This window comes from Bradyrhizobium sp. (genome assembly GCF_016219575.1).
Lineage (GTDB): Bacteria > Pseudomonadota > Alphaproteobacteria > Rhizobiales > Xanthobacteraceae > Bradyrhizobium.
In genome coordinates, this window is the sequence record NZ_JACRMG010000027.1 from 115,344 (window position 1) to 223,090 (window position 107,747).

Sequence of the window (107,747 nt, forward strand, 5' to 3'; positions counted from 1 at the left end):
CCTTGAGGTCCGCGGGCAGCGAGCCGAGATACGCCATGGGCGAATTCACGATCTGCTCCGACTTGAAAATGACGCGGAAATCGGCCGCCTTCGCCATTCCCTTGCGTTCCATTCGCAGCAGGTTCGATTCCTTTTCATCGTTCCACCAGTTGAACGCAGCATCGCAGGTGCCCTGGGCAAGGCCGATCACCGCGTTCTCGTGGCTGCCCGAATAGACCACCTTGGAGAAGAACTTCTCGGGGTCGATGCCCATCTTGTCCATGGCGAAGCGGGGCACATTGTTTCCCGACGTCGAATTGGGGTCGACGAGGCAGAGATTCTTGCCCTTCAGTTCCTTGATGTCCTTGTAGCCCGAGTCGCTCTTGACGTAGAGAACCGAGTAATAGCCCTTGGTGCCGTCGCCGCTCACCTCGATCGCGAACGGCTCGACCTTGGCGCCGACGATATAGGCGCGGGCGTAGGACGCCGGACCATACATCGCGATGTGGATATTGCCGGCTCGCTGGCCTTCGATGACGGCGGCGTAATCGTTGGCGATCCGCAGCGTCACCTTGGTGCCGAGCTCGCGGGAAAGATACTCGGTCAGCGGTGTCCAACGGTCGCTGGTGCCCGAAGCGTTCTCGTCCGGAACCTTGGCGAAAACGAGTTCAGGGTACTTTGCCTTCCAGTCCTGTGCCGACGCGGCGGATGCCGAAAAAGCCAGTCCCGCCGCCAGGGCGAGCATCATACGACGGTTGATCATGACGACTCCTTTTCTTTGCAGTGACGAAGCCGGCGGATTTCCTCCGCTCGACTGCCGGATTCGCGGATACGGCCGTCAGGCCGCGACAACCGTGCCGAGAGCGGGAAGCTCCGGATGGGCGGGCGCGCGCTCGGGGGCCGCGCCCATCACCTCGTCCGCCTCGAGGTCGTACAGCTCCCGCGCGATACGATCGGTCAGGGTCGCGGGTGCGCCATCGAATACGATTCGCCCGGAAGACATGCCGATCAACCGGCCGCAATAGCTTCGCGCCAGATCGAGCGAATGCAGATTGCAGACCACGGTGATGCCGAAGTGCTTGTTGATGCGCAGCAGCGCGTCCATCACGATCCGGGTGTTGCGCGGATCAAGCGAGGCGATCGGCTCATCGGCCAGGATGATGTCCGGCTGCTGCACCAGCGCGCGTGCGATGGCGACGCGCTGCTGCTGTCCGCCCGAGAGCTGATCGGCGCGCTGCGCCGCAATCGAAGCCATGTCGAACTGCTCGAGCGCCGACATCGCAATGGCCTTGTCCTGATCGGGCCACAGCTGGGCCAGCGCACGCCATGTCGGCACCGCGGCGAGCCGCCCCATCAGAACGTTGGTCAGCACATCGAGCCGGCCGACCAGATTGAATTGCTGGAAAATCATCGCCGAACGCGCACGCCACTGCCGCAGGTCGCGGCCGCGCAGCGCGGTGACGTCGACACCCTCGAACAGGATGCGGCCTTCGGAGGGGTCGGCAAGCCGATTGATCATGCGCAGAAGCGTTGACTTGCCGGCGCCCGAGCGGCCGATCACGCCGACGAAGCTGCCCGGCTCAATCGAGAAGGATGCGTTGTCGACCGCGGCTTTTGTGCCGAACCGGCACGTCAAACCTTCCACCACCAGCATGCAATGCTCCACCGCGTCGTCCTTACCCGATCGCTAAAGGAGGGATCTTACAGTTGTGTGACAGTCGCGCTGCGCTGCGGCAGCCGTCCACACCATGATCTTCTGTCATCGAGATGTCATGACACTGTCATCGAGCACACAGAAGACGTGGCCTGCTCATTTCGCCCGCAGGGAAATCCAGATGGCCGGCAAGCAGCTTTCGGTCCAACCGACCGTCGACCCCACCGCTTCCGTTCGCGACTGCAAGCTCGGCACCTTTACCGAGGTCGGCGCCCGCACCATCCTGCTCGAAGTGGCGATGGACGATTATTCCTATGTCGTCAACGACTCCCAGATCACCTACACGACGATCGGCAAGTTCTGCTCCATCGCCGCAATGACGCGGATCAATCCCGGCAATCACCCGATGCACCGCGCTACCCAGGCGCACTTCACCTATCGCGCCAGCGCGTATTTTGCGGGCGAAGGTGATGACGCCGAGTTCTTCGCCTGGCGGCGCCAGCATCACGTTCATATCGGCCATGACGTATGGATCGGCCATGGCGCGGTCGTGCTGCCGGGCAAGAACGTCGGCACCGGCGCGGTGATCGCCGCCGGCGCGATCGTCACCAAGGACGTCCCGGCCTACACCGTCGTCGGCGGCAATCCGGCGCGGCCGATCAAGCGGCGATTCCCGGAAGCCGTCGCCGGCCGTCTCGCCGACCTCGCCTGGTGGGACTGGGACCACGAGATGCTGCGCCGGGCGCTGCCCGATTTCAGAAAACTCGCCCTCGAGGACTTCCTCGACAAATACGAGGCGGCCTCCGCCGGACATGTTCACAGCAAACGACGAAGTGCGACATCGTGACCGACATTCTTGTTGAAGGCGGCCGGATTCTGCTTGGCGACGAATTCGCGGATGCCGCGCTGCGGATTGCAGGTCGCGACATTCATGCGGTCGGAGCCGATCATGGGCATAGCGCGGTTACGATCGATGCCCGTGGACTCCTGGTGCTGCCCGGCATCGTCGATCTGCATGGCGATGCCTTCGAACGGCAGATGATGCCCCGCCCCGGCGTGGACTTCCCTATCGACGTCGCGCTCGTCGACAGCGACCGGCAGGCGATCGCCAACGGCATCACCACGGTGTTTCATGCCGCCACCTGGTCGTGGGAACCGGGCCTGCGCAGCGGCGACAATGCGCGGCGCCTGCTGGAGGCGATCGAAGGCCTGCGGCCGCAGCTTGCGGCGGATACCCGCTTCCATCTTCGCCACGAAACCTACAATCTGGACGCCGAGGCCGAGATCGGGGAATGGCTGTCGGAAGGCCGGATCGACCTTTTTGCCTTCAACGATCACATGGACGCAACGGTTGGCGACCTCGCCAAGCCGCAGAAGCGCAACCGCATGGTCGAGCGCACCGGATTGTCCGGCGCTGCGTTCGACGATCTGGTGCAGCGCATCGTCGCGCGCGCCCACGACGTGCCGGCGTCGATCGAACGGCTGGCGACGGCCGCCCGCGCTGCCGGCGTGAAAATGCTTTCCCATGACGACGACAGTCCGCAGATGCGCAAGGCCTTTCGCGTCCAGGGCGTAGCGATCGCCGAATTCCCGGTCAACGAGGCAACCGCCCGCGAGGCCGCAGATGGCGGCGACTTCATCGTGTTCGGCGCGCCCAACGTGGTGCGCGGCGGCAGCCACACCGGCTGGACCAGGGCATCCGACATGATCGCCAAGGGCCTTTGCTCGATACTGGCTTCCGACTACTACTATCCGGCGCAACTGCTCGCCGCATTCCGGCTTGCCGTCGACGGCATCCTGCCGCTCGCACAGGCCTGGCAGCTGATATCCGCTGCGCCCGCGCAGGCGGCGGGCCTAGCCGACCGCGGCAAGCTGGCCGCGGGGCACCGCGCCGACATCATCCTCGTGGACGACAAAGTGCCGCTGCGCCCGCGCATCGTTGCCGTCATCGCCGCCGGCAGGCTGGTGCATCTGACCGAGGCAGGCCGCCTCATGCAGACTGCGCCGACATCGCGCCGGGCGGTTGCGGCGGCCTGAGGCGTCGCTACAGTCCAGCCGATGGCGAACTTCCCGCGTTATGCAATCTACTTTGCGGCCGAGCCCGGCAGCGTTCTCGATCGCTTCGGCGTCGAGCTGCTCGGCTACGACGCCTGCCAAGGCATCGACGTGCCCTTTCCCGCCGGACTTCCCGCGGGCTGGCGCGAGATGACCCAGGATCCGCGCAAATACGGCTTCCATGCCACCCTGAAGCCGCCGATGGCGCTCGCGCCGGGCATGAGCGAAGTCGATCTGATCGCCGCCTGCGCGGCCTTCGCCGGCACGCCGCGCGCCATTCCAATTATCAGGCCCGTCGTCGACGTCATCAGCGGATTTGTTGCGATCGTGCCAGCCTCGGCTTCCGCCGATCTCGAACGCCTTGCCGCCGACTGCGTGCGCGAATTCGATCCGCTCCGGGCGCCGCTGACGGCAGACGATCGCGCCCGGCGCAATCCGTCGAAGCTCACGCCGCGGCAGCGCGACTATCTCAATCGCTGGGGATATCCGTACGTCTTCGAGGAGTTTCGCTTTCACATGACGCTGACCGGCCGGCTGGAGGGCAAATCCCAGACCTCCGTTCTGGCGACGCTGCAGCACCGTTTTCGCGACGTTGGCGTGAATGAGTTGTCGATCGACCGGATTGCGCTGTTTCGACAGGACGCTGCCGACCGGCGATTCCGGGCCATCGGCACTTGGCTGCTCCAGCGCGCGTCTCACGGTACGCTCGGTTAGGCACCAGGCCCTTGCGCCCAATGTCCCGACGCTAGCGGTTCAGCCAACGCCGCGCAAAGCCAAGCAGCCCCTGCGGCAGGAAGATGATCATGGCGATGAAGATGAACCCGAGCGGGATCAAATAGGGAAACTGCTCGCCGAACAGGCGGCCAAGCAGTTCGCGCAGCAGGAGAAAGAACCCGGCGCCAACGATCGGGCCGAGCAGCGTCCCGATGCCGCCCATGACGTTGAATATCACGGTCTCGCCCGACACCAGGAAGTAGACGAAATCAGGCGCCGCGAAACGATTTTGAATCGCATAGAGCACGCCGGCGAGACCCGCGAACAGGCCGGACAGCATCACCGCCACGATCTTGTAGCGCTCGACCGGATAGCCGATGGCGCGCGTGCGCGGCTCGTTCTCGCGTATTGACTGCAACACCATGCCGAATGGCGATTGCATGATCCGCCGCAGAATGAGGTAGGACGCCGCCACTACCGCCAATACGAACCAGTGCAGCGTTGCGGTATCGAAGGGCGTGGAAAACAGACCGAAGAACGACAGCGCCGGACGACGGAACGTGAGTCCATTCTCGCCCCCGGTCATAGCGGTCCAGGTAAAGATGATGACGTAGAATATCTGGCTGAAGATCAAAGTCGTGATGGCGAAATAGATGTCGCGCAGCCGGGTCGAGAAATAGGCGACGAACAACGCCACGGTGCCGGCGCCGGCCAGTCCGAAGATGATGGCGAGCCACAGATTGGGCGGGCTGACGATGAGCAGCGCCGCCGCCGCGCCGTACATGCCGAGCCCGAAGAACGCCGAGTGACCGAATGAGACCATGCCGGTGTAGCCGATCAGGATATCGGACGACATTGCCAGCAGGCCCCAGATCAGGATTTCGGTCAGGAACCGGCGCCAGAACTCCGGCAGCACCAGCGGTGCAATGATCAGCAGCGCCATGACGACGCAGAAGCCTGCCCAGTATATTTTCTGGTGACGTGTCATTTCGGTGTCGGCACAAACAGGCCAGTGGGCCTGAACAGGAGGGTGAGGATCAACACGACAAAGGAGACGATCACCGCCTGCGACGGGTTGACCCAGATCGAGGCGTAGGATTCCAGGAGACTGACGAAGATCGCAGCCGCGATCGAACCGCCCAGATTCCCCATGCCGCCGACCACGACGACGATGAACGCCTTGAGCACCCAGTCGAGCCCCATGGTGTGATTGACGCCGACCAGCGGCGCAAACAGCACGCCGCTCGCCGCGGCCATGCCGGCGCCGATCGCGAACACGCCGGTGTAGACCAGCGGCACCGGGATGCCCATCGCCTGCGCCATGACGCGATCCTGGGTCGTGGCGCGGATCCAGACGCCGAACTTGCTGTATTTCAGGAAGAGCCAGAAGCCGCCGATGATGACGGCCGACAGCGCGGCGATCAGAATGCGGTACCAGGGATACTCGAGGTAGAACAGGATGAAATGGCTGGTAATCGGCTCGTTGATCTTGCGTGACGTCGGTCCGAACTGCCAGAGCGCGTAGTTCTGCAGGATCAGCGAAATGCCGAAGGTGACCAGGATGGTGTTGAGCGGATCGCGTCCGATCAGCGGCCGTAACGTCACGACTTGCAAGGCCGCCCCGATCAGCGCCACCGTCAGCGTAGCGATGAAGAGCGCCAGCCAGAAACTACCGGTCCCCACCATGACAATGACGCCGACATAGGCGCCGAGCATGAACAATTCGCCATGGGCGAAGTTCACCACGTCCATGATGCCGAAGATCAGGGTCAGCCCGGAAGCGACCAGCGCCAGGATCATGCCGGTGACGATGCCGTTGACCGTCTGGATCAGCAGCTGATCGTAGGGAAAGGTCTGGAAAAATTGGGCGACGGCGTCCATCGCTTAGACTCCGAGATACTGCTTGATGACGGGATCGTTCACATCGATAGCGGACGCCGCGCACTGATGGCGCACTGCGCCCTTCTCCATGATGTAGACGCGCTGGCTCGCGGAAAGTGTGAGCGGAACGTTCTGCTCCACCAGCAGGATGGCGACGTTTTCTTGGTGCAGCGCGTCGATGATGGCCCCGATCTGCGACACCATGCGCGGCATCAGGCCTTCCGTCGGCTCGTCGAGCAGGATGATCTTGGGCTCCAGCATCATGCAACGCGCGATCGCCAGCATCTGCTGCTCGCCGCCCGACAGGGTTCCGCCGGCCTGGTTGCGCCGCTCCGCCAGCACCGGAAAATACTTGAACACCTTGTCCAGCAGTGCGCGCTTGGTGCCCTCGGTCACACCCCTGCGGTCGAGCCCGGTGCGCAGGTTTTCCATGACGGTGAGCAGGCGAAAGATGCGCCGGTCTTCCGGCACGTAGCCGATGCCGCGCAGTGCGAGCTTGTGCGCCGGAATGCCGGTGATGGGGTCGCCATTGAGCAGCACCCTGCCCTGGCTCGGCTGCACCAGCCCCATGATGGTTTTCAGGGTCGTGCTCTTGCCGACCCCGTTGCGGCCGAGCAGGCCGACCACCTCGCCGGCGCCGATCTGCAGGGAAACGCCGTGCAGGATGTGACTCTTGCCGTAGTAGGTATGCACGTCCTCGATCAGGACGAGCGGCTGCGTACTGGGGGGCGCGTCGCTCATGTCTTGAGGTAGACCTCCAGTACTTTCGGGTTCTTCTGGATTTCCTGGGGCGTACCTTCGGCGAGGATTTCTCCGTAGTCCAGCACCGTGATGCGGTCGGCGAGCTCCATCACCACCTGCATGTCGTGCTCGACGATGAGGATCGTCAGATCTTTCCTGATCTTGCGCACCAGTTGCATGGTGTCGTGGGTCTCGGCCGCGCTCATGCCGGCGGTCGGCTCGTCCAGGCAAAGCAGTTTCGGCTCGGTCGCAAGCGCTATACCGATTTCGAGATTGCGCTGCTCGCCGTGCGACAGGTTGGCAGCAAATTCATCGGCCTTGCCGAGCAGGCCGACCGACTCGAGCGCCGTCACCGCCTTCTCGTTGATGTCGGCGAAGTTGCTGTGGTGCGAGATCATGTTCCAGGCGTGCCGGCGCGATTGCGCGGCGATGCGCACGTTCTCGCGCACCGTGGCGTTCGGCATGATGCTCGTGATCTGGTAGGAGCGCGCGATGCCCTTCTGCGAAATGACGTTGGCGGGCAGGCCGGTGATCTCGTCGCCGTTGAAGACAATCCTGCCGGAGGTCGGCCGCAATACGCCGGTCAGGCAATTGAAGAAGGTGCTCTTGCCCGCGCCGTTCGGCCCGATGATGGCGTGAATCTGGTCACGCTGAACCGAGAAATTCACCTGGGAAAGCGCCGCCAGCCCGCCGAATCGGACGGTCAGCAGTTCAGTTGTCAGCACAGAACCCCCGCCCCCTCCCCGGCTGCTATCCGGGGAGCGCTTTTCGGTCACCGCTTGCCCGTTCACGCCGCGGAGAACTTGCAGGCTGGAGGGAAGATCGTCTTGGCACCGGGAATCGTCTCGGTGATGCGATGCTTGCCGCCCTTGATCTCGAAGATGACCTCCAGCGGGAACGCCTGGTGATCTTCCTTGCGCAGCACCTTGTCGCCGGTGAAGAAGTCGTCGCTCAGCTTCATTTCCAGCCCTTCAAGCGACTCGATCAGCTTCATCGTGTCCTTGCGGCCTTCGAACTTGGACTTCTCCATGCCGACTTTCAGGGCGTTCATGGCCTCGAAATTCGACTGCACATAGCGGTCGGGCAGCGGCCCGGTCGGATCGATCTTGGCCAACCGCGCCTTGGCATCGTCGAAGAACTTGCGGTGATGGGTCGTATCGAACGGCCCCTCGAACACCGGGATGTAGCGGTTGATGCCGACGAAGCCCTCGATCTTGTTGCCGAGCGCCGGCAGATTGATCGGTTCGGCAATCGCGCCGTCGCCGGCCCACTTGTACTTCTTGGTCAGGCCGAGATCGAACGCCTGGTTGCCGATGGTGATCCCGTCCTTGCCGAAGAAAATGCCGAACAGGCCGTCGAAGTCGCCCTGGATCTTGGACAGGAACGGCGTCATGTCGGCGGTGCCGAGAGGAATGCCGGTGGTGCCGACCACTTCGCCGCCGCCCTTCCTGATTTCGTCGGCATAGGCGTCGCGCGTGGACTGGCCCCAGGAATAATCGGCAAAGGCGATGTGCCACTTCTTGCCCATCTTGTTCAGGACGGGGCCGAAGGCGACCGCTTGCGCCGGCGCGTAGTCGTGAACGCGGAAGCTATAGCGATTGCACTTGGTGGTGGTGAGCGTGGTGTCGAGGCACACGCTGATCATGTTGACGATCTTGGCCTCTTCCCAGACCGGCATGCAGGCAAGACAGATGTTGGACAGAAAACCGCCGACGTGAACGTCGATCTGGTCCTCTTCGACCATCTTCAGCGTCTTGCGGCGCGCGACGTCGGGTTTGGACTCGTCGTCCGAGATCACCAGCTCGACCGGACGGCCATTGATGCCACCGTTCTTGTTGATGCGATCGACCGCCATTTGCAGGCCGACAATCGCGGTCTTGCCGCCAAGCGCTGCCGCGCCGGACAGCGGCTGTTCAGAGCCGATCTTGAAGGCCTTGGCAGCGCCGAAAGCCGCCCGCCACGGCGCCGGCACCAGCATCGCAGCGCCGATAGCGCCGGCACCCCAACCCACCAGACGGCGGCGCGTTACTTTGCCGCTGTACCAGAAGTCTTTAGCCCACTCCTCGTCTTTCCACTTCTCAGCCATGATTCGCTCCTCCCAAGCGTTCCGATCAGACGCAGTCGGTCGGGTCGATCTCGTCGGCCACAAGTGCCCGGTGGTGCAATGCACAACTACGGACCCTGAAACTCCATGCACGCAGGGGACATGAGAGCCAGCATCGACGATCCTCCCTCTCGGCCCTTGGCGGGCTCTTGGCGAGTAATCTGCTCTCTTTAGCGATCGCGATCCAGTGCAAGTTTTGACCCAAAGGCTTACTTGCCTGGTCGAACCCATGCTCGGGAAATGAGCAGGCACCGCGCAGCCGGCGGCAGATTCCGCGCCTGCTACGCACGACTTGCCGGGATCGGACCCCCGCCCATGGAGGTCACCACCCCTGGCCGTGACAATGTCCCCGGCAGGGGTTCATGCAGCGCGGCGCACGATATGGGCGGCTATCGCGGGGCGCGCGATGTTTCCTGCCCCGCCGGCGAGCGACCAATCGACGCCCGGCACTTGCCCCCGTTGCGACGCCCGGACGATGCGCTTGTCAGGTCGCCGCGAATTCGTCGGCGTGCAGCCAGGCGGTGTGGCGCGGCGGCTTTTTCGTCTCGGCCCACTCATCGACCATCGCTCCCGCCACGCCTTGCATCCGCTCCCACTGCTCGGCCGAGGCGGTATCGCAGGCCAGTTCGAGGCGATGGCCCGACGGATCGAAAAAGTAGATCGACTTGAAGATCGTGTGATCAGTGGGGCCGACGACATCGAGGCCTGCCGCCAGTACCTTGTCGCGCGCAGCTTCCAGCGTGGCCATGTCCTTTACCTTGAAGGCGATGTGCTGGGTCCATTCCGGGGTGTTGGGGTCGCGTCCCATCGGCGGCGAATTCGGCAGCTCAAAGAACGCGAGAATGCTGCCGCCGCCCGCGTCGAGAAAGATGTGCATGTAGGGATCCGGTTCTTTCGTCGAGGGAACGCGATCCTCGGCAATGGCGCCGAGCAACTTCATTCCCAGCATGTCCCGATAGAACGCCACGGTCGCCCTGGCATCCTTGCAGCGATAAGCGACGTGATGGAATCGTTCGACGATCATGGAATTTCCTCCGGCTGCAAGCCACGTTCGTCCCGGTCGATGATGACGCCAGGATCGGCCTCTGCCCGCGCGAAACGGCGGGGCATTATTCGGCGGCCGATGCCATCACGATCGGCGATCCCGGACCTTGCGGAATATCAAATTGGCAGCCATTCCCGGGACCGCGGGAGGAGCCCGCCACCTTGACGGTCCGGAGCAATTCCGAAAACCTCTCCCTTTTCCGGGGCCGGTTTCATCCAGCCTCCTCCGGCAGGACGCAATCGATCAAATTACCCGAAAGTCGATCGCTCCCGGAAGCGGCACGTCTATTGCTTCCGGGCAATATGCGTGCGAGGGGAAGAACTCATGATCCGCGTGTTTCTCGACCGGCTTTACCTGCTATCCGGCTATCTGGCCGGGCTTTTCCTCATTGCGATCTTCGTGCTGATGATGGTGCTGTCGGCCGGCCGGCCGCTCGGCATCAACATTCCCGCGGGCGACGACTTCATCTCATGGTGTATGGCAGCAACGGCCTTTCTCGGGCTAGCGCACACCTTCCGGCACGGCGAGATGATCCGCGTCGGCCTCCTGATCGATCGTCTCGGCGAGAAGGCCCGCCACTATGTCGAGATCGCCGCGCTGCTGGTCGGCGTCGGCTTCATCGGCTTCTTCGCCTGGCATGCCGTGATCATGACCTGGCAATCGTTCAAATTCTCCGACATCTCGCAGGGCGTCATTGCCGTGCCGCTGTGGATTCCGCAGCTCGGCTACAGCGGCGGGCTCGCGATTCTGTTCATCGCCTTCGTCGATGAGCTGATCCATGTGCTGCGCGGCTTCCCGCCGCGCTACGAATTGCCACCGCCGACCAGCGCCGAAGAAGTCGTCGAACGCGCCGTGCAGAGCGGGGTCTGACATGGACCTGCTCGCGATCGCCGCGATCCTGCTCGGATTTCTCGCGCTGCTGCTGGGCGCCGGCGTCTGGATCGCCGTTGCCCTGATGGCAACCGGATGGGCCGGCATGCAGTTTGCCGGCGGCAACATTCCGGCCGGCAGCGTGCTGGCGACGACGGTGTGGGGCAACAGCGCGTCGTGGTCGCTGGCGGCTCTGCCGCTGTTCATCTGGATGGGCGAAATCCTGTTCCGCACACGGCTGTCGGAGGAGATGTTCCGCGGATTTGCGCCCTGGCTGAACTGGCTGCCGGGCCGGCTGATGCACGTCAATGTGCTCGCCTGCGGCGTGTTCGGCTCGGTCTCGGGATCGTCGGCGGCGACCTGCGCCACGGTGGCCAAGATCGCGCTGCCGGAACTGAAGAAGCGCGGCTATGACGAGAACATGAGCCTCGGCTCGCTGGCCGGCGCCGGCACGCTCGGCATTCTCATTCCGCCGTCGATCACCATGGTGGTCTACGCCGTGCAGGCCAACGTCTCCATCATCCAGGTTTTCCTCGCCGGATTCCTGCCGGGCTTCCTGGTGATGGCGCTCTATTCCGGCTACATCGCGATCTGGTCGCTCGCCAACCCTGCGCGCACGCCGCCGGCCGAGCCGCCGATGAGCCTGCGCAAGCGCATTTCCGAATCGCTCAACCTCATTCCCTGCCTGCTGCTGATCATCTTCGTGTTCCTGTCGCTGCTGATGGGCTGGGCGACGGCGACGGAATGCGCGGCCTGGGGCGTGCTGGGATCGCTCGCGATCGCATGGTGGCAGGGTGCGCTGAGCTGGCAGTCCTTCTGGGCCAGCGTGATGGGCGCGACGCGCGTCAACTGCATGATCCTGCTGATCCTGGCCGGCGCCTCCTACATGGGCACGTCGATGGCCTATACCGGCATCCCGCTGGCGCTCGCCAACTGGGTCAACGGCCTGCATCTCAGCCCCTATGCGCTGATCGCGGCCCTGACCGTCATGTACATCGTGCTCGGCACGGCGCTCGACGGCATCTCCATGATCGTGCTGACCACCGCCATCGTCATACCGATGGTGAAGCAGGCCGGCTTCGACCTGGTCTGGTTCGGCATCTTCCTGGTGCTGGTGGTGGAAATGGCGGAGGTCTCGCCGCCCGTCGGCTTCAATCTTTTCGTGCTGCAGACCATGAGCGGCAAGGATTCCAATACGGTCGCCAAAGCGTCCCTGCCGTTCTTCTTCTTGCTCGTTCTGGCGGTTGCCATCATCACGGTGTTTCCTGCTATCGTGATGGTGCTGCCGCAGATGGCGTTCCCAGGCTAGAGAGAGGTGTTTTTCATGTTCAGGCTGATCAAGACGTGCGTTCTCGCCGCCGGCATCGCGGCGCTGGCCGCTCCTGCGATGGCGCAGACGAAATGGAATCTTCCGGCGGCCTATCCGGCCGACAATCCGCACTCGGTGAACCTGGTCGCGTTCGCCAAGGACGTCGCCACGGCCACGGGCGACAAGCTGCAGATCACGGTGCATCCCGCCGCCTCCCTGTTCAAGGCGCCGGAAATCAAGCGCGCGGTCGCAACCGGACAGGCGCAGGCGGGCGAGGTGCTGATCTCGCTGCATGAGAACGAGGACCCGATGTTCGGCATCGATGTCATCCCGTTCCTGGCGACGAGCTATCCGGCGGCCAAGAAGCTGTGGCTCGCGTCGAAACCGGTCATCGAAAAGAAGCTCGCTTCCCAGGGGCTGATGCTGCTGTTCGCGGTGCCTTGGGGTCCGCAGGGCATCTACGCCAAGAAGGATCTCAACAGCCTCGATGACATGAAGGGCCTGAAGTTCCGCGCCTACAACGTCGGCACCTCGCGCATCGCCGAGCTGGTCGGCGCACAGCCCGTCACCATCCAGGCGGCGGAACTGCCGCAGGCGCTGGCGACCGGCGTGGTCAACTCGTTCATCACCTCCGGCTCGACCGGCTACGACAGCAAGGCCTGGGAGACCATGACGCACTTCTACGATACGCAGGCCTGGATTCCGAAGAACGTCACCTTCGTGAACAAGGCCGCATTCGACGCACTCGACAAGCCGACCCAGGACGCGATCGTCAAGGCGGCCGCTGTCGCCGAGGAGCGCGGCTGGAAGCTCGCGGAAGAAAAGGCCAAGTGGTATGTCGAGCAGCTTGCCGCCAACAAGATGAAGGTGATGCCGCCGCCTGCGGCCCTGAAGTCCGGCCTCGAGAAGATCGGCGAGCAGTTGACGGCCGACTGGTCGAAGAAGGCCGGCGCCGACGGCGACGCCGTGATCGCGGCATACAAGAAGTAGGACGCCGTAGGGTGGGCAAAGGCGCGTACGCGCCGTGCCCACCTTCGCCAAGGTGCTCTTGAAGGTGGGCACGCGGAGCCTGTCATCGGGCGCGCATTCGCGACCCGTTGGCTTTGCCCACCCTACTGAATGACCGTCGCTCCGATTGCGTCCAGCGCTTGCTCGACCGCGCGGATGACCAGATCCTCGATCCCCGGCGCATTGCCGATCACGCCGGCATAGGCGACATCCGTCCGGCCGAGCCCGGCGACCAGGCGCGGCGCATCGCGCGCGCCGTGCAGGCCTTCGCCCGAGAACATCCCGACCACGACCGTCGGCCCCGGGCAGGCGCGCGCGGCCTCCTCCAGCGAGGGAGCCTCCTCCAGGAAGGCCACCTTGACCTGGCGGCATGCGCCGAGCCCTGCGACCTCGCCGGCCACCCATTCCGTAGCCTCCCGGGAGGCCGGGTTGCGGCGCGAGCCGTGGGCAAGAAGGACGATATCGAACGCCGCCGGTGCAAAGCCGTTTGCCGCAGCGAGAAGCCCGGCGCGAGCGGCAATCAGCCTCGGCAGACCGCGGTCGAGGCCGAGCGGCGGCAACAGCTCGATGACGCGGCCCCGCTCGTTCGCCTCGTCCAGGAGGCCCACCAGGCGGTCCCGCGTGAAATAGCCATTGGCGGCAAACAGCGGATAGACGATGACCCTGCGGGCTTTGAGGCGGTCCAGCGCCTCACCGATCGCCGGCGTGCCGTTGATGAAGCCAGCCGCGACTTCCGCCACGATTCCGCGGGCCGCCACCGCGCGCGCGATCTGCAGCGTGCTCTCGTTGGAGGCGCCCGGCTGCCGCTCGCCATGCGCCGCGATCAGCAGCGCAGTGTCGCCCGCGCTGCGGCTCAATGGCTGGTCCCGTCCGAGAAGGTGATCTTGTTCCATACGTTGTACTTGCCCGACGGCTTCGACATCGGCAACCGCTTCACCTCGGCAAAGGTTGCGGCGTCATAGACCACCAGCGCACCCTTGTCTTCCCAGACCGACACCAGAACGTGGCGACCGTCCTTGTCGAACTCGACATGGGCGGCCGTCTTGCCGGGTTCGGGCGTGACGCTGCGCACGATTTCGAGCGTGCGCTTGTCGATGATCGACATCGTGTCCTTGTTGCCGCCCATCATGCTGTCGGTCCAGGCGTAGGGCGAGTTCTCATGGCTGCGCATGAAGAAGCCGGGCCCGGGCGTGTCGATCGACTTGAGCAGCGACCAGTCCTGCATGTCGAGCACGTTGACCTTGCCGGCCTTCAACAGCGGTGTCGCCATCACGGGCCGGCCGTTCCAGGTCCAGGAGATGCCGGAGCCGAGATGCGGCAGGCCGGGCATGTCGAGCTGCTTGATGTCGCGCCCGACCACGAGATTGACCACCACCGCCCTGCCCTCGCGCGCCGAGCCGATCAGGTTGCGGTAGGGTGGATCGAAGAAGAAATCGTCGAGCGGCTCGGGCGTCTCGATCCGGCGCAGCGCGAACAGGCCCTGCGACGACGGCAGCGCCTCGACCATGCCCTTCTCGTGCGAATGCACGAAGCCGGAATAGACCGGCGGGGCGTTCGGATCGGTGGCGATTTCCCAAATCTCCGGCACGTCCTTCAGCGCGGCGATGAAGCTGTCGCGGGGACGGGCCTGGTACACCGCCGACACCCGCGACGGATTGCCCTTCTTGTCCTTGACGTCGAAGATCTTCTCGACCGAGAGATCTTCGGCCGACAGCATCACCAGCGTGCGCGGCAGATAATTGGCCACCGCAATGTGCTTGCCGTCACGGGAGATGGCGATGTTGCGCGCGTTGATGCCGGCCCGCACCTCGGCGAGCATGGTCAGCGTCCACAGGTCGTATTTGCTGACCCAGCCGTCGCGCGACATGAAGAAGACGTAGCGTCCGTCGGGCGAGAATTTCGGGCCGCCATGCAGGGCAAAGCGTGTCGCAAACCGCGTCAGCGGTTCGAAGCGGTCGCCGTCGAGGATGGTGGCGTGGTGATCGCCCGCCTCGACCACGACGAACAGGTTCTTCGGATCGGCCTCGAAGCGGGGCCGATCGAGCGCCGGCGCGGATGCGTGGATGACGCGGCTGGCGGCAATTTCGACCGCGCCCCAGGCCGGCACGTTGGCGAGCGGCGTCGCAATAAAGGCGGCAAGCGCGGTGATTTCCTCGTTGTTGAGCGTCCCGGCAAAGCCCGGCATCTGCGTGGCGGCACGGCCGCCCACGATCACCGAAATGGCGCGCGCGCCGGTCAGGCGGCCGAGATTTTCCGGCAGCAGCGCGGGTCCCAATCCGCCGAGACGATCGCCGCCGTGACACTGCGCGCAGTGATCGGCATACAGCTTCGCCGTGTCGGGCTGAGCTGCCGCGGACGCCATGCCAAGCGCGAGCGCCGCTACGGCGCCGAGCGCGCTAGTAAGACATCGGCGCTTCATGGCGGGCTCCGCGAAAGGCGCTGGTGCGGACGCGTTCGGCCGGCTGGGCGAGGCCGATTTCCGCATCCGTGAGGTAACAGCCGGGGTCTTCCGCCCAGGGATTGCCGGTCATCCGCAGCGCGCGCACGCGCGTGTTGCCGTTGCAGATGGAGAAGTGCGCGCAGGCGCCGCAACGGCCGCCGACCTGCCGCGGGTGCTGCTTCAACCCGGCCATGACGGGATCGGAGAGATCCGACCAGATCGCCGAGAACGGCCGCTGCTTCACATTGCCCAGATTGTAGTGCCACCACATCGTGTCGGGATGCACGTTGCCGAGATTGTCGATGTTGGCGACGTTGACGCCGGAGGAATTGCCGCCCCAACGCAGGAGCTTTTCGCGCAGGCTCGCCACCGCATGCGGCACCGTGCGTTCAGCCCATTGCAGCAGATAGATCGCATCCGCATCGTTGTTGCCAGTCACGATCTCCATGTCGCTGCCGGCCTGTGCCCAGCGCCAGGCGCGCTCGATCACCATGTCCATGGCTTCGCGGGTGGTCTGCCAGGCCGCATCGGTGCCGCGATTCTTGTTGCCGCGGCCGGCATAGACCAGATGCGACAGATAGAATTTCGGAAAGCCTTCGCTCTCGACCAGATCGAGCAGGCGCGGCAGCTCGGCTGCATTGTCCTCGGTCATGGTGAAGCGTACGCCGACCTTGATTCCGCGGTCGCGCAGCAGCCTCAATCCCGCGAGCGCCTCCTCAAAGGCGCCGGCACGACCGCGGAAACGGTCATGCGTGGCGCCGATGCCGTCCAGGGAAATGCCGACATAATCGTAGCCGATGTCGCGGATGCGGTCGGCAAGGCCGGCGTCGATCAGGGTGCCGTTGCTGGAAAGCCCGACATAGAAGCGCATGGTCTTGGCGCGCTCGGAGATCTCGAAGATGTCGCGCCGCATCAGCGGCTCGCCGCCGGACAGGATCAACACCGGCACGCGGAACATCTTCAGGTCGTTCATGACATGAAAGACTTCCTCGGTCGAAAGCTCGTTGGGAAAGTCGACGTCGCCGGAAATCGAGTAGCAGTGCTTGCAGGTCAGGTTGCAGCGGCGGATCAGGTTCCAGATCACCACCGGGCCGGGCGGCTGGCGCACGGGGCCGGTTGGCGCCGGCTCGCCGATGTCGCGAAGATAGTGACTGAGGCGAAACATCCGGGACCTCTCCGCTCAGGCCGCAATACGCAGGCCGGTCTTCTTCAGGATGCGGGTGGAGAACAGCACGTCGTGGCCGCGCTCGGCAGGGCCGATCAGGTCTGCAATCTCGGCGACCTTGGTCCTGACCTCGTCGCGGGTTCGCCCGTGCACCATCGCAAACAGATTGTAGGGCCAGAGCGGCAAATGCCGCGGCCGCTCGTAGCAATGGGTGACGAAGTCGAGCGCGCCGACCTTTGCGCCGACATCGGCCACGGCATCGTCGGCGATGTCCCACACCGACATGCCGTTCGCCGTGAAGCCGAGCGCGTAATGATTGGGAATCGCCCCGATGCGGCGGATCGCCCCGCGCTCGAGCAGGCTTTGCAGGCGTGCGAGCACGTCCGCCTCGTCGAGCCCGAGCTGCGCGGCGACCGCGCGATAGGGCTTAGGCACCAGCGGAAGCCCGCCTTGTGTCGCAGCGATAAGCCGGCGATCGGTTGCATCCAGCATGTTTCAGACCTCGACCCGGAAGCCGACGAAGAATTCGCGCGTTTTCGGCATGGCGTGCACCGCAATGCCGGTCTCGTGCTCGATCTCAGCGATCACCTGCTGAATCCTGCGCGGATCGTCGGCCGAAATCACGAACCACATGTTGAGCATGTGCGTCCGCTCGTAATTATGGGCAATTTCCGGGTGCGCGTTGACCTTCGCCGCGACCTCCTCGAAGCGCACCTCGGGGACCGCCATCGCGGCGAGGCATACGCCGCCGCCGATCTGTTCGGCATTCCACAGCGGCCCGAACCGGCTCAACGCGCCCGAGCCGGTGAGATCGCGAACGCCCTCGATCAGTTCGTCCTCGGTCAGTCCGAGTTCGCGGCCAGCATCGCGGAACGGCCGGGATGTCAGGGGAAACTCGCCCTGCAGGCCGTTGACGATGGCGCGCGCCGTCGGATCGAGCCAGGCCATCAGTTCAATCCCGCCGTTGCGGAGAACACCGCGCCGCGCTGCTTGAAGCAGCGCCTGGAGAACAGCACCGCCTGCCGCAGCAGACCACTGTCGGACTCCAGGTTGATCTCGTCGATCACGGAATAGGCGTCCCAGCGCGAGCGCGCATGGACCATGCAGAAGATGTTGTAGGGCCAGGCCGGCAGATGCCGCGGCCGCCGGTAGCACAGCGTGACCTTGGGATGGCGCGCAAAGCTTTCCACGACGTCGTCGAGGCGATCGTCGGGCACGTCCCACACCGCCATGGCGTTCGACCTGTAGCCGAGCTTCTCGTGCCTCACCACGCAGCCGAACCGCGTGACAATGCCGGACGCCTTCATGTGCTCGAGGCGGTCGATGACTTCGGACTGTTTGAGGTCGAGCTTGTCGGCGACCGCGCGGTAGGGACGCTCGATCAGCGGCAGGCCGTCCTCGATCGCGGCGAGGATGGTCCTGTCGCGCGGATCGGGACGGTAGTCGGCGGGGTTTCCGACCTCGCGGCGCGGCGGCGGCGCGGCGCCGAGCGAAAAGCCGAGGCCGAGGTGATAGGCTTCCAGCATCGGCAGGTCGACGACTTCGAGCCTGGTCTTGTCATGGATGCGGCGGATCGTGGCCGCGACCGCCTCCGGCCCGGCGCCGGTAATCACGAACCAGAGATTGAGCGCATGCTCGCGCTCGTAATTGTGGGTGACCAGCGGCTCGCGGCTGACGATGCCGGCCACCTGTTCCAGTTGCTCCGGCGGCACCTGCATCGCCGCCAGCGTGCTGGCGCCGACGGTATTCGGCCTCACCACGGCGCCGACCCGGGAGATCACGTCGTTGTCCCGCATCTTGCGGAAGATGCCGATCGTCTCGTCCTGGTCGAGCGCGGCGAAGCGGCCGACCACCGCGAAAGGCTTTTCGACCAGCGGAAAGCCGTGCTGCCAGCGATCGATGAGCGCGAGCTCGGTCTGGTTCGGTGTCATTGTCCGATCCTCGTTGCGCGTGCGGTAAAGAAGATTCCCGAAGGCTTTTGCGCCGGTATTTCCGCCTTCTTCCTGAACGTCGCGGTGTCGTAGACGTCGATGCGGTCGGCATCGCGCACCGAGACCCATACCTCGTTGCCGCGCGGGGTGAATTCCAGATGCAGCACCGCCGGGCCCGGCGCGAAGCGGTGCACGACCTTGAGCGTCTGCACGTCGACGACGTCGATGGTGTCGTTCTTCGGATGGGCGAAATTGACCCAGACCTGGCGCCCGTCCGGCCGCGCCACCGCGAACACCGGCTGGCCATGGGTGGCCACGCGGCCGGCCTCGGCGAAATTGCGGGTATCGACCGCGATCAGTTCGTGGCGGCCGACCGCGGGCAACAGCAGCTTGCCGCCGACCGCGGCCCAGCCCTCCAGATGCGGCATCTTGTAGACCGGCAGGCCTTCCTCGCCGCGGCCGTAGCGATCGAGAATGCGCTCGGCCTTCAGGGGCGCCTGCCAGGTATCGACATGCACGACGCCGTCCTCGCCGAACAGGCCGGCGAGATAGTGCCGGCCATCCGGCGTGACGTTGCCGTCATAGGGCAGCTTGCCGACGCCGGTGAGCTTTACGACGGCGGGCGCTTCCGGGGTGGAAAGATCGGCTACCCAGATCTCGCCGGCGTCGTAGAGCGCAAAGGCGAAGCGCCGGCCCGGAAGGTCGACGAGGCCGACCGTCTTGGAGGATTTTCCGTCGGCGCCCTTGGCTGCAATGGTGGCAACCGGCTCGAGCGTGTCGGCGGCGAAGATCCGCACGCCGCCGGGCTCGTAATTCGAGACCGCGATCAGCGCGCCGTCATCCGAGATCGCGCCGCCGATGGAATTGCCGGCCTGCATGACGCGTTTGGCGATCGACGAGGTGAGCAGATCGACCTTGGTCAGCCCGCCGTCGCGGCCGAACACATAGGCATAGCGCTGATCCGGCGAGAACACGGCGGAGGCGTGCGAGAGATCGCCGAGCCCCTCGACACGGCCGATCGTGCGCCGGGCCATTGTGTCCACGACCAGCACCGAACCGGCGGCGCGCTCGATTACGAGGCCGAGGCTGCCGGTGCCGCGCAATTCGCCGGCGCCGGCCAATGCCGGCACCATGAGCCAGAACAGGAGCAGAATGCGTGCAAACGCTTTCATGGCAAGTTCCCCTGCTGCAAACGGTCCGCGATCCATTGCGCATCGCCTTCACTGAGCAGCGCGCGCCAAGGCGGCATCGGCGTGCCGGGAACACCGTCCAGGATGATGCCGACCAGCTGCTCGCGATTCCAGATTTTCAGGTTCTCTGACGTCAGCGGCTTGCCGAGGCCGCCGCGCAAGGTGAGGCCGTGGCAGGAACCGCAGTCCTGGCGCACGAGATTGGCGAGCTTGCCGGCGTTGGGGGCAATCTCGGCGGCAGAGACGGGCGCGGCTGCTGCCACCAGCGCAAGCGCCAGGTCAGGCAACAACTGAAACCGTATCGGCCTCCGCATCGTCATGCTCGTTCCGCTCCAAGGTGCGCTCCAAGGCAAGCCCGGCGACCCGGCCAATGATGAACAGGACGGGGCCGGAGAACGCCGCCTCGCGCGCCGCCATGGGCAGAGATGCGAGGCGTGTGCATATTCGCCGCTCCCGGTCGGTCGTGCCTTGACACACCGCAAGAACCGGCGTGCTCATCGGAAGCCCGTGGGCGACGAGTTCCCCCGTGATCTCCTCGATATTGGAGAGACCCATGTAAACGACGAGAGTGGTATCGGGGTCGGCCAGGCTCGCCCAGTCGAGTTCAAGCGGCTCGTTGGCCTTGCGATGGCCGGTGACGTAGCGCACGCCGCTGGCGAGCCCGCGATGCGTCAGCGGGATGCGCGCAGCGGCCGCGCAACCCTGCGCCGCCGTGATGCCGGGGATCACTTCATATGGAATTCCCGCCGCCTCGAGCTCGGCCGCCTCCTCGCAGCCGCGCCCGAAGATGAAGGGATCGCCGCCCTTGAGCCGCACCACGGTGCGGCCGGCGCGGCCGAGGCGGATCAGGATTTCGTTGATTTCGGACTGCGGAACGGGATGAAAATCCGCCTGCTTGCCCACATTAATCTGCGCGACGCCGTCGCCGATCGTCTCCATGATGCGGTCGGACACCAGCCGGTCATAGACGACGACATCGGCCTCCTCGATCGCGCGTATCGCCTTCAGGGTGAGAAGCTCGGGATCGCCCGGACCCGCCCCGACCAGATAGACCTTACCCATGCTCATGCGCGCGCTCCGGCTGGCTCATTTCCCGCACACGGGGCGGCGCGGTGGCGCCGCCCCGATGTCGGGATCAGTAGACGTCGTTACGGGTGTTGAAGACGTTGAACTTGCCGGTCGGCGTCACCAGACGCCGGTCCTTGATCACCGTCTTCAGCTGCAAGGTCTTGTCGTCGACCACCACGATCGCCGAGTCCTGGGCCTTGTTGTTCCAGACCGAGAACCAGATCTCGTTGCCATCCTTGTTGTACTCGCCCTGCACCACGCGTCGCGCGCCTTCCGAGATGCCCGACCACTGGCCGATCGGCAGCACCTTGTATTCGGGCTTCTCCTTGGCGAGATCCTTGATCTTGAACACGGCGACCGAGGAGGAGATTTCGGCGTCGGTGTTCAGGGTCGTGTCGACGTAGAGATTCTCCGACTTCGGATGGGTCTTGATGAAGAGCGAGCCGCCGCCCTGGCCGTTGATCTTCTGCACGACCTTCCAGGCATGCTGCTTGTTCTTCTCCGGATCGCTGCCGATGAAGGAGACGGTCTCGTCTCCGAGATGGCTGGTCGCCCAGACCGGACCGAATTTCGGATGCGTGAAGTTGGCGCCGCGTCCGGGGTGCGGAGTCTGGCCGCCGGATTCGACCACGGCGACGAGCTTGTCCTCCTTGGTGTCGACGATCGCGATCTTGTGACGCGCATTCGCCGCAACGAAGAAGTAGCGCCCGGTCTTGTCGAAGCCGCCATCGTGCAGGAATCGTTCGGCCGCGATCGTCGTCACCTTCAGATTGTTGAGGTCGCGATAGTTGACCAGCAAGATCTGCCCCGTCTCCTTGACGTTGACGACGAATTCGGGGTTGTGGTGCGAGGCGACGATCGAGGCGACGCGCGGTTCGGGGTGATATTCCTGCGTGTCGGAGGTCATGCCGCGGGTCGACACCACCTTGAATGGCTCCAGCGTCGCGCCGTCCATCAACACGTATTGCGGCGGCCAGTAGGAGCCGGCGATGGCATACTTGTCCTCGAAGCCCTTGAACTTGGAGGTTTCGACCGACCGCCCTTCGGTGCCGACCTTCAGCTCGGCGACGGTCTGCGGCGGGTCCATCCAGAGGTCGATCAGGTTGAGCTTGGAGTCGCGGCCGATCGTGTAGAGGTAACGTCCCGACGCCGACGGGCGGGAGATATGCACGGCGTAGCCGGTCTTGAGAACGTGCTCGATCTTCTTGGTGGTGCCGTCGATCAGCGCGACCTCGCCGGCATCGCGCAGCGTCACCGCGAACAGGTTGTCGATGTCGAGCTTGTTCATCTTCTTCGTCGGCCGCTGCGCGACCGGGACGGTGACCTTCCAGCTCTCCTTCATCTCCTTCATGCCGAACTCCGGCGGCTGCGCCGGCTCATTCAGCAGATAGCGCGCCATCAGTTCGATGTCGGCCTGCTGGAACTCACCCGAGGTGCCCCAGTTCGGCATGCCGCCCGGCGAACCATAGGTGATGAAGTCGCGCAGATATTCGAAGCCGAGCTTCTTGGTGAGGTCGGGCGTCAGCGCCTTGCCGGTTGCGCCCTTGCGCAGCACGCCGTGGCAGCCGGCACAGCGCTCGAAATAGATGCGGTTGGCCTTGTCGAATTCGGCCTTGGTGAGTTGGGGATCGCCCGGCTTGGTGCCCGGCTGCTCCGTCGGCTTCTCGCCGAGCACGTCGAGGCTCGGCTGGTACTGGCCGCCCGGCGTGGTCTTGTGCTGCTGCACGTCGGCAGGTTTCGGCGTCGCGGGCTGCTGTTGTGCCTGTCCGGCCGTCGAGCCGAAGCAGAGAATACCCGCTGCGGCGATCCCACCCAGCGCCCAAAGCCCAAAAGCACGATGTCCCATCACGTCGCTCCAGCAGCAGAATCCGATGGTGGCATGATGCCTTATGCGTGGTCTGCCGCCTTGACTGCGGTTAAGCGGCAGTTTGATCTGGCGCAACGCGCGCTTGCCAAAAATCTGCCTGATCGCATTCATGCGAATTGCTGCCGTGTCGTTGGCGCTGCGCGGCCTGCTCTGCGCGCTCGCAACCCTCATCATTTCGGCAAATCCGGCCGATAGCGCCGACCTGTCGGCGGCCGCCGGTTTCTTCCAGTCCGCCGGGGCGGCGACGGTCGAGCAGCCGCAGGGCAGTCCGCCCGCCGCAGTCATTCGCGGGCCGGACGGCAAGCTGCTCGGCTACGCCTTTTCGACCTATGAGGTATCCGGATCGGTCGGCTATGCCGGGCGGCCCCTCGACATCGTCGCTGCCATCACGCCGGAAGGCATCGTCGCGGGCGCACAGATCGTGGCACATGAGGAGCCGATCCTCGTGATCGGCATCCCCAGGGATGCGCTCGCCGCCTATGTCAGGAACTTTGCGGGCTTCGATACGCGGGCCGGCGCGGCGCTGAAGCCGGCGGACGGAATGGCGCGCGGGCCGCATGCCGTGGCCGGCGCGACCATCACCTCGACCGTGATCCGCGATGCCATCCTGCGCTCTGCGCGGGCCGTGTTGCGCAGCCGCGGCCCTGCCACGGACAGCGCCGCCCGGCTCGATCGCGAAACCCTGCGGCGATCGTCCTGGCACGCGCTCGTTGCGGAAGGCGCCGTGCAACGAAAGCTGGTGACGCGCGGCGAAGCGGCAAGAATGCTGGGCACGCAGGATCCCGAGCCCGACAAGCCCTTCATCGAACTGTGGCTGGCGCTGGCGATCCCACCGCCGATCGGCGAGAGCCTGCTCGGACAGCGTGCCTACGAAAGCGAGCTGGCCAGGATCGGCCCCGATGACGATCTGATCCTGATCGGCGCCTCCGGCCTGTATTCCTTCAAGGGCACGGATTGGCGGCAATCCGGCGCGTTCAACCGCATCGAGTTCATCCAGGGCGGCAAGACGTTTCGCCTGAAGGCCGCCGATCATACGCAGATCGAAGCGCTGCGCGCGGCGGGCGCGCCGGAGCTGCGCGAGATCGCGGTGTTTCGTGTCGCGAAGACGAGCGGGTTCGATTCCACCAAGCCGTTCCGGCTCGATCTCGATCTCGGCACGCCGTCCCCCGGCAGCGGCCCCGCCGTCGTCACGCTGGAGTACCGGATTCCCGAGCGCTATCTGATCGCCCCGCCTGCACCGCCCGCCGCGGCGCCGCCCGGCAAGGCGCAGGCCGTGCCGGAGTCGAACGGGACACTGTGGCAGGATATCTGGTGGGCACGGCGCTTCGAGATCGGCGTGCTCGGGATCATGCTCGCGGTTCTCGCCGGCATCCTCGTGTTCCAGGATTCGGTCACCGCACACGGCAAGTTCTACTATCGCCTGCGCACGGGTTATCTGCTGCTTACCCTGATCTTCCTCGGCTTCATTGCCAACGCGCAATTGTCCGTGGTCAACGTGCTGACCTTCATCCACGCGCTGCTGTCGGGATTCCGCTGGGAACTGTTTCTGCTCGATCCCCTGGTATTTCTGCTCTGGAGCTTCGTTGCGGTGAGCATGCTGTTCTGGGGGCGCGGTGTGTTCTGCGGCTGGCTCTGCCCGTTCGGTACCTTGCAGGAGCTGACCAACGAGCTGGCGCAGCGGCTCGGCATCAAGCAGATCGAGATTCCCTTCGGGCTGCACGAGCGGCTCTGGATGATCAAATACGTCGCGTTCGTCGGCATTCTCGCCGTGTCGTTCCGCTCGATCCTGGGTGCGTTCCAGCTCGCCGAGATCGAGCCGTTCAAGACGGCGATCACCATGAAGTTCCTGCGGGAGTGGCCGTTCGTGATCTATGCCGGGGTGCTGCTGTTCGCCGGCGTCTTCGTCGAACGCTTCTATTGCCGCTATCTCTGCCCGCTCGGCGCGGCGCTGGCGATCCCGGCGCGCATGCGCATGTTCGAGTGGCTGAAGCGCTACCGCGAATGCGGATCGGAATGCCATGTCTGCGCGCGGCGCTGCACGGTGCAGGCCATCCATCCGCTCGGCCAGATCAACCCCAACGAATGCATCTACTGCCTGAAGTGCCAGGCGAATTATTTCGATCACGACATCTGCCTTCACCTCAAGAAGCGCGCGCAGCGGCGACAGCCGTTGACGTTGACGCCGGGAAAGCCGGCCGGCGAGACGGGAGAACGGCCATGACAAGCTTGCCTGAAAGGCCGACACGGCGGCGCGCGATCGCCATCTTCGCCGCAGCCGCGGCCGGCGCCATGGCCGGGGGCCCTGCCCGCTCTTCCGCCGAATACGTATGGCGCGGAGTGGCGATGGGCGCGGACGCAACGATCCTGTTCAACGGCATCGACCGTGACGCGGCAAGCGCCGCCGTCGCGCTAGTGGAAGCCGAGATCGACCGGCTGGAAGATGAACTGAGCCTGTTCCGGCAAGCTTCCGAACTGTGCCGACTCAACCGCGATGGCCGGCTGCAATCCCCGGGCGCCGACCTGCGGCGCGCCTTGACGCTCGCGCTCGATACGGCGTCGGCGAGCGGCGGGCTGTTCGACCCGACCGTGCAGGCCCTGTGGGAGGCCCATGTCGACTGGTTCGCGGCAGCACCCGGCGCCGCAACGCCGCCGGATGATTTGATCGCGCGGGCGCGGCTGGCCGTCGACTGGCGCAAGGTGACGATCGAGCCGTCGTCGATCCATCTCGGCCACGGCCAGCGCGTTACGCTCAACGGGCTCGGCCAGGGCTATGTCACCGATCGCATCGCCGAGCTGCTCGCGGGCCGCGGCCTCAGGCACGTCCTCGTCGACCTCGGCGAACAGCGCGCCATCGACGCAAGGCTGGACGGCGCTCCCTGGCAGATCGCGCGTGCCGGCGGCGCACCGATCCGGCTACGGCGCGGCGCGCTCGCTACCTCCGAAGGCTCAGGCTGCGTGCTCGGCGCCGGCGGCGCCGCGCATCACTTGTTCGACCCGCGCAGCGGCCGCAGCGCCGGCGGCTGGAAGACAGTGACCGTCCATCACCGCTCCGCCGCCGTCGCCGATGCACTGTCGACCGCTTTCTACATTGCTTCCGCCAACGAAATCGCGGCCCTGCTGCCGCAGTTCCCCGGCACCGTGGTGTGGGCGCGCGATCACGCCAATGCCGGCCGGCGCTGGATCGCAGCCCCGGTTGACGATGTCGTGTCGCTGGAAGTCTGACGGAAGCCGGACTACTTGGTCTTGCCCTCGGCGTCGTACTGCTTGAGATGGGCCCAGAGCGCCTTCGCCTCGGTCTCGTTCTTGATGCCGGCGAACACCATCTTGGTGCCGGGAATCTTCGCCTTGGGATCCTTGATGTAGTCGAGGAAGCTCTCCTCGTTCCAGGTGATGCCTGAGCCCTTGTTGGCGTCGGAATAGTTGTAACCGGCGACGGTTCCGGACTTGCGGCCATCCAGCCCGTTGAGCACCGGCCCGACCTTGTTCTTCGCGGTTGGACCGACATCGTGACATGCCACGCATTTCTTGTACGAAGTGGCGCCCGCGGCCAGGTCTTGCGCGGCAGCCGTACCGACCCAGGCGATCGAAACCGCCGCCGCAACCAGTAACTTCCTCATCTTCTTCTCCCTTTTCAAAGATTCCAAACAGCCGCTCAGTGGTCGCCCAGCGCCCGATGCAGTCGGGCATCGTGGCTTTCGAAATGGCGCGAGAACCAGGCGTCGAGCCGCTGCGCCAGCAGCTTCTCGTCAAAGAGGTCGTTTACCTCATAATCCTCCATGATGTCCCTGACCTCGTCGAGCAGGCGCTCGTGATCGTTCTTGTGCTGGCTGAGCTGATCATAGCCCTTCTCGCGCATGAAGCGCTCCTCCAGCGCAAAATGCGCGGAGATCGCCTTGTAGAGATCGCCGAAGAAGCCGAGAACAGAAACCTTGGAGCCCTGGGTCGTGGCCTTCTCGTGCAAACGGTTGATCAGATCGACGAGTTCGCGATGTTCGTGATCCACCGCTTCGATGCCAACGCTATAGCGCTTCTCCCATTGCAGCAGGCCCATTGTATCCTCCTCAGCGAAAGACGAAGCTGCCGCTTTCCGGCCGGTAGTCGATCACCAGCATCTGGTCCGGCGCGAGCTCGACGCTGTCGCGGCGCTGGTGATCGAAACCGTCGGCGCGCGCGGTGTCACGCAAGCGAACGGCGAGGTCATGCTTGCCGGCCGGCAGGACGAAGCGCTGATAGACCCGCGACGGTCCATCGCCCGCGATGCCCGTCGGTTGCAGGCTCGCCTGGTAGACGCCGCGGCCGTCGACATCGAGCTCGACATAGATCGCGCGCCGCCCGCGCGGACAGTCCTTCACCCGCCGCATGTTGGGCGGCAGCTTTGCGATCTCCTCCGGCGTCAGGCGGCGGCACTCGCCCTTGCGGTCGGCGCCGTGCACGAAGGTGAGCATCACCACGCCCGTGCCCTTCGGAATCTGGCCCCAGGTAGGCCAATCCGACAGGGCGGCGACGCCGGCAAACAGCGCCACGATGACAATGAATTGTCCTGTCAGCCGCACGGCCTTCATGTCGCGCCCCTCTCCGTCTCGAGGGCTTTCGGCTGACGCGTCGGCGAAGACACCGGCAACGGCGACCGCAGCCGCTTTGGCGGCATCGCAGCCACGCGCTCGGCGAATTCGGCGATCTCCGTCTCGGCCCTGCTGGCGGCGAGCGCAGATGCCCACACCATCGCAATGCGCTCGCGGGGAACGCGCGCCCGCAAATAGGGATCGCGCTCGGCGGCGAAGCGCTGCTCGGTCCATTGCACGCCGAGCCGGTTGTAGCAGGCGCTTTCGGCGCAGCCGGCGACGACGACGCCGTCGGCAAGATCGCGGCTCAGGATGAAATCGATCAGCGACGGCGGCGCCATCGCGACGCAAGGCATCACCACGGTGTCGCCGAGCCGGCCGGCGGCCGCGCCATGCTCGCAGGCCAGCACCAGCACGCGGCCGGGCCCGCTCAGCCCGGCGGCCGTATCCATCACGCGCTCGCGCAGCTCCCGCAGCGAGTATTCCGGCAGGTCGATGCCGGTCTTCAATTCGTCGGTACGGCGGAACGGCGTCGACGAGGGGCAGGAGCCGACACAGATGCCGCAGGACACGCAGAGCGTGGGATTGACCTCGGCCTGCGTCGGGAACGGCAGCTTGTCGGTGCGGGGAACCAACCTGATGGCCTCGTACGGGCAATCTTCCGCGCAGCGGGCGCAGCCGTTGCAGTGGTCGAGATCGATCACCGCCGCCCTGGCCCTGCGGAGCGGCGGCAACCACGGCATCAGCGCGATCATCAGCGAGAAGGCGCCGAGGAAGGCCCACACCGCGCCGTTGCCCCACAATTCGGTCAGCGGATAGAGCGGCAGATAGAACCAGTCGAGCCCGACGTTGTTCGGCACCTTGGCAAGATCGGCCGGGCCTTGCGACAGCGCCGGCCTCCAGATCGACACCGCCAGCAGCGCAGCCAGCGACATCAGCGCAAGCGTACGCGGCGGGTTCACCTTGGGCCGCGAGATGCGCAGGATATGCACCCACATGATGAACAGCAGGAACAACGGCACCGCGACGTGCATGAACACCATCAGCGAGAAGAAGCGGCTGGTCAGCGTGCCGGTGGCGATGAAGTTGCGGGCGATCGGTTCGCCGAAGATCGGCAGCCAGTCCAGCAGTTCGGAAGAAACCAGCGCCACAAACTGGGCGAGCTTGTCCCACACCAGCCAGTAGCCGGTGATACCGGAGACGTAGAGCAGCCAGATGATCGGCAGGCCCGTGAACCAGGAGAACCAGCGCACCCCGCGATAATGATCGAGGGAGAACTCGCGCAGCAGATGCACCGCCACCATCACCACCATCAGGTCGGAGGCGTAGCGGTGGAAACTGCGCATGACGCCGGCATGGAACCATTGGTCGCGCGAGATGTACTCGACCGACTGGTAGGCGCGGTCGATACCGGTATCGAAGAAGATGAAGAGGTAGATGCCGCTGACGGCGACGATCCAGAAGAAGAAGAATCCGAGCGCGCCGAGTTGCGCCAGCGGATTGAGCGACGGGCTGAACAGGCGGTCGAACGGCCGCTCGATCAGCTCAAACCCAGCTCTGAGCACTTTACGGATGACGTTCACGTTGCTTCCTGTCGAAGCGCGATGACGCTTCCTTGAATGGTCATCACGCTCTATCTTTTTTGTTGGAGCAGAATCTTGTCCGAAAACCGGCTTCCACTTTTCCGGATCCTGCTCACGCCTTGCCCGTTGGCGCGTGCCCTGCTCGCAGCCATTCCCGCAGCAGCAGCCCGCCCATCACCAGCAGCGAGATCGCCGCCAGCACGCTGCCGAACACCAGCCCGTAATCGATGCGGTAGCGCCCTGCGCCCGGATCGTAGGCCGTGCAGATGAACTTGATGCGGTTGACGATGCCCGTGAACGTGAAGGACGTGCTGGTGCCGTAGACCACGTCCTTCATCGGCTCCATGAACATGCGCAGCGGAAACGCCTCGCCATAGACGTGACGATAGACCTTGCCGTCGCGGTCGAGGATCGTGGTCTGGGTGGGATGATCGAATCCGCCGCCGACCGCGCGATAGCTGAAGCCGAGATCGTCCAGCAGCGCGGCGATGGTGGCGGCGTCGCCGCTGGCGACCCGCCAGTTCGGCAGCGTGATGCCCTGCTGCGATGCGAATTGCGCCATCCGCGGCACGGTGTCGTTGCGGGCATCGAAGCCGACCGTGAGCACGGCAAAGCGATCGAGCCCGAACATCCGGCCGGCCTCCGTCACCGCATCGATGGTGCGCTGGGTGGTCGGCGGACAGACCGAGCTACAGGATGAATAGACGAGGCTGATGACCAGCGGCTTGCCGCGGTAGTCCGTCAGCCGGAACGGCGTGCCGTGGCTGTCGGTCAGCGCGTGGCTGCCGACCGTGCGGCCCAGCGCCTGCGTCGATTTTGCGATCGCAGCGGCCGGATCGAGCGCCGGCGCAGCCGCCGCGGGCATGGCGAGAAGGCCGGCCAGCGCGGATGCCGCACATGCCGCGCGAAGGCATTTCATGACAGAAGTCCGGCGGCGCTCGAGAGCAGCGCACCCGCGACCAGCAAGGCAAGCTGCAGCAGCGAGGCGAAGAAATTCCCCATCGCATTCTTTTTCGAGGGATCGCGATGGAGCACGATGCTCTTCCAGACGAACCATCCGCCGCCGATCGCCGCGCAGATTCCGTAGAGCATCCCTGCCCCGAACCAGACCGGGACAAGCGAGATTGCGGCCAGCGCCACCGCATGGAAGAGCACGGCCAGAGTCCAGGCGTAGGCCGGCACCACCACCGGCAGCATGGGGATGTTCGCCCGCGCATAGTCGTCGCCCTTGGCGGCGGCGAGGCTCCAGAAATGCGGCGGGGTCCACAGGAACAGCACGACCGCCAGCACCGTCGGAATGACTTGCGGCGAGGGATCGACCGCGGCGGCGCCCGCCATGACGGCAAAACTGCCGGCGAGCCCGCCGACCACGATATTCCATGTGCTGCGGCGCTTCAGCCAGACGGTGTAGACGATGCCGTAGGTGAAGGCGCCGAGAAACACATAGCCCGCTGCGGCATGGCCTGCCGTCAGTACCGCCAGCGCCAGCGAGGCCACCAGCAGCGCCAGAAAGGCGGCGAGCCACCACGGGCTCGCCTTGAGCGCCCCGCTCGCAAACGGGCGGGTGCAGGTCCGCCGCATCAGCTTGTCGAGGTCGCGTTCGTAGTAGTGATTGAAGGCACCGGCCGCGCCCGAAGCACCGAGCACGGCCAGCGTCAGGCCGGCGATCTGCCACCATGCCAGATGCGGGCCGCTTGTCGCCGCCACACCGGCCAGCGCGCTGGCCGCAATCGCGACGCCGATCCTGAGCTTCAGGAGCGATATCGTCATCGAGGCTACAGCGCGCATGGTTCTCTCCTTCTTCTTCTTCTGGAACTACGGTCGATCAACGGAACAGCCAGAGTTCCGACAGATATTTCCAGTTGATGAAGTAGTAGAGGACGAAGCAGACGAAGAAGATGGTCACGAGGATGATCGTGCCAGGCAGCTTCGGCGCCTTCTCGCTTCCGTAGTGCGAGGCGACGGCGCCGCCGCCCGAGAACAGCGGGAAGGTCAGCTTGTGGCCGCTCGTGATCTTCTTGCCGAAGAACGCGGTGGCAACGACGACCAGCACGAAGATGATGCCGCCGATGGCCGCGATGATGGCGAAGATGCCGTTCAGCCCCATCATCAGGAACGCGCCGGCCGAGTGGGCAAAGCCGATGCTGGCGTCACTGAAGGTCATGTCCCAGTGCCGCCGCGCCACGCCGAGCGTGCCCGCACCCATCATGAACAGCGAGATGCCGGCCGCCCCGATCCCGAACAGGTAGGGCTGGATCTTGGCAAGCTTCGGCCAGACGATCTCGCGCTGGAAGATCAGGGGCAGCACGATATAGGTCGCGCCCATGAAGGCCAGCGTCGTTCCGGCGACCACGGTGCCGTGGAAGTGACCGGGGACGTAGATGGTGTTGTGCATGAGCACGTTGAGCTGCTCGGTGCCGAGCACCACGCCGGAAATGCCGCCGATGAAGCCGAAGAAGACGAGCGACAGGAACATGCCGGAAAAGGCCGGATTTCCCCACGGCGCCTTGCGCAGCCACTCGAACATGCCGCGGTCGAAGCCGTTGCGCCGCTGCGCCGCCTCGATCGCGCCGGGCACGGTGAGGCCGTGCACCATCGAGCCCATCACCGCCAGGTACATCATGTAGCTGGTATTGACGATCTTCCAGCTCGCATCCATGCCGGGTTCGGCGAGCAGATGGTGTGCGGACGCCAGCTGCAGGAACAGGATGTACATGAAGAAGGCGGTGCGACTGACCTTCTCGCTCAGCGGCTTGGCGCCGACGAGAAGCGCTGCAGTCAGGTACCAGAGCGAGACGTGCGCCGAGACGTTGATCTGCTGCGAGGAATGCCCCATCGCCCACCAGACCACCTTGTACATCAGGGGATCGATGTCGGAGATCAGGCCGAGCGACCACAGCCAGGTCGGGATCAGGATGATCGCGCCGGAGGCGATGGTGAAGACGGCGATGATGGCGGCGGTGAGCGCGCCGAAGGTCACCAGCGGAATCGAGCCTTCATAGGTGCCCTCTTCCTTGGCGATCACCAGTGTCGCGAAGAACAGCCCGCAGCCGATCAATGCGCCGACCGCGAACAGGATGATGCCGAGATAGAAATGCGGCTTGGCCATCATCGGCGGATAGGAGGTGAACATCACGCTCGAATCGCCCTGCAGCACCGCCACGTTGGTGGCGAGCGCGCCGACGATCATCAATATGAAGCCGAGCCAGCCGAGTTTCGGCGCCGCCAGCCGCGAATTGAGCAGGACGGCGGAGGCGAAATAGAGAATGGCCATCTCGAAGAAGATGATCCAGAACAAGAGCACGTTGGCGCCGTGTCCGGTCAGGATCAGGTAGAACCAGTCGGCCGGAAGCAGATGCACTGCCGGCCACCTCGTGAGCGCCACCAGCAGGCCCATCAGGCCGCCGATCGCCAGAAACACCACGGCCGCCACCGCATTCGCGATGATCAGCCTCTGGGCGGCCACGTCGACCTTGAGCCCGGTGTACTGGCAGGTGCGGAATTCGGCCTTGGCGGGAACGGCGCCGATTACGGTTTCTGCGGTCATGCTTATCTCCCATCCGCCAGGCGTTGTTCCGCCTCTGCCTTCTTGGGTTCGGTCACGTAGATCTTGCCGGTCATGGTGTGGTGGCCGATGCCGCAGAACTCGTTGCAGACGATGCCGAACTCACCGCTCTGCGTCGGGGTCAGCGAGATCACGTGCTCGTATCCCGGGTGAACCTGGATATTGATGTTGGTGGGCTGCAGCGAGAAGCCGTGCTGCCAGTCGATCGAGGACAGATGGATGCGATAGCTCTGCCCCTTCTCCAGCTCGAGGATCGGCCACCACTGCCAGAGACGGCCGAGAATGTAGACGTCGCTGCCCGGCTTCGGCTTGGCGACGGGAATGCCCGCCTCCTCGCGCACCTTGTTCTTCTTGGCGAAGTCGTCGACCTTGGCCTCGTAGGCGGAAGGCGCGATGCGGTAGGCTTCCTTGCTGAGGTTCTGCTGTCCGATGAAATGCCAGGCGATCATGAACACGAACATGAACAGCCCCCACAGGAAGGCGATCACGATCCAGACCAGCTCGACCCGTTCGATAGGCTCGTTCCACCAGATGCGTCTTTCGGGCGGTGTGACAGCCATTTCGATTCCCCTTCTAAAGAATTGCGTTATGGATTGCGTGAGGCGATTCTCATTTCGCCAGCGGGACCGAGGCGACTTCCATCACGCCCCAGATCAGATAGAGGACGGTGGGCAAGGTCACGCCGAGGAACAGCAGCAGGAACGGGCTATCGAGAATCTGCTGCATTACGGGCACGCGCTCCAGCGGCGCTTTCTGTTCGGTGGACGACATCGGCGATCTCCCGGCTTTGAAAACCTCTCGCAAATCTATCCGGCGCCCAATCGGCATCCTTGACCGCGGTTAAGGAAGCGGCGGCCCGCAACAGAAATAGTTCTGCGATGGAACATGCGATCCCGTTCGACAGCGCCCGGCGCCGCGCGCAATGGGCATGGCTTGGCCTCGGCATGTTGGCCGCCGTTGCAGCCATCGTGGCGGCGTTGCTCGTCGCGAAGGCGCCGGTGCGGGCCTCCAACCTGCTGCTGATTTACGTGGGGGCGGAGGATTGCGCGCCGTGCCGCGCCTGGCAGAGCGGCGACGGCGCCGATTTCCGCAAGTCCGCCGAATTTTCCCGCATCAGCTATCGCGAGGTGAAATCGCCGCGCCTGCGCGACGTGCTCAGCGACGAACACTGGCCGGAGGATATCCGCGCCTATCGCGGCGGCCTGAAGCGGAGCGATGGCGTTCCGTTATGGCTGATCGTTTCCGGCAACGATGTCGTGGCGCAGCGCTTCGGCGCGGCCGCCTGGCAAACCGGCGTGCTGCCGGCACTGCGATCGCATCTGCGATAGAGCATGATCCGGAAAAGCGTGAAGCGGCTTTCCGAAGCGGATCATGCCCAAGAGACAACCTGACGCGCGATTCGCGCTTCAGGCGGGCAAATCCAGCGTAGCCGCCTGCTTCGGCGCGGTCTTGCCGTTGCAGCCGTTGAAGCCGAAACTGCCGCGGGCCTTGATGCGATCGCTGGCGACGAGATCCTGCAGCGTCGCTGCATCTTCGACGACGACGTCGGAAGCGCGGACATCGACGCCCATCGTCCTCAGCTTGGCGAACACCCGCGAAAGCGATTCCGGCTTCAGTCCGAGCCGGCCGGCAATCAGCGACTTGTCGTACGGCAGGGCAATCGTGCAGGGGCCCTTGACGCAGGGTGTCAGCTGAATGAGGAAATCGGCAACCCTCTGCATGCCGCTCTGCGCCGTGAGCTGCTCGACCCGGCTTATCATCAGATGCAGGTGCTGCGACGTCGAGGCGATCATGGCCAGTGCGACCTCGGGCATCTTGCGGACGCAATCGACGATGTGGTCGGCGGGAATCAGCATCACACGGGTGCGCGTCACCGCGCTCGCCATGGCCGGATAGCGACCGGCGGTGAAAGTCACCGCCTCCGCAAAACTCTGGCCCTTGGCAAAGACATTGAGCACAGCCTCATCGCCGGCCGGCGTGATCCGGTAGAGCTTGATCCAGCCCTCGAGGATGACGAAGAACGAACTCGCAGGCTCGCCCTGCCGGAACAACATGCTGTTGGGGCGAAGATTGACGACCCTGGCCTGCGCCAGCAGGACATCGAGCGCCTGCGGCTTCAACCCGGAGAAGACCGGGACTTGCGCGGCGATAGCCAGATCAGCAGGTGTGGGCGCTGTCATGTTCCTGTTCCTTGCAGGTTTCCTCCGGGTCTGCTTTCTCAACGCGCCAAGGCTCCGCTGTTCCACAGCGGTGCCCTGCTTCCCAATCGGCGAAATTCTCGACACGTATAAGTCCTCAGCCGCGCTTCCCGGAAATGCGCTTGCGCTGACGGTTGCCGGCTTCATTGGCGGCCTCGTGCGCAGGAATTAAGCACCCATCCGCCGACCGGGACTTTGCGAAAGGTCAAATATTGCCCGATTTCAGAGCGTGGAATTTTCCGCGCTCCGGCAGGCCAGTACCGGCCGGTCGTTGCCGGCATCCGGCCGATCGGCTAAGTGAGCCCTCCGATGCATCCACGGCGAACGCCGTAGTGAGTGGTCAACCATGGCTGAAGCCGATCTCGACACCGCCATCCGGCAATCCGCAAAAGTGCAGAACAAGAGCCTGATGGCCGCCATCCGCAAGCGGCGCGACCAGATCATGGCCCGCGCGGCCAAGGCCAAGGACAGGGAATCGCGGGATCGGCTGCGGCAGATGGCCAGGAGCACGATGGAGCTAGGTGCCGTCGCGGCCAGGCGGCTGCAGAATTCGGCGGAAATCGCCGCGGACGCCTACGCCCGGGCAATCCGGCAGGCCGCCGATGAAGCGGCGAAGGCCGCGGCCAAGCCCGCGAAGAAGAAGGACGCCGGCAAGCGAGCAGAAAAGAGCAGCTAGTCCATCGCCCTGCGGCGGAATGCCGCTTGCCGCGCGATCATTCCGCGCCGGCGAGCGGACTCATCATGGCCTCCACGGCCACGATCTTCCGGCTCTCGTCGTAGACGGGACGGACCGAGACCCTCACCTTCACGATCGACCCTGTCTTGTGCACCGCCGGCGAAATGGTCACTTCCGGCAAATTGCTGACGCCGGTCTGCACGTAGCGGCCGAAGCCCGCATTGTGCCGACCGCGCAGGTGCGGCGGAATGATCAGTTCGATGGAGCGGCCCATCGCCTCCGACTCCGCATAGCCGAGCAAGGCTTCGGCGGCGCGGCTCCAGCCACAGATCCGTCCGGTTCTGTCCACCACCAGCGTTGCAGTCATCGGTTCACACTCCGGCCGCGCTGCGCGGCGCGCTAGCCGCCCTCGCCGAGCCGTTGAATTTCCGCGCGCGCATCGTCGCCTTCCGGAATCGGCCGCCCCGAATCGCGCCATTCGATCGCCGCCTTGAAGCCGTGCTTCTGGGCGTAGCGGCGGAACCAGAGTCCTTCGGGATTGTGACGGGTGATTCCGTCGAAGATGGTGGCAAGCATCTGGGTCTGCTCCAGTCCCATGTTCAGCATCACCTGGTTGACCACCATCTTGTGCATGGCGAGATGGCTCTTCGGCACGCCGGCAATGCGATTGGCGAGCTTCATGGCGGCGGCTTCCAGCTCCGCAACCGGCACCGACTGGTTGGCGAGGCCCCATTCCACCGCGGTGCGGCCGTCGATCATGTCGCCGGTGAACATCAGCTGCTTGGCGCGCACCGGACCCAGCTTGAACGTCCACATCGCAGGCGTCGGACATCCCCATACCCGCGTCGGCATGTAGCCGATGCGCGCATCATCGGCCATGACGATGAGATCGCAGCATAGTGCGATGTCGCTGCCGCCTGCTACCGCGGCACCGTGAATTTTCGCAATCGTCGGCTTCGAGCAGCGCCACAGGCTCATGAAGTCCTCGGTGTTCCGCTTCATGCCGGCATAATCGACCATGGGATCCCAGGGATGCCCTTCCTGGGTCCATTTGTTGGTCGAGGCGCCTTCGGCGTAGCGGACGAGATCGTAGCCGCCGCAAAATCCCTTGCCCGCGCCCTCGACGAGGATGACGTGGATATCGTCGTTGCGCTCGGCCCATTCCACCGCGGCGCGGATTTCACGCGGCGTCTCGTCGTTGATCGCATTGAGGCGCTCCGGCCGGTTCAGCAGCAGCCGCGCCACGCGCGGCGATGCCGGGTCGGCGGCGATCTTGAGGGTCGAAAAGTCCGGCATGGCTGGTTCTCCCGTCCGTGTACGCTACAGTCAGCATTGACTGTAGCGCTTCCCCTGATACAGTCAATCCTGACTGTTGGAGACGAGATGGCATCGAAGCGCAGAGCCAGGGCCGACCGGGACGCAGCCGCGACGCGTCAAAAACTGCTGGATGCGGCGGTCGATTGCCTGGTCGAGCTGGGCGTCGCCGGCACCACCACGCTCGCGGTACAGCGCCGGGCCGGCACCAGCCGGGGCGCCTTGCTGCATCACTTTCCGACGCATGCCGACCTGCTCGCCGCCAGCGTCGCCGAACTCGTCAAGCGGAACGAGCAGGCGGTCGCAGCATCGCGCGCCGGCAGTTCAGAACCGGGCGATCCCCTGCGGGCGGCGGTGAACGCGCTCGCCTATGCGGGCCGGCAGCCCGCCTATCTCGCAGAGCTGGAGCTCTGGGCGGTCGCACGGACCGACCGGCCGCTGAAGCAGGCGCTGATTGCGGCCGAACGCGCGGCGCGCCGCGAGATCGACCGGGTCTATGCGGAGTTGTTCGGCAAATGGAGCGACGCCGAGGCCTATCCCGTCGCGGCCGCGCTCACGCAGAATTTCCTTCGCGGGCTGGCGATCTCGGAAAATCTGCGGGGCTCGGCGGCGCGCCGCGAGCAGCTCCTCTCCGCCTGGACGGATGCGATGCGGATGATGCTGGAGAAAAGTCCGAAGGAAGCGACGGCCCCGGCCATTCGCGGCTGATCAGGCGAGCAGGTCGACCAGCAGAAGCAGGATGCAGGAAGCAAGGGCTGCAAACGGCACCCACCGCGGACAAACGAACGTTCCCGGCGCCGGGGCTTCGTTCCTGCTCTTGATCCGGATCAGTGCGAGATTCACGATCGCGAAGATCGCCAGCGTGAGGCCCGCCGTGAGATCGGCGAGGCCCGCGAGCGGGACGGCCAGCGCAAGCACGAGAATAGCACCAACCGCGATCGCAGTGGCCAGCAGCGGCGTGTGCGTCACCGGGTTGAGCCGTGTGAGGACCTTCGGCAGGCTTCCCCTATCGGCCAGGCCATAGATCACCCGGGCGATCATGATCATGTGCACGATGACGCCGTTGAGCGTCGCGACGACGGCGATCGCGCTCATGGTAATCAGCGGCAGGCCCGTGAGCCGTTCGAAGACGAGCGCCAGCGGCGCCGCCGAGCGGGCGAGTTCCTGCGGCGGTACCGCGGTAACCGCGATCCAGACAACCAGTCCGTAAAGAAGCGCGGTCAGGCCCAGCGTCAGGAACAATGCGCGCGGCAGCGTATGGTTCGGCTCCTTCATCTCCTCCGCGACGTTGACGAGATGCTCGAAGCCTATGAAGGCGAAGACGGCGGTAAGCGCCGTTCCCCCTATTCCGATCCAGGCCGTCGTATCGCCGGCAGCAGGCCAGATCTCCGGAAGGCGGGTGACGACGCCGGTGCCGTGACTGAAGCCGGCGACAATGATCAAGACGAGGCCGCCCACTTCAACGAGGGTCATGATTCCGGCGAAGGTGACCGACTGAACCGTGGCGAGGCATGCCACGGCGCCCATCGCAAGGACCACTCCGGAAATGATCCACGGCGCGGGGATGGGAAGGAACACCGCTACATAACCGGCGCTGCCGACGCTGATCGTCGCGGCCGAAACCATCGCGGTTGCGACCACGAGAAGCCCGATGCCGAGACTGAGCCAATCGCGCCGGAACGCCGCATGCACATAGGCCGCCTCGCTGGCGCTGACCGGCATGCGGGTTCCCAATTCGGCAAACGAAGCCGCACTGAGGCCCATCACGAATGCGGCTGCGATGAAGGCAAGCGGCGCGTGCATGCCGCTGCGCCCGGCGGCGAGACCGACGAGAACGTAGATGCCGGCGCCGATGGTTACACCGAGGCCGTAGAGCACCGCATGCGTCAGCGTGAGCGAGCGAACCAGGCGCTGCGGCGCCTCCTGCGTTGCCGCAGACCGGACAGACATTCAATACTCCCTCGTCCGCTCCGGCCGGGCCGCCGCTCGGAAGATTTCCGGCAAAGTATGGCATGGTTCGGGGACTGAACGTCAAATGGCGGCGCAAGCATCCGCTCGCGGCGCGGGCCGCCCGACCGCAGGTAGCGAGGCGGGTTATTCCACGACATTCTCATTCGCGCGCGCAGTTGATTCGCGTTACGGGTCTTATCTTCATGAACCAACTCGAGAACGAACCACAGGCGCCCGGGAAGCTGCGGGGAACGGTCATCGAGGCCGCCACGGCATGGTTCCCCAGCCTGATGCGGCCCATCCTTGGCTTCCGACGAACCTACCTGCCGCTGCTGATGGTCTATTTCGCCTACGGCGCCCTCGGCATCATCGACGTCAGCCGCGACATGTGGATCAAGGAGAGCCTGACGCTCACCCCGGCGGAGCTGGCCGGAATAGGCGTTTGGCTCAGCCTGCCCTGGACCGTGAAGATGGTGTTCGGTCAGCTCGTCGACAGCGTTCCGGTCTTCGGCTCGCAGCGGCGGTCCTACATCCTGATCGGGGCCGTCTTCACCGCGTGCGGCATGCTGACGCTGGCCGGCGCGGCCGGCGGATGGATTGCGTCCGGCCGGACCGATCACCTCTACATTCTCGGCGCCATGTTGATCGTGGTCGGGACCGTCATCCAGGACGTCGTCGCGGATGCGATGTCGACCGAGGTCGTATCCCGCGTGGACTCGAACGGGAATGCGCGGGCCGAGGACGATATCCGCGCCGAACTGGGCATGGTCCAGGTCCTTGGCCGGCTTGCGCTCGGCATCGGGATCCTTGCGGTGGCGGGACTGTCCGGATGGCTCGCCCGCTTCTTCGCCCGTGAAACGGTTTTCCTTTTCGGACTTGTCATTCCGGCCCTCTCGGCCCTCGGCGTGCTGCTGATCGATGCCGAAAGCAGCGAGCAGCGGCCGATCGACTGGCGCATCCTCGGCGGCGGCATCGGCTTTGGCCTGATCGTCCTCGCCGTTGCGCTCGGCAGCGTGCCATTCGCACAGGAGCTGGTGTTCGTCCTTTCGATGCTGGTGATTTGCCCGATGCTGTTCTTCGTGACGCGCGAGCTCGACAGGGAGACCCGGCGCGCCATCCTGTTCGCCAGCATCATCATCTTCGCATTTCGCGCCACGCCATCGGTCGGAGACGGCTATTTCTGGTGGACGCTCGACGTGCTCAAGTTCGACGAGGCATTCTATGGCAGCCTGCGCCAGACCGCCGCCGTCATCGCCATCGTCGCGATGTGGACCTTCAGCAAGCAATTGACGGAATACTCCGTGACCAAGGTGCTGTTCTGGCTCGCTGTCGCCGGCGCGATCCTGTCGCTGCCCAATATCGGCCTGTTCTTCGGGCTCCACCACTGGACGGAGGCGACGTTCGGGTTCGGCGCGCGCGCGATTGCCGTGATCGACGCGGCGGCCGCCTCTCCCTTCGCGCAGCTCAGCATGATCCCCCTGCTGACGCTGATCGCGTATTATGCGCCGGAAGGCCACCGCGCGACATGGTTCGCCCTGATGGCGTCCCTGATGAATCTGGCGCTCGTCGCAGGCCAGTTGCAGACCAAGTATCTCAACCAGATTTTCGTCGTTCAGCGCGGCGACTATTCCGAGCTCGGACCGCTGCTGATCACGGCGGCCGTGCTCGGCTTCATCCTCCCGATTGGCGCGATCCTGTGCTTCGGCCGTCGCGCGTGATCAAGGAGCGGGCTGATGTCCGCGCTGAAATGGACTTCATCTAGACGGACGCCGCGTGCCACCAGCCCGTCAACACATCGCGGCCCTTCCCGACGAGCTGCCCGAGACGACCGTGCGAGGACTTGTGAAGCCTGAACGTCTCCAGGACGTGCACAAGATGCTGGTGGTCACTCGGAATGCTGTCGATCTCGGCATCAAGCGAAGCATCGACCGCCGCCATCAATTCCTGCAGCCGTTTGCCCCAATCGGTGCCGTCCAGCGCGATGCTCTTTCTCATTGCCGCGTCGATCTCGTGGATCTCCGCGAGAATCTCCTTCGCGTGCGGAATGCGATTGTGCTTGAGTGCATCGACCAGCATCAATCGCCGGTCATCGATCTGATCCAGCACCATGGAAACGGCGGCGCTGTACGGCATGGCTGCGATCCTGTCTGCCGCCCTGCTCGCGGCGGGCCTGGTTGCGAGGTGCATCAGCTGCCACGGCCTGTCCAGACGGCTGCCGATCACGACCAGCGCGAACGGGATCATCTCGGCGCGCCTGGCCCGAAGCGCGTTCAGCAGATCGAGCATCCTGGCGAGGTGATCGCCTTCCAGCCCGGTGATCTTCGTGGGCAGCGCGCGGGCGAACTCGGCGAGCTCATGGCGGCCGTGCATGACGCGCAGCATTTTCTGCAGGTCGTCGAACGTGGCATGCGAACTGGTATAGAATTCGATCCCGCCACGCACGGTGGCGCGGCCTTCGTCCGTCGTCAGCACCCCGTCCAGATAGGTCACAACCTTGTTCTGGAATGCTTCAGCCAGCCGCCGCGCTTCGGCCTGATTGTTGACGGCGATCACCTTCCTGGCGCTTTCGACATAGCCGTCGGCCATGCTCGGCAACAGCTTCTCGGTAATGAGGCTCCAGATCGGTCCCAGCGACCCGCGCGCGATCTGTCCGCTGTTGGTCCGCTCGGGCGCGCCGTTCACCAGCACCGGTTCGAGCGGCTCGAAAAAGAAGCGCGACGGATTTCCGGCGCGGTAGTGGTTCGGACCGGTATTGCGGAACTCGGCCCGCAGGGCGGCAATCAGCGACTCCGAATGCGGAATGTCCTCGCCGAGAAGATGCAGCCGTTCCAGCTCTGCGAGGAGCCGGGCACGCACATGCGGCGTCAGCTGCTGCAAAAACTCTGCGAGGTGTTCACTGTTGCCGGCGGCGGTCATTCTGCGAATTTGCTCGTTGCCGCGCATTTGCGCATCGGCATGATCTATCGGAAGTCGGCAAGTCCCGGAGCATATTGGACCACGCGACCCTTAAGTTGTCCTTTCGGTGCTGACTAATCTCGGGAATTCCCGGCGCGTTTTCGCTGACAAGGAAGCAGTTTACCGAAAGGGCCAGGGATATTCCGGGCCGAAACCCGCACATATTTCCAGATCGGCAGTTACTAAATCCGCGGGCTATGTGCAGACGCCGACGGACCGTGAAAACGCAATGCTCGTACGATGCACGACACATCCGTACGTAATTTCCTGCGATCTAAACATCTGAGCAACCATTCTTTCTAACGGCGGTTCCATTCTTCTGTCATATGCCTGTTCCCGCAAAGGAAATCGGGACATGCTCGCGCCAACTGTACAGCCGGAAATCGGATTTGATCGCGTTCGCGCGATGACGGACTTCATTCGGAGCCAGTTCCGCATGCGGCGAGATCCGATCCGCTGGCTCGCCGTCTGCGGGACTTTGTTGATCCTGGCCATAGTGGGTGCGACGGCGATAATGGTTAGCCACTTCCGCGAGCGCGCGCTGGACAGCAGCAGGCGCCAGCTGGAGAGCACGGTGCTGCTGCTGGCCGAGCATTTCGATCAACAGCTCAGGGATTTGACAGCCATCCAGGACGACGTCGTCACCTATATGGAAGCAACCGGGATTGATTCTGCAGAGCACTATGTTCGCCGAATGTCGAGCCCGGACATCCACCTCATGCTCAAGACCCGGATCGGGGCGCTATCCTATGTCGGCAGCGTCAACCTGTTCGATTCCGATGGTAAGCTGATCAACTCGTCAACCGCCTGGCCAATTCCCGACCTCAACGCCGGCGATCGCAAGTTTTTCAAGACGTTCAAGTCGGGCTCGCAATCCCCGTCTGCCGTCGTCGAACTGGTGCAAAGCCGGATCAGCGGCGTCCGGACGACCGTCATCGCCCGCAAGCTCACCGACCGGAATGGCGAGTTCATGGGGGTTATCGGCAGGGGCGTCGAAGCTGCCCACTACGAGAAGTTTTTCGCCTCGGTGGCGCTTGGCAAGGAAACGGCGATCACGATGTTTCAGCGGGACGGGACGCTGCTGGCCCGTTATCCGCGCCTTGATTCGATGGTCGGCCACAACTTCAGACACGGCGCAATGTTCAAGTACGTTCTGTCGCAGAACGGCAACGCAACCGGCCTGTTTCAGAGTCCCATCAACGGAGAAGACCGGATCGGATCGGCGCGCGCGCTGCAGAACTTCCCGATTTTCGTGATGGCAACGACGACAGTCGCTGCTGCGCTGGCGGATTGGCGTCAGCAGACGCGCCTCCTCGTGGGCGCTGCCGTCCTGGCGACGCTGGTGATCGCGACGACCCTGTTCCTGATCGTGCGGCAGTTGTCGCGGCAGCACCGACTGGAGAAGCATCGCCTCAACACCGCCGTTGACAACATGCGGCAGGGCCTGCTGCTGTTCGATTCGTCCCAGCGGCTCGTGGTCTGCAACGAGCGTTACATCGAAATGTTCGGACTTTCCCCCGACGTGGTGAAGCCGGGCTGCAGCCTTCGCGATCTGATTTCCCATCGAAAGGAAACCGGCTCCCTCAAGGAGGACGTCGACGAGCATTGCGCGCTCGTGCAGCGCAACGCAGCGCTGAACAACGTAATCGTGACCGAAACGACGGATGGACGCCTGATCCAGACCGCCTACCGTTCGGTCGCGGGCGGCGGTTGGGTCACCACGCTCGAGGACATCACGGAGCGGCAGCGCGCGGAGGATCGCATTGCGCATCTTGCGCACTACGACTCGCTCACCGACCTGCCGAACCGCGTCCTGTTCCGCGAACGCCTCGAACAGGAGCTGCGCGCGATCGAGCACGGCAACCGCTTCGCCGTGCTGCTCATCGACATCGATGAGTTCAAGGGTATCAACGACTCGCTTGGGCATGCCATCGGTGACGAACTGCTGAAATCCGTTGCGACGCGGCTGCGCGAATGCGTGGGTAGCGACAGTTTCGTGGCCCGGCTGGGCGGCGATGAATTCGCCGTTCTCCAGCCCCTCGTTCTCGACACTGGCGAGGCGACCGAACTCGTAACCGAAATCCATGCCGCCATACGCGAGCCCCACGCGTGTCTGGGGCACCAGATTTCGATCGATGCCAGCATCGGCATCGCCATGGCCCCGAAGGATGGTTGCCACCTCGACGAGTTGCTGAAGAATGCGGACCTCGCCATGTACGACGCCAAGAGCGCGGGACGGCACACCTGGCGCTTCTTTGCACCCGAGATGGACAAGCGGGCAAAATCACGTCGCGTCATGGAAGAGGAACTGCGCCAGATCGTTGCGGAAGGCGCCTTCACGGAAGGGGGCTTTGAGGTTCATTACCAGCCCCTGGTCAGCTTGCAGAGCGGAGACGTAACCGGCTGCGAGGCGCTGCTGCGCTGGCGGCATCCAGAGCGCGGCATGATATCGCCGGTCGACTTCATTCCGGTTGCGGAGGACACCGGGCTGATCGATCAACTCGGCGAATGGGTGCTTGCCACCGCCTGCAACGAAGCCGCTTCCTGGCCCGACGGCATCAAGGTCGCCGTCAACGTGTCGCCCGTCCAGTTCAGGAAGCAGACGCTGCCGCTCAAGGTCGCCGCCGCACTCGCCAATTCGAGCTTCGCAGCGACCAGGCTCGAGCTGGAAATTACCGAAGCGGTTCTCATTCGCGATGACGAGGCTGCGCTTGCCATCCTGGAGCAGCTGCGATCTCTCGGGGTGCGCATCGCGCTGGACGATTTCGGGACGGGCTATTCCTCGCTGAGCTACCTGCAGCGTTTTCCCTTCGACAAGATCAAGATCGACCGATCCTTCGTCAAGGACATCGCCAATTCGAAGAACTCGGCTTCCATTGTGCAAGCCGTGGTCAGTATCGCCGGCGTCCGCGGCATCACGACGACGGTGGAGGGGGTCGAAACAGAGGAGCAGCGCGACCAGTTGCGCAAGCTCGGCTGCGTCGAAATGCAGGGCTATCTATTCAGCCCGGCAAGGCCGGCCGCGGATATCCGTAAGCTCCTGGGCTCGCAGCGCGCTGAACGCGCGACCGCCTGAGAGGAGTAGGACGACAGGTCGAACCTCACGCCCGCGACGGCGCGAGACGGAATTCGATCACGTCCTGCGCTTTCGAAAGGTCGCGCGCCATCAGCGCCGTGTCGAATTGCCCGGTCGCCTGCAGCACCAGATCGAAATGGAATTGCCGGCGATCAGGTCTGGCCGCGATGGCCGGCGGTCAGCCCTGCCTTCTGCGGAAAGCCGCGATCGACGATCAGATCCGTCAGGCCGGCCCCGAGCCACATGCCGATCAGCACAATCCAGGCCGTGAGCGCAAACACCGAGGCGCCCGTGATACCTGCGCCGACGGCGCATCCGCCCGCCAGCATGGCGCCGAACCCCATCAGCACGGCGCCGATGAGATAACGGCGCATGCCGAGCCCATCGGAAAATCCCTCCAGGCGCAGCTCGCGCGCCCAGGCTGCGGCGACGAGGGAGCCGAGGAATACGCCGGGCACAACCCCCAGGTCGAAGTCGAGCCGGACATAAGGGCTGTTCAACACCAGCATCAGCACGTCGGCGGAGGGGCCGCTGAAGGTGAGGCTCTTGAGCGCGACCGGCGAAAACGATGCCTCGGCGAGTTGATAGGTGAAGACCCATCCGGCGACGACAGCCACGCCGGTGAAAAGCGCAGACCACAACAGCCGCGGCGGGAGGCGGCTGTGAAAGGCAAAGGCAAACCCGGCCAGCAGCCAGATCGCGCTGAAGGCGAGCTTCTCCGGCGTCGCGCCGCCAAAGAGGCTCATGATGTCGCGCGAGGGCCCGCCATCGACCAGCCACAGCCTGGTCAGCCAATCCCGCGCGGGCGACAGCAGGCCGCGCCAGGCGGCCTGGGCGGTGACAGCGAATACGAGTCCCGACAACAGGGCCCTCAGATTGCCGTTGGCCGAAAGCACCAGCAGCCGGCTGGCGCAGCCGCGCGCCAGCACCATGCCGCAACCGAACATCACGCCGCCGATCAGGGCGCCGGAAATGCTGCCCTGCTGTGCGAGCTGACGTGCATTGGAAACATCAAGCCAGCCGAGGGCGACGAACAGCTGGGTTCCCATCAGGGCGGCGGCAAAGGTCAACAGCCACACCGCCAGGCGCTGTCCGGATTCGCCCCGGGAAAATTCGATCGCGGCAGCCCGCAGGCAGAAGCGGCTGCGCTGCGCGAAGAACCCGAACAGGCCGCCGACCGCGAGCCCGCCCAGCCACGACAGCAGGTCTTCACCCACGAGGTCGACAACAGACGTCAGCACGGCCACCGGCTCCCTGAGACCACCCGCCAGTCTACCGGTCCGGCGGCCTCACCAGATGAGCCAGATCAAGGACGAAGCCTTTCTTCGCCGCGAACCGGCTATCCGAAAATGTCAGTCGTGATTCCCGAATACCAGCCGATGTTCTCTTCCTGGGTCTGCTTGCGCAGTTCCGCCGTCTCGCCGGTCTTCGAGACGAAGGTTTCCGCCGCACTGATCTTGCCGTCCTTCGGCTCGTAGCGGCCGCCGACCTTCACCGCGTTATCCGTCTCGATCAGGCTCCAGCAGGTGTTGTTGTAGCGCGGCGGGAACGTACGACTTCCCGTCAGCTCGTTGCGGATGATCATCGCGGCAACCTTGGCCTGGCTGTTGGCGGAGAATGCCGACTTCGGCATGTCGCCCGGGATACAGGCATCGCCGACGATGAAGAGGTTCGGGTCCTTGGCGGATTTCATCGTGGCCGGATCGATCGGGCAGAATCCCGAAGCATCGGCCAAACCGGCATCACGCGCGATCTTGCCGGCCATCTGCGCGGGGATGACGTTGACCAGCGCGCAGTCCTTGTAGGTCTCGAAGCCAGTCACCACGGTGCCGGTCTTCGGATCGACGGACTTCAATCCGTCGTGGACCTTGGGGCCCAGCCACTCGACCATGCCCTTGTAGAAGGTCTCCCAGCCGTCCTGGAAGAGGCCTTGCTTGGAGTAGGTTTCCTTGGGATCGATAATGACGATCCTGCAATTCGTGCGTCCGCTGGCCTTGAGCACATGCGCCATCATCGATACGCGCTCGTAGGGTCCCGGCGGGCAGCGATAGGGATTGGGCGGCGCGATCATGACGATGACGCCACCATTCTTGACCTCGTCGAGGCGCTTCTTCAGCAGCTGCGTCTGCGGACCGGCCTTCCACGCATGCGGCATCACCTGCTCATGCTCCTGGCCCCAGCCGGGGACGGAATCGTATTTCAGGTCGATGCCCGGAGCGACCACGAGCTTGTCGTAGGACAGGATGGTGTTGTCGGTGGTCCGGACGCGCTTTTCGTCGCGGTCGATGAAGGCAGCCGTCTGCCGGACGTGGTTGACGCCGTAGTTCTTGGTCAGGGCTTCGTAGCTATGGGTAATCTGCTCGAATGTCTTGTATCCGCCGAGATAGAGGTTCGAGTGGAAACAGGTCACGAATTTGGCAGAAGGCTCGACCAGCGAGACGTTGATGGCACCGGCGCTGTCGCGGGCGACATATTTGGCAACTGTCGCGCCGCCCGGCCCGCCTCCGACGACGACCACCCGCGGCCGCGCCTGGCCGATGACGGCCGGCGCCGTCACGGCGGATGCGACGACGGCTGCACCGGCACCGAGCAAGCTCCTTCGAGTCATTCCAGACATGGTTCTCTCCCCGCTAAGTTCGATATTGTTGCAGTTCGCGATCGTGGCACCGGGCCCGGCGCCCGCAGGCACCGTATTCGTGGCTCGGCGGCGCGGTTCCGGCGGTCATTTCTGCGCCTGTCCGGTGAGTTTCAGACTGCCGAAATAGGCGGCAAGCGCAGCGATCTCTTCCAGCGAAAGGCTGTGCGAGATCGTTCGCATCGTCTCGTTGTCGCGTTGCCCTTCCTTGTAGGAGGTGATCACGGCAATGAACTGGTCCTCGGGCCAGGCTACGATGGAGGGCACGCCGCCGATACTGCGGCCGGAAATCTGATGACAGGTCGTACACTGGGCCGAAAGATATTCGCCAAGCTCCCTGTCGCCCTTCACCTCGGCGGATACTGCGGCTTGCGCGAATCCGGGCGCCGTCAGGAGCGTCGCCGCCAACGACCCGGCCCTGGCAAGCCTTCGATATCCGTCAGCAAGCATCAGTCGACCTTCGGGCCCTTCTTCCCGTCCTCCGGCGTGACATCGAGAACCGATGCGCGCCCCGTGATCTTCGCCTCCGCCTTGCAGTTCGTCATGCAGGGCTTCGGATTCCAGAACTGCTTTTCGACCTTCTCGCGGTCATCGTCATAGAACCCGCCTGCGTTCGGCAACTTTACACCGGCAAAGTTCTCCTTCGACAGCGTAAAATCCTCCTTGACGACGTCGTTCATGAACATCAGGTAGGCGACGATAGCATATACCTCGTTCGGTTCGAGCGAGCGGGCGTTGCCATACGGCATCGCGCGCTGGATGTAGTCGAACGCCGTCGATGCATAGGGCCAGAACGAGCCGACGGTCTTCTCCGGACTCTCCTTCTTGAGGGTTCCGGCGCCGCCTGCCAGAACCGGCCAGCGGCCGGCACCCTCGCCGAATTCTCCGTGACAGGACGCGCAGCGTTCGAGATAGAGCTTCTCGCCCTCCTTGGCGCTACCCTTGCCGGCAGGAAGCCCCTGGCCGTCGGGACGGACATCCCGGTCCCAGGCCGCGACTTCGTCGGGATGCGCTTCACGGCCGAGATTGAGCTTTCCCGCCATCGCCGGAGCTATGACGAGGCACAATCCGGCAAGCGCCGCAGCAATCCTAGGATACTTCGACATTCTCGGTTTCGCCATTTGCCTTGACCAGCCAGGTCTGGATGCCGTTGTTGTGATAGATCGAGTTGGTTCCGCGAACTTGTCTCAGCTCGGATTTCGTCGGCTGCACGTAGCCGGTGTCGTCGACTGCGCGCGACTGCACGAGAAGCTCCTGGCCGCCCCAGTCGAAATCCACATAGAAGCGCGTCAACGACAGCGGCGTCGGCGTGCCGTCGATCCGCGCAGATCGCCAATTGCGACCGCCGTCCAGCGACACATCGACGCGCCTGATCGTGCCTCGTCCGCTCCACGCCAGTCCGGAAAGGGTGTTCGGCCCCTTGAACCGCAGCGGCGCCTGCGGACTGGGATTGGTGACCACGGACTTGGCGTCCATGATGAAGGTGAAGCGGCGCGACCGCCCGTCCGCCAGCAGGTCCGTGTACTTGGAAGTTTCCTCACGGTGGTGCCAGGGCTGATCGCCGACCTCGATGCGGCGCAGCCACTTCACCCACATGTTGCCTTCCCAGCCGGGAACGACGATGCGCAGCGGATAGCCCTGTTCCGGCCGCAAGGCCTCGCCGTTCATTGCCCAGACGAGCAGGCAGTCGTTGAGCGCCTTTTCGATCGGAATCGACCGTGTCATTGCGGCGGCGTCCGCGCCCTCGACGAGCAGCCACTTGCCGTTGTTCTTCAGGCCGGCTTCCTCGAGGACCGCCTTCAGCGGGATGCCGGTATAGACGACATTGTGGACCATGCCGTGGGTGAACTGGGCGCCGTTCAACTGCGCGCCGCGCCATTCCATCCCGGAATTCGCCGCACATTCGAGGAAATAGGTGCGACTGACCCGGCCCGGAAAGCGCTTGAGATCCGCGAGCGTGAAGACCATCGGCTTGTCGACGAGCCCGTTGATCATGAGACGGTGCTTGCCGGGATCGATCTCGGCGACGCCGGAATGGTGGCGCTCGAAGCACAACCCGCTCGGGGTGATCGTTCCATCGAGCTCGTGCAGCGGCGTGAAACTGACCGACGACTCCCTGGAGGCCGTCAGCCACTCCACATCGCGCCGGATCACGTGCTTCTCGAATTTTGACGGCTGGCCGTAGGGCTTGGCGACCACACCGTCGCCCAGATAACGCGCGGCATCCTGGATCTCGGTGATCAGCGGATCGGGCTTCTGCGGCGGCGCCGCGCGAACGGCAGATGCGCCGAGCGCCAGGCCGCCGGCCGCAAGCCCCGCAGACCTGATCAGTTGACGCCGGTTCACCGAACGAAGGTTTCCTTCATCGCCCATGTGCTTCTTCTTTCTCTGGTCGCTCGATCGTCACGTTCCCGATACCCGCACGGCCGCATTCTCCTTGAGCTGGATCGTCTTTTGCGCGCTGACATGGCTGCGCAAGACATCCCAGATCGGCGGCCCCTGCGTGCCTTCGTTGATGCTGGCCCAGCCGGCGACGACGTACGATTTCTTCGCGTCGATCGGCTGGCCCGTCTTCAGGTGGGTGAGATTGGAGATTCGATCGCCGGCGGGCTTTGAAACGTCGATGGCGTAGCCCATGCCGCCGACGCGGACCATGTCGCCGCCGCCCTGGAAATAGGGATCGGGATGGAAGATGTTGTCGGCGACGTCTTCAAGGATGAGCTTGAGCTGCTCGCCGGTCATTTGCTGGCGATAGCACGCGGGATAGGTCATCGCCGTCGCATTGGTGATGGCCTCCCAGGTGATGGCATCGCCGGGCAGCAGCGTGCCGCCCCAGCGGAATCCCGGAGACAGCGAAATCTCGGCATCGCGCTGCGTCAGCATGGCGTCGCAAATCAGGTCGTCGAACGTTCCGTTGAAATTGCCGCGCCGGAACAGCAGAGAATCGGTTCGCCCGATCACGGTGGCGAGTTCGGCGGCGTAGGGCGCCCGGATCTTCTCCACCAGCGCCTTCATGGCGGGATCGGGCGCGATGGCGTCCGAAAACACCGGCATCAGCTTGAAGCGGATATCCGTCACGCGCTTGTCCTTCACGGCGAGATCGAGCCGGGAAACGAACTTGCCGTGCGATCCGGAAGCCGCGAGAACGGTATTGCCGACCTTCACGAGCTCGGGCAGCGCATCGTGGGTGTGAGACGTCAGGATGACGTCGATGCCCTTCACTCGGGTCGCAAGCTTGCGGTCGACATCGAATCCATTGTGCGACAGCAGCACGACCACATCCGCCCCTTCCGCACGGGATTGATCGACCTGCTTCTGCATTTCGTCTTCACGGATGCCGAACTCCCATTTCGGGAACATCCATCGCGGATTGGCGACGGCGGTTCGCGGCAGCGCCTGACCGATCACGGCGATCTTCGCACCGCCACGCTCGAACATCTTGCGTGCCTCGAAAACGGGTTCCTGCCACTCGCTGTCACGAACGTTCTGGGCCAGAAATGCGAACGGCGCCTTGTCGGCGATTTCCTTGACCCGTTCCGCGCCAAGGGTGAATTCCCAATGCGCCGTCATCGCGTCGGTCTTGAGCGCGGACATGACGTCGACCATGTCCTGGCCCTTGGTCTGCAACGCGCTCCATGAGCCCTGCCAGGTGTCGCCACCGTCGAGCAGCAGCACCTTGTCGGCGCCGCGCTCCGCGCGGACTGCCGCAACCAGCGTCGCGACGCGGTCAAGCCCGCCCATGCGGCCATAGGTCCTGGCCAGCGACGTGAAGTCGTCGGCCGTCAGCGCGTGAGCGTCTGCCGAACCATTCGCAATCCTGTAATAGCTCCGGAACGCCTGATCCGTCAGATGCGGCGGCTGCGCCTTGACATCGCCGACCCCGAGATTGATCGAGGGTTCGCGGAAATAGAGCGGAACGAGCTGGGCGTGAATATCCGTCACGTGCAGAAGCGTGACGGTCCCGAGCGGATCGAATTTGAGGATATCGGCCTGGGTCAGCTTCTGCTGCGCAGCGACCCGCCCCAGCGGCCCGAGCCCCGAAGCCGCAACGATCGCGGAGGCAGCCGCCGTCGCTTGCAGGAAATCCCTTCTGGAGATCATGCTTTCCATCCCGATGCGCTCCGGGGAGCGCGCTTGTCTGTCAAAACTGCCGGTTGTCCGGCCTTGGCTACGGTCGAAAGACTAGCCGACCGTCATCTTGTTTTTCGCGACGTATTCCGAACCGTCGTCGTCTTTCCAGACGAGCGTGAACTCGCCGGACTCGGTCGCCTTGTAGAAGAACGACTGATAGGGATTGGCGGAGATGGCGGGATGCCAGGTCGCCTCGAAGATCACCTTGTCGTTGAACTTCGCGGTGAAGGTGTTGATGATCTTTCGCGGAATCGTTTTCCCCGAGGCATCCTTGCGCTGCCCCGACTCCATGTCGTGGGAAATGAGCGTCTTGATTTCGATGATTTCCCCGGGCTTCGCCTGAGCCGGGATGCGAACACGCGGTTGACTTGCCATCTCGTTTCCTTGCCTGGTTCAGGTTGATGTGGATTCCGTCAGCCGCCGCAGCCGCCGATCGTCACCTTGACCTGGGACTTCGTCATGTAGAGGGAGCCATTGGACATCTCCGCGATGCAGATGATGTCCTGGGTCTGCGCGAGCCGCATTCGCGTGGCGGCGAACGCCTTGCCGCAAGCGGGCGTGAACTTGTAGCTGACGACGTTGGGAAGCGGATTGCCTTCGGCAAAGACGTGGACGGCCTTGACGTAGTCGGCGTCCGTCATCGGGCTCTCGACCTCGACATTGATGGGAACGACGAGCCCGTTCTCGGCGATTTCGGGAACGTCGAGCTTGATCTTGCCGCTGCCGAACTTCTTCTCGCCGTACAGCTTGGCGATGGCGGAAGCCACCTCGTCCGGCGTTGCATCCGCACGGCCGGCCGCCACGATCACAGCGAGACTTGCGAATCCCGCAAGCCTCAGCGCATCGCGCCGCGAATATTCCGATGACACGACGTGCATCGCCATCTCCTTAGGTTTCCTGAAGCCTGCGGCTTGTCCCGCCGGAATCATTTATCTTGACGGCCACGGCCGCGACTGCTCATTATTCCAACATATCATTATATTCTTTTTTATGAATGTAAAGCCTGCTTAAGTCGAACAGCTATCGAAATAAGGTCGCGCAAGACGACCCGAAAGGTGGAGGAAAGCGATGAATCGCCCCGGAATCGGGCTTGCGGCCTGCATGACAGTGCTTGCCGCCCTGTGGACAACAGCCGGCCGAGCCCAGGATGCGGCGGAGAAGGAGATCGAGAAATACCGGGCAATGATCTCCGACCCGATGTCGAATCCCGGCTATCTCGCCGTCGATCGCGGCGAGGCGCTGTGGCGGGAGAAGCGCGGAGCCAAGGGCGTCTCGCTCGAAGGCTGCGATCTCGGCCTCGGTGCGGGCAAGCTCGACGGCGCGTTTGCGAAATTACCGCGTTACTTCAAGGATGCCGACCGCGTAATGGATCTCGAGCAGCGGCTGTTGTGGTGCATGCAGAACCTGCAGGAACTCGACACCAAGGACGTCGTCGCCCGCCGCTTCTCCGGACCGGGAAGACAATCCGACATGGAGGACCTGGTCGCTTTCATCGCCAACAAATCCAACGGCATGAAGATCGACATTCCGCTGAGCCATCCGAAAGAGCAGGAAGCCGCGGCCGTCGGCGAGGAAATGTTCTACCGCCGCGGCGGGGTGAACGATTTTTCCTGTGCGACCTGCCATGCCGAAGACGGCAAGCGCATCCGCCTGCAGGGGCTGCCGAACTTCGCCAAGCCCGGACAGGCTCCGCGCGAGACCATGGCAAGCTGGCCGACCTATCGCGTGTCGCAGGGCGCGCTGCGCACGATGCAGCATCGCCTGTGGGATTGTTACCGGCAACAACGATGGCCGATCCCGGAATACGGCTCCGACGGCATCACCGCGCTGACGGTGTTCCTGCAGAAGCAGGCCGCGGGCGGCGAAATCAACGTTCCCTCGATCAAGCGATGAGGACATGACGATGAAGCGCATCATTGCTCCCGCACTCCTCGGTATTGCCCTCTCCGTCCCGGCCGTTGCCGGCGCCGCCGCGCAGACCGCGGCAAAGCCGGTCGATCCCGCCCTTGTCGACAAATTTCTCGCCTCCACCTTCGGCAAGGCGCCGGCCGAATGGCAGGCCCGTATCCAGCCCGACGAGACGCTGCAGGCCTGCAACAAGTTCCGCAACGACGTCCCCTCGGCCGAAGCCGAAAAGATCACGGCACGGGAAATGGCGCGCGTGGTGTATCCGGCGGACGGCAAGCTGCTCGGCGACTGGAAGCAAGGCAGGAAGATCGCCAATGACGGGCGCGGCAACCAGTTCTCCGATCCGCCGACAATAGCCAGTGGCGGCAACTGCTATGCCTGTCACCAGATGGAGGCGAGCGAGCTGAGCTACGGGACGCTGGGGCCCAGCCTGACGAACTATGGCAAGGACAGGAAGTTTGATCCCGAGGAGATCAAGCGCACCTGGGCCAGGGTCTACGACTCGCAGTCGCAGGTGGCCTGCTCGAACATGCCGCGGTTCGGGGCCAACAAGGTGCTCACGGAAGCGCAGATCAGGGACATCATCGCTTTCCTGTTCGATCCGGAATCGTCCATCAACAAATAAGGCAGGGGAGCGCGATCCCCCTGCCTGCGATCACGACTCGCGGCTGAACAGCCGGCTGACATTGCGCGAGATCAGCGTGCCCGGCGTTTCGTCCATCAGGAACGCGATGCCGAGCCGCGCGCCCGCGATGATGCCGATGACGGAAAGCGGCCATGACAGGGCGAGCATCGACCCCGCGGTGATGCCCTGCCCGATCGTGCAACCGCCGGCGAGGATACCGCCCACGCCCATCAACCCGGCACCAACCAGATGACGCCGCATTTCGCGGTCGTCGTCGAACGCCTCCCAGCGGAACTCACGGGCGAAGAGCGCCGCGAGGTATGCACCAAGCACGGTCCCGATCACGCTGCCGACGCCGAAATCGGCGAAGGCCTGCGCGTTCAGCAACCCGGCGAACACCGCCTTGCCGACCGTCGATACGAAGGTGAGGCTTTGCGGACGGGCTGGGCCCGAGAACTCGTCATGCAGGAACGAGGTGAGAAACCACCCGGCCGTCACCAGCAGCCCGAGCACCACGCCAGCCGCGAGAAGCCGCGGCGTCCGCCGCAGCCTCGCATCGCGCACCGCAAGCAGACACAGCGCGATGCCGAATACCGCGGCGATCAATGGTCTCAGCTCGATGCCTGCCGCGCGCGAAACCAGCGCGGCGATGTCGGTGCCGGCTTCGGGAAGGCTCACCGAAACCCGCTCGAGAAAAATGATGCGAAAATCGGCGAAGATCCCGCGCAGCATGGCGTAGGCCGCCGCACCCAGGATGACGATCACGACCAGACCGCGCAGGTCGCCCGTTCCAAGCCGCACCAGCGAGCCCATGCCGCAGGTGCCGACCAGCGCCATGCCGACACCGAACGCGACGCTGCCGATCACGATCGAGAGCAGCGGCAGCGCGGCGGGTGCGTAGGTCGTCTCGGCCGGGCTGACCATTCCGGCGAGCACGAGGGCCTGCGTGCCCAGGAGCGCAATGCCGAGCGCCAGCGCGAACACGCGCAGGCGGCGGCTATCGCCGCCCATGAGAAAATCCTCGATCGCACCGAAGCTGCACAGTCTCGACCGCTGAATGGCGAAGCCGAGCACCGTGCCCACCGCAAGTCCGCTCAATGCCTGCACCCAGGCCGACGTCAGCTGCACGGATCCCTCCATCGCGGCGCAGAGGCAGCGGCGCGCCGCACGGTGGCCGCGCTACTTCTTCTGCGGATCGGGATCGATCGCGCAGAAGATATCGTAGATCACGGCGATGAGCCGGCGAACATCGTCGTTGGCGAGGCTGTAATAGATCGTCTTGCCGTCGCGTCTTGTATCGACCATGCCGTCATAGCGAAGCCTCGCGAGCTGCTGCGACACCGCCGATTGCCGAAGCGACAGGATGTTCTCGAGCTCCGTGACGGACCGCTCGCGCTCGGCGAGCAGGCAAAGCAGCAGCAGCCGGCTTTCGTGCGACAGCGCCTTGAGGAAATTGCTCGCCTTCCGCGCTTTTCGCATCAAGAGGTCGAGTTCGGGCGAATATTCGGCGCCTTCCCGAAGCTCGGTCTCGATGTCAGATGAAAGAATGGAGGTCATAAGGTCCCTTCGCCGGCTCCGCGCCGACAGGATTGCGTCGCCGCAAATATATACACGAATTCGCATATATGCGAAAGAGGCCTGTACGGCATGGCTCCCTGCGGGAATCCAGGGCTCAAGAGAGGCTGGCGGTTTTCGACGGTGGAGCCGCGGCGTGCGCGGCATCCGGAAGGGCCGCCGAGGGTTCGGCCGCTCGCGCGTTCGCCTCGCTGCGCCGCCGCGCCTCCGCCTCGATCAGGTCGACGAGTTCCGGCCGCCGGCCGGCCAGTTCGCGAAGATCGGCGACGTCGAGAACGAGCAGGACGCTCGGCTCGGTGGCAACGACCGTGGCCGAGCGCGGCGCGTCGAACAAGAGCGCCATCTCGCCGAAGAAACTGCCGGGCCGCAGCACGACCGGCTCGGCCAGCTGCACGGTCGCTTCGCCCGAAACGAGGAAGTACATGGTGTCGCCGGGATCGCCCTTGCGGATGATGACGGTGCCCTGACCGACGTCGCGCGATTCCAGCAACCTCACGATATCGGCAACGGTCGCCGCGCCGAGCTTCTGGAAGAACGGGACGTTCGCAACCAGATCCCAGGTGTGGAGAAAATGCCGGCGATGCAGTTCTTCGGCAAAGGCGGTTGCGACGATGCCGGCCCACAGCGCGAACATGACGACGCCGCCGACCATGACCCAGCCGCCGAGCAGCCGGCCCCACAGGGAGACCGGCACAACGTCGCCATAGCCGGTGGTGGTGATGGTCACGATCGCCCACCACATCGCGCGCGGTATGCTGCCAAAGGCTTCCGGCTGGCTTTGCCGTTCGAATACGAAGGCCAGCGTCGACGCCGCGAAGAATATCGCGATGAACAGGCTGACCATGCTGAGCAGCGCCGTTCGGCTGCGCTGCATCACGCGCCAGAACAGCGCGAGCCCGGCGGTGTGGCGGATGTAGCGCAGCGACCAGACCAGCGCGAACAGCAGGGCATCTTCCGGATGCGAGGTGACGAGCCATCCGAACGGCAGGGAAAGCACCGAGGCGAGATCGATCAGTCCCTCGGCGGAAGCGAGATTGGCCAAACGCAATTCCAGCCCGTGCAGGCGCCAGAGATTCAGGACGACTCTGAGGGTGATCGCCGCCCAGACCGCGATCACGATCCCGCCGAGCAACCGGTGCGCCTGATCGCCGATGGCAGGCGACGTGTCCACGATCATCGCAAGCAGGCCGATGGTCGTGAGACCATTGGACAGCGCCGGCGCGACCATCGACCAGAGACCGTTAATCATTCGAATCCGCTTGAATCACGCAGGCGTTGACGTGTCGTGCGCTGCACGATTGCGCAGTGCGGCGATCCGGGCCTTGACCCGCATCAATGAGTCCCCGATACAGCCAACCTACTAGCTGTATCGCAACGATCGGAAAATCCTCAATGGCCACGTTCCAGCTGAGCCTGACCTCTCCCGAAAAGCTGCTGTTCGAGGAGCAGGTCGATCAGGTCGACCTGCCCGGGGCCGAAGGCGACCTGGGCGTGCTCGCAGGCCATGCGCCGATCGTGGCGCTGCTGCGCCCGGGGCTCATCACCGCGAGCGCGGGCGCCGAGCGCGAGACATTCGTGGTGCTCGGCGGCATCGCGGAATTCTCCAACGAAAGGCTGACCATTCTCGCCGAATTCGCCGCGCACATTGCCGAGCTCGACGTCGCCGAACTGGAGGCCCGGATCGCCGAGATGGAAGAGGGCCTCGCCGGGATGCCGGTCAGCGACGAACTCGATCGCGCCGTCGCCAGGCTCGATCACTACAAATCGATCCAGGCCAGCCTGGCCGCAGCCACGGCCTTCTAGAGTCGGTTCTGATTGAATCAGAACCGAAGCTCTAGATTCTTGATTTGACGCGTTTTCTTCACGCGAACCGGTAATCCACTTCGCTTGAAAACGCTCTAGCACCCACCGCGAACCGACGGCGGCGGCCGGAAAAGCCATCGCGCGACAGCACTGGATCGGTGCTGCCGCGCGGAAACCGTTGAGAAGGCGTGACCCTAGCGCGAGATGGCTTTCCTACGAGTCACCATCTCCCCCCCTCCGGATGATGATGCCCGGAAGGAGGCGGTTTGCCACCACCGCCGCCGCCACCGCCACCGCCGCCGGACAGACCGCCGGCAATGCCGATGCCGATGCCGATCGCGGCGCCGATGGCTTCCGGAGGAATTCCCTGCTCTTTCTGCGCAGCCGGCGTGGCGGTCTTACGTTGCTTGGGCGGAGCTTCGACGGCCCGCTTCTTGGTCGGCTCCTCGGTCCGCTTCCTGAGCTGTTGCGGCTCGGGGCACGGGCACATCGGGCCAAGTGACGCAAGCGTGGCCGCCGGCGCACCGAACTCGCGGTTGGTAACGCGCACCTGCAGCTTGCGCGCCGTCACCGCCAGGTCGCTGGTCGGATAGGTCGTCAGGAAGGTTTGATAAGAAGCCGCCGTGTTGACCGCAACCGCGGTTGCCCACGCCTGCATGATGTAGCGGCGCTCCAGCAGCGAACGCGCCCGCACGTTATAGGGCGGTTGCGCGAACAGGGCGACGAACGCCTCATAGGCCGGCACGGTGTCCTCGGCGACGACGAGCTGATAGGCAATTTTCGGATCCTTGCCCTTCAGGTCCTTGCGCCAGTCCTCGACGCTGCGCTTGACCGACGGCTGCTTCGGCCCGCCAGCCTTGGCCTGATCCGTTCCGGGCTTGCCGGCCTGATCGCCGAAGAACCTGAAATCCGTCGTCAAAGACGAGCTTTCCCAGGGAATCTGGCGGCCCTCGGTGGCGTCGTTGACTGCGACACGTACGCGCTTGAAGGCTTCCTCGATCGGAAGGTTCGGCTCCTTGGCGACCGAGAGCAGCGCCGTGGTGTAGGGGCTGTTCTCGCCCGAGCCGTCCTCGGCCACCGCGCCCGGCGAGGTCGAATAGGAGATGAACGAACCGGCGGCACCCGCCTTGGTGTCGACGATCGCAAGCCCGTGGCCCGTGGAAGAGCCTATCCCGGGGAAGGGATTGTTGCGGCAGGCATCGAGCATGATGATGCGCATGCGCGTCGGCAACGCGCCCAGCGTATTCATGACGTCGTTGAGCCGCACTGCCTGCAAGGGAATGTCGGTCTCGCGCTTGGGATCGACGTCGACCGGGACCAGATAGTTCTCGCCGTCTACTTGCAGGCCGTGGCCGGCATAGAACATCAGCGCTACCGTATCGGGTCCGTTTGCCGCAATCTTCGCCGCGAAATCGCCGACGGCCTCGCGCAACTGATTCTGCGTCAGGTCGGCCGTCGATGTCACTTCGAAGCCGGCATTGCCGAGCATCTCCGTCATCTTCTTCGCGTCGTTGCTGGGGTTCGGAAGCGCCACCACCGAACGATAGGCCGATTGTCCGACCACCAGCGCGAGGCGCTTTTCCGCATGTGCTGCCGAAACGGCTGCCAGCAGCAAGCTCGTGGCGATCAACGATGACTTGCGCAAGTTTGAGATCGAATACATGGCATCACCCGCCCTGAGGGTTTGATTGATGTTCCGGTTACCATGCGCGGTTCCACGCAGATTGACCTGTCTCAATTTTCCCGATGCGAATTCGGCCGGTGCAAGCCGTTCGCAGCAGCCGGGCTTGCTACTTTCCCTCGAGGATATTGACCGGCACCCAGTCGTGCGGCGGAGGGTTGTCGGTATATTCGCTGGCGCGCTTGCTGAACGAGGCAGATGGCGGGTCCACATCGGCCACACGGTCAAAGCACTGCCTGGCCCGGTCGAATTCGCGCCTGCGCCAGCAGGCCAGCCCTTCGGCATAGGCTGCCGCCACCCTCGACTGCTCGGGGGTCTCGTGCCCGGCCTCGGCCAAAGGCTCGTAGATCTTCACCGGATCGGCACGGCCCTTGACCCTGATGGCATCCAGTTCGCGCCAGGAGAAGGTCGTTCCCGTCAGCGCCACGGTCATCTCGGAGGCCATGATCGACGTGCTGAAATACTTGTTGGCGCCCTCCAGCCGCGAGGCGACGTTCACCGCATCGCTCATCACGGTGTAGTTGAAGCGCCGGTGCGATCCGATGTTGCCGACCAGCGCTTCGCCGGAATTGAGCCCGATCCGGTGCGCCAGCCGCTCGCCCTGGAAGCAGCTGTTGTCGCGATTGAGCTGCTCCAGCCGGTCGCGGCATTCCAGCGCTGCGTGCACTGCGCTTCGCGCGTGATCGGGGTCATCGGCCGGCGCGCCGAACACGGCAACGATGGAATCGCCGATATATTTGTCGACGTACCCGCCATGACGCTCGATGATGTCGGTCATGGCCGACAGATACTCGTTCATCAGCGCCACCAGCGCGCCCGGCGACATCCGCTCGGAGAACGACGAGAAGCCGGCGATATCGGAGAAGAAAACGGTGAGATTGCGCATCTCGCCGCCGAGCGCCGGCATCTTTTCCGATGCCAGCATGGTGTCGATGACCTGTGGCGCGAGATAGAGTGCAAAGCTCTTGCGCAGGAAGCGCTCCTCGCGGTCGGCGACCACGAAACGATATCCCACGGTCATGGCGAGCGCGGAAATGCCGGCAGCCGCGGGCTCGATCACCGGGATCGCCAGCGAATGCACGAACAGGCCGGTCGCGACGCCCGTATGGACCAGGATGACCGACAGGAAGACCAGCAATGCAACAAGGGGTGCAAATGCGCATGCCGACATTGCGGCGACGAAGGCCAGCGCCGCGGTGATCGTCGCTCGCAGCGGGAAGCCCGGCTCGACCGCGGCATCCCGCTCCATCAGGTTCCTGACCGCGGTGGCGTGCACGAACACCCCGGCCATGGTGTTTCGCGCGAGGTGACCGGCGCGGACGGCGCCCGGCAGCGCGCAACGCGGCGCCGCGGCGCCTTCGAGGCCGCTCGATAGGCGCATCGAGGTGAGCTTCCTGTCCTCGAAATCGAGAGAGGTTCCGAAGATCACGGCCTTGCCCTCGAATTCGCGCCGGAAGTATTCGCGATCGCCCTTCTCGACGCAGGCGCGCAGATCGGCAAAGGAATAGGTGGGAAAATCCCGCCCGCCGCTGCGGAAGTTGAGCGTCAGTGTATTCGGCACGGCGGCCGGAATGCGGTAACCCGCAAGCGTCATCCGCCCGGCCGGATCGAATTCGGGTTTGGTCTCGAGCGCCCGGGATGCCAGTTCCACCGCCATCGAGGGCACGGGCTTGCCGTCGATCAGGAACGTCAGGGGCAATCGACGAATGACGTCGTCGATATCGGTATGGACATTGAGCGCCCGGATATTGTTCTGCTGCCGCACCGCGACCCTTTGCCCCGGCGCGGGACGGACGGGATCGTCCGTGCTCTGGATTTCACCTAGCACGAGCTTGCCGGCGCCAGCGGCCGAGGCAAGAGCGCGAAGGAAGTCGCGGTCGAAGCCGCGCATGCGCGCGCCGATCGGCTCCTCGCCGAACAGAACCTCGGATTGCTCGATCGATGTCGGGAAGACGACGTCAAAGCCGACCACGCGTGCGCCGGCGCCGACGATGGCCGAGAGCACGCCGCCGATCTCGCGCGTCCAGGTGAGGGTCGGCGATCCCTTCAGCGGCGGCGTCCGGTAGGTCTCCTCGTCGATCGCGACCACGACGACCGGGGAAGACGCAGGGTATCCGCGGTCGCCGAACACCTCCCAGCGCAAGGCCGTCAAGGTATCGAGCGAAAGCCCTTGCAGCCTGGCGAGCGGCGGAGAGGTGAACAGGATGCCGGCAACAAGGGAAATGAGCAGAGCCGCGACGACGTTCCTTCTGGTGATGCGCAGCCGCATGATCGCCTGCAATCGGCCCCGCTATTGCAGCCTGAGCAGACGGCCGACGATCGGCGTGGGTCCTGTGATGGCCCGCGCATCGACCGTGAAGGTGAACCGCTTCGGTCCCAGCGTCGCCAGATAAGTGCCGCCGGGGGTGAGCGACTGGCCGGTCTTGGCAAAGTCGTAAAACTTGCCGCGCGCCAATGCGCCCTTCAGAGGTACGACGTAGCGCTCGCCTGCGGCATCGATCCGCTCGATCACCAGCATGTCGCCTCCCTTCGCCTCGACGAGGGGCGAGGCGCCAAACAGCGTCGGAAGGCTTCGCGGCGGCGCACCAGGGCCGACGTTGAGAGCACGAAACGCCGTTGCCGCGCTCTGCTTTGCCTCGCGGTCGGAGAGCTGCACGGCGCCCGCATCGCAGGGCACCTTGATACGCTGGACCTCGCCGGCCTGCACCGAGCTCTGCTCGGGACCGACGACCACGACCCCGCCGGTGATGGTTTCACGCCAGCACGACTTCATGTAGCCGAGCACGACGGTTGCCTTCGGCCCGAGCTTGATGACCTTGCCGGGCGCGACATAGTCCATGAATTCGACGCCTTCGACCTTGCCCTGCACGTCCTCGACGATCGCCACCGGCGTCTGGGCGGCGGCCGACGCGGCCAGACCGAACAGGCCGATGGCGGCACCGATTAGCGTTCTCATCGCGCTGCCTTTCTCATTGTCCTCATGTACTGAGCCATCAATAGAACTTGCCGCCATGGGGAAATTGATCTGAATCATGATCCGACCCGGAAGCATGCTACATGCTTCATCCATGTTCGAATCCGCCAAACTCAAGCACCACGTCAGCCCGGTCACCTTCAAACGCGAAGAGAAGAAGCTGCGCGAAGCCCTGCTCGACGCGCAGATCGATCTGCTCGAGCAGCGCCGCTTTCCCGTGCTGATCCTGATCGCCGGCGTGGAAGGCGCCGGCAAGGGCGAGACCGTCAACCTGCTCAACGAGTGGATGGACCCGCGTCATATCCACACCCATGCCTTCTGGCAGCCGTCGGATGAGGAGAGCGAACGCCCGCCGAACTGGCGGTTCTGGCGAGCCTTGCCGCCGAAAGGGCAGATCGGCGTCTTCTTCGGCGCCTGGCACACGATGCCGATCGTGCAGCGGGTAATGGGAAAGCTCGACGAAGGCGAGTTCTCGAGCGCCGTTGCGGATATCAGGCGGCTGGAGAAGATGCTCTACGACGAGGGCGTCCTGCTGATCAAATACTGGTTTCACCTTTCCAAGGGCCAGCAAAAGAAGCGGCTGCACGCGCTGGAAAAGGACCCGCGGACGCGATGGCGCGTCACCGACGTCGAGTGGGACTATTTCAAGCTGTACGATCGTTTCATCAAGGTTTGCGATCCCTTCCTGCGCGAAACCTCGACCGGAGAGGCGCCGTGGATCGTGGTGCCCGGCGCCGATCCGCGCTATCGGGCGCTCACCGTCGGCCGGCACCTGCTGGCGACGCTGCGTCGGCGGCTGGACGACACCAGCGATTCCGCAAGGCCGGCGAAGAAGAAGACTCTTCCCCTGCCCGCTCCCCGCGACGACGTGAACGTGCTGAGCAAGCTCGAGCTCGATCAGAAGATGACGCGGGCGGAATACAAGAAGGAGCTGGAGAAGTGGCAGGGAAAGCTCAACTTCCTGGCGCGCGATCCGCGCATGAAGCAGCTTTCCGTCGTCGCCGTATTCGAGGGCAATGACAGTGCCGGCAAGGGCGGCGCCATCCGGCGCCTGACCCAGGCGCTGGACGCCCGCTTCTACGATACCGTTTCGGTCGCTGCGCCGACCGAGGAGGAGCGCGCACAGCCCTACCTGTGGCGCTTCTGGCGCAACCTGCCGCGACATGGCAACCTGACGATCTTCGACCGCTCCTGGTACGGCCGCGTGCTCGTCGAGCGGATCGAGGGCTTCTGTTCGGAAGCCGACTGGATGCGCGCTTATGGCGAAATCAACGATTTCGAGGACGCCATGACCCGCCACGGCACGGTGGTGGTGAAGTTCTGGCTCGCGATCAGCAAGGATGAGCAGTACCGGCGCTTCAAGGAGCGCGAAAAGGTGGCGTTCAAGCGCTTCAAGATCACCAAGGAAGACTGGCGCAATCGCAAGCGCTGGCACGACTATGAGACGGCCGTCTGCGACATGGTCGACCGGACGTCCACGGCGAAGGCGCCCTGGACCCTGGTCGAGGCCAACAACAAACTCCATGCCCGCATCAAGGTGCTGCAGACCCTCTGCTCGGCGCTGGAGGAGCGCCTGGAGCAGGTTTCAAAGAAACGAAAGTAAAGGCTGGATCGACGGTACAGCAGCGGCCCGGCCGGCATTGCCGGTCAGGATACTTCCCTCCGTCCCCATTCGAGATACAGGCCGATATCGCCGGGCACGCCATCCGGGAAGTCGACCACCCGCGCCGCTAGGCCAAACCCCTGCGGCTGCAATTCCTTCTTCCAGCGCAGGTAGATTTCGGCGGCCAGTCCCCGAAGCGTCGCCGGCCATGTCGGATCCGGCGCATTGATCGCGCGGCCGTGGTCGGTACAGAGTTCGCAGGGAAAGCGCAGCAGGAGCTGCTCCTCCTCGCCCTTCTGGGCAGCGGCGCGGGCGTTGCGCAACATATGCTGCCATGAAGACTCTGCGAGACGCGTCCGCAGCATTTCGTTCGCCTGCTTGTGATGGGTCTCCGCAACCTGGTTCTTCATTTCCTCGCGATGCGACACCTCGTGCAGCTTGAACTGAAGTGCAAGGTCGCGAAAGGTCCCAGCTGACAGTTGGTCGGACCCGGCCGCCGCAGACGGGGAAGCCGCCGGCGCCTTGCGCAGCGGCCTCGAAGCGCCGGCTTTCTCGACTGGAGCCACATCTCCCGCGCCATGCTCCAGCACGGGTTCGGGCTGCGGCACCTGCCCGCCACTGGCGAAAGCGCGCACCAGATCGGCGCGGCTGACGATTCCGACCATCCGGCCGTCGCTCATGACCGGTACACGCTTGATCTTTTTCGCCGACAGCAGTTCCGCAATTTCGACCACGTCGGCATCCTCGCCGATCGTAATGACCGGCGACACCATCATGTCGCGCGCAGAACGGTCCTGGGATTCCAGGTATTTCACGAATTCCGGATTGAGATCCTCGCCTTCGGACAGCGCCTTCAGCCACCAGTCGCGGCGGGCTTCGCGTTCGGATTCGTCGCGCGGCATCAAATCGCCTTCGCTGACCATGCCGATCGGCACGCCATTGGCGTCCACGACCGGCATGGCGCTGATGCCGTTCCTGACCAGGAGTTCGGCGACCGCGCGCCTCGATGCCTCCGGCGGCGTCGACACCACCTTCCTGTTCATGATGTCGCGCGCCTTCATGCCGTCTCCTTTACCGCGAGCTTGCGGGCAAGCTCAGTTGCCCGCTTCCTGTTTGGTCTGCAGATTCGTCACCTGCACTCGCCGGTTCTCGGCCGCGAAAGGATTGGCCTGATTCTTCAACTGCTCCTTGCCGTAGCCGGCAGACACGAGATTTTCGCCGGCTATCCGGAAATTCTCCATCAGGAAGTTCTTCACCGACTGCGCCCGCCGCTCCGACAGGCCCTGGTTGTATTCCGGTCCACCCTTGGCGTCGGTGTGCCCGCTGAGCAGGAAAACACCGCCCTGAAGCGCGGGATTGGTCAGCGCACGGCCGAGATTCATCAGATCGGGCATCGCCTTCTTGGCGATCTCCGCGGAGTTGTAGTCGAAGTAGATCTCTAGATCGATACTCGGCCTTTCCTTGGCGATGGTCGCCACCTCGGTCCGCTCGTCGACCGACAGCGACCGCGACTTGCTCCGCAGATTGTTGATGAAGCTCTGACGCTTGATCTCCTCCGGGGTCCGGGTGCCGCTGAGGTTCCGCGTGAGATTTTTCGGGGTCAATGCCCGCAGAATCTTGCTCTCGCTGACCGGCTCGGCGCCGATGGCGGCCCCGCTGGCGGCGAACAACACTGCCCCGCAGGCCACGATGAACTTGATGAAAGTGCGTGTTCCGCTGTGTCGATATGTCATGGCGCGTTGTATCCTGTTGACTTCTATTAAACCTATCGTGCCGCGGACCGACACTGTTTGATGAATATCAAATGGACGATATCCCCAGCCGCTAGGATGTTCATATGGGTGATGATGACGACGACAACATTATCGAGACAATCAAGGAAGAGGTCGCCGATGCGGCCAAGGCCGTCGTCGCGGAAGTGAAGTCGATCGCGCACGAGGTCGCGGACGTCATCGCCGAGGGAAAAGCCGAGCTCTGCGGAGAAGACGAGCATCCCGCTGCGGCGCCTGGCGAGGCCGCCAAGGCAACCCCGACGCCACCCGGCAGCGACGACGACGCATCGCGCTAGCCGAAGCGGTGCTCGTAGCGGCTCATCGCCAGTTCGCTCGTGTCGATGTCGGGCTTGCGGCCGGACAGCATGTCTGCGAGCACGCGGCCGGAGCCGCAAGCCATGGTCCAGCCTAGGGTGCCGTGGCCGGTATTGAGGTGCAGGTTCGGATAGCGGGTGGCGCCGATGATCGGCGGTCCGTCCGGCGTCATCGGACGCAGGCCGCACCAGAACTTGACGTCAGCCAGGTCGCCGCCCCGCGGAAACAGGTCGGTCAGCGAATGATCGAGCGTGGCGCGACGCGCGGGGTGCAGCGCGTTGGAATAGCCCGACACTTCCGCCGTGCCGCCGACGCGGATGCGGTTGCCCAGCCGCGTGATCGCGACCTTGTAGCTTTCGTCCATCACGGTCGAAACCGGCGCGCCGGCTTCGTCGGCTACGTTGACGGTGATCGAATAGCCCTTCACCGCATAGACGGGAATCGCGACGCCGACGCGGCGCAGCAGCCGTGACGACCAGCTGCCCAGCGCAGCCACGTAAGCATCCGCCTGCAGGATGCCCTCGCTGGTGGCGACGCCGGTGATGCGTCCGCCCTCGGCGATGACGCGATCGATGCCGACGTTGAACTTGAACTGCACGCCGAGCCTTGCCGCGTGTTCGGCAAGTGCTGCCGTGAACATCTGGCAATCGCCGGTCTCGTCCTGCGGCAGGCGGAGTCCGCCTGCGATCTTGTCCTTCACCAGCGCCAGCGCCGGCTCGGCGCCGATGCAGCCTTCGCGATCCAGCAGTTCATACGGCACGCCGTATTGCTCGAGCACGGCGATGTCGTCGGCGGTGTGATCGAGCTGCGCCTGCTTGCGGAACAGCTGCAGCGTGCCCTGGCTGCGCTCGTCGTAATGGATGCCGATTTCGGCGCGCAGCGACCTCAGGCAATCGCGGCTGTATTCGGCGAGCGGGATCATCCGGCTCTTGTTGACGGCATAGCGCGCCGCCGTGCAGTTGCGCAGCATCTTGAGCAGCCACCACCACATCGCGGGATCCGGATTGGGGCGGATCACCAGCGGGCCGTGCTTCATCAGAAGCCACTTGATCGCCTTCACCGGCACGCCGGGTCCGGCCCAGGGCGAGGCATAGCCGGGCGAGACCTCGCCGGCATTGGCAAAGCTCGTCTCCAGCGCCGGGGCGGCCTGGCGGTCGACCACCGTAACTTCATGTCCGGCACGCGCGAGGTACCAGGCGGAGGTGACGCCGATGACGCCGCTGCCGAGGATCAGGACTTTCACAGCGGCGCTCCCGCGGCCCTGCGCCGCGTCACGCGATGCGTTTGATGACGTCCGACAGGATCGACATCATGTCGTCGATATGGCTGCGCTCGACGATCAGGGGCGGCGACATCGCGAGCGAGTCGCCGCTGTTGCGCAGGTACAGGCCCTTGTTCCAGCATTCGACCATGACCTCGTAGCCGCGCGCGCCGACCGCGTCCTTGCGGGGCGCAAGCTCGACCGCGCCCATCAGGCCGACATTGCGGATGTCGATCACATTGGGCAGGCCCTTCAGCGCATGCAGCGCATTCTGCCAGTGGTCGGTGAGCTGCGCTCCGCGTGTCAGCAGCCCCTCGTCCTTGTAGATGTCGAGCGTGGCAAGACCCGCCGCGCACGCCGTCGGATGCGCCGAATAGGTGTAGCCGTGGAACAGCTCGATCTGGCTTTCCGGGCCGGTCATCAGGCCGTCGTGCACCTTGCGGCTGGCGAAGACCGCGCCGCAGGGAACAGTGCCGTTGGTGATGCCCTTGGCGGTCGTCATCAGGTCCGGCGTGACGCCGAAGAAATTCGCGGCGAATGGTGTACCAAGCCGGCCAAAGCCGGTGATGACCTCGTCGAAGATCAGCAGGATGCCGTGCTTGTCGCAGAGCTCGCGCAGCCGCTGCAGGTAGCCCTGCGGTGGCGGCAGCACGGCGGTCGATCCCGGCACCGGCTCGACGATCACGGCCGCGATGGTGTCGGCGCCATGCAGCGCCACCATGCGCTCGACATCATCGGCGAGTTCGGCGCCATGCGCCGGCATCCCCTTCGAGAACGCATTGCGCTGGAGATCGTAGGTGTGGCGGATGTGATCGACGCCGGGCAGATGGGTGGCAAAGGCGCGGCGGTTGTTGACCATGCCACCAACCGACATGCCGCCGAAACCGACGCCGTGATAGCCGCGCTCGCGGCCGATCAGGCGCGTACGGGCCGCCTGCCCCGTCGCGCGATGATAGGCCAGCGCGATCTTCAAGGCGGTGTCGACCGACTCCGAACCCGAATTGGTGAAAAAGACGCGATCGAGCCCCTTGGGCGCGATTTCGGCAAGACGCTTGGCGAAATCAAAGGCGATGGGATGGCCCATCTGGAACGACGGCGCGAAATCGAGGGTCATCAGCTGGCGCTCGACGGCAGCCGCGATCTGCTTGCGGCCATGGCCGGCATTGACGCACCAGAGCCCGGCGGAGCCGTCGATCACCTTGCGGCCGTCGATGCTGGTGTAATACATGCCCTCGGCGGAAGCGATGAGCCGCGGCGTCTCCTTGAACTGCCGGTTTGCCGTGAACGGCATCCAGAAGGCTTCGAGGTCGAGGGTGTTGGGAATCTGGTGAACCGTCACGGCACGACTCCTTCTGCAGGGGGAGAGGCTAGCCGTCTCATGGCGGGAATCGTTCAACAAGTCCTTTTCTGGTTCCGGTCAAGCCATTGATTTTACTGGATCAGCCAAGGCATATTTATCCGATCCGCAACACCTGCAACACGGGAATCCGATGAGCGTCGATATCGGCGGGCGACTCCGCTTCGTCCGCAACCGCCACAAGCTCTCCCAGCGGGAGCTCGCCAAGCGCTCCGGCGTCACCAATTCGACGATTTCGCTGATCGAGTCGAACCAGATGAATCCGTCGGTCGGCGCGCTCAAGCGCATCCTCGACGGCATCCCGATGGGGCTGGCGGAATTCTTCGCCATCGAGCCGGAGCGGCCGCGCAAGGCGTTCTACCGCGCCGACGAACTGACCGAGATCGGCAAGAAGCCGATCTCGTACTTGCAGGTCGGCGACACCATGTTCGGCCGCGCGCTGCAGATCCTGCGCGAGCATTACGGCCCCGGCGGCGACACCGGCCGCGTGCCGCTGGTGCATGACGGCGAGGAAGGCGGCATCGTGATCTCGGGCCGGCTGGAAGTGACCGTGGATGGCGAACGGCGCATCCTCGGACCCGGCGATGCCTATTATTTCGAGAGCCGGCGCCCGCATCGCTTCCGCTGCATCGGCAACAGGCCGTGCGAGGTGATCAGCGCCTGCACGCCGCCGACGTTCTGATTTGATCTGGCGCAGCTATCGGCCGGCAGCCATCGGATAGGCTGCCGCGTCGCAAAAGAACATCAACAAGGAAATGCCCATGAATTTCGAGTTCACGCCGCAACAGGAGCAGGTGCGCGAGACCATCGCCCGCTTCGCCGCCGAGGAGATGGCGCCGCTGGTCGCGGAAGCCGAGGAGAACGAGGTATTTCCGAGACAGCTGTTCCGCAGATGGGCCGAACTCGGCCTGCTCGGCGTGCGCTATCCCGAAGCCGACGGCGGCTCCGGCTTCGACAAGATCAGCGACTGCATCGTGCGCGAGGAGATGAGCCGGGTCTGCCAGTCCTTCTCCGCCTCATGGTCGGCGCACACTCATCTGGCGCTGTGGCCGATCTGGCGCGCCGGCACACCGCAGCAGAAGGCGCGCTTCTTCGTGCCAGGGCTCGCCGGCGAGAAGATCGGCGGCTTCGGTCTCTCCGAGCCCGACGGCGGCTCCGACATCCGCGCCATGCGGACCAAGGCGGAGAAGGTGAGCGGCGGCTGGCGCCTCAACGGCTCAAAACTCTACATCACCAACGCACCGATGGCCGATTTCCTGATGCTGGCCGCGCGCACCAAGCCGGATCTTTCGACCGACGCGATCAGCCTGTTCATCGTCGAACTGCCCAATCCGGGTTTCCGGATCAGCAAGCTCGACAAGGAAGGCATCCGTTCGTCCGAGACCGGCCTGATCTACATCGAGGACGCGTTCGTGCCCGACGACTGCCTGCTTGGCGGCGAGACCGGCACCTACGGCATCGTCCGGGACTCGCTGTCGGAAAACCGGATCGGCGTTTCCGCCAACTGCATCGGCATGGCGCGCGGCGCCTTCGATGCGGCGCTGTCATTTGCCAAGACGCGGATCGTGCGGGGCAAGCCGATCATCGAATACCAGGCGATCGCCCACAAGCTCGCCGACATGGCCGCCGAAATCGAGGCGGCGAAGTGGTTCGTCTATTACGGCGCCTGGCGCGTCGACCAGGGAACGATCGATGCCCCGACCGCCTCCAGGGTGAAGCTCGTCGCCAGCGAAATGGCGGTTCGTGTCACCGAACAGGCGATCCGCATCCTCGGCGGCGCCGGCATCATGCGGGAATATCCGGCCGGTCGTTTCCATCGCGACGCGCTGGTCTACATCATCGGCGAAGGTACTTCGGAGATTCAGCGCAACATCATCGCGCGTTCGCTCGGCGCATCCTGATCGCAATCCCGGCGGGTCCAACCGGCGCGCGACCGGATCTAGATGGCGATCACCACATGCAGCAGGCAGCCAGCCGCCGTAATGCCATCGGCATGGTGCGCGCCGGCCCAAGCGTGGTGATAGTCGCCGGCACGCAGCACGAGGTCGCCATATCGCAGGTCGCCCTCGATCACCAGGCACTCTTCCTCGAACCTGTGGGAATGCGATTTCAGGATCGCGCCCGGCTGCATCTTCACCAGCAGCGTCCGCCGCTTCAACCGCTCATCCACCTTGAGCACGCGGTAGGTGATGCCGTCGGAATGTTGGCGCCATTCGGCATCTGCCGCGCGTTTGGTGGCCGTGCCCGGCAGCAACATGCCTTGTTCGTCGATGCGCGCGAGAATCCTTTCGAACGATCCCGGCGGAACCGGCTCGCTTTCCGCGCCGTCGAGCGGCGCGAGTTTCGCCTGCCAGCCTTCTGCGTCGTGACGCAATCCGGCATCTGCTTCCACGGCGGAACGTTCGCCGCCACGGAGCAATCCGAGGGCGTATTCCGCAGACAATGAAGAATCCGGCCGCTGGTCCTTCGACATGCGCTCAATGTAGCGAATGACGGCGGAGAAAAACAGCGCATAAACCGGCGTTTCCGCCGGCATGGCTAAAGATTGATCGCGCCGGCCCGTATTGGCACGGGGTTTTCGCTTTCAGCGAAAGCGAAAATCAGTGCGAAAGGCTGGTCACGACGTGAACGAGGCAGCCGCCAATGGTGCGTCCCGGCGGGTGGCGGGTCGACGCTCCGGCAATGTGATAGTCGCCGGCCCCGAGCTTGAGATCGCCGAAGGAAAGATCGCCCTCGACGATGAAGGCCTCCTCATCCGCGTCATGGGCATGCGAATGATACACGGCGCCGGGCGCCATGCGGATCAGCAGCGACTGGCGGTTCTTGGCGCGGTCGATGTGCAGCACGCGCGACATCACGCCAGGCGAGATCTCCCGCCAGTTCGCGCTTCCGGCACGCCGCGTGCGCGTGCCCGGCAGCTGCATGCCTTCGGCGTCAATGCGCGCAAGGATGCTGTCGAACATTCCCGCCGGCAGCGCTTCATCGCTGTCCGGCTCCGCCATGTCCAGTTCGGCAAAGGTCTGCTGCCAATGATCGGCCGCCGCGCGCAGGCGGTCATCGGATTCGAGCTGTTCGCGGACACGGGCGCGCGCCTCGCCACGCAGCAGGCCCAGCGCGTATTCGACCGCAACAAAGTCCTCGGGCTTTACTGGTTCAGACATGTCTGCAACTGCCCGATCGCACGATGAATCCAGCTCTTCACTGTACCCAGAGGTACGGCAGCAAGCGCCGAAAGTTCCTCGTAACTTAGTCCATAATGATATGCCATGACGACACAGCGGCGATGCTCTTCCTTCAAGCCTCCAAGACAGCGCCGCAAATCCTGGCCCAGCGATGGGTCGCTGCCCACCGAAAGGCGTTCGACCACGGAGGCGACCTCGTCATCGCTCAACGACAGCGCCGCGGCCGGCCTTTGCGAGAGGCGGTTGAAAACCACGTTGCGCGCCAGTGCGAGCATCCAGCCCATGGCGTCACCCCTGGTCCGGTCGAACAGGGGAGATTTCTCCCAGATCCGCAACATCACATCCTGCAGAGCATCCTGGGCGGCGTCGTGGTCCCTCAACAACCGCTTGCAGAGGCTGAATAATTTCGGCCCGACGGCCTGGTACAGGTTTCGAAACGCGACCCGGTCTCCCTCCGCGACCCGTTCGAGTGTGGTTGCGAGTTCGCCGTTCGACACCTGCAGCCCCAGCCCCGGGAGGAAATTGACCGCCCCGGGTATAAGGGCCTCGGAGGTACGGATCAATCTGGAAAAGTTTCAGCGCAACGCCAGGTTTTGCATCACGAAAATAATATGCCGGCCCCTGAAACAATTCGGCTCCGAACCCTGTATTTGCCGGCATAGCTCGCTGCCCGGCGACGGGGAGCAGGCGTGAAGCAGGGGGAAAAATCATGCAACCAGCGATCCACGCAAACCGTGACAAGGACGGCCTTGCCACATTGCTTGCCGAGGTTGCATCCGGCGACAAGTCAGCCTTCGCAAAGCTCTACGGCCTCACCAGCCGCAAGCTGTTCGGCGTCGCGCTGCGCATCCTGCGCGACCGATCGGCCGCCGAAGACATCGTGCAGGAAGTCTATTTGCGGATCTGGCGCAACGCCGCCTCTTTCGACGTCAATCTCGCCTCGCCGATCGCCTGGATGGCCAGCATCGTGCGGCATTGCGCCATCGACACGCTGCGCAAGCAGAAGCTCGAGACGCTGGAATTCGGCGACGAGAGCGCACGCGTCGATGCCTGCGAGCCCGACCCGGCGGAAGAGATCGACATCGCCCAGCGCCGCGCCATCGCCTTTGCCGCCATCCGCAGGATGGACCCGGCCAAACGCAAGCTGATTCTGCTCGCCTATGTCCGCGAGCAAAGCCGCGACAGCCTGGCAAAGGCCTACGGCGTGCCGACCGGCACCATCAAGACCAATCTGCGCCGCTCACTGATCGAGCTTCGGCAATCGATGCAGCAAGAGGAAGCGCAGAGCCGCGCCAGCCGGGCGGCTTGACGAGGCGCTTTCGTCCGGTCGAAATGCTCCCGTCACCGGGAGCACCGCATGAGCGTCTACATCATCGCCCAGCTTAAATTCACCGCGCGCGAGCGCTACGACCGTTACCAGCAGCGCTTCTTCGGCGTGTTCAGGAATTTCAAGGGCAAGCTGCTCGTCGCCGACGAGCACCCGGTCGTGCTGGAAGGCGACTGGCCGCGCGACAAGGTCGTGATCATGGAATTCCCGGACGCCGAAGCGGCGCGGGAGTTCCAGGAGTCCCCCGAGTACCAGGAGATCGCAGTGGATCGCAAGGCGGGCGCCGATGCGGTGGTGATGACGGTGCGTGGGTTGAAGTAGAACGGCTACCTCCCGCTGAAACTCGCCTTCCTCTTCTCCACGAACGCCGCCCGTCCCTCCAGCGCATCGGCGCTCCGGCGCACCTCGGACTGCACCTCGATCTCCCTGCGGAATTGCGTGGCGTAGCTGGCGTGCTCGCTCTCTTCGAGGAGCATGCGGGTGGCGACCAGGGCGCGGGTCGGGCCTTGCGCGAGGCGCTGGGCCAGCTTGAGTGCTTCCGCCATCAGTTGAGCGTCGTCGACGACTTCGCGCACCAGGCCCCACTCCTTCGCGCGCTCGGCCGACAGCGGCTCGTTGAACAGCATCAGCTCAAGCGCGCGCTGGCGGCCGATCAGGCGCGGCAGCAGCCAGGTCGAGCCGAGATCGGGCACGAGGCCGATCCGGCTGAACACCTGGATAAAGTTCGCCGAACGTGCGGCGACGATCATGTCGCCGGCCATCGCGAGGCTGAAGCCGCCGCCGGCCGCAACGCCGTTGACGGCCACCACGATCGGCACGCGGCATTCGCGCAGTGCCTTGAAGGTGGGCCAGTAGAAATTCATCACCCCGGCAACGATGTCCTGGCCGAGCGCTTCCGAGGCTTTCAGGTTCTGGCCGGAGCAAAAGCCGCGCCCCGCGCCGGTCAGCACCAGCGCGCGGATGGAAGGATCGGCCGTCATTTCCGCAATGGCCCTGGCGAGCGCGCCCAGGAGATCGGGCGTCATCGCGTTCAGGCTCTCCGGCTCGTTCAGCGTGAGGATTCCGACCGCGCCGTCCCTGCCCTGTTTCACTCCGGCCATTTTCTTCTCCCTTGCAGCCGCGTTTTCTGCACTGTGCCATTCCCTGCGTGCAAACGCCAATGCGCGCATTCGCGCAGGCTTTGACTTCACTCGCGGGCATACTAGTGTTCGGCCAAACACAAGACTTGCGTCAAGCTCCGATGGGAGGAGCCGGTCGGAGGAAGGACGTCGATGCTGCTTTTGAGCGAAACCCTGCCAGACTCGCTGCCGCCCGGCCCCGTTTTCCCGAAAGCCTACCCCGAGCTCGACCAGGACATCCTCACCGAATCCGAGAAATTCACGGACGGCCAGCCCTACGGGCTGTTTGCGCGGCTGCGCGCGCAGGCCCCGGTGTCGTGGCAGCGCGAGGGCAGCAACGGCCCCGGCTTCTGGGCGCTGACGCGCTATGAGGATGTGATGCGCGTCGACGGCGACCCGAAGACCTTCTCGTCGCAGAAGGGCGGCATCCTGATGACGTACGGCCCGAAGGAGAGCCGGCATCCGCTGCTGTTCCGCGCTTCCGTCGACGCCATGATCAACATGGATGCGCCCTGGCACTTGCAGCTGCGCAAGGAGCACATGCCGTATTTCACCCCGGCTTACCTCGCAGGGCTGAAGGAGAAGGTCGCCGCGGAGACCACGCGGCTGATCGACGCCATGGCGCACTCAGGCGAATGCGATCTCGTCGAAAAGCTCTCAGCGCAGCTGCCGCTGTTCACGCTGTGCGAAATCCTCGGCGTACCGCAATCCGACCGGCCGAAATTCATCACCTGGATGCATTATCTGGAAGTCGCAGGCTACATCACGGCAAAGCAGCGCAAGGAGCCGCAGCTGACGCCGGAGCTCTTGAAGTTCGTCAAGGCGTTCAACGAGAACGTCGCCGAGATGTTCGAATACGGCCAGCACATGCTGCAGAAACGCCGCGCCGACCCGAAGCCGGACCTGATGAGCGCAATCGCGCGCGCCACGGTCGACGGCGAACTGCTGCGCAACGAATATCTCGACGGCTCGTGGCTGCTGATCGTGTTTGCCGGCAACGACACCACGCGCAACACGATTTCCGGATCGATGAAGCTCCTGACCGAATTTCCCGACCAGAAGAAGGCGCTGATGGCGGATATGTCGCTGCTGCCCAACGCCGTGGACGAGTTGATCCGCATGGTCAGCCCCGTCATCTACATGCGCCGCACGGCGACTTGCGACACCGAAATCGGCGGGCAGAAGATTGCCGAAGGCGAAAAGGTGATCATGTATTTTTCCGCGGCCAACCGCGATCCGTCCGTGTTCCCCGATCCCGACAAGCTCGACATCCGCCGCGCCAACGCGTCGAAGAACATCGCCTTCGGCTTCGGCCCGCATGTCTGCATCGGCAAGCGCGTGGCGCAGCTGCAGCTCGAGGAAGTCTACCGTCAGTTGCTGACACGGCTGCCGGACATCGAATATGCCGGGGGCATCGACGTCGCCCCGAACAATTTCGTGCATGCCATCCGCAAGCTGCCGGTGCGCTTTACGCCGGAACGGCGGGCGGGCTGAAGGGACACCCATGGAATACGAACAAATCCGCTGCGAGCGCGACGGCCCTTTCATGATCGTCACGCTGAACCGGCCGGACAAGCTCAACGCCTATACCGGCCAGATGGGGGCGGAGATCACCGACGCCTTCGAGCGCGCCGACCGCGACGACGAGGTGCGCGCGATCATCGTCACCGGCGCAGGCCGCGCCTTCTGCGCCGGCGCGGATGTTTCGGGCGGCGCCAAGAGCTTCGATACCTCCGGCAGCCATGGCGCCGGTGTTTTCTCCAGCGCCGGCACGCGCAGCGGCCGCTTTGTCGAAGCCATCTTCAATTGCCGAAAGCCGTCGATCGCGGCGATCAACGGCCCCGCGGTCGGGGTCGGCATCACCATGGCGCTGCCGATGGATGTGCGGATCGCGGCCAGGGGCGCAAAGATCGGCTTCATCTTCGCCCGCCGCGGGCTGGTGCCGGAAGCCGGCAGCGCCTGGTTCCTGCCAAAGCTCGTCGGCCTGCCGCAGGCGCTGCGCTGGTGCCTTTCGGGACGCGTCTTTGAAGCCGACGAGGCGCACAAGGGTGGCCTGGTCAGCGAAGTCGTCGAGCCCAACGAGTTGCTGAATCGCGCCAAGGAGATCGCGCACGAGATGACGGCTGAAACCTCGGCCGTTTCCATTGCGCTGACCCGCCAGATGCTGTGGCGCTTTGCCGGCGCCCCCGATCCGTTCGAACTCCTCGACATCGACAAGCCGATGTCGATCGAGCGCGGCGGCCATGCCGACGTCCGCGAAGGCGTGCAGGCCTTCATCGAGAAGCGTGCGCCGGCCTTTCCCGGCAAGGTGTCGCAGGACATGCCGAGCCAGTATCCATGGTGGCGCGGCGCGCAGAAGCAATAAGCAACAACAGGAAACGTCATGCACGACCAATTCTCCAACTCGCAACAGCTCCGCAAGCCCGCCGTCAGCTCGAAGGGCGGCATCGTCGCGTCGCAGTCGCGGCGTGCGGCCGAAGTCGGCGCCGCGGTACTGGCTGAAGGCGGCGACTGCGTCGACGCTGTGATCGCGACCACCTTTGCACTCGGCACGCTCGAGCCCTGGATGAGCGGCATGGGCGGCGGCGGCGCGATGGTGCTCTATCGGGCCCGGGAAAACCGTTACGAGGTGATCGACTACGGCATGCGCTCGCCGAACAGCCTGCGCGTCGAGGACTATCCGCTCACCGGGGGCGCCGCCTCCGACATCTTCCCCTGGCCGCGGGTGAAGGACGACCGCAACCTGCATGGGCCCGGCTCGATCGCGGTGCCCGGCGTGGTGGCGGGCATGGAGGAAGCGCATCGCCGTCACGCCAGGATGCCGTGGAAGGAATTGCTCGGGCCCGGCGCAAGACTCGCTGGTGAAGGCCTGCTGGTCGACTGGTGGACCACGCTGATGATCGCAAGCTCCGCAATGGATTTGCGCCGTTACCCGGCCAGCGCCGCCGCCTATTTGCAGGACGGCCTGCCGCCGAACGCGCAATGGGGCATCAAGAGTGTCGTGCGGCTGCCGCAGGACAGGTTGCAGGCGACGCTGGAGCAGCTCGCCGCGCGGGGCCCGCGAGATTTCTATGAAGGCGACATCGCGCACAGCATGGCTTCAGATATCAAGGCCGCAGGCGGTGCGCTGTCGGTGGAGGATCTCGCCGCGTTCCGCGCCCATCATCGCGAGGCGCTGCAAATCCCCTATCGCGGCGGCAAGGTGTTTGCGACGCCGGAGCTGACCGCCGGTCCGACATTGGCATCGACGCTGCGCCGCCTGGAAAAATGGTCGCCCGGCCGCGCGCCGGATGCCGCGGCCTACAGCGAGTATGCGCTGGCGCTGCAGGCGGCCTATCGCGAGCGGCTCTCGGACATGGGCGATGCCGATGGCCGCCGCACCCTTGGGGCCGAGCATCTGGCGCCGGCCTGCACCACGCATTTCTCCGTCGTCGACAAGGACGGCAACATGGCCGCGGTAACGCAGACCTTGCTCTCGACCTTCGGCTCGAAATTCGTGGCGCCCGCAACCGGCATCACCATGAACAACGGCATCATGTGGTTCGACCCGACGCCGGGCGTGCCGAATTCGCTGGCGCCGGGCAAACGCTGCCTGACCAACTACACGCCGGTGGTGGCGGAAACATCCGACGGAAGGCGCCTCGCGGTCGGCGCCTCCGGCGGCCGCCGAATCCTGCCGGCGGTGACGCAGCTTCTCTCCTTCGCCATGGACTTCGGCATGGACCTCGACGCCGCGATCCACCAGCCGCGCATCGACGCCAGCGAAGGCGCCATCGTGATCGGCGACGTGCGCCTGCCCGCACCGGTGCACGAGGCGTTGCGCGCACGCTTCGACTACGAGCAAGCGCGCATCCAGACGTTTCCGATGAAGTTCGCCTGCCCGAGCGTGGTGATGCGGCAGGGCGCCACGAATTCCGGCGCGTCGGAAACCGCGCAGCCCTGGGGCGACGCGGTCGCGGAGGCATAGGCCGGACGAAATCGTGGCACCGATGGCGAACCGAAGGTTCGAACCGCCAGCCGCGCGCACGCGACCAACGGTGCAGCCGCAATACGACGTTTCTCGCATGAGCGGCAACCGGGGGCCTGCCGATCCATGACCTATCTGCTTGCATTGCTGGCTGGAGTTGCCGGCGCGGTGCTGGGCTATCTTGGCGGGGCTGCCGTCGGTTCGCTGCTGGCGACGGTCTTTCGGATGTCGAGCTTCGAGGGCGCATCCGGTTACTTCGTTGCGTTCGTGACCGGCCCCATCGGGGCGATCTGCGGCCTCGTGCTGGGCATGTATCTGGTACTGCGGTTTCATGGCGGGTTCAGCGGCTTTTCCGCCATGGCGGGACGGATGATCCTGATCGTCTTCGCCATTGGCGCGCTTGCTGCCGGCGGCGTTTTCATCCGGCTTGCCACCCTCGATCCCCACGCCAACCGGGCAAAGCCGCAGCTCCTCTTCGAGATGCGATTTGCATCCGGCATCCCGCCGAACCGGATCGCTGCGGCCAGCGTCGAACTGCATTCCGGAGGTTCGACTGCAGCCACATGGTTCGACGACCTCACCCCGGTTGCCGACGGCCGGCTGGCGCGCCGCGGCGGCGTGGAGATCCCACGCCGTGCTTCCAGCCGGCTGCTTGTCCTTCGCATTTCAGGCGAACCCGATCGAATCTTCCGGCTCGCGACCAAGCCGACGCCTGAGCACAGCGATGCGCTGGGTCCGTGGCAAAAGGCCGATTTCATCTTCCCTGAAGGAGCAGAGCGCTCGCAACCCGTCCCCGCGAACGACCCGTTCGAGATCCGTTATCGGGTGCGCGACCCGCAGGTCGAGTTCGCCAGGGCCATCGTCGAATTCGAGCTGGAGCTGCCTGCCACCGCGTCGCTGCCGGAAGATCACGAAGCCGTCGCCGTGACGGCGCGGTTCGCCGACAATGCCGATCGCGGCAGCCTGCGCAAGGAGAGCTGGCGGCGCATCGAGGGGGATCGAGTCGTCCTGCACGGCATCGCGCAGACGGCCGGTCCCGCCGGTTCGACAATCGAGGTCGCTATCCCGAGCGGGCCCGTCCGCATGTTCGATGTGACCGTGACGCCGCCGACACCCTGGCCGTGGAACCTCCTCGAGAAGGATCGGGAGCCACGAAGCGACGCATTCGGTCCGTGGCGCAGCATCGACCGGATCAAGGAGCCGCATGCAGCCGAAGTACGTCCGGCGCGCCCGGAGGACGACGCGCGGGTGAGATATTTCGAACGTTGAGAATACGATCATGCCTTCTGACATCGATCTCAACGGAGCCCTCGATGTGGTGCTGGCCTGGGGACCGGAACGAAACAGGCCGGTGCTTGTGCGCCTGAAGGAGCGCTTCCCCGGTTGCTCCGACCGCGAACTCCTCGAGGTCGAGACCATCTGCGATGCGATCGGCTCGTGCGGCGTGCGCCTCGCCGATGAAATCGGCGACCGCGACATGACGGGCGATCAGGCTCTGCGGATCCTGTCCGAACGATGGCCCGGTCTCGATGCCGACCACGCCTGGCGGGCGCTCTGGCAGGGATTCTACTCCTATTGGCGGGATAGCGGCCGGTTTCCGGAAGAACCTGCGCCGGCAAGACGACGACCTCGCAAGAAGTGAACAGGACAAGCGTTCCGGATCGGATGGGACACGGCAGCGCCGGATTGGCTAGGATGCGGCCGTGCGTCATGCTCCCTGCAAGGGGTGGCGCGTCTGCGCACCAACAGGGGAACGAGGCATGGCGATCATACGCTTCGTCGCACAGTGGTCGGCGATCGTTGCGGTCATCGGCATGGCGCTGATCGCCGTCGCGTGGGCGATTTCCCGCCCCGCCGATCCCGGCCCGTTCTACCAGGCATCTCCGCAACGGCCGGGCGAACCGGGCGCGCTGCTGCGCAGCGAGAGCTTCACGAAAGATCTGCCGGCGGCCGCGCGGGGCTGGCGCATTCTCTATACCACGACACGCGCAAATAATTCACCGGCCGTCGCCAGCGCCGTCGTCGTCGCATCCACGCAGGCCTCCACCGCGCCGCGCCCTGTGATCGCCTGGGCGCATGGCACCACCGGCATCGCGCCGGGTTGTGCGCCGTCGGTGATGGCGCCCTTCGCCAATGTTCCCGCAATCGACCGCCTCATCGGCGAGAACTGGATCTATGTCGCGACCGACTATGTCGGCCTCGGCACGCCGGACGGACATGCCTACCTCGTCGGCGAAGATGCAGCCCGCGCGGTGCTCGACGCGATCCGCGCGGCCCGAAAGCTGGAGGGACTTTCACTCGACAATCGCGCCGTGGTGTGGGGCCATTCGCAGGGCGGCAACTCCGCGCTGTGGACCGGTGTCCGCGCCGACGATTATGCGCCGGATGTGAACATAGTGGGCATTGCGGCGCTCGCCCCGGCGAGCGATCTGCCGGCGCTGTTCAAGTCGGGCCAGGGCACGATGTTCGGCAAGATCGTGTCGTCCTATCTCATTGAGGCCTACGCCGCCGCCTATCCGGATGTCAGCATTTCCGCCTATGTGCAGGCGAGGACGCGGCCGTTTGTCGGCGATATTGCCTCGCGTTGCGTCGGCGGCCGGTCCACGCTGTTTTCCGTTGCCGAGTCGAAACTGCTTCCCTCCGCCGGCATCTTTGCGCGCGATCCCGCTTCGGGGCCGCTCGGCGAACGGCTGCGGCAGAACACGCCGGCCACGGCAATCCCAGCACCCGTGCTCATCGCACAAGGCTCCGACGACGATCTCGTGTTGCCTCGCCTGCAATTTCGCTACGTCGCCGCGCGTTGCGCGGCGGGACAGCCGATCGACTATCGCATCTATCCCGGCCGCGACCATGTTTCGTTGGTCGCCGGCCACGCGGCGCTCGATACCGATCTCGTCGCGTGGAGCCGCGACCGCTTCGCAGGCCTGCCCGACACGCCGAACTGCAGGCGGTGACGGCTTATGCCGTTACCCGCGACCGCGTCGCGTCCTGCCCGGCTCGCGCGCCGGAGGAGAACGCTATCTCCTGATAGCCCTTGGCCGCGACCTCGTTGACGATGCCGACGAACTTCGGCGTGCCGCCATTGTAGACGAAGTAGCGGATGGTGCCCTCCTCGTGGCCGGCAACGTTGGAGTTGTAGCCGGTAAACCACGACTTGGCTTTTCGCATCAGCATCATCTCGTACATCTTGACGACATGCGCGGTCCAGCGCTCCTCGGCTTCGCGCGTCGCATCGGCGCGGGTGTAGCCGCGGTCCCACGCGTATCGCATCAGGTCCGTGCACCAGTTCACGCCGTTCTCGATGCCGCGCGGGAAATTGGTCGAGGCAGACGCGCTCTGCGGCCCGGTCGGCATCAGGAGATTCGGGAAGCCGTGGACGAGCATGCCGAGGAAGGTCTGCGGGGCATCCTTCCACTTCCGATACAGCGTCTCGCCGCCGATGCCCTTGATATCGATCCGGTCATACGCGCCGGTAATGGCGTCAAATCCCGTTGCATAGATGATGACGTCGAACTCGTAGTCGCGCCCGGTGGTGCGTAGTCCCTTCTCGGTGATGCGCTCGATAGGCGTCTCCTTGAGATCGACGAGGTGCACGTTGTCGCGGTTGTAGGCCTCAAAGTAATGCGTCTCCAGTGGCACGCGCTGCACGCCGAACCCGTGGTCCTTCGGGATCAGCTTCTCGGCGACTCTGGGGTCCTTGACCCGGCGGCGGATGCGATCCGCGATGTATTCGGAGAATTCGGCATTGGCCACCTCATCGGTGAAGATTTCGCGGAAATTGGCGAGCCAGATGCCGAAGCCGGGTTCGTCGTAGAGCTTGTCCCAGAACTTCACCCGCTCTTCGCGCGAGACCTCGTAGAAGCCGCGCTTGTCGGGCCCGTGCACGAATGCGCCCGGCGTCAGCAGGCAGGCGGCGAAGATCTCGTCATAGCGCGAGCGGATGTCGGCCATCTCCTCCTTCGAGATCAGGCTGTTGTTGAGCGGCGCGCTCCAGTTCGGCCGGCGCTGGAAGATCGTGAGATCGGCGACCTTGCCGGCAATCTCCGGGATGATCTGGATGGCGGTGGCGCCGGTGCCGATGATGGCGACCTTCTTGCCCACGAGGTCCACCGGCTCGTGCGGCCAATAGAAGGTGTGGAAGGAGCGGCCCTTGAAGGTGTCCACGCCCTCGATGCGCGGCATGGTCGGCGCCGATAGCAGGCCGATGCCGAGCACCACGAAGCGCGCAGTCAGTTCGCGGCCGTCGCCGGTCTTCACGCGCCAGAGATCGCGCGTCTCGTCGAACTGCATCGCCTCCACTTTGCAATTGAATTGCATGTGCTTGCGCAAGTCGAACTTGTCGGCGACGAAATTGAGATAACGCAGGTTCTCCGGCTGGCTGGAGAAGCGCTCCTTCCAGTGCCATTCATCGAGCAGCTCGCGCGAGAATGAAAAGCCGTAGGTGTAGCTCTCGGAATCGAAACGGCAGCCGGGATAGCGGTTCCAGTACCAGGTCCCGCCGAGATCAGGCGCGGATTCCAGCACCGTCGCGTCGATGCCGAGATCGACCAGACGCTTGATCTGGTAGATGCCCGCCACACCGGCGCCGACGACGATCACCTCGTAATGGGTCTTGGCTTCCTTGGTCATTCCCTGCTCCGGAATTTCTATGGCCGCGGCTTCGACCTGGATCAGATCGATTACAGTCCCTTTTGCAGATGCGATCAACCGGCCGCGACCGAATGACCGGCACGCGCTGACCGCGGGGCGCCCCGGCGATCTTGCGTCAACACGCTATTGAGCGCGCCTGATCGCAGCGTCCATCCTTCTTCAGAACGTCCAGGGTTCGGCGCTGGGCCTCAGCTCCACCTCGTTGCTCCACGCTGCGGCCGGCTGGCAATGGATGGACCAATAGGCTTCGGCGATCGAGTCCGGACTTGCCAGGCGCCCGGATTTGGCATCCCCGAGCGCAAGCGCGCGCATCATTGGCACGTCGAGCGCGCAGTCGATACGAACATGCGCAACGTGAACTCCCCTGGACGCATAGGCCCTCGCAAGGCTCTGGGCCAGGCCGCGCAACGCGAACTTGCCGATGCTGTAAAGAGGATGCGTCGCCGAACCGCGAAACGCGGCGGTGGCACTTGAAAATATCAGGGTGCCGCGACCGCGGACGATCATGCCCGGCAACACCGCCTTGGCCGCCGCGAGTGCCCCGACGGCCTCCAGTCTGAGACTTCGCTCGAGCTGTTTGTACGACATTTCGAGCGGCGCGCAGAGCGGGGTCATGGCGCGAACGTTGTAGATCAGAATGTCGATCGAGCCGCGCATGGCCTCGATGCGGGCAATGGCGGCCTCCAGTTCATCCGGCCTTTCGGCATCGGCGACGGCCGCAATGACACAGGCACCGGGCGCCACCGCGCGCACGGCCCGGCGGGTCGCGTCCATACCGGCTTCGGATCGCGAAATCAGCGCAAGGTCGCAGCCGTTGCGGGCGAACGTCGCGGCGAGCGAGCGGCCGAGCCCCTCCCCGGCGCCGACGATCATGCAAAGATCCCCGCTCATGCGACGACCGTCATCGCGGTCGGCTTTCCTATTCATTGACATCGATGACCGTGCGGCCGCGAATTTCGCCGGCAAGAATCTTTTGTGCGAGCTCTGGCAGTTTCGACATCGGTTCAACGACCGTCATCTCGTCGAGCCTCGCCGGGTCGAGATCGACGGACAGCCGTCGCCAAGCCTCCTCCCTCGCCGCGCGCGGCGCCATCACCGAGTCGATCCCGAGCAGCGATACGCCGCGCAACACGAATGGCAGCACCGAACCGGGCAAATCCCGGCTCCCCGCCAGACCGCAGGCGGCGACCGCTCCGCCATAGACGGTTTGCGCCAGCGCATTGGCCAGGATGTGTCCGCCGACGGCATCGACGACACCGGCCCAGCGCTCTTCCTGAACCGGCGGTCCATGGGCGGCAAGTGCCGACCGCTCGATAACCTCGGATGCACCGAGCCCGCGAAGATAGTCGCTTGTATCCGGCCGGCCGGTGGCGGCGACCACCGTGTGCCCGAGCCTGGCGAGGATGGCGACCGCAACCGACCCCACGCCGCCGGCCGCTCCCGTCACCAGCACCTCCTCGCCGCCCGGCCTCACGCCCATCCCCTCCAGCGCAAGCACGCACAGCATTGCGGTGTAGCCGGCTGTGCCGATCGCCATCGCCTGCTTGAGCGAGAACGCGCCGGGCAAGCGTACCAGCCATTCCGGGCGGACACGCTGCTGCTGTGCGTAACCGCCCCAATGCTGCTGTGACAGCCCCCAGCCATTGACGATGACCTTGTCGCCCGGCCGCCATTCCGGCGCGCGGGATTCGATGACGGTGCCCGCGAGATCGATGCCACCGACCATCGGCATCCTCAGCGCAATCGGCGCGGCGCCGGTCAACGCTAGTCCGTCCTTGAAGTTCAGCGTGGAGTAGGCGACTTGCACGAGCACCGGTTCGTCAGGCAACTCGGCCTGCGACAATTCCCTCATTCCGCTACTGGTCCTGCCGTCGACCCTGTCGATGACAAAGGCCCTGATCGCGCCGCCCATTTGCTCCTCCGTCAATGATCGATCGCCGAAGGCATCAGGCCTTGACCCGGGACACGCGCCGCCCGTCGGCGCCGATCGTTCCATAGACCTGGGCGATACGCTCGGGCGACGCCGTCAGTCCGCCCAGCGACCAGTGGCTGGGATCCTCCTCCTCGATCTTGACCCAGACCAGCTTGCGAAACTCCGGATTGCCCTGCCCCTCGATCTCGACCATCAGGTCGGTGATCCGTTGCAGCAGTTGCTGTTTCTGCTCGACGTCCAGAATTCCCCTGGCGGTCGAAATCGATACGTAAGGCATGGTCCTCTCCATGGAATGCGGTTGACCGATGCGCTCGCACCGTGTCGCCATCGAACATCGCGCAGCGAGGTCTGGATTCCGAGTGGCGGATAAGCCAAAGAACAGGCAATATCCGCCAACGCAAACGACGAGGTCGCCGATGAAGCTCGCGGTTCTATTGTTGGAAGGGAGCATGGAATCAGCCGTGATCGGCATGGCCGATCTGCTCGGGCTCGCCAATTTCGTCATGCGACGTCTCGGCAAGGAGACGAGATTCCAGCTTCATACCCTGTCGCTCGATGGAAAGCCGGTGCGAACCAGCAGGGGCCTCCGCTTCCCGGTCGATGCAGGCTTGAGCAACTCCTCACCGTACGACGCCATTATTGTTCCCGGCCGCCTCTCGGGGGCCGAGCCCGCCAGATCGCCCGCAAGGCAGTTCGCGCCTGCCGCGGCCTGGCTGCGGCGTCAGCACGCGCGCGGTTGCCTGATCGGCGCATTCTGCAGCGGTGTCTTCCTGCTGGCCGAATCGGGCCTGCTCGAAAACCGCCGGGCAACGACGACCTGGTGGCTGCAGGAGGATCTCAAGGACAGCTTTCCGACGGTCGATCTCGCCGGTGACGCTGTTGTCACCAGTGACGATCGGATCGTCTGTGCGGCCGGACCGATGTCGTGGGTCGATCTGCTGCTCCGGTTGATCGAGATGGTGGACGGGCCGGATGCGGCGCGCACCTGTGCGGACTATGCCGTCGTCGATACGGCGGAGAGGACGCAAGCCGTATACATGCCGCTCGGATATCTGCAGCGGCGCGATCCGCTGTTGATCAGGGCGGATGTGCTGGTTCGCCGCGCTCGCAAGCGGCCGATGACGGTGCGACGCCTGGCGCTGGAGCTGGGCCTCAGCGAGCGAACGCTTCACCGCCGGTTCATGGAGCTGACCGGCGCATCGCCGCAGGCGTTCATCCTGCGCCGGCGGATAGAGCGCTCCCGGCTGTTGCTTGAGACGACAACGCAATCTATCAAGGCGGTCGCACGCGCGGTCGGCTATGAAGACGACAGCAGCTTTCGCAGGGCTTTCCGGACGTCGACCGCAATGACACCGCAGGCGTATCGGACACGACGCGCGGCGCGGCTCTTCCCGGCACGCCCATCGCCCGACATCGACAATCTCGGCGGATCGATCCGGTAGCCAGCTATCCTGTCAGGATCGATTTCATCGCCTCGCGCTGCTCGACGATGTAGTCGAAGAACGCTGCGATGCGCGGCACGCGGCGGATGTCGGGATGCGTCAGCAGCCGCCAGCTTCGCGCCAGTTGCGGGATCGGGCCGATCACGCGGATCAACTCAGGCTCGGCATCGCCGAGCGCCGTCGGTAGCGGGCCGAGGCCGCTACCGGACTTCACCGCGGCAACCAGTCCAAGCACGCTGTTGCTGCGCACCGGCATCTTCGCCTCGGGCGCAACCTCCTTCAACCATTTTGCCGCGCGGTGGTTGGCGAGCGACTCGTCGAAACCGACGAGGAGATGGAGCGACAGATCCTCGATGCGCTCCGGCCTGCCATGGCGTTCGACATAGGCCTTGCTTGCATAGACCGCCCAGACCGAGTCGGCGATCTTGCGGCCGATCAGCTCGTCGTCGGTATCGCCCGAGCGGAAGGCAATGTCCACCTCGCCGTTCGACAGGTCGAGATAGCGGTCGCTGGTGATGAACTCGACGCGCAAATGCGGGTGGCGTTCATGGAAGCGGTCGATCAAGCCCGCCTGCGTCATGCGTGCGATGATTGGCTCCGGACAGGTGACGCGGATCACACCCTTCATGTCCTGCTCGACATCGGTGGCGCGCCGCGAAAAATCCGCAATCGCCGACTCGATGCGCTCGGCAAAGGGCAGCAGCGTCGTGCCGAATTCGGTGAGGCGATAGCCGCTCGCCTGGCGCGTCACCAGCGCCTGGCCGATCTTGCGCTCGAGTTCATCGAGGCGGCGGTGCACGGTCGATTGGCTGGTGCCGAGCGCCTTGCCCGCGGCAATGGTGCTGCCATGCCGCGCGACTGCGAGAAAGTATTTCAAATCGTTCCAGTCGAACATGGAGCCATTATGCACTTCTGCGGCCGGGAGCGGCAATCCTGCGGCTCCCGCAACATCGCCGGAGCACTTAGGCTTTTTCGCGCCGAATCCAGCGCGGTGACCGAGAAGACGGAGAACAACAATGCGTAACAATCTCGCCTGCGGCGCCGCACTCTTCGCCTGCGTTGCCGCACTCCCCGCAATGGCGCAATCGCACGATGCCGCCGCGCCGAACATCGCAAAGCCCCATCTGGTGCTGCAGCAGGTCGTCGAGGGACTGCCGCGCGATGAAAAGCAGACCGTGCGGGTGATGACCGCGACCTTCAAGCCGGGCGACAAAACCGTCTATCACACCCATCGCTTTCCGGTGACCGTCTATGTCCTTGAAGGCGCCTTCACGCTCGAGCTCGATGGCCGCGCGCCGATCGTTGTGAAGGCCGGTGAGGCCCTGGTCGAACCGCCCAAGGTGGCGATGACCGGCCATAACCGCAGCGCGACCGAGTTGACCAAGGTCGTTATCTTCTATGTCAGCGCCAACGACACGCCGTTCCTCGACCTGATGCATTAGCCGTGTGCGGCCAGCAGATCAGACGGAATTTGCCAGCGCGACGGCGGCGATGTAGTTTGCAGGGCAATATGCCGGGGCAAACACATCGGGAGCATTTTTCATGCGCGCCGCCGTCCTGCTTGCCGCCGTTCTGCTTTCCCTCGCCCTGCCCGCCCGCGCCGCCGACGCCACCGCTGCGCAAAACGTGATCCGCGCGCAGGAGCAGGCCTTTGCCCGCGGCGACGCGGCCGCTGCCTATTCCCACGCCGCGCCGGCGATCCGCGAGGTCTTCCCGCATGCCGAGATCTTCATGCAGATGGTGCAGCAGGGCTATACCCCGGTCTACCGCCACCAGAGTTTCGAGTTCGGCGAGGCCAGGGTATCCGACGGCCATGTCGCCCAGCGCGTCCATATCGTCGACGAGAAGGGCGAGGCGTGGGAAGCGCTCTACACGCTGGAGCAACAGCCGGACGGCAGCCTGAAGATCACGGGGTGTTCGTTATTGAAGGCGGGTCAGGCAGCCTAGGCTACGCTGGCACGAGTTGCTGCCGCTTCCGCATCAGCAGCATCAGCACGATCACGATGTTGAGCAGGTTCCAGGCGAAGCCGTTGGCGAAGGCCGCCGCATAGGAACCCGTGAGATCGAAGATGACGCCGGATACCCAGCCGCCAAAGGACATCCCGATCACCGATGCAAAGATCACGATGCCGACGCGGGTGGCGGCCTCGTTGGCCGGCATCGTCTCGCGCACGATGATGGCATAGCTCGGCACGATGCCGCCCTGGAACAGGCCGAACATCGCCGAGATCAGATAGAGCGACGGCAGGCTGGTGAAGAACAGGTAGAAGAACAGCGCGACCGCCTGCGCCACCGATCCGATCATCAGCGTGACCATGCCGCCGAACCTGTCGGCGATGAATCCGGAGCCGATGCGGCTGACGATGCCGAACGCCATCATCAGCGACAGCATTTCCGCGCCGCGCGCGGGGCCATAGCCGAGATCGCCGCAATAGGAGACGATGTGAACCTGCGGCATCGACATCGCCACGCAGCAGGCGATGCTGGCGATGCAGAGCAGCACCGTCAGCGTGTTGGTGGAGAGATTGAGGTCGACCCGCGGTGCCGGCGCGTTGGAATGATCGTGCGCCGCGGCCCCGCCCATGATCTGGCGCAGCACCAGGAGCAGTATCGTCATCAGGACACCGCAGACAACAGCGATGGCGAAATGGGTGGCGCGCCAGCCGTGCGCTTGCGTGCCCCAGTTGACCAGCGGCGGCCAGAATGTGCCCGCGATGTAATTGCCCGAGGCGACGATGGTCACGGCGAGGCCGCGATAGCGCTCGAACCAGTGCGAGGCTTCCGCCATCAGCGGCGCGAATGTCGCCGACGCACCCAGTCCCATCAGGAAGGAGATGGCGATGAATTGCCACAGCGCCGTCGACAAGCCTGCCAGCACATAGGAAGCCGACAGGAGGGCAATGCTGATCGCCATTGCCGGGATGATGCCGACGCGGTCGGTGATCTTGCCCATGATCACGCCGCCGAGGCCAAAGCCGAAGAAGATCGCGGTGGCGGCAAGCGAAACCGCGCCGCGGGTGGCCGCGAATTCGGCCTGCACCACCGGCATGACCACTACGACCGACCACATGCCGACCGCACCGACGGCGGCGATCAGCACGGCCACGACAAGCCGAAGCCACGCCTGACGCGAGTCGGGAACAAACCGGTCGGCGGTTGGGGAGAAGTGAGAAGAAATTGCCACGGCGCGGGCAACTTGCGGGGGACAGTGCCCTGACGTCAAGCCACAATGCCGCGATATTGGGCATGCAGTTGCAGCGGGCCTCGGCAGTCCGCATCCACCGGCGCGGCGCGAGCTGTGCTACCCACGCCCCCGAATGATCGACGAGAAAGCGAGGCGGCCGTGCAAAGGATCGAACGTCAAGGTCTCCTGTTGCTGCTTCTGGCCGTCACCCTGGCCTTCGCCTGGGTGCTGCAGCCGTTCTACGGCGCGGTTCTCTGGGCGACCGTCGTGGCGCTGATCTTTGCGCCGGTTCACCGGAGGCTGCTGATACCGATGCGCGGCCGGCGAGGACTTGCCGCCGCCGTCACCGTGCTGATCATCATCGCGATGGTACTACTGCCGCTGGCGGTGATCGCGACCTCGCTGGTCCGGGAAGCCTCCGGTCTGGTCTTGAGGATCCAGTCCGGCGAGTACGATTTCGGCAGCTACCTGCAGCGGATCTCCGACGCCCTGCCAGCGTGGGCGACGGGACTGATCGAGCGGCTCAACCTGACCAGCTTTTCCGCCCTTCGCGACAGTCTCGCTTCGAGCCTGATGAAGGGCGGGCAGCTTCTCGCCCCGCAGGCGCTCAGCCTCGGCATGAATACGTTCGACTTCATGATCAACCTCGGCATCATGCTCTACCTGCTGTTCTTCCTGTTGCGTGATGGCGACGTGCTGGCCGAACGGATCAGGGAGGCGATTCCGCTGGACGGCGTTCAGAAAGCCGCGCTCTTCGCGAGGTTCGCCGACGTCGTCCGCGCCACCGTCAAGGGCGGCATCCTGGTCGCCATCGCGCAGGGTGCGCTCGGAGGCATCGGATTCTGGTTCCTCGGCATTCATGCGCCATTGCTGTGGGCCGCGCTGATGGCGTTCCTGTCGCTGCTGCCGGCCATCGGCGCTGGCCTCGTATGGGTGCCGGCGGCGATCTACTTTCTGGCTACCGGCGCCATATGGCAGGGGATCGGACTGATCCTGTACGGCGTGCTCGTCATCGGACTGGTGGACAACGTGCTCCGCCCGTTCCTGGTCGGCAAGGAGTCCAGGCTGCCGGATTACGTGGTGCTGATTTCCACGCTCGGCGGCATCAAGGTCTTCGGCCTCAACGGCTTCGTCATAGGCCCGCTGTTTGCGGCAATGTTCATGGCGAGCTGGGAGATATTCTCCGCTTCGCGTCGGGCGGAACCGGCTAACAATCAGGACCGGTCGATCAAGTAGGGGCCCAGGCACGTCACCCCGCCGGATCGCTGGCAATACCCTCCCCAAATCGCGCCCCGTTAACCCTTTGCTAACCATACACCGGGCAAAAATTGCCGGGTGAAGTCGAGTGTCGTCGGACGCGTTGATTGCGGGAGGGAACCCCCGTGGACGCAGCAGCGGTGCCTCACTTTCGAAACGGCGGCCCTTCGGCCGCCGCGCAGACGTTTGGCGCCCGTGAGCGGCATACCCGGGGGGACGCGGCAACCATGGTCGATGTGACGGCAGGTCAGGGCACGGCGGCGGGCGGCAACTTCCCGAGCTTCACCGAAATCGGCGCAATCCTGCGGCGCGGCGACATCGCGCTGGCGCTGGGCATCCTCACCATCCTGGTGGTGCTGATCCTGCCGCTGCCCTCGATCGTGCTCGACCTGTTCCTGGCGATCTCGATCACGCTGTCGATCCTGATCCTGATGACCTCGCTCTTCATCCAGACGCCGCTGGAATTCTCCGCCTTCCCGACCATCCTCTTGATCTCGACCATGCTGCGGCTGTCGCTCAACCTGGCCTCGACCCGGCTGATCCTGTCGCATGGGCACGAGGGCACTGCAGCGGCCGGCCACGTCATCGAAGCCTTCGGCAACTTCGTGATGGGCGGCAATTTCGTCATCGGCATCATCGTCTTTGCGATCCTGGTGATCGTGAACTTCGTCGTCATCACCAAGGGCTCGGGCCGCATCGCCGAAGTCGCCGCGCGCTTCCACCTGGACGCGATGCCCGGCAAGCAGATGGCGATCGACGCCGACCTCGGCGCCGGCCTGATCGACGAGAAGACGGCGAAGGAGCGCCGCAAGGCGCTGGAGGACGAAAGCGGCTTCTTCGGCGCCATGGACGGCGCCTCGAAATTCGTGCGCGGCGACGCGGTGGCCGGCCTGCTCGTCGTCTTCATCAACATCGTCGGCGGCATCATCATCGGCGTGGCGCAGCAGGGCATGGGTTTTGCCGACGCCGCCCGCACCTACACGATCCTGACCGTCGGCGACGGTCTCGTCACGCAGGTGCCGGCACTGATCGTCTCCACCGCGGCGGGCCTCCTCGTCTCCAAGGCCGGCGTCACCGGTGCCGCCGACAAGGCGCTGATGAAGCAGCTCTCCGGCTATCCGCAGGCGCTCGGCATGTCCGCGGGCGTCATGATCGTGCTGTCGCTGCTGCCGGGAATTCCGATGATCCCGTTCCTGGCGCTCGGCGGCGGCGCCGCGGCACTTGCGCTCACGGCGCGCAAGAACCAGCGCGCGGCGAGGGCCGCCGAAGCTGCCGAGGCTGCCGCACCGGCGCTGGCCGCTGCGGCCGGAGCCGCGGCCGCCGAGGAGCCGATCTCCACCGCGTTGAAGATCGACGATCTCAAGATCGAGCTCGGCTACGCCCTGCTGCCGCTGGTCAACGGCCCCGACGGCACCGACCGCCTGACCGAGCAGATCAAGGCGCTGCGCCGTTCGCTCGCCATCGAAATGGGTTTCGTCATGCCGGCGGTGCGCATCCTCGACAACGTCCAGCTCGAGGCCAACACCTACATCATCAAGATCAAGGAAGTGGACGCCGGCACCGGAAAGATCTGGCCGAACCAGTTCATGGTGATGGACCCCGCCGGCAACCAGGTCCAGGTGCCGGGTATCCACACCACCGAGCCGACTTTCGGATTGCCGGCGACCTGGGTCGACGCCGCGCTGAAGGAAGAGGCGTCGCTGAAGGGCTACACCGTGGTCGATGCCGCCACGGTGCTCTCCACCCATCTCACCGAACTGCTCAAGAGCAACATGAGCGACCTGCTCTCCTATGGCGAGGTGCAGAAGCTGCTGAAGGACCTGCCCAAGGAGCAGGGCGAGCTGGTCAAGGACATCGTGCCGAGCCAGGTCACGGTCTCCGGCATCCAGCGCGTCCTCCAATTGTTGCTCGCCGAGCGCATCTCGATCCGCGATCTCTCCACCATCCTCGAAGGCATTGCGGACGCGCTCGCCTTCTCGCGCAATCCCGCTACCATGGTCGAGCATGTCCGCGCGCGGCTGGCGCGGCAGATCTGCGCACAGAACACCTCGTACAACGGCTATTTGCCGCTGATCGCGCTGTCGGCGCGCTGGGAGCAGGCGTTTGCCGAATCCATCGTCGGCCAGGGCGAAGAGCGCAGCCTCGCCATGCAGCCCTCGAAGCTCTCCGAGTTCATGACCGCGGTGCGCATCGCCTTCGAGAACGCCGCGCGCGAGGGCGAGGCGCCGGTGCTGGTGACATCGGCCGCGATCCGCCCCTTCGTCCGCTCGCTGGTGGAGCGCTTCCGCTCGCAGACGACGGTGTTGTCGCAAGCCGAAATCCATCCGCGGGCGCGGCTGAAGACCGTCGGAAGCGTCTAGGAAGCATTCGCAAATGACTCCTGTTGACTGCTGTTGCATGTCACACGCAGCGACAGGCTAGAATCGTTCAACGCAACGCGCGATGCCATTGCCGCCGAAGCAATGCGTCTGTAGTGAAACGGCATGCTCGCTTTGCCTGCCGATCGCCTCTCTCTCGTCTCGCTCCTGCGCTACTTTCCCCTTCCGCTCCTGCAACCTATTCTCAGTCTTATCGGCACGCAGGTCGCCCGCAGCCAGCCCGAAATCTTTCTTCGACTCGGACCCCACGCGCAGAAAACCTTCATCATCGATCCGACCGATCTTCCGTTCGTGCTGCTCCTGAAACCGCGGCCGGATGCGCCGGCACTGAGCGCCTGCCGCCGCGCCGAGGCGCCGCCATCGCACGCCCGCATCGCCGGCACGTTCCTCAACCTGTTCCGCCTGATCGACGGCTCGCTCGATGGCGACGCGTTGTTCTTTTCGCGCGACCTGCGCGTCACCGGAGACACCGAAGCCGTGGTCGCGCTGCGCAACGCGCTCGACGACATCGACGGAGGGCTGGTGCAAGCCGTCACCGGCTCCTTCGGCCCGCTTTCCCCGATCGCTGCGATGACGGTTTCGCATTTCCGGTCCCTCGGCGGAAGGAGTAGCCATGAACGATGATCTCGCATTCCGGCGTCCCGAACTGGTTTGCCCGGCCGGCACGCCGGCGAGCCTGCGCACCGCGGTCGATGCCGGCGCCGACGCCGTCTATTGCGGCCTGCAGAACGCAACCAACGCACGCAACTTTCCCGGGCTGAATTTTTCGCCGGACGAATTGCAGAAGTCGGTGGCGTATGCGCACGCGCGCGGCGCCAAGGTCCTGCTCGCCGTCAACACCTTTCCGCCGGCCGGCCGGTTCCGGCTCTGGCAGGATGCGATCGAGGTTGCCGCCGCGTCCGCGGTGGACGCCATCATCGTCGCCGACATGGGCGTTGCGGCCTGGGCGTCGCGAAATTTCCCGGAACTGCGCCTGCATCTGTCGGTGCAGGCCGGCGCCTCCTCGCCGGAAGCGATACGCTTCCACTGCGAGGAGTTCGGCATCAAGCGCGTGGTGCTGCCGCGCATCCTCACCGTCGCCGAGATTGCCGCCATCCACCGTCAGATTCCGTGCGAGATCGAAGCCTTCGTGTTCGGCAACATCGGCATGATGGCCGAGGGCCGCTGCAGCCTCACCAATTACGTGACGGGTATCTCGACCAACATGGACGGCGTCTGCTCGCCGGCCGCCGACGTCCGCTTCGAGGAAGAAGCCGACGGCGCGCTGACCAGCCGGCTCGGCCCGTTCGTGATCGACCGCTACGCCTGCGGCCAGAGCGGCGGCTATCCGACCATCTGCAAGGGCCGCTATTCCTGCGCCGCGCAGGCGGAGCCGTATTACGCCTTCGAGGAGCCGCGCTCGCTCAATCTCTCGGCGCTGCTGCCGGAGCTGATGCGCGCCGGCGTCACCGCGCTGAAGATCGAAGGCCGCCAGCGCAGCCGCGCCTACGTCAAGCAAGTGGTCGGTGCGTTCCGCCGCGCCGTCGACGAGATCATGGCCGGCAAGCAGGCCTCGCTCGCCAATTTGATCGCGCTGACCGAAGGCCACAAGGAGACGCAGGGCGCGTTCCGCAGCAAGAGCTGGAGATAGCACGGCCATGAACGATGCGCGCACCGAGCTGACGCTCGGCCCCAATCTGTTCAACTGGGCGCCGGATCGATGGCGCGATTTCTATTTCCGGATCGCCGACGAGGCGCCGGTGGCCGCGGTGTATCTCGGCGAGACCATCTGCTCCAAGCGCGCACCGCTGTTCGACGAGCACTATGAGGCGGTGGCCGAGCGGCTGCGCAGCGCAGGCAAGACGGTCGTGCATTCGACGCTCGGCGAGACGGCGTCGCAGATCGACCGTCGCCTGGTCGGTGAGGTCTGTCAGCGCGTCAGCGAGCTGGTGGAGGCCAACGACAGCTCGGCGGCTTATCACTTGCGCGGGCGGCAGCATCACATCGGTCCGCTGATGAACGTCTACAACGAGGAAACCCTGCGCTTCCTCGCCGCCAAGGGGGCGCGCAACATCTGCCTGCCGGCCGAGCTGCCGTTTGCCTCCGTCGGCGTGCTGTGCGCCGCGGCTGCCGCCGAGGGCGTGACGATCGAGCTGCAGGTGTTCGGCCGGCAATCGCTGGCGCTCTCGGCCCGTTGCTATCACGCCCGCGCGCATGGCCGGACCAAGGACACCTGCCGCTTCATCTGCGACAGGGACGCGGACGGGCTGACGCTGACCACGCTGGACGGCAAGCCGTTCCTGGTCGTCAACGGCATCCAGACCCTGAGCTATGAATATGCGAACCTGGTCCAGGAAGTCCCGGCGCTGAAGGCGGCCGGCGTCGCGCGCTACCGCCTCTCGCCGCACAGCTGCGACATGGTGCAGGTCGCATCGGCCTTCCGCGACCTCCTCGACGAGGAGATCGCGCCTCCCGAAGCGCTCGCCCGGCTCGAGGCGCTGCAACTCGGGGCACCGTTCGCGAACGGCTTTCTCCATGGCCAGCCCGGCCATCGCTGGACGTCGGCCGAAAGTCTGATCTGAACTGGCCGCCGCCGGTCTTGGCCGGGAGCAAATCACCGGCAAGGGCGGCGCGGCCATTTCGCCACATGCAACTGGTTTCCGGGTAATGCAGGATCTGCCCCGCTGATTGCCGGATGAGCGTCGACGTTTGCTTAAGTCAATGCGCTGGCTATGGAATTTCCGACATCGGCATACCAGGCAGGCAGTTCCAGTCGCGAATTTTCAAGTCTTATCACTGCCTTGTGATCGCCCCTGTGGAACGGGAGGCGGGTTTCCTACGTTTCCGGGAGGCGAGACGTTGAACCGATCTCTGAACGGAGCACACCAATCCAGACAGAGAAGGGAAGGCGGCAGGAGACTTCCATGAACCACTCGATCTACAGCGCAGATCGCACGACCCACCTCAAGATCGTGGTCGTGGCCCTTGTGGCGGGTATCCTGGTTGCCGGCTTCGGCATCTCCACACGAGTCACCACGTCGGACGACAATGTGCAGACCGCGCGCGTCATGAAGGCCGGCAAGCCGGTCGCCATCACCAGCTCGGGAGCATCAGTCGTCCGCTAGCAAAGGAATTCACGGAATTCACGTAGCTCTTTACCAGCCCCCCAAAGTCGCTGCGTGGATGTTAGAAGACCCCAACTACCCCCAAGTTGACGACCGGAAAACGCCCGCTCCCCACGGGCGTTTTCCATTTTTGGGGATGGGAAAGTTGCGGCCCTAGCGCGCAGGCGCGGCGGGCGGCACCGTCTCGATCAGCTTGCCCGAGAACACCACCGGTCCCGTCGGCGCGCCGCTGGGCGATCCGCCCTGCGGCTCGACGCTCACCGCGTAGGTGGCCTGGTTGACGATCTCCGAGTCATAGCCCGACAGCACCGGACGCGCGGTGAAGTCGTTGTTGCCGATGACGCCGAGCGAGCGCGGCCGCTGCAGCTTGTCGGACACGATCCAGAGCTCGTAGCTCTTGCCCGCTTCCGGCTGGGCGCCGACCTTGCGCACCGTGAAATTCCTGGTCGTGGCATCGACCGTGAGGATGAAGGCCGGCGCGCCCGCACCGCTCTGCAGCAGCGCGACATATTGCGCGGCGGCCGGCGGCGGCGGCGTCTTCACCTCCACCACCTGCGTGCGCGGCTTCGGACGAATGCTGTCCGGCAAGGCGTCCGGCTGATAGACCTGCAAGCCCACCATCACCAACAGCGCCGCAGCGATCGCGGAAGCGACGCTCGCGACGCTGCGCCAGCGGCGGATCCGGCTGTTGAGCTGAACGACGTTCGAGCTCTCGGGCGCGGGCGGCAAGGGTGTTGCGGCCGCATTGTCGTTGGCCTCGGGCACAAAGGGTGCTTCGGGCGGAAGCGGCGGCGCTTCGGGCAGCACCAGCGGTGCCTGCTCGCCGCCATGACCGATGGCGCGGCGGATGTTGTCCCAGACCAAGGGCCGAGGCTCGACCGAGCCGACCATCTGGTTCAGCACGCCGAGGCGAAATTCCCATGCCTGCACGATGGCGGCGAATTCCTTGTCGACCGCCATCATGGTCTCGACCTGCGTGCGCTCGTCGGCATCGAGAGTACCGAGCGCATATTCCGCGGCGAGCGCGATATGGTCTTCGCTATAGGCCATCAATCACAGTCCAACGTCCAAGCCCCAAAGATCCAATCCTAAAGTCCGAGACACTCCCGGATATCCATCATGCTGCGGCGAAGCCACGTCTTCACCGTATTCACCGGCGTCTCGAATTTCGCAGCCAGCTGCTCGCGGCTCCAGCCGTTGTAGTAGGCCAGCAGCACGAGTTTCTGGCGATCGGGTTCGAGACGGCCGACGCATTCCAAGAGCCGCTTCAATTCTTCCGTCATCTCCCGCCGCGCCAGCGGATCGGGAGAGTCGGCCGCCACTTCCATGGCCGAGGGCTCCTCCTCGATGGAGGACTCGCTCCGCTTGCGCACGACGTCAATGGCGCGGTTGCGGGCGATCGAAGCCATCCAGGTGATCGGCGACGACAGCGCGGGATTGAACTGGCCGGCGCTGTGCCAGATCTTGATGTAGGCTTCCTGGATGACCTCCTCGGCGAGATCCTGTCGGCGCAAGATACGGAGCACGACGCCGAAGAGTTTCGCGCGCGTGGCGGCGTAAAGGCGCTCGAAAGCGGCCTCATCCCCCTTCGCAACCGCGGCAATCAGCCAGACCAGCTCTGCCGGCGTCAGCATTCACACTCCCCCAATCGCGATCCCCCTCGCCGTCGGACCGGGAGCGCCGCTGCCCGGTAGCATACCCTGCCCTATACGAGCCACCAAGCCGCTGGTTCATGGAGCTTATCAATGAAAAACCCGGGCCTTAAGGCCCGGGTTTTTCGACTTCTGTCCTATTGATGTCTGGCGCGTCAGGCAATGGCGCCGAGACGGGCGCGCATCAGGCCGATCGAGTCCATGTCGGCCTGTTCGCGGGCGCTCTCTTCGGCGCGCTCGCGGGCCTGGTCGCGCTCGTCGAGCAGTTCGACCTTCTTCAGTTCTTCGAAAGCTTCGCCCAGCAGGGCCTTGGCGTCTTCGAGCTGGACACGCAGTTCGTCGGCGGAGCGGGCCAGGTTCTCCCGGCGCTGGATCGCCGCCTTGGCATAGGTCGGGTAGGCGAAGTGCGAGGGATCGTTGATCCCGGCACGGTCCTGCTCCGTCTGGATTTCGCGCTCCAGCTCGACCGACATCCGCTGGAATTCGGCGATCATTCCCTCGATCTGGGCGACCCTGCGGCGCTTTTCATCGACCTGAAATTTCTTCAGGCGGATCAGCGTTTCTCGTGACTTCATCGACTCATACTCCCCAGAAGTCCCCATCTGCACACGGGACAAGGCCGGCTCCCCCTCGGGGCCCCGCCGGCTTCAGCTAAACAGTGCTGGGGATGATGGCCTGACAAAGTTAGCGTTCCGTTTCCAACCGCCCGAGGATTTGCTCCAGCCCGGCGTAACCCTCCGCCAGCGAGGATTTTTCGTCCTTGGCCTGGCGCAGGAAGGCCTCCAGCGGCTCGTGCAGGCGGATAGCCTCGTCCACCTCGGCACTGGAACCGGCCCGGTAGGCACCGAGCCGGATCAGCTCTTCCATGTCCGCATAGGTCGCCATGACCTGACGGGCCCGGGTGATGATGGGCAGGAAGGCCGGATCGGCCGATTTCGGCATGGTGCGGGACACCGACTTGAGGATATTGATCGCCGGATAGCGCCCGCGCTCGGCGATCGAGCGCTGCATCACGATATGGCCGTCCAGGATACCGCGTACGGCATCGGCAATGGGTTCGTTATGGTCGTCGCCGTCGACCAGCACCGTGAAGATGCCGGTGATGGTGCCCTGTCCCATGCCGGGACCGGCTCGCTCCAGGAGCTTCGGCAATTCCGTGAACACGGTCGGCGTATAGCCCTTGGCGGTGGGCGGCTCGCCGGCGGAGAGGCCGATCTCGCGCTGTGCCATGGCAAAGCGCGTTACCGAGTCCATCAGGCACAGCACGTCGCGGTCTTCGTCGCGGAAATATTCGGCGATGGCGAGCGTCAGATACGCGGCCTGGCGGCGCATCAGCGCCGGCTCATCCGAAGTCGCGACCACCACGACGGAGCGCGCGAGGCCTTCCTCGCCGAGGTCGTCCTGCAGGAATTCCTGCACCTCGCGGCCGCGTTCGCCGATCAGGCCGATCACGGAGACGTCCGCGTCGACATTGCGCGCCAGCATCGACAGCAGCACGGATTTGCCGACGCCGGAGCCGGCAAAAATGCCCATGCGCTGGCCTCGGCAGCAGGTGAGGAAGGTATTGAGCCCGCGCACGCCGAGATCGAGCGGCGGACCGACGCGCTGGCGGGAATGCGCCGGCGGCGGCAAATTCCGGTATGGCATGGGCGAAGCGCCCTGTACCATCGGCCCCTTGCCGTCGATCGGCTCGCCCATTGCGTTGACCACGCGGCCGAGCCAGGCCGCCGACGGCCGCACCTGTCCAGCCGCGTTGGCAATCACGGCGCGGCAGCCGCGCCGCACGCCCTCCAACCCTGCGAATGGCATCACCACCGCATTGTCGCCGGAGAAGCCGATCACCTCGGCCGGGATGAACCGGTTCCCGCCGGTCTCGATCACGATGCGCGCCCCCACCGACATGGCGTGGATGGGACCTGCGATCTCCACCATCAGCCCGCGCACGCCCACGACGCGGCCATAGATGTTGACGGCGTCGAGGTCGCTGATCTGCTCGGCCAGTGCTTTCACGATTTGGCTTTCAAGACCTGGCTTTCAAGACTTGGCCTTCAAGATTTGGCCCTCATGCTGAGACCTTCATTGCGAAACCCTTAAGTTTCCGCGTCTTTGCCTCGATCGCTTAACTTCGTGTTTACCCGCATCGTTAATCATTACGTCACTGTCTTTGGTGACTGAGAGCGCTCGCCCACCCAGAAGGAAGGGCGAGTCGCAAGAGTCCGTTAGCGCGGACTCTTAATGTGGAACTTGAACGCGGTGGGTGACGAAAAGCTGGTCTGACGCAATATCTTAGGGCGATTCGACAAAAATTGCACGGTTAGAGCTTGCGAAACAGAATCAGATTTTGTTAACCATATGACTGTCAGGATCCGAATCAGTTGTTCAAAGGCGTTTGTGTGCCGCAGTGTGCGGCCGACCTGACGCCCGGAGCGGCGACTAAAGGGGACTGGCATGCGCGTTTTGCTGATTGAAGATGACAGCGCCGTCGCGCAGTCAATCGAGCTGATGCTCAAATCAGAGAGCTTTAACGTCTATACGACGGACCTCGGCGAAGAGGGCGTCGACCTCGGAAAGCTCTACGACTACGACATTATCCTTCTCGACCTGAACCTGCCCGACATGTCCGGCTATGACGTGCTCAAGCAGCTGCGGGTCTCCAAGATCAAGACCCCCATTCTGATCCTCTCCGGCCTCGCCGGCATCGAGGACAAGGTCAAGGGTCTCGGCGTCGGCGCCGACGACTACATGACCAAGCCCTTCCACAAGGACGAACTGGTCGCCCGCATCCACGCGATCGTCCGCCGTTCCAAGGGTCACGCCCAGTCGGTCATCCAGACCGGCGATCTCGTGGTCAATCTCGACACCAAGACGGTCGAGGTCGGCGGCCAGCGCGTGCACCTGACGGGCAAGGAATACCAGATGCTGGAGCTGCTCTCGCTCCGCAAGGGCACCACCCTCACCAAGGAAATGTTCCTCAACCACCTCTATGGCGGCATGGACGAGCCGGAGCTGAAGATCATCGACGTCTTCATCTGCAAGCTGCGCAAGAAGCTGGCGAACGCCTCCGAAGGCCGCAACTTCATCGAAACGGTGTGGGGCCGCGGCTATGTGCTGCGCGAGCCGCACGAGGCCGACGAGCGCATTCCGGCCTGACCAGGGTTGTACGGCGGGCTTGTATAGCCCACTCCTCCCAGACTGGACCCCGCCGCAAATGGCGGGGTTTTTGTTTTTGGGGCACCGCCCACCGCGACAAATTCGCTTTCCCCCGGATTGAAACCCGCGCGGCGGGGTCTCGTACCTGACGGGATTGTCCGCAAACGGGGGAAGTCATGAAAAACGTCAGCCTGACTGGCGCAGTTGCGCTCGGATCGATTTCGGGGGCGCTCATCGGCTATTCGGCATTGGCCGGCGGCGACAAGGTCGCCTTCCCGGAGGGCTTCGAAAAGGGCACGCTCTATGCCGTCGTCGATCGCTACGACAACAAGCAGTATCGCGAGCTCTATGCGACGCCGGCCGCGGTCGATGCCGCGCGCAAGGGGCAGCCGATCCCGAGCGGCACGGTGCTGACGCTGGTGCAGTACAAGGCGCAGCTCGATGCCGCCGGCGAGCCGGTCAAGGATGCCAACGGGCGCTTCAAGAAGGGCGACCTCGTCGCCTACACCGTGATGGAGAAGCGCGACGGCTGGGGCAGCGAGTACAAGGACGACATCCGCAACGGCGAATGGGAATATCAGGCGTTCGGCCCGGACAAGAAGGTCAACGACAAGGCCAACCTCGCGGCCTGCTTCACCTGCCACAAGCCGCATGCCGGACAGGATTTCGTGATCTCGCTGGCGGGGCTGAAGGGCACGCCCGAAGGCGCCGTGGCCAAGCCCGCGCCCGGCCCCGGCGTGGTCTCGATCTCCGACTTCAAGTTCGGCCCCGAGACCGTCGTGGTCAGCAAGGGCCAGACCATCACCTGGACCAACACCGATTCCTCGCCGCACCAGGTGACGATCACCGGCCCCAAGTCGCAGCGCTCGTCGATCGCGCTGAAGGGACAGACCACCCAGCTGACGCTGGCCGATGCCGGGATCTACGACTACATCTGCGGCCTGCACCCAGCGATGAAGGGCAAGATCGAGGTCAAGGAATAGCCGCCTCTGTCACGGCCATAACGGAACGCTTGCAACCCCGCCTAACGGCGGGGTTGCTGTTTGGGAAGCTGCAAACGGTGCTAATCTGGGACCAGCGCAGGCAATTCGCTGATGGAGCGGCGCATGTCCAACGTCGATCTCGGACTTTCGATTGCGCTGGGCATCGCTCTGGCAGCGGCCACCGGCTTCCGGTTGTTCCTGCCGCTCCTGGTTCTCAGCGTCGCCGCCTGGACCGGGCATGTGAACCTGAATGAGAGCTTCGCCTGGCTCGGCACGCCGGCCGCGGTGATCATGCTCGGCACGGCGGCCGTCGTGGAGGTCGCGGCGTTCTACATTCCCGGCGTCGACAACCTGCTCGACACGCTGGCGACGCCCGGCTCCGTCGTTGCCGGAACGATCGCGTCCGCAGCCGTCATGACCGACGTGCCGCCGATGGTGAAGTGGACCGCTGCCATCATCGCCGGCGGCGGCGCGGCCGGCATCACCCAAGGCCTGACCGCGATGCTGCGGGCGAAATCGACCGTCTTCACCGGCGGCATCGGCAATTCCGCGGTAGCCACCGCCGAGCTCGGCGGTGCGGCGCTGATCTCCATTCTGGCGCTGGCGGCGCCGGTTGCCGCCTTGGCGCTGGTGATCCTGTTCTTCTGGCTGGCGTTCCGCCTGATTCGAAGCCTTTCGCGGAGAACACCGAGGGAAGAGAAGGCTCCACGCTGACCTTCACCGGCCAGCGGCGGTGGTTTTTGCTTTGGATTGAACCCGCCCTCGCCTCGCCCCGACCAACGGGCCGTGCAAATCTGCCGCTTACCTGCAGATTCGGGGTGACGTGATGGTGCTGCAATCCCTCGCCGGGCTGCCGGCGTTCCTGGTCTACTTCTGCACCGCGATCATCGCGGTGCTCGCCTATCTCTTCGTCTATACCCGCATCACGCCGCACAACGAATTCGAGCTGATCCGCAACAACAATCCGGCGGCCGCCATTGCGCTCGGCCTGTCCCTGCTCGGCTTCTCGCTGCCGCTGATCAGCGCGATCGCCCATTCCGCCAATGTCTGGGACTGCATGATCTGGAGCCTGATCGCGCTGATCGTGCAGATCATCGTCTTCTTCATCGTCCGCATTCCCGTGCCGAACCTGCCGCAGCGGATCGCCGACGGCGAGCTTGCGCCCGCGATCTGGCTTGGGCTCGCCTCGCTCGCCTTCGGCGCGATCAACGCCGCCTGCATGATCTACTGACCATGGCCGACAAACCGCCCTCCCAGTTCGGGAAACGCACACCCTCGGTACCGTCGAGCCCGACGCCGGCCCCGCCCGCCAAACGCTCACGCGAAGTGGTGCTGCTGGTGATGGGCACGATCGCCGTCGGCAGCACAGCCTACGCGCTGATGCCGCGGGAATGCACGCCGGCGCAGCCCGGCACCATGCCCAGCGTGTCCTCGCCGTCGGAGTGTCCGCCGCGCGGCTCATCGTCGAGCAGCCATGGCAGCTCGGGCGGATCGCGCTACAGCTACTCTTCCGGCGGCTCGTCCGGCTCGACGCAAGCGGCCACCACCGACGCCAGCTCCAGCACCGTCAAGCGCGGCGGCTTCGGCAGTTTCGCTCACAGTTTCTCGTCACACTTCTCGTTCGGCGGCTGAGGCGCACGATGCCGTGAGGCGAGCTGCTTTCACTTGCCATGCGCCTGGGCTTGACCAAGACTGCCGACCTTCATTCATCGCAGGCAGGATCGCCCCATGAAACGCTCGCGTCGCGTCGTGCTGACACTGATGGGAAGCGCCGCGGTCGGCGCCGTCTCCATGGGCTTCACCCCGCGCCGCGATTGTGGCCCGGGCATGGAAGCGGTGCCGGGACCGGACGGGCGGCCCTATTGCCGCGCCAGAAGCGGGTTCGGCATCACCTCGCATCGCATCCACGGGCACGGACATCATCACGGCCATGGCCACCATGGCGGCGGCTAGCAATCGCAATGCGACGCATCAATTGCCCCGAGCGCGACGACTGGCACGCGACCGCCGAGAGCGCAGGCTTCGATTTCCACACCATTGACGGCGAGCGTTACTGGGACGAGCGCGCCTATTACGCGTTCACGCTCGACGAGATCGAGCGCCAGATCGAGACGCCGACCGGCGAGATCGACGCGATGTGCCTCGAACTGGTGAGCAAGGCCGTCGAGGACGAGGAATATCTGCGGCGCCTCAAGATCCCGCAAGCCCACTGGCCGCTGATCGCGGACAGCTGGCATGGCGACCAGCCCAGCCTCTACGGCCGGCTCGATCTCTGCTACGACGGCAGGAATCCGGCGAAGCTGCTCGAATACAACGCCGATACTCCGACCTCGATCTTCGAGTCGGCCGTGTTCCAGTGGACCTGGCTCGAGCAGGCGATCGAGCGCAGCATCATTCCCAGACGCGCCGACCAGTACAACTCGATCCATGAGCGATTGATCGAGGCCTGGAAAAAGTTTGGCGTCAATCATTTGCACCTCGCCGGCATGATGGAGAGCACGGAAGATTCCGGCACGCTGGCCTATCTCGAAGATACCGCACGACAGGCCGGACTCTCGACCACACTGCTCGATATCGAGGATATCGGGATTGCCGGGGACCATCGCTTTGTCGATCTCGACAACCGCCCGATCGAGCTCGCCTTCAAGCTCTATCCCTGGGAATGGATGTTCCACGACGAATTCGGCGCCGAGATCGCGAAAGCGCCGACGCGCTGGATCGAGCCGCCATGGAAGGCGATCCTTTCCAACAAGGGCCTGCTGCCGCTGCTATGGGAGATGTTTCCGGGACATCCGAACCTGCTGCCGGCCTGGTTCGACAACGATCCGGAAGCCTCGAAGCTCGGCACCTCGTTCGTGCGAAAGCCGTTGTTCTCGCGCGAGGGCGCCAATGTCACCCTCGTGGCCGGCGGCTCGACGCTGGTCGAGCAGCAAGGCCCCTACGGCGCGGAAGGATTCATCCGGCAGGCCCTGGCGGCGCTGCCGAACTTTTCCGGGCAGTACGCCGTCATCGGCAGCTGGCTGGTCGATCACACGCCGTGCGGCCTGTCGGTGCGCGAAGACGAGAACCCGATCACCGGCAACACGTCGCGCTTCCTGCCGCACGCGATCCTCTAAAGCACGATCCGGAAAAGTGTGAAGCGGTTTTCCGAACAGATCATGCTCAACAAGGGCTAGCGCGCAGCCGCCACCAGTTTCAGCGGCATCGCAGGTGAACCTGCCGCAATGCGGGGCGCGGCGCGCGTCGTGTTCGGACAATACATGCCGCGGCGGTCCGGATAGGGCTTGAAGGCATCGGTGATGCCCACGACGGATTCGGCCGCACCCAGCACCAGCACGCCATCCGGCTCGATCATCCGCGACATCCGTTCGAAGATCATGGCCTTGGTGTCCTGGTCGAAATAGATCAGCACGTTGCGGCAGAAGATCACGTCGAAGGTGCCGAGGTGCGAGAAGTCCTGCAGCAGATTGAGCTGCCGGTGCTGCACCATGGCGCGAATGTCGGGGTTGAGCTGCCAGAGGTCGCCGTTCTGCTTGAAATGCTTCACCAGCATCTGGATCGGCAGCCCGCGCTGTACCTCGAACTGGCTGAACACGCCCGCCTTCGACTTCTCCAGCACGGCCTGCGCGAGGTCGGTGGCGACGATCTCCGTGCGCCAGCCCGAGAGCGCCGGCATGTCCTTGAGAATCATGGCGATCGAATAGGGCTCCTGGCCGGTGGAGCACGCCGCGCACCAGATGCGGATGGAGCGACGCGCCGCGCGCGCCTGGATCAGCGCCGGCAGCACCGCATCCTTCAGGTGGTCGAACGGTATCTTGTCGCGGAAGAAGAAGGTCTCGTTGGTGGTCATCGCTTCCACCACCTCCGCAGTCAGCGCTTCCGCGCTTGCCTTCATCTTCTGCACCAGCTCGGGGATTCCGGGCAGGCCCGCCTTGCGCGCCAGCGGCACGAGGCGGCTTTCGACCAGATACTGCTTGTCGGCAGAGAGATCGAGGCCGGAGCGCTCTTTCAGAAGCTTACGCAGATACTCATAGTCTGAGGGCGTCACGAGCGAACTCCGGAAAACAACTGAACGAGCTTCGGCGCGATCTGGTTGAGCGGCAGGATTGCCGCGCAGATGCCGGCGTTGGCCGCCGCGCCCGGCATGCCCCACACCACGGAAGTGGCTTCGTCCTGCGCGATCACGCTGCCGCCGGCTGCGACGATGTCCTTGCCGCCGCGCATGCCGTCGGAACCCATGCCGGTGAGGATCACCGCCAGCGTGCCGCCCTGCCAGACATCGATGGCGGATGTGAACAGCGGATCGACCGCCGGCTTGCAGAAGTTCACGGGCGGTCCGTCGTCGAGCGCGATCACCGTATCGGTGCCGTGGCGCACCACCTTCATGTGGCGGCCGCCCGGCGCAAGGTAGATGCGGCCCGGCTTGACGACTTCGCCATCGACCGCCTCTGCCGCGGGCCTGCGGCTCGAACGCGCCAGGTGCTCGGCGAGAATGGTGGTGAAGGTCGGCGGCATGTGCTGGGTGATGAGCACCGGGAAGCGGTCGATCACCGGGCCGATCTCGGTCACCAGCGACATCAGCGCCTGCGGACCGCCGGTCGAGGAGCCGATCACCAGCGCGCGCGGCGCCGTCAGGCCGAATTGTCGTTTCACCAATGGCGCGGCGACGGGTGCGGCCTTCGCAACCGGTTGCGGCCGCTCCTGCGCCGGCGCCAGCGGCGGGCTCGCTGCCGCCGTGCGGCGGACCTTGGCCCCGAGGTGGCGGATCTTCTGGATCAGGTCATGGTGGAAGATGTCGGCGGCGGTCGCCTCGCGCGTGCTCTCGGGCTTCGGGATGTAGTCGGAGGCGCCGAGCGACAGTGCCTTGAAGCTGATCTCCGCGTTGCGGCGGGTCAGCGTCGAGGCCATGATGATGATGAGATCGCGCTTCTTGGCGAGCAGCTGCGGCAGCGCGGAGATGCCGTCGAGCTCGGGCATTTCGATGTCGAGCACCGCAACGTCGGGATTGATCCGCTCGATCTGGTTGACTGCATCGAGGCCGGTACGCAGCGATGCCGCCACCTTCATGTCGGGCTCGGCATCGATCCAGCGCGAAATCATGCCGCGGATCACGACGGAATCGTCGACCACCATGACGCGGATCGGCTCGAGCCGGTTCGCACCATGGGTCGTGGAACTCATCAACGCAGTACTCATTTACTCCACCGACTACGGCACTAACGGCACACTGGAAAACGAAGATGCCGAAGGCCGCGAGACCGCCGGGATCGAACGCAGTTCAAATCAGTCCGACTTCCTGAAACTTGGCGGTCACGATTTCCTTGTCGAACGGCTTCATGATGTACTCGTTGGCGCCGGCATGCAGCGCCCGCGCAATATGGGCGACGTCGTTCTCGGTGGTGCAGAACACCACTTTCGGCACATCGCCGCCGGGCATGCGGCGCAGATTGCCGAGGAACTCGTAGCCGTCCATGACCGGCATGTTCCAGTCGAGCAGCACCGCGTCCGGCAGCTCGCGCTTGCAGGCTTCGAGCGCCTTCTCGCCATCCTCGGCTTCGATGATCTGGAAATCGAGACCTTCCAGAATCCGGCGCGCGACCTTGCGGATGACGCTTGAATCATCAACGACCAGGCATGTTCTCATCTTCGGCCCCTTGGCTCTTCCAGTTCCCTGACGGGACGTTTTCCAATCCACTCTAAGTCTGCGGCGTGCCGTTCGGCTTATGCCGCCTTCATTTCCGGCGCGAGTTCGAGGACTCTATCGACGTCGAGGACGACCATGAGCTGGCCGTCGAGCCTGTGGACGCCGCCGGCGAGCTTGGCCATGCGGGGATCGAGGTTGACGGGGTTTTCCTCGCGGCCGGCGTCGGCGAGGCGCAG

General features: G+C 64.6%; 111 protein-coding genes and 1 pseudogene (1 of these 112 only partly in view). 44 read left to right on the forward strand and 68 right to left on the reverse strand.

Annotated elements, in window-relative coordinates; translation table 11 throughout:
• Positions 1 to 742 carry the 5' portion of a phosphonate ABC transporter substrate-binding protein gene (gene phnD / locus HZB49_RS21075; protein WP_291614877.1) on the reverse strand. Its footprint begins 167 nt before the window's first position, so only the first 742 of its 909 coding nucleotides appear in the window; the start codon lies at positions 740 to 742; its stop codon lies beyond the left edge, outside the window.
• Between the two features lie 75 nt (positions 743 to 817).
• On the reverse strand, positions 818 to 1,633 hold the full coding sequence (gene phnC, locus HZB49_RS21080) for a phosphonate ABC transporter ATP-binding protein (RefSeq protein WP_291614879.1): 816 nt from the start codon (positions 1,631 to 1,633) through the stop codon (positions 818 to 820).
• Positions 1,634 to 1,814: 181 nt separating this feature from the next.
• On the opposite strand from phnC, the gene HZB49_RS21085 reads away from it, so the two are divergent.
• The 3 genes from HZB49_RS21085 to HZB49_RS21095 are packed head-to-tail and all read left to right on the forward strand — an operon-like array spanning position 1,815 to position 4,402.
• The gene (locus HZB49_RS21085) at positions 1,815 to 2,480 is read left to right on the forward strand and encodes a chloramphenicol acetyltransferase (protein WP_291615064.1); all 666 of its coding nucleotides are present in this window, start codon (positions 1,815 to 1,817) and stop codon (positions 2,478 to 2,480) included.
• Positions 2,477 to 3,670 carry an alpha-D-ribose 1-methylphosphonate 5-triphosphate diphosphatase gene (locus HZB49_RS21090; RefSeq protein ID WP_291614881.1) on the forward strand — a complete coding sequence of 398 codons (1,194 nt, stop codon included), beginning with the start codon at positions 2,477 to 2,479 and terminating at the stop codon, positions 3,668 to 3,670. The genes HZB49_RS21085 and HZB49_RS21090 overlap by 4 nt, the downstream gene beginning before the upstream one ends.
• A 21-nt stretch (positions 3,671 to 3,691) precedes the next feature.
• The gene (locus tag HZB49_RS21095) at positions 3,692 to 4,402 is read left to right on the forward strand and encodes a DUF1045 domain-containing protein (RefSeq protein ID WP_291614883.1); all 711 of its coding nucleotides are present in this window, start codon (positions 3,692 to 3,694) and stop codon (positions 4,400 to 4,402) included.
• A 31-nt stretch (positions 4,403 to 4,433) separates the two neighbouring features.
• Here HZB49_RS21095 and HZB49_RS21100 read toward each other — a convergent pair whose 3' ends face one another.
• From HZB49_RS21100 to HZB49_RS21125, 6 genes are all read right to left on the reverse strand, one after another.
• Positions 4,434 to 5,390 (reverse strand): branched-chain amino acid ABC transporter permease, encoded by a 957-nt coding sequence (locus tag HZB49_RS21100; protein WP_291614885.1) that lies wholly within the window; start codon positions 5,388 to 5,390, stop codon positions 4,434 to 4,436.
• The gene (locus HZB49_RS21105) at positions 5,387 to 6,283 is read right to left on the reverse strand and encodes a branched-chain amino acid ABC transporter permease (protein ID WP_291614887.1); all 897 of its coding nucleotides are present in this window, start codon (positions 6,281 to 6,283) and stop codon (positions 5,387 to 5,389) included. Before HZB49_RS21105 ends, HZB49_RS21100 begins: the two co-directional genes overlap by 4 nt.
• A gap of 3 nt (positions 6,284 to 6,286) precedes the next feature.
• Positions 6,287 to 7,024, reverse strand: a complete 738-nt coding sequence (locus tag HZB49_RS21110; RefSeq protein ID WP_291614889.1) for an ABC transporter ATP-binding protein — start codon at positions 7,022 to 7,024, stop codon at positions 6,287 to 6,289.
• Positions 7,021 to 7,749, reverse strand: coding sequence for an ABC transporter ATP-binding protein (locus HZB49_RS21115; protein WP_291614891.1), 729 nt, complete (start codon positions 7,747 to 7,749; stop codon positions 7,021 to 7,023). The genes HZB49_RS21110 and HZB49_RS21115 overlap by 4 nt, the downstream gene beginning before the upstream one ends.
• Positions 7,750 to 7,811: 62 nt before the next feature.
• Positions 7,812 to 9,110, reverse strand: coding sequence for an ABC transporter substrate-binding protein (locus HZB49_RS21120; protein WP_291614893.1), 1,299 nt, complete (start codon positions 9,108 to 9,110; stop codon positions 7,812 to 7,814).
• A gap of 502 nt (positions 9,111 to 9,612) precedes the next feature.
• Positions 9,613 to 10,152 (reverse strand): VOC family protein, encoded by a 540-nt coding sequence (locus HZB49_RS21125; protein ID WP_291614894.1) that lies wholly within the window; start codon positions 10,150 to 10,152, stop codon positions 9,613 to 9,615.
• Positions 10,153 to 10,497: 345 nt separating this feature from the next.
• On the opposite strand from HZB49_RS21125, the gene HZB49_RS21130 reads away from it, so the two are divergent.
• Genes HZB49_RS21130 through HZB49_RS21140 form a run of 3 tightly spaced genes read left to right on the forward strand, consistent with a single transcriptional unit; the run spans position 10,498 to position 13,342 of the window.
• Positions 10,498 to 11,043, forward strand: a complete 546-nt coding sequence (locus HZB49_RS21130) for a TRAP transporter small permease (protein WP_291614895.1) — start codon at positions 10,498 to 10,500, stop codon at positions 11,041 to 11,043.
• A 1-nt stretch (position 11,044) separates the two neighbouring features.
• Complete coding sequence (locus HZB49_RS21135) at positions 11,045 to 12,352, forward strand: TRAP transporter large permease subunit (RefSeq protein ID WP_291614896.1); 1,308 nt, start codon at positions 11,045 to 11,047, stop codon at positions 12,350 to 12,352.
• Between the two features lie 15 nt (positions 12,353 to 12,367).
• Complete coding sequence (locus tag HZB49_RS21140; protein ID WP_291614897.1) at positions 12,368 to 13,342, forward strand: TRAP transporter substrate-binding protein; 975 nt, start codon at positions 12,368 to 12,370, stop codon at positions 13,340 to 13,342.
• 122 nt (positions 13,343 to 13,464) lie between these two features.
• On the opposite strand, the gene HZB49_RS21145 is transcribed toward HZB49_RS21140, so the two are convergent.
• The 10 genes from HZB49_RS21145 to HZB49_RS21190 form a co-directional block, all read right to left on the reverse strand.
• Positions 13,465 to 14,217 carry a CbiX/SirB N-terminal domain-containing protein gene (locus HZB49_RS21145; protein ID WP_291614899.1) on the reverse strand — a complete coding sequence of 251 codons (753 nt, stop codon included), beginning with the start codon at positions 14,215 to 14,217 and terminating at the stop codon, positions 13,465 to 13,467.
• Positions 14,214 to 15,779: a nitrite reductase gene (locus HZB49_RS21150; RefSeq protein WP_291614901.1), complete on the reverse strand. Its 1,566-nt coding sequence runs from the start codon at positions 15,777 to 15,779 to the stop codon at positions 14,214 to 14,216. The genes HZB49_RS21145 and HZB49_RS21150 overlap by 4 nt, the downstream gene beginning before the upstream one ends.
• On the reverse strand, positions 15,757 to 16,965 hold the full coding sequence (nirJ, locus tag HZB49_RS21155) for a heme d1 biosynthesis radical SAM protein NirJ (protein ID WP_291614903.1): 1,209 nt from the start codon (positions 16,963 to 16,965) through the stop codon (positions 15,757 to 15,759). Before nirJ ends, HZB49_RS21150 begins: the two co-directional genes overlap by 23 nt.
• 15 nt (positions 16,966 to 16,980) lie before the next feature.
• Entirely contained in the window at positions 16,981 to 17,457 is a 477-nt protein-coding gene (locus HZB49_RS21160) for an AsnC family transcriptional regulator (RefSeq protein ID WP_291614905.1), read from the reverse strand.
• A 3-nt stretch (positions 17,458 to 17,460) separates the two neighbouring features.
• Positions 17,461 to 17,913, reverse strand: a complete 453-nt coding sequence (locus HZB49_RS21165) for an Lrp/AsnC family transcriptional regulator (RefSeq protein WP_291614908.1) — start codon at positions 17,911 to 17,913, stop codon at positions 17,461 to 17,463.
• Positions 17,913 to 18,896: an Lrp/AsnC family transcriptional regulator gene (locus tag HZB49_RS21170; RefSeq protein ID WP_291614909.1), complete on the reverse strand. Its 984-nt coding sequence runs from the start codon at positions 18,894 to 18,896 to the stop codon at positions 17,913 to 17,915. The genes HZB49_RS21165 and HZB49_RS21170 overlap by 1 nt, the downstream gene beginning before the upstream one ends.
• The gene (locus tag HZB49_RS21175; RefSeq protein WP_291614911.1) at positions 18,893 to 20,068 is read right to left on the reverse strand and encodes a cytochrome D1 domain-containing protein; all 1,176 of its coding nucleotides are present in this window, start codon (positions 20,066 to 20,068) and stop codon (positions 18,893 to 18,895) included. The genes HZB49_RS21170 and HZB49_RS21175 overlap by 4 nt, the downstream gene beginning before the upstream one ends.
• The gene (locus HZB49_RS21180) at positions 20,065 to 20,373 is read right to left on the reverse strand and encodes a cytochrome c (protein ID WP_291614913.1); all 309 of its coding nucleotides are present in this window, start codon (positions 20,371 to 20,373) and stop codon (positions 20,065 to 20,067) included. The genes HZB49_RS21175 and HZB49_RS21180 overlap by 4 nt, the downstream gene beginning before the upstream one ends.
• Positions 20,366 to 21,154, reverse strand: coding sequence for a uroporphyrinogen-III C-methyltransferase (gene cobA, locus HZB49_RS21185; protein ID WP_291614915.1), 789 nt, complete (start codon positions 21,152 to 21,154; stop codon positions 20,366 to 20,368). The genes HZB49_RS21180 and cobA overlap by 8 nt, the downstream gene beginning before the upstream one ends.
• Positions 21,155 to 21,221: 67 nt before the next feature.
• The gene (locus HZB49_RS21190; RefSeq protein WP_291614917.1) at positions 21,222 to 23,000 is read right to left on the reverse strand and encodes a cytochrome D1 domain-containing protein; all 1,779 of its coding nucleotides are present in this window, start codon (positions 22,998 to 23,000) and stop codon (positions 21,222 to 21,224) included.
• A 130-nt stretch (positions 23,001 to 23,130) separates the two neighbouring features.
• Here HZB49_RS21190 and HZB49_RS21195 point away from each other — a divergent pair, with 130 nt between their 5' ends.
• Positions 23,131 to 25,242 carry a NosR/NirI family protein gene (locus HZB49_RS21195; RefSeq protein ID WP_291614919.1) on the forward strand — a complete coding sequence of 704 codons (2,112 nt, stop codon included), beginning with the start codon at positions 23,131 to 23,133 and terminating at the stop codon, positions 25,240 to 25,242.
• Entirely contained in the window at positions 25,239 to 26,243 is a 1,005-nt protein-coding gene (locus HZB49_RS21200) for an FAD:protein FMN transferase (RefSeq protein WP_291614921.1), read from the forward strand. Before HZB49_RS21195 ends, HZB49_RS21200 begins: the two co-directional genes overlap by 4 nt.
• Positions 26,244 to 26,254: 11 nt before the next feature.
• Here HZB49_RS21200 and HZB49_RS21205 read toward each other — a convergent pair whose 3' ends face one another.
• The 9 genes from HZB49_RS21205 to HZB49_RS21245 form a co-directional block, all read right to left on the reverse strand.
• On the reverse strand, positions 26,255 to 26,638 hold the full coding sequence (locus HZB49_RS21205; RefSeq protein ID WP_291614923.1) for a c-type cytochrome: 384 nt from the start codon (positions 26,636 to 26,638) through the stop codon (positions 26,255 to 26,257).
• 35 nt (positions 26,639 to 26,673) lie between these two features.
• Entirely contained in the window at positions 26,674 to 27,072 is a 399-nt protein-coding gene (locus HZB49_RS21210) for a hemerythrin family protein (protein ID WP_291614925.1), read from the reverse strand.
• Positions 27,073 to 27,082: 10 nt separating this feature from the next.
• On the reverse strand, positions 27,083 to 27,583 hold the full coding sequence (locus HZB49_RS21215) for a hypothetical protein (RefSeq protein WP_291614927.1): 501 nt from the start codon (positions 27,581 to 27,583) through the stop codon (positions 27,083 to 27,085).
• Positions 27,580 to 29,166: a cytochrome b N-terminal domain-containing protein gene (locus tag HZB49_RS21220; RefSeq protein WP_291614929.1), complete on the reverse strand. Its 1,587-nt coding sequence runs from the start codon at positions 29,164 to 29,166 to the stop codon at positions 27,580 to 27,582. The genes HZB49_RS21215 and HZB49_RS21220 overlap by 4 nt, the downstream gene beginning before the upstream one ends.
• A gap of 112 nt (positions 29,167 to 29,278) precedes the next feature.
• Positions 29,279 to 30,085 carry an SCO family protein gene (locus tag HZB49_RS21225; RefSeq protein WP_291614930.1) on the reverse strand — a complete coding sequence of 269 codons (807 nt, stop codon included), beginning with the start codon at positions 30,083 to 30,085 and terminating at the stop codon, positions 29,279 to 29,281.
• Positions 30,082 to 30,954: a heme o synthase gene (gene cyoE / locus HZB49_RS21230; protein ID WP_291614933.1), complete on the reverse strand. Its 873-nt coding sequence runs from the start codon at positions 30,952 to 30,954 to the stop codon at positions 30,082 to 30,084. The genes HZB49_RS21225 and cyoE overlap by 4 nt, the downstream gene beginning before the upstream one ends.
• Before the next feature lie 37 nt (positions 30,955 to 30,991).
• Positions 30,992 to 32,713 carry a cbb3-type cytochrome c oxidase subunit I gene (locus HZB49_RS21235; protein WP_291614935.1) on the reverse strand — a complete coding sequence of 574 codons (1,722 nt, stop codon included), beginning with the start codon at positions 32,711 to 32,713 and terminating at the stop codon, positions 30,992 to 30,994.
• Positions 32,714 to 32,715: 2 nt separating this feature from the next.
• Positions 32,716 to 33,291, reverse strand: coding sequence for a hypothetical protein (locus HZB49_RS21240; RefSeq protein WP_291614937.1), 576 nt, complete (start codon positions 33,289 to 33,291; stop codon positions 32,716 to 32,718).
• Between the two features lie 49 nt (positions 33,292 to 33,340).
• Positions 33,341 to 33,502 (reverse strand): hypothetical protein, encoded by a 162-nt coding sequence (locus HZB49_RS21245; RefSeq protein ID WP_291614939.1) that lies wholly within the window; start codon positions 33,500 to 33,502, stop codon positions 33,341 to 33,343.
• A 107-nt stretch (positions 33,503 to 33,609) separates the two neighbouring features.
• Between HZB49_RS21245 and HZB49_RS21250 the strand changes: the two genes are divergently transcribed.
• Complete coding sequence (locus HZB49_RS21250; RefSeq protein WP_291614941.1) at positions 33,610 to 34,059, forward strand: hypothetical protein; 450 nt, start codon at positions 33,610 to 33,612, stop codon at positions 34,057 to 34,059.
• 78 nt (positions 34,060 to 34,137) lie between these two features.
• Here the strand turns inward: HZB49_RS21250 and HZB49_RS21255 are convergent, their stop codons facing one another.
• The gene (locus HZB49_RS21255) at positions 34,138 to 34,911 is read right to left on the reverse strand and encodes a Crp/Fnr family transcriptional regulator (RefSeq protein WP_291614943.1); all 774 of its coding nucleotides are present in this window, start codon (positions 34,909 to 34,911) and stop codon (positions 34,138 to 34,140) included.
• Positions 34,912 to 35,275: 364 nt separating this feature from the next.
• Here HZB49_RS21255 and HZB49_RS21260 point away from each other — a divergent pair, with 364 nt between their 5' ends.
• On the forward strand, positions 35,276 to 35,605 hold the full coding sequence (locus HZB49_RS21260) for a hypothetical protein (protein ID WP_291614945.1): 330 nt from the start codon (positions 35,276 to 35,278) through the stop codon (positions 35,603 to 35,605).
• Between the two features lie 37 nt (positions 35,606 to 35,642).
• On the opposite strand, the gene HZB49_RS21265 is transcribed toward HZB49_RS21260, so the two are convergent.
• Positions 35,643 to 35,972 carry a PAS domain-containing protein gene (locus HZB49_RS21265; RefSeq protein WP_291614947.1) on the reverse strand — a complete coding sequence of 110 codons (330 nt, stop codon included), beginning with the start codon at positions 35,970 to 35,972 and terminating at the stop codon, positions 35,643 to 35,645.
• A 32-nt stretch (positions 35,973 to 36,004) separates the two neighbouring features.
• Complete coding sequence (locus HZB49_RS21270; RefSeq protein ID WP_291614949.1) at positions 36,005 to 36,901, reverse strand: crotonase/enoyl-CoA hydratase family protein; 897 nt, start codon at positions 36,899 to 36,901, stop codon at positions 36,005 to 36,007.
• Positions 36,902 to 36,988: 87 nt separating this feature from the next.
• Between HZB49_RS21270 and HZB49_RS21275 the strand changes: the two genes are divergently transcribed.
• Positions 36,989 to 37,627 carry a TetR/AcrR family transcriptional regulator gene (locus tag HZB49_RS21275; RefSeq protein WP_291614950.1) on the forward strand — a complete coding sequence of 213 codons (639 nt, stop codon included), beginning with the start codon at positions 36,989 to 36,991 and terminating at the stop codon, positions 37,625 to 37,627.
• On the opposite strand, the gene HZB49_RS21280 is transcribed toward HZB49_RS21275, so the two are convergent.
• The gene (locus tag HZB49_RS21280) at positions 37,628 to 38,869 is read right to left on the reverse strand and encodes an amino acid permease (protein WP_291614952.1); all 1,242 of its coding nucleotides are present in this window, start codon (positions 38,867 to 38,869) and stop codon (positions 37,628 to 37,630) included.
• 203 nt (positions 38,870 to 39,072) lie between these two features.
• Here HZB49_RS21280 and HZB49_RS21285 point away from each other — a divergent pair, with 203 nt between their 5' ends.
• Positions 39,073 to 40,587, forward strand: coding sequence for a hypothetical protein (locus HZB49_RS21285; protein WP_291614954.1), 1,515 nt, complete (start codon positions 39,073 to 39,075; stop codon positions 40,585 to 40,587).
• 40 nt (positions 40,588 to 40,627) lie between these two features.
• Here the strand turns inward: HZB49_RS21285 and HZB49_RS21290 are convergent, their stop codons facing one another.
• Entirely contained in the window at positions 40,628 to 41,812 is a 1,185-nt protein-coding gene (locus HZB49_RS21290) for a hypothetical protein (protein ID WP_291614956.1), read from the reverse strand.
• Positions 41,813 to 42,230: 418 nt separating this feature from the next.
• Here HZB49_RS21290 and HZB49_RS21295 point away from each other — a divergent pair, with 418 nt between their 5' ends.
• Positions 42,231 to 44,900: an EAL domain-containing protein gene (locus tag HZB49_RS21295; RefSeq protein WP_291615066.1), complete on the forward strand. Its 2,670-nt coding sequence runs from the start codon at positions 42,231 to 42,233 to the stop codon at positions 44,898 to 44,900.
• Positions 44,901 to 45,052: 152 nt separating this feature from the next.
• Here HZB49_RS21295 and HZB49_RS21300 read toward each other — a convergent pair whose 3' ends face one another.
• From HZB49_RS21300 to soxY, 8 genes are all read right to left on the reverse strand, one after another.
• Entirely contained in the window at positions 45,053 to 46,141 is a 1,089-nt protein-coding gene (locus HZB49_RS21300; protein ID WP_291614958.1) for a YeeE/YedE family protein, read from the reverse strand.
• A gap of 98 nt (positions 46,142 to 46,239) precedes the next feature.
• Positions 46,240 to 47,517, reverse strand: a complete 1,278-nt coding sequence (locus HZB49_RS21305; protein WP_291614960.1) for an NAD(P)/FAD-dependent oxidoreductase — start codon at positions 47,515 to 47,517, stop codon at positions 46,240 to 46,242.
• 105 nt (positions 47,518 to 47,622) lie between these two features.
• Positions 47,623 to 47,943 carry a c-type cytochrome gene (locus HZB49_RS21310; protein ID WP_291614962.1) on the reverse strand — a complete coding sequence of 107 codons (321 nt, stop codon included), beginning with the start codon at positions 47,941 to 47,943 and terminating at the stop codon, positions 47,623 to 47,625.
• A 41-nt stretch (positions 47,944 to 47,984) separates the two neighbouring features.
• Complete coding sequence (locus tag HZB49_RS21315) at positions 47,985 to 48,641, reverse strand: cytochrome c (RefSeq protein WP_291614964.1); 657 nt, start codon at positions 48,639 to 48,641, stop codon at positions 47,985 to 47,987.
• Positions 48,625 to 49,908 (reverse strand): sulfite dehydrogenase, encoded by a 1,284-nt coding sequence (gene soxC, locus HZB49_RS21320; RefSeq protein WP_291614966.1) that lies wholly within the window; start codon positions 49,906 to 49,908, stop codon positions 48,625 to 48,627. Before soxC ends, HZB49_RS21315 begins: the two co-directional genes overlap by 17 nt.
• 30 nt (positions 49,909 to 49,938) lie before the next feature.
• Positions 49,939 to 51,636, reverse strand: coding sequence for a thiosulfohydrolase SoxB (gene soxB / locus HZB49_RS21325; protein WP_291614968.1), 1,698 nt, complete (start codon positions 51,634 to 51,636; stop codon positions 49,939 to 49,941).
• Positions 51,637 to 51,717: 81 nt separating this feature from the next.
• Positions 51,718 to 52,041, reverse strand: a complete 324-nt coding sequence (gene soxZ, locus HZB49_RS21330) for a thiosulfate oxidation carrier complex protein SoxZ (protein WP_291614970.1) — start codon at positions 52,039 to 52,041, stop codon at positions 51,718 to 51,720.
• A gap of 38 nt (positions 52,042 to 52,079) precedes the next feature.
• The gene (soxY, locus tag HZB49_RS21335; RefSeq protein WP_291615068.1) at positions 52,080 to 52,544 is read right to left on the reverse strand and encodes a thiosulfate oxidation carrier protein SoxY; all 465 of its coding nucleotides are present in this window, start codon (positions 52,542 to 52,544) and stop codon (positions 52,080 to 52,082) included.
• A gap of 223 nt (positions 52,545 to 52,767) precedes the next feature.
• On the opposite strand from soxY, the gene soxA reads away from it, so the two are divergent.
• Both soxA and soxX read left to right on the forward strand, forming a co-directional pair.
• Complete coding sequence (gene soxA, locus HZB49_RS21340; RefSeq protein WP_291615070.1) at positions 52,768 to 53,559, forward strand: sulfur oxidation c-type cytochrome SoxA; 792 nt, start codon at positions 52,768 to 52,770, stop codon at positions 53,557 to 53,559.
• Positions 53,560 to 53,569: 10 nt separating this feature from the next.
• The gene (soxX, locus tag HZB49_RS21345) at positions 53,570 to 54,199 is read left to right on the forward strand and encodes a sulfur oxidation c-type cytochrome SoxX (protein WP_291614973.1); all 630 of its coding nucleotides are present in this window, start codon (positions 53,570 to 53,572) and stop codon (positions 54,197 to 54,199) included.
• 30 nt (positions 54,200 to 54,229) lie between these two features.
• On the opposite strand, the gene HZB49_RS21350 is transcribed toward soxX, so the two are convergent.
• The 3 genes from HZB49_RS21350 to HZB49_RS21360 form a co-directional block, all read right to left on the reverse strand.
• Complete coding sequence (locus HZB49_RS21350; protein WP_291614975.1) at positions 54,230 to 55,327, reverse strand: YeeE/YedE family protein; 1,098 nt, start codon at positions 55,325 to 55,327, stop codon at positions 54,230 to 54,232.
• Between the two features lie 51 nt (positions 55,328 to 55,378).
• Complete coding sequence (locus tag HZB49_RS21355; RefSeq protein WP_291614977.1) at positions 55,379 to 55,756, reverse strand: metalloregulator ArsR/SmtB family transcription factor; 378 nt, start codon at positions 55,754 to 55,756, stop codon at positions 55,379 to 55,381.
• 115 nt (positions 55,757 to 55,871) lie between these two features.
• On the reverse strand, positions 55,872 to 57,023 hold the full coding sequence (locus HZB49_RS21360) for a cyclic nucleotide-gated ion channel (RefSeq protein WP_291614979.1): 1,152 nt from the start codon (positions 57,021 to 57,023) through the stop codon (positions 55,872 to 55,874).
• A gap of 143 nt (positions 57,024 to 57,166) precedes the next feature.
• Between HZB49_RS21360 and HZB49_RS21365 the strand changes: the two genes are divergently transcribed.
• Entirely contained in the window at positions 57,167 to 57,577 is a 411-nt protein-coding gene (locus HZB49_RS21365; RefSeq protein WP_291614981.1) for a F0F1 ATP synthase subunit epsilon, read from the forward strand.
• A gap of 220 nt (positions 57,578 to 57,797) precedes the next feature.
• On the opposite strand, the gene HZB49_RS21370 is transcribed toward HZB49_RS21365, so the two are convergent.
• The 3 genes from HZB49_RS21370 to HZB49_RS21380 form a co-directional block, all read right to left on the reverse strand.
• Positions 57,798 to 59,240, reverse strand: a complete 1,443-nt coding sequence (locus tag HZB49_RS21370) for a caspase family protein (protein ID WP_291614982.1) — start codon at positions 59,238 to 59,240, stop codon at positions 57,798 to 57,800.
• Between the two features lie 127 nt (positions 59,241 to 59,367).
• Positions 59,368 to 61,527, reverse strand: a complete 2,160-nt coding sequence (locus HZB49_RS21375) for an adenylate/guanylate cyclase domain-containing protein (protein ID WP_291614983.1) — start codon at positions 61,525 to 61,527, stop codon at positions 59,368 to 59,370.
• A 21-nt stretch (positions 61,528 to 61,548) separates the two neighbouring features.
• The gene (locus tag HZB49_RS21380) at positions 61,549 to 62,214 is read right to left on the reverse strand and encodes a hypothetical protein (RefSeq protein WP_291614984.1); all 666 of its coding nucleotides are present in this window, start codon (positions 62,212 to 62,214) and stop codon (positions 61,549 to 61,551) included.
• A 112-nt stretch (positions 62,215 to 62,326) separates the two neighbouring features.
• Between HZB49_RS21380 and pap the strand changes: the two genes are divergently transcribed.
• A complete protein-coding gene (gene pap / locus HZB49_RS21385) occupies positions 62,327 to 63,835 on the forward strand; it encodes a polyphosphate:AMP phosphotransferase (protein ID WP_291614985.1) in 1,509 nt (502 codons plus the stop codon).
• A 44-nt stretch (positions 63,836 to 63,879) separates the two neighbouring features.
• Here the strand turns inward: pap and HZB49_RS21390 are convergent, their stop codons facing one another.
• Positions 63,880 to 64,896, reverse strand: coding sequence for a CBS domain-containing protein (locus HZB49_RS21390; protein WP_291614986.1), 1,017 nt, complete (start codon positions 64,894 to 64,896; stop codon positions 63,880 to 63,882).
• A 33-nt stretch (positions 64,897 to 64,929) separates the two neighbouring features.
• A complete protein-coding gene (locus tag HZB49_RS21395) occupies positions 64,930 to 65,622 on the reverse strand; it encodes an OmpA family protein (RefSeq protein ID WP_291614987.1) in 693 nt (230 codons plus the stop codon).
• Positions 65,623 to 65,672: 50 nt separating this feature from the next.
• Between HZB49_RS21395 and HZB49_RS21400 the strand changes: the two genes are divergently transcribed.
• The gene (locus HZB49_RS21400; protein WP_291614988.1) at positions 65,673 to 65,903 is read left to right on the forward strand and encodes a hypothetical protein; all 231 of its coding nucleotides are present in this window, start codon (positions 65,673 to 65,675) and stop codon (positions 65,901 to 65,903) included.
• Here the strand turns inward: HZB49_RS21400 and HZB49_RS21405 are convergent.
• The gene (locus tag HZB49_RS21405; RefSeq protein ID WP_291614989.1) at positions 65,900 to 67,165 is read right to left on the reverse strand and encodes a D-amino acid dehydrogenase; all 1,266 of its coding nucleotides are present in this window, start codon (positions 67,163 to 67,165) and stop codon (positions 65,900 to 65,902) included. The two genes, HZB49_RS21400 and HZB49_RS21405, sit on opposite strands and share 4 nt — an antisense overlap.
• Positions 67,166 to 67,193: 28 nt before the next feature.
• On the reverse strand, positions 67,194 to 68,522 hold the full coding sequence (locus tag HZB49_RS21410; protein WP_291614990.1) for an aspartate aminotransferase family protein: 1,329 nt from the start codon (positions 68,520 to 68,522) through the stop codon (positions 67,194 to 67,196).
• A gap of 151 nt (positions 68,523 to 68,673) precedes the next feature.
• Between HZB49_RS21410 and HZB49_RS21415 the strand changes: the two genes are divergently transcribed.
• Positions 68,674 to 69,222, forward strand: coding sequence for a cupin domain-containing protein (locus HZB49_RS21415; RefSeq protein WP_291614991.1), 549 nt, complete (start codon positions 68,674 to 68,676; stop codon positions 69,220 to 69,222).
• A gap of 79 nt (positions 69,223 to 69,301) precedes the next feature.
• Positions 69,302 to 70,441 (forward strand): acyl-CoA dehydrogenase family protein, encoded by a 1,140-nt coding sequence (locus HZB49_RS21420; protein ID WP_291614992.1) that lies wholly within the window; start codon positions 69,302 to 69,304, stop codon positions 70,439 to 70,441.
• Positions 70,442 to 70,479: 38 nt separating this feature from the next.
• On the opposite strand, the gene HZB49_RS21425 is transcribed toward HZB49_RS21420, so the two are convergent.
• From HZB49_RS21425 to HZB49_RS21435, 3 genes are all read right to left on the reverse strand, one after another.
• Positions 70,480 to 70,914: a cupin domain-containing protein gene (locus HZB49_RS21425; protein WP_291614993.1), complete on the reverse strand. Its 435-nt coding sequence runs from the start codon at positions 70,912 to 70,914 to the stop codon at positions 70,480 to 70,482.
• Positions 70,915 to 71,140: 226 nt separating this feature from the next.
• The gene (locus HZB49_RS21430; RefSeq protein ID WP_291614994.1) at positions 71,141 to 71,701 is read right to left on the reverse strand and encodes a cupin domain-containing protein; all 561 of its coding nucleotides are present in this window, start codon (positions 71,699 to 71,701) and stop codon (positions 71,141 to 71,143) included.
• Complete coding sequence (locus HZB49_RS21435; RefSeq protein ID WP_291614995.1) at positions 71,686 to 72,285, reverse strand: sigma-70 family RNA polymerase sigma factor; 600 nt, start codon at positions 72,283 to 72,285, stop codon at positions 71,686 to 71,688. Before HZB49_RS21435 ends, HZB49_RS21430 begins: the two co-directional genes overlap by 16 nt.
• Before the next feature lie 146 nt (positions 72,286 to 72,431).
• Between HZB49_RS21435 and HZB49_RS21440 the strand changes: the two genes are divergently transcribed.
• On the forward strand, positions 72,432 to 73,031 hold the full coding sequence (locus HZB49_RS21440) for a sigma-70 family RNA polymerase sigma factor (protein ID WP_291614996.1): 600 nt from the start codon (positions 72,432 to 72,434) through the stop codon (positions 73,029 to 73,031).
• Positions 73,032 to 73,079: 48 nt separating this feature from the next.
• Positions 73,080 to 73,370, forward strand: coding sequence for a DUF1330 domain-containing protein (locus tag HZB49_RS21445; protein ID WP_291614997.1), 291 nt, complete (start codon positions 73,080 to 73,082; stop codon positions 73,368 to 73,370).
• Positions 73,371 to 73,375: 5 nt separating this feature from the next.
• On the opposite strand, the gene HZB49_RS21450 is transcribed toward HZB49_RS21445, so the two are convergent.
• Entirely contained in the window at positions 73,376 to 74,149 is a 774-nt protein-coding gene (locus HZB49_RS21450) for an enoyl-CoA hydratase-related protein (RefSeq protein WP_291614998.1), read from the reverse strand.
• Positions 74,150 to 74,320: 171 nt separating this feature from the next.
• Between HZB49_RS21450 and HZB49_RS21455 the strand changes: the two genes are divergently transcribed.
• From HZB49_RS21455 to HZB49_RS21480, 6 genes are all read left to right on the forward strand, one after another.
• Entirely contained in the window at positions 74,321 to 75,661 is a 1,341-nt protein-coding gene (locus HZB49_RS21455; protein ID WP_291614999.1) for a cytochrome P450, read from the forward strand.
• A gap of 10 nt (positions 75,662 to 75,671) precedes the next feature.
• Positions 75,672 to 76,532, forward strand: coding sequence for an enoyl-CoA hydratase-related protein (locus HZB49_RS21460; RefSeq protein WP_291615000.1), 861 nt, complete (start codon positions 75,672 to 75,674; stop codon positions 76,530 to 76,532).
• Positions 76,533 to 76,550: 18 nt separating this feature from the next.
• Positions 76,551 to 78,134, forward strand: a complete 1,584-nt coding sequence (locus HZB49_RS21465) for a gamma-glutamyltransferase (protein WP_291615001.1) — start codon at positions 76,551 to 76,553, stop codon at positions 78,132 to 78,134.
• A 126-nt stretch (positions 78,135 to 78,260) separates the two neighbouring features.
• Positions 78,261 to 79,403, forward strand: a complete 1,143-nt coding sequence (locus HZB49_RS21470) for a hypothetical protein (RefSeq protein ID WP_291615002.1) — start codon at positions 78,261 to 78,263, stop codon at positions 79,401 to 79,403.
• 10 nt (positions 79,404 to 79,413) lie between these two features.
• On the forward strand, positions 79,414 to 79,776 hold the full coding sequence (locus tag HZB49_RS21475; RefSeq protein ID WP_291615003.1) for a hypothetical protein: 363 nt from the start codon (positions 79,414 to 79,416) through the stop codon (positions 79,774 to 79,776).
• 118 nt (positions 79,777 to 79,894) lie between these two features.
• Positions 79,895 to 81,088 (forward strand): lipase family protein, encoded by a 1,194-nt coding sequence (locus HZB49_RS21480; protein ID WP_291615005.1) that lies wholly within the window; start codon positions 79,895 to 79,897, stop codon positions 81,086 to 81,088.
• A gap of 4 nt (positions 81,089 to 81,092) precedes the next feature.
• Here HZB49_RS21480 and HZB49_RS21485 read toward each other — a convergent pair whose 3' ends face one another.
• The 4 genes from HZB49_RS21485 to HZB49_RS21500 all read right to left on the reverse strand — a co-directional run bounded on the left by HZB49_RS21485 (position 81,093) and on the right by HZB49_RS21500 (position 84,994).
• On the reverse strand, positions 81,093 to 82,763 hold the full coding sequence (locus HZB49_RS21485; protein WP_291615007.1) for an NAD(P)/FAD-dependent oxidoreductase: 1,671 nt from the start codon (positions 82,761 to 82,763) through the stop codon (positions 81,093 to 81,095).
• Between the two features lie 180 nt (positions 82,764 to 82,943).
• Positions 82,944 to 83,657 (reverse strand): SDR family NAD(P)-dependent oxidoreductase, encoded by a 714-nt coding sequence (locus HZB49_RS21490; RefSeq protein ID WP_291615009.1) that lies wholly within the window; start codon positions 83,655 to 83,657, stop codon positions 82,944 to 82,946.
• Between the two features lie 46 nt (positions 83,658 to 83,703).
• Positions 83,704 to 84,696 carry an MDR family oxidoreductase gene (locus HZB49_RS21495; protein ID WP_291615011.1) on the reverse strand — a complete coding sequence of 331 codons (993 nt, stop codon included), beginning with the start codon at positions 84,694 to 84,696 and terminating at the stop codon, positions 83,704 to 83,706.
• A gap of 34 nt (positions 84,697 to 84,730) precedes the next feature.
• Positions 84,731 to 84,994: a tautomerase family protein gene (locus HZB49_RS21500; RefSeq protein ID WP_291615012.1), complete on the reverse strand. Its 264-nt coding sequence runs from the start codon at positions 84,992 to 84,994 to the stop codon at positions 84,731 to 84,733.
• A gap of 139 nt (positions 84,995 to 85,133) precedes the next feature.
• Between HZB49_RS21500 and HZB49_RS21505 the strand changes: the two genes are divergently transcribed.
• The gene (locus HZB49_RS21505; protein WP_291615014.1) at positions 85,134 to 86,159 is read left to right on the forward strand and encodes a helix-turn-helix domain-containing protein; all 1,026 of its coding nucleotides are present in this window, start codon (positions 85,134 to 85,136) and stop codon (positions 86,157 to 86,159) included.
• Between the two features lie 4 nt (positions 86,160 to 86,163).
• Here HZB49_RS21505 and HZB49_RS21510 read toward each other — a convergent pair whose 3' ends face one another.
• Complete coding sequence (locus HZB49_RS21510) at positions 86,164 to 87,054, reverse strand: LysR family transcriptional regulator (RefSeq protein WP_291615016.1); 891 nt, start codon at positions 87,052 to 87,054, stop codon at positions 86,164 to 86,166.
• Positions 87,055 to 87,175: 121 nt separating this feature from the next.
• Here HZB49_RS21510 and HZB49_RS21515 point away from each other — a divergent pair, with 121 nt between their 5' ends.
• Together HZB49_RS21515 and HZB49_RS21520 are read left to right on the forward strand one after the other, a co-directional pair.
• Positions 87,176 to 87,601 (forward strand): cupin domain-containing protein, encoded by a 426-nt coding sequence (locus tag HZB49_RS21515; protein WP_291615018.1) that lies wholly within the window; start codon positions 87,176 to 87,178, stop codon positions 87,599 to 87,601.
• Positions 87,602 to 87,701: 100 nt separating this feature from the next.
• On the forward strand, positions 87,702 to 88,106 hold the full coding sequence (locus HZB49_RS21520; protein WP_291615020.1) for a DUF4864 domain-containing protein: 405 nt from the start codon (positions 87,702 to 87,704) through the stop codon (positions 88,104 to 88,106).
• A gap of 1 nt (position 88,107) precedes the next feature.
• On the opposite strand, the gene HZB49_RS21525 is transcribed toward HZB49_RS21520, so the two are convergent.
• Positions 88,108 to 89,337 carry an MFS transporter gene (locus HZB49_RS21525; RefSeq protein WP_291615072.1) on the reverse strand — a complete coding sequence of 410 codons (1,230 nt, stop codon included), beginning with the start codon at positions 89,335 to 89,337 and terminating at the stop codon, positions 88,108 to 88,110.
• Between the two features lie 165 nt (positions 89,338 to 89,502).
• Between HZB49_RS21525 and HZB49_RS21530 the strand changes: the two genes are divergently transcribed.
• From HZB49_RS21530 to HZB49_RS21555, 6 genes are all read left to right on the forward strand, one after another.
• The gene (locus HZB49_RS21530) at positions 89,503 to 90,579 is read left to right on the forward strand and encodes an AI-2E family transporter (protein ID WP_291615022.1); all 1,077 of its coding nucleotides are present in this window, start codon (positions 89,503 to 89,505) and stop codon (positions 90,577 to 90,579) included.
• A gap of 248 nt (positions 90,580 to 90,827) precedes the next feature.
• On the forward strand, positions 90,828 to 92,960 hold the full coding sequence (gene flhA / locus HZB49_RS21535; protein WP_291615024.1) for a flagellar biosynthesis protein FlhA: 2,133 nt from the start codon (positions 90,828 to 90,830) through the stop codon (positions 92,958 to 92,960).
• Positions 92,961 to 93,083: 123 nt separating this feature from the next.
• Complete coding sequence (locus HZB49_RS21540; RefSeq protein WP_291615026.1) at positions 93,084 to 93,602, forward strand: SCP2 sterol-binding domain-containing protein; 519 nt, start codon at positions 93,084 to 93,086, stop codon at positions 93,600 to 93,602.
• Entirely contained in the window at positions 93,592 to 94,608 is a 1,017-nt protein-coding gene (locus tag HZB49_RS21545; protein ID WP_291615028.1) for a peptidase U32 family protein, read from the forward strand. The genes HZB49_RS21540 and HZB49_RS21545 overlap by 11 nt, the downstream gene beginning before the upstream one ends.
• Before the next feature lie 7 nt (positions 94,609 to 94,615).
• Positions 94,616 to 95,539: a U32 family peptidase gene (locus HZB49_RS21550; protein WP_291615030.1), complete on the forward strand. Its 924-nt coding sequence runs from the start codon at positions 94,616 to 94,618 to the stop codon at positions 95,537 to 95,539.
• A gap of 342 nt (positions 95,540 to 95,881) precedes the next feature.
• Positions 95,882 to 96,082: a hypothetical protein gene (locus HZB49_RS21555; RefSeq protein ID WP_291615032.1), complete on the forward strand. Its 201-nt coding sequence runs from the start codon at positions 95,882 to 95,884 to the stop codon at positions 96,080 to 96,082.
• Positions 96,083 to 96,235: 153 nt separating this feature from the next.
• Here the strand turns inward: HZB49_RS21555 and HZB49_RS21560 are convergent, their stop codons facing one another.
• The 4 genes from HZB49_RS21560 to fliI form a co-directional block, all read right to left on the reverse strand.
• Complete coding sequence (locus tag HZB49_RS21560) at positions 96,236 to 97,132, reverse strand: anti-sigma factor (RefSeq protein WP_291615034.1); 897 nt, start codon at positions 97,130 to 97,132, stop codon at positions 96,236 to 96,238.
• Between the two features lie 38 nt (positions 97,133 to 97,170).
• On the reverse strand, positions 97,171 to 97,716 hold the full coding sequence (locus HZB49_RS21565; RefSeq protein ID WP_291615036.1) for a sigma-70 family RNA polymerase sigma factor: 546 nt from the start codon (positions 97,714 to 97,716) through the stop codon (positions 97,171 to 97,173).
• 173 nt (positions 97,717 to 97,889) lie between these two features.
• Positions 97,890 to 98,309 (reverse strand): flagellar export protein FliJ, encoded by a 420-nt coding sequence (fliJ, locus tag HZB49_RS21570; protein ID WP_291615038.1) that lies wholly within the window; start codon positions 98,307 to 98,309, stop codon positions 97,890 to 97,892.
• A 109-nt stretch (positions 98,310 to 98,418) separates the two neighbouring features.
• Entirely contained in the window at positions 98,419 to 99,744 is a 1,326-nt protein-coding gene (gene fliI, locus HZB49_RS21575) for a flagellar protein export ATPase FliI (RefSeq protein WP_291615040.1), read from the reverse strand.
• Between the two features lie 438 nt (positions 99,745 to 100,182).
• On the opposite strand from fliI, the gene ctrA reads away from it, so the two are divergent.
• The 7 genes from ctrA to HZB49_RS21610 all read left to right on the forward strand — a co-directional run bounded on the left by ctrA (position 100,183) and on the right by HZB49_RS21610 (position 104,983).
• Entirely contained in the window at positions 100,183 to 100,884 is a 702-nt protein-coding gene (gene ctrA, locus HZB49_RS21580) for a response regulator transcription factor CtrA (RefSeq protein ID WP_016848562.1), read from the forward strand.
• A gap of 176 nt (positions 100,885 to 101,060) precedes the next feature.
• Positions 101,061 to 101,867 carry a cytochrome P460 family protein gene (locus tag HZB49_RS21585; RefSeq protein WP_291615042.1) on the forward strand — a complete coding sequence of 269 codons (807 nt, stop codon included), beginning with the start codon at positions 101,061 to 101,063 and terminating at the stop codon, positions 101,865 to 101,867.
• A gap of 123 nt (positions 101,868 to 101,990) precedes the next feature.
• Positions 101,991 to 102,581 carry a DUF4126 domain-containing protein gene (locus tag HZB49_RS21590; RefSeq protein WP_291615043.1) on the forward strand — a complete coding sequence of 197 codons (591 nt, stop codon included), beginning with the start codon at positions 101,991 to 101,993 and terminating at the stop codon, positions 102,579 to 102,581.
• 112 nt (positions 102,582 to 102,693) lie between these two features.
• The gene (locus HZB49_RS21595; RefSeq protein ID WP_291615045.1) at positions 102,694 to 103,098 is read left to right on the forward strand and encodes a DUF350 domain-containing protein; all 405 of its coding nucleotides are present in this window, start codon (positions 102,694 to 102,696) and stop codon (positions 103,096 to 103,098) included.
• Positions 103,099 to 103,100: 2 nt separating this feature from the next.
• Positions 103,101 to 103,499 (forward strand): hypothetical protein, encoded by a 399-nt coding sequence (locus tag HZB49_RS21600; protein ID WP_291615047.1) that lies wholly within the window; start codon positions 103,101 to 103,103, stop codon positions 103,497 to 103,499.
• 96 nt (positions 103,500 to 103,595) lie between these two features.
• Positions 103,596 to 103,820: a hypothetical protein gene (locus HZB49_RS21605; RefSeq protein ID WP_291615049.1), complete on the forward strand. Its 225-nt coding sequence runs from the start codon at positions 103,596 to 103,598 to the stop codon at positions 103,818 to 103,820.
• An 8-nt stretch (positions 103,821 to 103,828) separates the two neighbouring features.
• Positions 103,829 to 104,983, forward strand: coding sequence for a glutathionylspermidine synthase family protein (locus HZB49_RS21610; RefSeq protein ID WP_291615051.1), 1,155 nt, complete (start codon positions 103,829 to 103,831; stop codon positions 104,981 to 104,983).
• A 56-nt stretch (positions 104,984 to 105,039) separates the two neighbouring features.
• Here HZB49_RS21610 and HZB49_RS21615 read toward each other — a convergent pair whose 3' ends face one another.
• The 4 genes and pseudogenes from HZB49_RS21615 to HZB49_RS21630 form a co-directional block, all read right to left on the reverse strand.
• Positions 105,040 to 105,915 (reverse strand): protein-glutamate O-methyltransferase CheR, encoded by an 876-nt coding sequence (locus HZB49_RS21615; RefSeq protein WP_291615053.1) that lies wholly within the window; start codon positions 105,913 to 105,915, stop codon positions 105,040 to 105,042.
• A complete protein-coding gene (locus HZB49_RS21620) occupies positions 105,912 to 107,063 on the reverse strand; it encodes a chemotaxis response regulator protein-glutamate methylesterase (RefSeq protein WP_291615055.1) in 1,152 nt (383 codons plus the stop codon). Before HZB49_RS21620 ends, HZB49_RS21615 begins: the two co-directional genes overlap by 4 nt.
• Positions 107,064 to 107,145: 82 nt before the next feature.
• Positions 107,146 to 107,511, reverse strand: coding sequence for a response regulator (locus HZB49_RS21625; RefSeq protein ID WP_291615057.1), 366 nt, complete (start codon positions 107,509 to 107,511; stop codon positions 107,146 to 107,148).
• A 77-nt stretch (positions 107,512 to 107,588) separates the two neighbouring features.
• Positions 107,589 to 107,747 (reverse strand): annotated as a pseudogene (locus tag HZB49_RS21630) (chemotaxis protein CheW); the annotation flags it as partial.

Excerpts from the sequence above, each read along its gene's own strand:
- HZB49_RS21465 (WP_291615001.1), top strand. The coding sequence starts at position 76,551 with ATGCACGACCAATTCTCCAACTCGCAACAGCTCCGCAAGCCCGCCGTC.
- HZB49_RS21305 (WP_291614960.1), bottom strand. The coding sequence starts at position 47,517 with ATGTCTGGAATGACTCGAAGGAGCTTGCTCGGTGCCGGTGCAGCCGTC.
- HZB49_RS21375 (WP_291614983.1), bottom strand. The coding sequence starts at position 61,527 with ATGCGGCTGCGCATCACCAGAAGGAACGTCGTCGCGGCTCTGCTCATT.
- pap (WP_291614985.1), top strand. The coding sequence starts at position 62,327 with ATGTTCGAATCCGCCAAACTCAAGCACCACGTCAGCCCGGTCACCTTC.
- HZB49_RS21555 (WP_291615032.1), top strand. The coding sequence starts at position 95,882 with ATGAACCACTCGATCTACAGCGCAGATCGCACGACCCACCTCAAGATC.
- HZB49_RS21250 (WP_291614941.1), top strand. The coding sequence starts at position 33,610 with ATGGAACATGCGATCCCGTTCGACAGCGCCCGGCGCCGCGCGCAATGG.
- HZB49_RS21595 (WP_291615045.1), top strand. The coding sequence starts at position 102,694 with ATGGTGCTGCAATCCCTCGCCGGGCTGCCGGCGTTCCTGGTCTACTTC.
- HZB49_RS21400 (WP_291614988.1), top strand. The coding sequence starts at position 65,673 with ATGGGTGATGATGACGACGACAACATTATCGAGACAATCAAGGAAGAG.
- HZB49_RS21355 (WP_291614977.1), bottom strand. The coding sequence starts at position 55,756 with ATGACCTCCATTCTTTCATCTGACATCGAGACCGAGCTTCGGGAAGGC.
- HZB49_RS21540 (WP_291615026.1), top strand. The coding sequence starts at position 93,084 with ATGCTCGCTTTGCCTGCCGATCGCCTCTCTCTCGTCTCGCTCCTGCGC.
- HZB49_RS21255 (WP_291614943.1), bottom strand. The coding sequence starts at position 34,911 with ATGACAGCGCCCACACCTGCTGATCTGGCTATCGCCGCGCAAGTCCCG.
- HZB49_RS21125 (WP_291614894.1), bottom strand. The coding sequence starts at position 10,152 with ATGATCGTCGAACGATTCCATCACGTCGCTTATCGCTGCAAGGATGCC.
- ctrA (WP_016848562.1), top strand. The coding sequence starts at position 100,183 with ATGCGCGTTTTGCTGATTGAAGATGACAGCGCCGTCGCGCAGTCAATC.
- HZB49_RS21135 (WP_291614896.1), top strand. The coding sequence starts at position 11,045 with ATGGACCTGCTCGCGATCGCCGCGATCCTGCTCGGATTTCTCGCGCTG.
- HZB49_RS21445 (WP_291614997.1), top strand. The coding sequence starts at position 73,080 with ATGAGCGTCTACATCATCGCCCAGCTTAAATTCACCGCGCGCGAGCGC.
- HZB49_RS21515 (WP_291615018.1), top strand. The coding sequence starts at position 87,176 with ATGCGTAACAATCTCGCCTGCGGCGCCGCACTCTTCGCCTGCGTTGCC.
- HZB49_RS21440 (WP_291614996.1), top strand. The coding sequence starts at position 72,432 with ATGCAACCAGCGATCCACGCAAACCGTGACAAGGACGGCCTTGCCACA.
- soxB (WP_291614968.1), bottom strand. The coding sequence starts at position 51,636 with ATGATCTCCAGAAGGGATTTCCTGCAAGCGACGGCGGCTGCCTCCGCG.
- HZB49_RS21600 (WP_291615047.1), top strand. The coding sequence starts at position 103,101 with ATGGCCGACAAACCGCCCTCCCAGTTCGGGAAACGCACACCCTCGGTA.
- HZB49_RS21215 (WP_291614927.1), bottom strand. The coding sequence starts at position 27,583 with ATGAAGGCCGTGCGGCTGACAGGACAATTCATTGTCATCGTGGCGCTG.
- HZB49_RS21190 (WP_291614917.1), bottom strand. The coding sequence starts at position 23,000 with ATGGGACATCGTGCTTTTGGGCTTTGGGCGCTGGGTGGGATCGCCGCA.
- HZB49_RS21420 (WP_291614992.1), top strand. The coding sequence starts at position 69,302 with ATGAATTTCGAGTTCACGCCGCAACAGGAGCAGGTGCGCGAGACCATC.
- HZB49_RS21225 (WP_291614930.1), bottom strand. The coding sequence starts at position 30,085 with ATGAAATGCCTTCGCGCGGCATGTGCGGCATCCGCGCTGGCCGGCCTT.
- phnC (WP_291614879.1), bottom strand. The coding sequence starts at position 1,633 with ATGCTGGTGGTGGAAGGTTTGACGTGCCGGTTCGGCACAAAAGCCGCG.
- nirJ (WP_291614903.1), bottom strand. The coding sequence starts at position 16,965 with ATGTTTCGCCTCAGTCACTATCTTCGCGACATCGGCGAGCCGGCGCCA.
- HZB49_RS21245 (WP_291614939.1), bottom strand. The coding sequence starts at position 33,502 with ATGTCGTCCACCGAACAGAAAGCGCCGCTGGAGCGCGTGCCCGTAATG.
- HZB49_RS21380 (WP_291614984.1), bottom strand. The coding sequence starts at position 62,214 with ATGAGAACGCTAATCGGTGCCGCCATCGGCCTGTTCGGTCTGGCCGCG.
- HZB49_RS21480 (WP_291615005.1), top strand. The coding sequence starts at position 79,895 with ATGGCGATCATACGCTTCGTCGCACAGTGGTCGGCGATCGTTGCGGTC.
- HZB49_RS21165 (WP_291614908.1), bottom strand. The coding sequence starts at position 17,913 with ATGGCCTGGCTCGATCCGACGGCGCGCGCCATCGTCAACGGCCTGCAG.
- HZB49_RS21520 (WP_291615020.1), top strand. The coding sequence starts at position 87,702 with ATGCGCGCCGCCGTCCTGCTTGCCGCCGTTCTGCTTTCCCTCGCCCTG.
- HZB49_RS21415 (WP_291614991.1), top strand. The coding sequence starts at position 68,674 with ATGAGCGTCGATATCGGCGGGCGACTCCGCTTCGTCCGCAACCGCCAC.
- HZB49_RS21550 (WP_291615030.1), top strand. The coding sequence starts at position 94,616 with ATGAACGATGCGCGCACCGAGCTGACGCTCGGCCCCAATCTGTTCAAC.
- HZB49_RS21625 (WP_291615057.1), bottom strand. The coding sequence starts at position 107,511 with ATGAGAACATGCCTGGTCGTTGATGATTCAAGCGTCATCCGCAAGGTC.
- HZB49_RS21240 (WP_291614937.1), bottom strand. The coding sequence starts at position 33,291 with ATGGCTGTCACACCGCCCGAAAGACGCATCTGGTGGAACGAGCCTATC.
- HZB49_RS21150 (WP_291614901.1), bottom strand. The coding sequence starts at position 15,779 with ATGAAGCGCCGATGTCTTACTAGCGCGCTCGGCGCCGTAGCGGCGCTC.
- HZB49_RS21270 (WP_291614949.1), bottom strand. The coding sequence starts at position 36,901 with ATGCCGGACTTTTCGACCCTCAAGATCGCCGCCGACCCGGCATCGCCG.
- HZB49_RS21490 (WP_291615009.1), bottom strand. The coding sequence starts at position 83,657 with ATGATCGTCGGCGCCGGGGAGGGGCTCGGCCGCTCGCTCGCCGCGACG.
- HZB49_RS21295 (WP_291615066.1), top strand. The coding sequence starts at position 42,231 with ATGACGGACTTCATTCGGAGCCAGTTCCGCATGCGGCGAGATCCGATC.
- flhA (WP_291615024.1), top strand. The coding sequence starts at position 90,828 with ATGGTCGATGTGACGGCAGGTCAGGGCACGGCGGCGGGCGGCAACTTC.
- HZB49_RS21110 (WP_291614889.1), bottom strand. The coding sequence starts at position 7,024 with ATGAGCGACGCGCCCCCCAGTACGCAGCCGCTCGTCCTGATCGAGGAC.
- cobA (WP_291614915.1), bottom strand. The coding sequence starts at position 21,154 with ATGAGCATGGGTAAGGTCTATCTGGTCGGGGCGGGTCCGGGCGATCCC.
- HZB49_RS21430 (WP_291614994.1), bottom strand. The coding sequence starts at position 71,701 with ATGTCTGAACCAGTAAAGCCCGAGGACTTTGTTGCGGTCGAATACGCG.
- HZB49_RS21475 (WP_291615003.1), top strand. The coding sequence starts at position 79,414 with ATGCCTTCTGACATCGATCTCAACGGAGCCCTCGATGTGGTGCTGGCC.
- HZB49_RS21495 (WP_291615011.1), bottom strand. The coding sequence starts at position 84,696 with ATGGGCGGCGCGATCAGGGCCTTTGTCATCGACAGGGTCGACGGCAGG.
- HZB49_RS21120 (WP_291614893.1), bottom strand. The coding sequence starts at position 9,110 with ATGGCTGAGAAGTGGAAAGACGAGGAGTGGGCTAAAGACTTCTGGTAC.
- HZB49_RS21260 (WP_291614945.1), top strand. The coding sequence starts at position 35,276 with ATGGCTGAAGCCGATCTCGACACCGCCATCCGGCAATCCGCAAAAGTG.
- HZB49_RS21590 (WP_291615043.1), top strand. The coding sequence starts at position 101,991 with ATGTCCAACGTCGATCTCGGACTTTCGATTGCGCTGGGCATCGCTCTG.
- HZB49_RS21560 (WP_291615034.1), bottom strand. The coding sequence starts at position 97,132 with ATGGCCTATAGCGAAGACCATATCGCGCTCGCCGCGGAATATGCGCTC.
- soxZ (WP_291614970.1), bottom strand. The coding sequence starts at position 52,041 with ATGGCAAGTCAACCGCGTGTTCGCATCCCGGCTCAGGCGAAGCCCGGG.
- soxA (WP_291615070.1), top strand. The coding sequence starts at position 52,768 with ATGACAGTGCTTGCCGCCCTGTGGACAACAGCCGGCCGAGCCCAGGAT.
- HZB49_RS21620 (WP_291615055.1), bottom strand. The coding sequence starts at position 107,063 with ATGAGTACTGCGTTGATGAGTTCCACGACCCATGGTGCGAACCGGCTC.
- HZB49_RS21285 (WP_291614954.1), top strand. The coding sequence starts at position 39,073 with ATGAACCAACTCGAGAACGAACCACAGGCGCCCGGGAAGCTGCGGGGA.
- HZB49_RS21565 (WP_291615036.1), bottom strand. The coding sequence starts at position 97,716 with ATGCTGACGCCGGCAGAGCTGGTCTGGCTGATTGCCGCGGTTGCGAAG.
- HZB49_RS21605 (WP_291615049.1), top strand. The coding sequence starts at position 103,596 with ATGAAACGCTCGCGTCGCGTCGTGCTGACACTGATGGGAAGCGCCGCG.
- HZB49_RS21510 (WP_291615016.1), bottom strand. The coding sequence starts at position 87,054 with ATGTTCGACTGGAACGATTTGAAATACTTTCTCGCAGTCGCGCGGCAT.
- soxY (WP_291615068.1), bottom strand. The coding sequence starts at position 52,544 with ATGCACGTCGTGTCATCGGAATATTCGCGGCGCGATGCGCTGAGGCTT.
- HZB49_RS21470 (WP_291615002.1), top strand. The coding sequence starts at position 78,261 with ATGACCTATCTGCTTGCATTGCTGGCTGGAGTTGCCGGCGCGGTGCTG.
- HZB49_RS21545 (WP_291615028.1), top strand. The coding sequence starts at position 93,592 with ATGAACGATGATCTCGCATTCCGGCGTCCCGAACTGGTTTGCCCGGCC.
- HZB49_RS21095 (WP_291614883.1), top strand. The coding sequence starts at position 3,692 with ATGGCGAACTTCCCGCGTTATGCAATCTACTTTGCGGCCGAGCCCGGC.
- HZB49_RS21500 (WP_291615012.1), bottom strand. The coding sequence starts at position 84,994 with ATGCCTTACGTATCGATTTCGACCGCCAGGGGAATTCTGGACGTCGAG.
- HZB49_RS21205 (WP_291614923.1), bottom strand. The coding sequence starts at position 26,638 with ATGAGGAAGTTACTGGTTGCGGCGGCGGTTTCGATCGCCTGGGTCGGT.
- HZB49_RS21210 (WP_291614925.1), bottom strand. The coding sequence starts at position 27,072 with ATGGGCCTGCTGCAATGGGAGAAGCGCTATAGCGTTGGCATCGAAGCG.
- HZB49_RS21175 (WP_291614911.1), bottom strand. The coding sequence starts at position 20,068 with ATGAAAGCGTTTGCACGCATTCTGCTCCTGTTCTGGCTCATGGTGCCG.
- soxX (WP_291614973.1), top strand. The coding sequence starts at position 53,570 with ATGAAGCGCATCATTGCTCCCGCACTCCTCGGTATTGCCCTCTCCGTC.
- HZB49_RS21275 (WP_291614950.1), top strand. The coding sequence starts at position 36,989 with ATGGCATCGAAGCGCAGAGCCAGGGCCGACCGGGACGCAGCCGCGACG.
- HZB49_RS21370 (WP_291614982.1), bottom strand. The coding sequence starts at position 59,240 with ATGTATTCGATCTCAAACTTGCGCAAGTCATCGTTGATCGCCACGAGC.
- fliJ (WP_291615038.1), bottom strand. The coding sequence starts at position 98,309 with ATGAAGTCACGAGAAACGCTGATCCGCCTGAAGAAATTTCAGGTCGAT.
- HZB49_RS21235 (WP_291614935.1), bottom strand. The coding sequence starts at position 32,713 with ATGACCGCAGAAACCGTAATCGGCGCCGTTCCCGCCAAGGCCGAATTC.
- HZB49_RS21485 (WP_291615007.1), bottom strand. The coding sequence starts at position 82,763 with ATGACCAAGGAAGCCAAGACCCATTACGAGGTGATCGTCGTCGGCGCC.
- HZB49_RS21585 (WP_291615042.1), top strand. The coding sequence starts at position 101,061 with ATGAAAAACGTCAGCCTGACTGGCGCAGTTGCGCTCGGATCGATTTCG.
- HZB49_RS21450 (WP_291614998.1), bottom strand. The coding sequence starts at position 74,149 with ATGGCCGGAGTGAAACAGGGCAGGGACGGCGCGGTCGGAATCCTCACG.
- HZB49_RS21610 (WP_291615051.1), top strand. The coding sequence starts at position 103,829 with ATGCGACGCATCAATTGCCCCGAGCGCGACGACTGGCACGCGACCGCC.
- HZB49_RS21390 (WP_291614986.1), bottom strand. The coding sequence starts at position 64,896 with ATGAAGGCGCGCGACATCATGAACAGGAAGGTGGTGTCGACGCCGCCG.
- HZB49_RS21265 (WP_291614947.1), bottom strand. The coding sequence starts at position 35,972 with ATGACTGCAACGCTGGTGGTGGACAGAACCGGACGGATCTGTGGCTGG.
- HZB49_RS21365 (WP_291614981.1), top strand. The coding sequence starts at position 57,167 with ATGGCCACGTTCCAGCTGAGCCTGACCTCTCCCGAAAAGCTGCTGTTC.
- HZB49_RS21105 (WP_291614887.1), bottom strand. The coding sequence starts at position 6,283 with ATGGACGCCGTCGCCCAATTTTTCCAGACCTTTCCCTACGATCAGCTG.
- HZB49_RS21280 (WP_291614952.1), bottom strand. The coding sequence starts at position 38,869 with ATGTCTGTCCGGTCTGCGGCAACGCAGGAGGCGCCGCAGCGCCTGGTT.
- HZB49_RS21460 (WP_291615000.1), top strand. The coding sequence starts at position 75,672 with ATGGAATACGAACAAATCCGCTGCGAGCGCGACGGCCCTTTCATGATC.
- HZB49_RS21160 (WP_291614905.1), bottom strand. The coding sequence starts at position 17,457 with ATGCTGGATGCAACCGATCGCCGGCTTATCGCTGCGACACAAGGCGGG.
- HZB49_RS21085 (WP_291615064.1), top strand. The coding sequence starts at position 1,815 with ATGGCCGGCAAGCAGCTTTCGGTCCAACCGACCGTCGACCCCACCGCT.
- HZB49_RS21100 (WP_291614885.1), bottom strand. The coding sequence starts at position 5,390 with ATGACACGTCACCAGAAAATATACTGGGCAGGCTTCTGCGTCGTCATG.
- HZB49_RS21140 (WP_291614897.1), top strand. The coding sequence starts at position 12,368 with ATGTTCAGGCTGATCAAGACGTGCGTTCTCGCCGCCGGCATCGCGGCG.
- HZB49_RS21505 (WP_291615014.1), top strand. The coding sequence starts at position 85,134 with ATGAAGCTCGCGGTTCTATTGTTGGAAGGGAGCATGGAATCAGCCGTG.
- HZB49_RS21290 (WP_291614956.1), bottom strand. The coding sequence starts at position 41,812 with ATGCGCGGCAACGAGCAAATTCGCAGAATGACCGCCGCCGGCAACAGT.
- HZB49_RS21455 (WP_291614999.1), top strand. The coding sequence starts at position 74,321 with ATGCTGCTTTTGAGCGAAACCCTGCCAGACTCGCTGCCGCCCGGCCCC.
- HZB49_RS21130 (WP_291614895.1), top strand. The coding sequence starts at position 10,498 with ATGATCCGCGTGTTTCTCGACCGGCTTTACCTGCTATCCGGCTATCTG.
- HZB49_RS21195 (WP_291614919.1), top strand. The coding sequence starts at position 23,131 with ATGCGAATTGCTGCCGTGTCGTTGGCGCTGCGCGGCCTGCTCTGCGCG.
- HZB49_RS21360 (WP_291614979.1), bottom strand. The coding sequence starts at position 57,023 with ATGATTAACGGTCTCTGGTCGATGGTCGCGCCGGCGCTGTCCAATGGT.
- cyoE (WP_291614933.1), bottom strand. The coding sequence starts at position 30,954 with ATGCGCGCTGTAGCCTCGATGACGATATCGCTCCTGAAGCTCAGGATC.
- HZB49_RS21200 (WP_291614921.1), top strand. The coding sequence starts at position 25,239 with ATGACAAGCTTGCCTGAAAGGCCGACACGGCGGCGCGCGATCGCCATC.
- HZB49_RS21315 (WP_291614964.1), bottom strand. The coding sequence starts at position 48,641 with ATGTCGAAGTATCCTAGGATTGCTGCGGCGCTTGCCGGATTGTGCCTC.
- HZB49_RS21170 (WP_291614909.1), bottom strand. The coding sequence starts at position 18,896 with ATGACACCGAACCAGACCGAGCTCGCGCTCATCGATCGCTGGCAGCAC.
- soxC (WP_291614966.1), bottom strand. The coding sequence starts at position 49,908 with ATGGGCGATGAAGGAAACCTTCGTTCGGTGAACCGGCGTCAACTGATC.